This is a genomic window from Gracilibacillus kekensis, from assembly GCF_900143085.1.
GTDB lineage: Bacteria > Bacillota > Bacilli > Bacillales > Amphibacillaceae > Gracilibacillus > Gracilibacillus kekensis.
Window position 1 is genome coordinate 57672 of the sequence record NZ_FRCZ01000003.1, and the last position, 115343, is coordinate 173014.

At 35.9% G+C, this 115343-nt stretch carries 117 protein-coding genes, 2 tRNA genes, 1 pseudogene and 2 other annotated features (2 of these 122 cut by a window edge); of the genes and pseudogenes, 101 read left to right on the plus strand and 19 right to left on the minus strand.

Features of this window, described 5'->3' with window-relative positions:
- From BUC25_RS08135 to BUC25_RS08160, 6 genes are all read left to right on the plus strand, one after another.
- Positions 1-136, plus strand: the final stretch of a protein-coding gene (locus BUC25_RS08135; RefSeq protein WP_073201383.1) for a cysteine desulfurase family protein. The gene continues 1004 nt to the left of window position 1, outside the view; the window shows 136 of its 1140 coding nt (coding positions 1005-1140); its start codon lies beyond the left edge, outside the window; it ends in the stop codon at positions 134-136.
- 7 nt (positions 137-143) lie between these two features.
- Positions 144-1346, plus strand: a complete 1203-nt coding sequence (thiI, locus tag BUC25_RS08140; protein WP_073201384.1) for a tRNA uracil 4-sulfurtransferase ThiI — start codon at positions 144-146, stop codon at positions 1344-1346.
- Positions 1347-1444: 98 nt separating this feature from the next.
- Positions 1445-1651 carry an alpha/beta-type small acid-soluble spore protein gene (locus BUC25_RS08145; RefSeq protein WP_058307092.1) on the plus strand — a complete coding sequence of 69 codons (207 nt, stop codon included), beginning with the start codon at positions 1445-1447 and terminating at the stop codon, positions 1649-1651.
- A 175-nt stretch (positions 1652-1826) separates the two neighbouring features.
- Positions 1827-3416, plus strand: a complete 1590-nt coding sequence (locus BUC25_RS08150; protein ID WP_073201385.1) for an amidohydrolase — start codon at positions 1827-1829, stop codon at positions 3414-3416.
- Between the two features lie 188 nt (positions 3417-3604).
- On the plus strand, positions 3605-3913 hold the full coding sequence (locus tag BUC25_RS08155; RefSeq protein ID WP_073201386.1) for a putative quinol monooxygenase: 309 nt from the start codon (positions 3605-3607) through the stop codon (positions 3911-3913).
- A gap of 21 nt (positions 3914-3934) precedes the next feature.
- Positions 3935-4543 (plus strand): class I SAM-dependent methyltransferase, encoded by a 609-nt coding sequence (locus tag BUC25_RS08160; RefSeq protein ID WP_073201387.1) that lies wholly within the window; start codon positions 3935-3937, stop codon positions 4541-4543.
- 168 nt (positions 4544-4711) lie between these two features.
- Here BUC25_RS08160 and BUC25_RS08165 read toward each other — a convergent pair whose 3' ends face one another.
- Entirely contained in the window at positions 4712-5512 is an 801-nt protein-coding gene (locus BUC25_RS08165; protein ID WP_073201388.1) for an NAD kinase, read from the minus strand.
- 152 nt (positions 5513-5664) lie between these two features.
- Between BUC25_RS08165 and BUC25_RS08170 the strand changes: the two genes are divergently transcribed.
- From BUC25_RS08170 to BUC25_RS08185, 4 genes are all read left to right on the plus strand, one after another.
- Positions 5665-6162, plus strand: coding sequence for a hypothetical protein (locus BUC25_RS08170; protein ID WP_073201389.1), 498 nt, complete (start codon positions 5665-5667; stop codon positions 6160-6162).
- A 26-nt stretch (positions 6163-6188) separates the two neighbouring features.
- Positions 6189-6629: a GerW family sporulation protein gene (gene ytfJ, locus BUC25_RS08175; protein ID WP_073201390.1), complete on the plus strand. Its 441-nt coding sequence runs from the start codon at positions 6189-6191 to the stop codon at positions 6627-6629.
- Positions 6630-6784: 155 nt separating this feature from the next.
- Positions 6785-7765: a class I SAM-dependent methyltransferase gene (locus BUC25_RS08180; RefSeq protein WP_073201391.1), complete on the plus strand. Its 981-nt coding sequence runs from the start codon at positions 6785-6787 to the stop codon at positions 7763-7765.
- 163 nt (positions 7766-7928) lie between these two features.
- Positions 7929-9113 carry an acetate kinase gene (locus BUC25_RS08185; RefSeq protein ID WP_073201392.1) on the plus strand — a complete coding sequence of 395 codons (1185 nt, stop codon included), beginning with the start codon at positions 7929-7931 and terminating at the stop codon, positions 9111-9113.
- 57 nt (positions 9114-9170) lie between these two features.
- On the opposite strand, the gene BUC25_RS08190 is transcribed toward BUC25_RS08185, so the two are convergent.
- Positions 9171-9614, minus strand: a complete 444-nt coding sequence (locus BUC25_RS08190) for a universal stress protein (RefSeq protein ID WP_073201393.1) — start codon at positions 9612-9614, stop codon at positions 9171-9173.
- 335 nt (positions 9615-9949) lie between these two features.
- Here BUC25_RS08190 and BUC25_RS08195 point away from each other — a divergent pair, with 335 nt between their 5' ends.
- The 8 genes from BUC25_RS08195 (at position 9950) to BUC25_RS08230 (ending at position 17170) form a co-directional block, all read left to right on the plus strand.
- Complete coding sequence (locus BUC25_RS08195; protein ID WP_073201394.1) at positions 9950-10705, plus strand: SDR family oxidoreductase; 756 nt, start codon at positions 9950-9952, stop codon at positions 10703-10705.
- A 90-nt stretch (positions 10706-10795) separates the two neighbouring features.
- Complete coding sequence (locus BUC25_RS08200; RefSeq protein ID WP_073201395.1) at positions 10796-11305, plus strand: DUF4178 domain-containing protein; 510 nt, start codon at positions 10796-10798, stop codon at positions 11303-11305.
- A gap of 23 nt (positions 11306-11328) precedes the next feature.
- The gene (locus BUC25_RS08205; protein WP_073201396.1) at positions 11329-11997 is read left to right on the plus strand and encodes a PspA/IM30 family protein; all 669 of its coding nucleotides are present in this window, start codon (positions 11329-11331) and stop codon (positions 11995-11997) included.
- A gap of 124 nt (positions 11998-12121) precedes the next feature.
- Positions 12122-12772, plus strand: coding sequence for a DUF4247 domain-containing protein (locus tag BUC25_RS08210; protein ID WP_073201397.1), 651 nt, complete (start codon positions 12122-12124; stop codon positions 12770-12772).
- 20 nt (positions 12773-12792) lie between these two features.
- Positions 12793-13188, plus strand: coding sequence for a DUF350 domain-containing protein (locus BUC25_RS08215; protein WP_073201398.1), 396 nt, complete (start codon positions 12793-12795; stop codon positions 13186-13188).
- 72 nt (positions 13189-13260) lie between these two features.
- Positions 13261-14811: a polyamine aminopropyltransferase gene (locus BUC25_RS08220; protein WP_073201399.1), complete on the plus strand. Its 1551-nt coding sequence runs from the start codon at positions 13261-13263 to the stop codon at positions 14809-14811.
- Between the two features lie 70 nt (positions 14812-14881).
- Positions 14882-15562 carry a metal-dependent hydrolase gene (locus BUC25_RS08225; RefSeq protein WP_073201400.1) on the plus strand — a complete coding sequence of 227 codons (681 nt, stop codon included), beginning with the start codon at positions 14882-14884 and terminating at the stop codon, positions 15560-15562.
- A gap of 294 nt (positions 15563-15856) precedes the next feature.
- The gene (locus tag BUC25_RS08230) at positions 15857-17170 is read left to right on the plus strand and encodes a DRTGG domain-containing protein (RefSeq protein ID WP_073201401.1); all 1314 of its coding nucleotides are present in this window, start codon (positions 15857-15859) and stop codon (positions 17168-17170) included.
- Between the two features lie 282 nt (positions 17171-17452).
- Here the strand turns inward: BUC25_RS08230 and BUC25_RS08235 are convergent, their stop codons facing one another.
- Positions 17453-17752 (minus strand): YtpI family protein, encoded by a 300-nt coding sequence (locus BUC25_RS08235; RefSeq protein WP_073201402.1) that lies wholly within the window; start codon positions 17750-17752, stop codon positions 17453-17455.
- A 311-nt stretch (positions 17753-18063) separates the two neighbouring features.
- Between BUC25_RS08235 and BUC25_RS08240 the strand changes: the two genes are divergently transcribed.
- Positions 18064-18999 carry a DHH family phosphoesterase gene (locus BUC25_RS08240; protein WP_073201403.1) on the plus strand — a complete coding sequence of 312 codons (936 nt, stop codon included), beginning with the start codon at positions 18064-18066 and terminating at the stop codon, positions 18997-18999.
- Positions 19000-19062: 63 nt separating this feature from the next.
- On the opposite strand, the gene ytrI is transcribed toward BUC25_RS08240, so the two are convergent.
- Together ytrI and ytrH are read right to left on the minus strand one after the other, a co-directional pair.
- Entirely contained in the window at positions 19063-19572 is a 510-nt protein-coding gene (gene ytrI / locus BUC25_RS08245) for a sporulation membrane protein YtrI (RefSeq protein WP_073201404.1), read from the minus strand.
- Positions 19572-19904, minus strand: coding sequence for a sporulation membrane protein YtrH (gene ytrH / locus BUC25_RS08250; RefSeq protein WP_073201405.1), 333 nt, complete (start codon positions 19902-19904; stop codon positions 19572-19574). The genes ytrI and ytrH overlap by 1 nt, the downstream gene beginning before the upstream one ends.
- A 184-nt stretch (positions 19905-20088) precedes the next feature.
- Here ytrH and dnaE point away from each other — a divergent pair, with 184 nt between their 5' ends.
- The 7 genes from dnaE (at position 20089) to BUC25_RS08285 (ending at position 30306) form a co-directional block, all read left to right on the plus strand.
- Complete coding sequence (gene dnaE / locus BUC25_RS08255; protein ID WP_073201406.1) at positions 20089-23376, plus strand: DNA polymerase III subunit alpha; 3288 nt, start codon at positions 20089-20091, stop codon at positions 23374-23376.
- Positions 23377-23468: 92 nt separating this feature from the next.
- The gene (locus BUC25_RS08260) at positions 23469-24032 is read left to right on the plus strand and encodes a FadR/GntR family transcriptional regulator (protein ID WP_073201407.1); all 564 of its coding nucleotides are present in this window, start codon (positions 23469-23471) and stop codon (positions 24030-24032) included.
- A 53-nt stretch (positions 24033-24085) separates the two neighbouring features.
- The gene (gene accD / locus BUC25_RS08265) at positions 24086-24964 is read left to right on the plus strand and encodes an acetyl-CoA carboxylase, carboxyltransferase subunit beta (RefSeq protein ID WP_073201408.1); all 879 of its coding nucleotides are present in this window, start codon (positions 24086-24088) and stop codon (positions 24962-24964) included.
- Positions 24942-25907, plus strand: coding sequence for an acetyl-CoA carboxylase carboxyl transferase subunit alpha (gene accA, locus BUC25_RS08270; protein ID WP_073201409.1), 966 nt, complete (start codon positions 24942-24944; stop codon positions 25905-25907). The genes accD and accA overlap by 23 nt, the downstream gene beginning before the upstream one ends.
- A gap of 916 nt (positions 25908-26823) precedes the next feature.
- Positions 26824-27783 carry a 6-phosphofructokinase gene (gene pfkA, locus BUC25_RS08275; RefSeq protein WP_073201410.1) on the plus strand — a complete coding sequence of 320 codons (960 nt, stop codon included), beginning with the start codon at positions 26824-26826 and terminating at the stop codon, positions 27781-27783.
- A 61-nt stretch (positions 27784-27844) separates the two neighbouring features.
- Positions 27845-29605, plus strand: a complete 1761-nt coding sequence (gene pyk, locus BUC25_RS08280) for a pyruvate kinase (RefSeq protein WP_073201411.1) — start codon at positions 27845-27847, stop codon at positions 29603-29605.
- A 308-nt stretch (positions 29606-29913) separates the two neighbouring features.
- The gene (locus BUC25_RS08285) at positions 29914-30306 is read left to right on the plus strand and encodes an FxsA family protein (RefSeq protein ID WP_073201412.1); all 393 of its coding nucleotides are present in this window, start codon (positions 29914-29916) and stop codon (positions 30304-30306) included.
- Here the strand turns inward: BUC25_RS08285 and ytvI are convergent.
- Positions 30287-31411 (minus strand): sporulation integral membrane protein YtvI, encoded by a 1125-nt coding sequence (gene ytvI / locus BUC25_RS08290; protein WP_073201413.1) that lies wholly within the window; start codon positions 31409-31411, stop codon positions 30287-30289. The two genes, BUC25_RS08285 and ytvI, sit on opposite strands and share 20 nt — an antisense overlap.
- Before the next feature lie 170 nt (positions 31412-31581).
- On the opposite strand from ytvI, the gene BUC25_RS08295 reads away from it, so the two are divergent.
- The 25 genes from BUC25_RS08295 (at position 31582) to BUC25_RS08415 (ending at position 58102) form a co-directional block, all read left to right on the plus strand.
- On the plus strand, positions 31582-32052 hold the full coding sequence (locus BUC25_RS08295; protein WP_073201414.1) for a DUF441 domain-containing protein: 471 nt from the start codon (positions 31582-31584) through the stop codon (positions 32050-32052).
- 177 nt (positions 32053-32229) lie between these two features.
- Positions 32230-33345, plus strand: coding sequence for a citrate synthase (gene citZ, locus BUC25_RS08300; RefSeq protein WP_073201415.1), 1116 nt, complete (start codon positions 32230-32232; stop codon positions 33343-33345).
- A gap of 57 nt (positions 33346-33402) precedes the next feature.
- Complete coding sequence (gene icd, locus BUC25_RS08305) at positions 33403-34668, plus strand: NADP-dependent isocitrate dehydrogenase (RefSeq protein ID WP_073201416.1); 1266 nt, start codon at positions 33403-33405, stop codon at positions 34666-34668.
- Between the two features lie 834 nt (positions 34669-35502).
- Positions 35503-36198, plus strand: coding sequence for a response regulator transcription factor (locus BUC25_RS08310; protein ID WP_073201417.1), 696 nt, complete (start codon positions 35503-35505; stop codon positions 36196-36198).
- Position 36199: 1 nt separating this feature from the next.
- Positions 36200-37579 carry a two-component system histidine kinase PnpS gene (pnpS, locus tag BUC25_RS08315; RefSeq protein ID WP_073201418.1) on the plus strand — a complete coding sequence of 460 codons (1380 nt, stop codon included), beginning with the start codon at positions 36200-36202 and terminating at the stop codon, positions 37577-37579.
- Between the two features lie 129 nt (positions 37580-37708).
- Positions 37709-38704, plus strand: coding sequence for an FtsH protease activity modulator HflK (gene hflK, locus BUC25_RS08320; protein WP_073201419.1), 996 nt, complete (start codon positions 37709-37711; stop codon positions 38702-38704).
- Positions 38688-39620 (plus strand): protease modulator HflC, encoded by a 933-nt coding sequence (hflC, locus tag BUC25_RS08325; protein WP_073201420.1) that lies wholly within the window; start codon positions 38688-38690, stop codon positions 39618-39620. Before hflK ends, hflC begins: the two co-directional genes overlap by 17 nt.
- 378 nt (positions 39621-39998) lie before the next feature.
- On the plus strand, positions 39999-42635 hold the full coding sequence (polA, locus tag BUC25_RS08330; RefSeq protein WP_073201421.1) for a DNA polymerase I: 2637 nt from the start codon (positions 39999-40001) through the stop codon (positions 42633-42635).
- A gap of 18 nt (positions 42636-42653) precedes the next feature.
- Positions 42654-43481 carry a DNA-formamidopyrimidine glycosylase gene (gene mutM, locus BUC25_RS08335; protein ID WP_073201422.1) on the plus strand — a complete coding sequence of 276 codons (828 nt, stop codon included), beginning with the start codon at positions 42654-42656 and terminating at the stop codon, positions 43479-43481.
- Positions 43482-43550: 69 nt separating this feature from the next.
- Positions 43551-44141: a sporulation membrane protein YtaF gene (gene ytaF, locus BUC25_RS08340; protein WP_073201423.1), complete on the plus strand. Its 591-nt coding sequence runs from the start codon at positions 43551-43553 to the stop codon at positions 44139-44141.
- 196 nt (positions 44142-44337) lie between these two features.
- Positions 44338-44943 (plus strand): dephospho-CoA kinase, encoded by a 606-nt coding sequence (gene coaE, locus BUC25_RS08345; RefSeq protein WP_280174048.1) that lies wholly within the window; start codon positions 44338-44340, stop codon positions 44941-44943.
- A 385-nt stretch (positions 44944-45328) separates the two neighbouring features.
- The gene (gene speD, locus BUC25_RS08350) at positions 45329-45703 is read left to right on the plus strand and encodes an adenosylmethionine decarboxylase (protein ID WP_073201424.1); all 375 of its coding nucleotides are present in this window, start codon (positions 45329-45331) and stop codon (positions 45701-45703) included.
- A gap of 273 nt (positions 45704-45976) precedes the next feature.
- Positions 45977-46366, plus strand: coding sequence for a cytosolic protein (locus BUC25_RS08355; RefSeq protein ID WP_073201425.1), 390 nt, complete (start codon positions 45977-45979; stop codon positions 46364-46366).
- A gap of 21 nt (positions 46367-46387) precedes the next feature.
- Positions 46388-46852: a transcriptional regulator NrdR gene (gene nrdR / locus BUC25_RS08360; protein WP_073201426.1), complete on the plus strand. Its 465-nt coding sequence runs from the start codon at positions 46388-46390 to the stop codon at positions 46850-46852.
- A 22-nt stretch (positions 46853-46874) separates the two neighbouring features.
- The gene (locus BUC25_RS08365; RefSeq protein ID WP_073201427.1) at positions 46875-48236 is read left to right on the plus strand and encodes a replication initiation and membrane attachment family protein; all 1362 of its coding nucleotides are present in this window, start codon (positions 46875-46877) and stop codon (positions 48234-48236) included.
- Positions 48237-48247: 11 nt separating this feature from the next.
- Positions 48248-49183, plus strand: a complete 936-nt coding sequence (gene dnaI, locus BUC25_RS08370) for a primosomal protein DnaI (RefSeq protein WP_073201428.1) — start codon at positions 48248-48250, stop codon at positions 49181-49183.
- Positions 49184-49276: 93 nt separating this feature from the next.
- Entirely contained in the window at positions 49277-50128 is an 852-nt protein-coding gene (locus BUC25_RS08375; protein WP_073201429.1) for a putative sporulation protein YtxC, read from the plus strand.
- A 345-nt stretch (positions 50129-50473) separates the two neighbouring features.
- A complete protein-coding gene (gene thrS / locus BUC25_RS08380) occupies positions 50474-52420 on the plus strand; it encodes a threonine--tRNA ligase (protein WP_073201430.1) in 1947 nt (648 codons plus the stop codon).
- Between the two features lie 108 nt (positions 52421-52528).
- On the plus strand, positions 52529-53155 hold the full coding sequence (locus BUC25_RS08385; protein WP_073201431.1) for a spore coat protein: 627 nt from the start codon (positions 52529-52531) through the stop codon (positions 53153-53155).
- A gap of 762 nt (positions 53156-53917) precedes the next feature.
- Positions 53918-54892: an aldo/keto reductase family protein gene (locus tag BUC25_RS08390; RefSeq protein ID WP_073201432.1), complete on the plus strand. Its 975-nt coding sequence runs from the start codon at positions 53918-53920 to the stop codon at positions 54890-54892.
- Between the two features lie 165 nt (positions 54893-55057).
- Positions 55058-55189: a sequence feature (ribosomal protein L20 leader region), on the plus strand.
- Positions 55190-55273: 84 nt separating this feature from the next.
- A complete protein-coding gene (gene infC, locus BUC25_RS08395; protein ID WP_139251795.1) occupies positions 55274-55780 on the plus strand; it encodes a translation initiation factor IF-3 in 507 nt (168 codons plus the stop codon).
- Positions 55781-55834: 54 nt separating this feature from the next.
- Positions 55835-56029: a 50S ribosomal protein L35 gene (rpmI, locus tag BUC25_RS08400; RefSeq protein WP_058307141.1), complete on the plus strand. Its 195-nt coding sequence runs from the start codon at positions 55835-55837 to the stop codon at positions 56027-56029.
- A 59-nt stretch (positions 56030-56088) separates the two neighbouring features.
- A complete protein-coding gene (rplT, locus tag BUC25_RS08405) occupies positions 56089-56445 on the plus strand; it encodes a 50S ribosomal protein L20 (RefSeq protein ID WP_058307142.1) in 357 nt (118 codons plus the stop codon).
- A gap of 763 nt (positions 56446-57208) precedes the next feature.
- The gene (locus BUC25_RS08410; protein ID WP_073201434.1) at positions 57209-57460 is read left to right on the plus strand and encodes a DUF1294 domain-containing protein; all 252 of its coding nucleotides are present in this window, start codon (positions 57209-57211) and stop codon (positions 57458-57460) included.
- A gap of 63 nt (positions 57461-57523) precedes the next feature.
- Entirely contained in the window at positions 57524-58102 is a 579-nt protein-coding gene (locus BUC25_RS08415) for a TVP38/TMEM64 family protein (protein WP_084543417.1), read from the plus strand.
- Between the two features lies 1 nt (position 58103).
- On the opposite strand, the gene BUC25_RS08420 is transcribed toward BUC25_RS08415, so the two are convergent.
- Complete coding sequence (locus BUC25_RS08420; RefSeq protein WP_073201435.1) at positions 58104-58487, minus strand: sigma-w pathway protein ysdB; 384 nt, start codon at positions 58485-58487, stop codon at positions 58104-58106.
- A gap of 175 nt (positions 58488-58662) precedes the next feature.
- Here BUC25_RS08420 and BUC25_RS08425 point away from each other — a divergent pair, with 175 nt between their 5' ends.
- Entirely contained in the window at positions 58663-59148 is a 486-nt protein-coding gene (locus BUC25_RS08425) for a dUTP diphosphatase (protein ID WP_073201436.1), read from the plus strand.
- A gap of 18 nt (positions 59149-59166) precedes the next feature.
- Positions 59167-60249: a M42 family metallopeptidase gene (locus tag BUC25_RS08430; RefSeq protein WP_073201437.1), complete on the plus strand. Its 1083-nt coding sequence runs from the start codon at positions 59167-59169 to the stop codon at positions 60247-60249.
- A gap of 43 nt (positions 60250-60292) precedes the next feature.
- Here BUC25_RS08430 and BUC25_RS08435 read toward each other — a convergent pair whose 3' ends face one another.
- Together BUC25_RS08435 and sspI are read right to left on the minus strand one after the other, a co-directional pair.
- The gene (locus BUC25_RS08435; RefSeq protein ID WP_073201438.1) at positions 60293-60928 is read right to left on the minus strand and encodes a lytic transglycosylase domain-containing protein; all 636 of its coding nucleotides are present in this window, start codon (positions 60926-60928) and stop codon (positions 60293-60295) included.
- 106 nt (positions 60929-61034) lie between these two features.
- Complete coding sequence (sspI, locus tag BUC25_RS08440; protein ID WP_073201439.1) at positions 61035-61247, minus strand: small acid-soluble spore protein SspI; 213 nt, start codon at positions 61245-61247, stop codon at positions 61035-61037.
- A 613-nt stretch (positions 61248-61860) separates the two neighbouring features.
- Here sspI and BUC25_RS08445 point away from each other — a divergent pair.
- From BUC25_RS08445 to pheT, 3 genes are all read left to right on the plus strand, one after another.
- Entirely contained in the window at positions 61861-62601 is a 741-nt protein-coding gene (locus BUC25_RS08445) for a TrmH family RNA methyltransferase (protein WP_073201440.1), read from the plus strand.
- Between the two features lie 56 nt (positions 62602-62657).
- Positions 62658-62897, plus strand: a binding site (T-box leader).
- A 51-nt stretch (positions 62898-62948) separates the two neighbouring features.
- Entirely contained in the window at positions 62949-63983 is a 1035-nt protein-coding gene (gene pheS / locus BUC25_RS08450) for a phenylalanine--tRNA ligase subunit alpha (protein ID WP_073201441.1), read from the plus strand.
- A gap of 15 nt (positions 63984-63998) precedes the next feature.
- Positions 63999-66425 carry a phenylalanine--tRNA ligase subunit beta gene (gene pheT / locus BUC25_RS08455; protein ID WP_073201442.1) on the plus strand — a complete coding sequence of 809 codons (2427 nt, stop codon included), beginning with the start codon at positions 63999-64001 and terminating at the stop codon, positions 66423-66425.
- A gap of 620 nt (positions 66426-67045) precedes the next feature.
- Here pheT and rnhC read toward each other — a convergent pair.
- Positions 67046-67981, minus strand: coding sequence for a ribonuclease HIII (gene rnhC, locus BUC25_RS08465; RefSeq protein ID WP_073201444.1), 936 nt, complete (start codon positions 67979-67981; stop codon positions 67046-67048).
- A 126-nt stretch (positions 67982-68107) separates the two neighbouring features.
- Here rnhC and zapA point away from each other — a divergent pair, with 126 nt between their 5' ends.
- From zapA to uvrC, 7 genes are all read left to right on the plus strand, one after another.
- Positions 68108-68368: a cell division protein ZapA gene (zapA, locus tag BUC25_RS08470; protein ID WP_073201445.1), complete on the plus strand. Its 261-nt coding sequence runs from the start codon at positions 68108-68110 to the stop codon at positions 68366-68368.
- A 7-nt stretch (positions 68369-68375) separates the two neighbouring features.
- Positions 68376-68924, plus strand: a complete 549-nt coding sequence (locus BUC25_RS08475) for a CvpA family protein (RefSeq protein ID WP_073201446.1) — start codon at positions 68376-68378, stop codon at positions 68922-68924.
- A gap of 116 nt (positions 68925-69040) precedes the next feature.
- Complete coding sequence (gene polX, locus BUC25_RS08480) at positions 69041-70753, plus strand: DNA polymerase/3'-5' exonuclease PolX (protein WP_073201447.1); 1713 nt, start codon at positions 69041-69043, stop codon at positions 70751-70753.
- Positions 70754-70780: 27 nt separating this feature from the next.
- Positions 70781-73129, plus strand: a complete 2349-nt coding sequence (locus tag BUC25_RS08485; RefSeq protein WP_073201448.1) for an endonuclease MutS2 — start codon at positions 70781-70783, stop codon at positions 73127-73129.
- 15 nt (positions 73130-73144) lie between these two features.
- On the plus strand, positions 73145-73552 hold the full coding sequence (locus tag BUC25_RS08490) for a DUF350 domain-containing protein (protein ID WP_073201449.1): 408 nt from the start codon (positions 73145-73147) through the stop codon (positions 73550-73552).
- A 200-nt stretch (positions 73553-73752) separates the two neighbouring features.
- Positions 73753-74067, plus strand: a complete 315-nt coding sequence (gene trxA, locus BUC25_RS08495) for a thioredoxin (protein ID WP_073201450.1) — start codon at positions 73753-73755, stop codon at positions 74065-74067.
- 276 nt (positions 74068-74343) lie between these two features.
- Positions 74344-76122, plus strand: coding sequence for an excinuclease ABC subunit UvrC (gene uvrC, locus BUC25_RS08500; RefSeq protein ID WP_073201451.1), 1779 nt, complete (start codon positions 74344-74346; stop codon positions 76120-76122).
- A gap of 27 nt (positions 76123-76149) precedes the next feature.
- On the opposite strand, the gene BUC25_RS08505 is transcribed toward uvrC, so the two are convergent.
- Positions 76150-76575: a DUF2507 domain-containing protein gene (locus BUC25_RS08505; protein ID WP_073201452.1), complete on the minus strand. Its 426-nt coding sequence runs from the start codon at positions 76573-76575 to the stop codon at positions 76150-76152.
- Between the two features lie 353 nt (positions 76576-76928).
- On the opposite strand from BUC25_RS08505, the gene BUC25_RS08510 reads away from it, so the two are divergent.
- The 3 genes from BUC25_RS08510 to sdhB are packed head-to-tail and all read left to right on the plus strand — an operon-like array spanning position 76929 to position 80100.
- Positions 76929-77537: a succinate dehydrogenase cytochrome b558 subunit gene (locus BUC25_RS08510; protein WP_073201453.1), complete on the plus strand. Its 609-nt coding sequence runs from the start codon at positions 76929-76931 to the stop codon at positions 77535-77537.
- A 33-nt stretch (positions 77538-77570) separates the two neighbouring features.
- The gene (gene sdhA, locus BUC25_RS08515) at positions 77571-79322 is read left to right on the plus strand and encodes a succinate dehydrogenase flavoprotein subunit (RefSeq protein ID WP_073201454.1); all 1752 of its coding nucleotides are present in this window, start codon (positions 77571-77573) and stop codon (positions 79320-79322) included.
- Between the two features lie 16 nt (positions 79323-79338).
- Positions 79339-80100, plus strand: coding sequence for a succinate dehydrogenase iron-sulfur subunit (gene sdhB / locus BUC25_RS08520; RefSeq protein ID WP_073201455.1), 762 nt, complete (start codon positions 79339-79341; stop codon positions 80098-80100).
- A gap of 194 nt (positions 80101-80294) precedes the next feature.
- On the opposite strand, the gene BUC25_RS08525 is transcribed toward sdhB, so the two are convergent.
- On the minus strand, positions 80295-80717 hold the full coding sequence (locus BUC25_RS08525; RefSeq protein WP_073201456.1) for an RDD family protein: 423 nt from the start codon (positions 80715-80717) through the stop codon (positions 80295-80297).
- Between the two features lie 202 nt (positions 80718-80919).
- On the opposite strand from BUC25_RS08525, the gene BUC25_RS08530 reads away from it, so the two are divergent.
- From BUC25_RS08530 to BUC25_RS08545, 5 genes and pseudogenes are all read left to right on the plus strand, one after another.
- Positions 80920-81144: a helix-turn-helix domain-containing protein gene (locus BUC25_RS08530; protein WP_054859055.1), complete on the plus strand. Its 225-nt coding sequence runs from the start codon at positions 80920-80922 to the stop codon at positions 81142-81144.
- Between the two features lie 180 nt (positions 81145-81324).
- Positions 81325-82158, plus strand: coding sequence for a nuclease-related domain-containing protein (locus tag BUC25_RS08535; protein WP_073201457.1), 834 nt, complete (start codon positions 81325-81327; stop codon positions 82156-82158).
- 632 nt (positions 82159-82790) lie between these two features.
- Positions 82791-83678: pseudogene (locus tag BUC25_RS08540) on the plus strand (endo-1,4-beta-xylanase); the annotation flags it as partial.
- A complete protein-coding gene (locus tag BUC25_RS19780; RefSeq protein WP_342039394.1) occupies positions 83667-84167 on the plus strand; it encodes a hypothetical protein in 501 nt (166 codons plus the stop codon). The pseudogene BUC25_RS08540 and the gene BUC25_RS19780, both read left to right, overlap by 12 nt.
- A gap of 215 nt (positions 84168-84382) precedes the next feature.
- Positions 84383-85201 (plus strand): STAS domain-containing protein, encoded by an 819-nt coding sequence (locus BUC25_RS08545; protein WP_073201459.1) that lies wholly within the window; start codon positions 84383-84385, stop codon positions 85199-85201.
- Positions 85202-85230: 29 nt separating this feature from the next.
- On the opposite strand, the gene BUC25_RS08550 is transcribed toward BUC25_RS08545, so the two are convergent.
- Positions 85231-86301: a C45 family autoproteolytic acyltransferase/hydrolase gene (locus BUC25_RS08550; protein ID WP_073201460.1), complete on the minus strand. Its 1071-nt coding sequence runs from the start codon at positions 86299-86301 to the stop codon at positions 85231-85233.
- Between the two features lie 329 nt (positions 86302-86630).
- Here BUC25_RS08550 and BUC25_RS08555 point away from each other — a divergent pair, with 329 nt between their 5' ends.
- The 5 genes from BUC25_RS08555 to BUC25_RS08575 all read left to right on the plus strand — a co-directional run bounded on the left by BUC25_RS08555 (position 86631) and on the right by BUC25_RS08575 (position 90569).
- A complete protein-coding gene (locus BUC25_RS08555; protein WP_073201461.1) occupies positions 86631-86897 on the plus strand; it encodes a hypothetical protein in 267 nt (88 codons plus the stop codon).
- 273 nt (positions 86898-87170) lie between these two features.
- Positions 87171-87863, plus strand: coding sequence for an aspartate/glutamate racemase family protein (locus BUC25_RS08560; RefSeq protein ID WP_073201462.1), 693 nt, complete (start codon positions 87171-87173; stop codon positions 87861-87863).
- A gap of 477 nt (positions 87864-88340) precedes the next feature.
- Positions 88341-88790 carry a hypothetical protein gene (locus BUC25_RS08565; RefSeq protein ID WP_073201463.1) on the plus strand — a complete coding sequence of 150 codons (450 nt, stop codon included), beginning with the start codon at positions 88341-88343 and terminating at the stop codon, positions 88788-88790.
- A gap of 346 nt (positions 88791-89136) precedes the next feature.
- On the plus strand, positions 89137-89436 hold the full coding sequence (locus tag BUC25_RS08570; protein WP_073201464.1) for a TIGR04104 family putative zinc finger protein: 300 nt from the start codon (positions 89137-89139) through the stop codon (positions 89434-89436).
- A 185-nt stretch (positions 89437-89621) separates the two neighbouring features.
- Positions 89622-90569 (plus strand): acetamidase/formamidase family protein, encoded by a 948-nt coding sequence (locus tag BUC25_RS08575; protein ID WP_073201465.1) that lies wholly within the window; start codon positions 89622-89624, stop codon positions 90567-90569.
- Positions 90570-90606: 37 nt separating this feature from the next.
- Here the strand turns inward: BUC25_RS08575 and BUC25_RS08580 are convergent, their stop codons facing one another.
- The 3 genes from BUC25_RS08580 to BUC25_RS08590 are packed head-to-tail and all read right to left on the minus strand — an operon-like array spanning position 90607 to position 92691.
- Positions 90607-91335, minus strand: coding sequence for a sulfotransferase family 2 domain-containing protein (locus tag BUC25_RS08580; protein WP_073201466.1), 729 nt, complete (start codon positions 91333-91335; stop codon positions 90607-90609).
- Positions 91336-91348: 13 nt separating this feature from the next.
- On the minus strand, positions 91349-91756 hold the full coding sequence (locus BUC25_RS08585; RefSeq protein ID WP_084543419.1) for a M67 family metallopeptidase: 408 nt from the start codon (positions 91754-91756) through the stop codon (positions 91349-91351).
- Positions 91744-92691 (minus strand): GumC domain-containing protein, encoded by a 948-nt coding sequence (locus BUC25_RS08590; RefSeq protein WP_073201468.1) that lies wholly within the window; start codon positions 92689-92691, stop codon positions 91744-91746. The genes BUC25_RS08585 and BUC25_RS08590 overlap by 13 nt, the downstream gene beginning before the upstream one ends.
- A 351-nt stretch (positions 92692-93042) precedes the next feature.
- On the opposite strand from BUC25_RS08590, the gene BUC25_RS08595 reads away from it, so the two are divergent.
- The 4 genes from BUC25_RS08595 to BUC25_RS08610 all read left to right on the plus strand — a co-directional run bounded on the left by BUC25_RS08595 (position 93043) and on the right by BUC25_RS08610 (position 96013).
- On the plus strand, positions 93043-93717 hold the full coding sequence (locus tag BUC25_RS08595; protein ID WP_073201469.1) for a BMQ_0737 family morphogenetic spore coat protein: 675 nt from the start codon (positions 93043-93045) through the stop codon (positions 93715-93717).
- A gap of 194 nt (positions 93718-93911) precedes the next feature.
- Positions 93912-94496, plus strand: a complete 585-nt coding sequence (locus BUC25_RS08600) for a hypothetical protein (protein WP_084543420.1) — start codon at positions 93912-93914, stop codon at positions 94494-94496.
- Positions 94483-94806, plus strand: a complete 324-nt coding sequence (locus BUC25_RS08605) for a hypothetical protein (RefSeq protein ID WP_073201470.1) — start codon at positions 94483-94485, stop codon at positions 94804-94806. The genes BUC25_RS08600 and BUC25_RS08605 overlap by 14 nt, the downstream gene beginning before the upstream one ends.
- Positions 94796-96013, plus strand: a complete 1218-nt coding sequence (locus tag BUC25_RS08610) for a surface carbohydrate biosynthesis protein (protein ID WP_073201471.1) — start codon at positions 94796-94798, stop codon at positions 96011-96013. The genes BUC25_RS08605 and BUC25_RS08610 overlap by 11 nt, the downstream gene beginning before the upstream one ends.
- Positions 96014-96018: 5 nt before the next feature.
- On the opposite strand, the gene BUC25_RS19690 is transcribed toward BUC25_RS08610, so the two are convergent.
- Both BUC25_RS19690 and BUC25_RS08615 read right to left on the minus strand, forming a co-directional pair.
- On the minus strand, positions 96019-96147 hold the full coding sequence (locus tag BUC25_RS19690) for a hypothetical protein (RefSeq protein WP_280174049.1): 129 nt from the start codon (positions 96145-96147) through the stop codon (positions 96019-96021).
- 93 nt (positions 96148-96240) lie between these two features.
- Positions 96241-96642, minus strand: a complete 402-nt coding sequence (locus tag BUC25_RS08615) for a hypothetical protein (protein ID WP_073201472.1) — start codon at positions 96640-96642, stop codon at positions 96241-96243.
- A gap of 147 nt (positions 96643-96789) precedes the next feature.
- Here BUC25_RS08615 and BUC25_RS08620 point away from each other — a divergent pair, with 147 nt between their 5' ends.
- From BUC25_RS08620 to pseI, 10 genes are all read left to right on the plus strand, one after another.
- A complete protein-coding gene (locus BUC25_RS08620; protein ID WP_073201473.1) occupies positions 96790-97575 on the plus strand; it encodes a BMQ_0737 family morphogenetic spore coat protein in 786 nt (261 codons plus the stop codon).
- Between the two features lie 268 nt (positions 97576-97843).
- Positions 97844-98818, plus strand: a complete 975-nt coding sequence (locus BUC25_RS08625) for an SDR family NAD(P)-dependent oxidoreductase (protein ID WP_073201474.1) — start codon at positions 97844-97846, stop codon at positions 98816-98818.
- 13 nt (positions 98819-98831) lie between these two features.
- Complete coding sequence (locus BUC25_RS08630; protein WP_073201475.1) at positions 98832-100319, plus strand: glycosyltransferase family protein; 1488 nt, start codon at positions 98832-98834, stop codon at positions 100317-100319.
- 13 nt (positions 100320-100332) lie between these two features.
- A complete protein-coding gene (locus tag BUC25_RS08635; RefSeq protein WP_073201476.1) occupies positions 100333-101742 on the plus strand; it encodes a glycosyltransferase in 1410 nt (469 codons plus the stop codon).
- Positions 101743-101797: 55 nt separating this feature from the next.
- Complete coding sequence (locus BUC25_RS08640; protein ID WP_073201760.1) at positions 101798-102742, plus strand: dTDP-glucose 4,6-dehydratase; 945 nt, start codon at positions 101798-101800, stop codon at positions 102740-102742.
- A 15-nt stretch (positions 102743-102757) separates the two neighbouring features.
- Positions 102758-103948: a UDP-4-amino-4,6-dideoxy-N-acetyl-beta-L-altrosamine transaminase gene (gene pseC, locus BUC25_RS08645; RefSeq protein ID WP_073201477.1), complete on the plus strand. Its 1191-nt coding sequence runs from the start codon at positions 102758-102760 to the stop codon at positions 103946-103948.
- Positions 103945-104673 carry a cytidylyltransferase domain-containing protein gene (locus tag BUC25_RS08650; RefSeq protein WP_073201478.1) on the plus strand — a complete coding sequence of 243 codons (729 nt, stop codon included), beginning with the start codon at positions 103945-103947 and terminating at the stop codon, positions 104671-104673. Before pseC ends, BUC25_RS08650 begins: the two co-directional genes overlap by 4 nt.
- Before the next feature lie 4 nt (positions 104674-104677).
- The gene (gene pseG / locus BUC25_RS08655) at positions 104678-105754 is read left to right on the plus strand and encodes a UDP-2,4-diacetamido-2,4,6-trideoxy-beta-L-altropyranose hydrolase (protein WP_073201479.1); all 1077 of its coding nucleotides are present in this window, start codon (positions 104678-104680) and stop codon (positions 105752-105754) included.
- Positions 105751-106293, plus strand: coding sequence for a UDP-4-amino-4,6-dideoxy-N-acetyl-beta-L-altrosamine N-acetyltransferase (gene pseH / locus BUC25_RS08660; RefSeq protein WP_073201480.1), 543 nt, complete (start codon positions 105751-105753; stop codon positions 106291-106293). The genes pseG and pseH overlap by 4 nt, the downstream gene beginning before the upstream one ends.
- Entirely contained in the window at positions 106268-107320 is a 1053-nt protein-coding gene (gene pseI / locus BUC25_RS08665) for a pseudaminic acid synthase (RefSeq protein WP_073201481.1), read from the plus strand. The genes pseH and pseI overlap by 26 nt, the downstream gene beginning before the upstream one ends.
- Before the next feature lie 279 nt (positions 107321-107599).
- Here the strand turns inward: pseI and BUC25_RS08675 are convergent, their stop codons facing one another.
- Positions 107600-108397, minus strand: a complete 798-nt coding sequence (locus BUC25_RS08675; RefSeq protein ID WP_073201483.1) for an alpha/beta fold hydrolase — start codon at positions 108395-108397, stop codon at positions 107600-107602.
- A gap of 39 nt (positions 108398-108436) precedes the next feature.
- Here BUC25_RS08675 and BUC25_RS19335 point away from each other — a divergent pair, with 39 nt between their 5' ends.
- The 11 genes from BUC25_RS19335 to BUC25_RS08725 all read left to right on the plus strand — a co-directional run.
- Positions 108437-108574, plus strand: a complete 138-nt coding sequence (locus tag BUC25_RS19335) for a hypothetical protein (RefSeq protein WP_170862666.1) — start codon at positions 108437-108439, stop codon at positions 108572-108574.
- Positions 108571-109299 (plus strand): hypothetical protein, encoded by a 729-nt coding sequence (locus BUC25_RS08680; protein ID WP_073201484.1) that lies wholly within the window; start codon positions 108571-108573, stop codon positions 109297-109299. The genes BUC25_RS19335 and BUC25_RS08680 overlap by 4 nt, the downstream gene beginning before the upstream one ends.
- A 155-nt stretch (positions 109300-109454) precedes the next feature.
- On the plus strand, positions 109455-109916 hold the full coding sequence (locus BUC25_RS08685) for a MarR family winged helix-turn-helix transcriptional regulator (protein WP_073201485.1): 462 nt from the start codon (positions 109455-109457) through the stop codon (positions 109914-109916).
- Between the two features lie 13 nt (positions 109917-109929).
- A complete protein-coding gene (gene racE / locus BUC25_RS08690) occupies positions 109930-110754 on the plus strand; it encodes a glutamate racemase (protein ID WP_073201486.1) in 825 nt (274 codons plus the stop codon).
- Positions 110755-110904: 150 nt separating this feature from the next.
- Positions 110905-112032 carry a GerMN domain-containing protein gene (locus tag BUC25_RS08695; protein ID WP_073201487.1) on the plus strand — a complete coding sequence of 376 codons (1128 nt, stop codon included), beginning with the start codon at positions 110905-110907 and terminating at the stop codon, positions 112030-112032.
- Between the two features lie 186 nt (positions 112033-112218).
- Complete coding sequence (gene rph, locus BUC25_RS08700; RefSeq protein ID WP_073201488.1) at positions 112219-112953, plus strand: ribonuclease PH; 735 nt, start codon at positions 112219-112221, stop codon at positions 112951-112953.
- Positions 112954-112976: 23 nt separating this feature from the next.
- Complete coding sequence (locus BUC25_RS08705; RefSeq protein WP_073201489.1) at positions 112977-113570, plus strand: XTP/dITP diphosphatase; 594 nt, start codon at positions 112977-112979, stop codon at positions 113568-113570.
- A gap of 25 nt (positions 113571-113595) precedes the next feature.
- The gene (locus tag BUC25_RS08710; RefSeq protein WP_073201490.1) at positions 113596-114117 is read left to right on the plus strand and encodes a metallophosphoesterase; all 522 of its coding nucleotides are present in this window, start codon (positions 113596-113598) and stop codon (positions 114115-114117) included.
- A gap of 335 nt (positions 114118-114452) precedes the next feature.
- A tRNA-Gly gene (locus tag BUC25_RS08715) sits at positions 114453-114526 on the plus strand.
- A gap of 1 nt (position 114527) precedes the next feature.
- Positions 114528-114601, plus strand: a tRNA-Arg gene (locus BUC25_RS08720).
- A 404-nt stretch (positions 114602-115005) separates the two neighbouring features.
- Positions 115006-115343: the 5' portion of an Ltp family lipoprotein gene (locus BUC25_RS08725; RefSeq protein WP_073201491.1), read on the plus strand. Its footprint extends 376 nt past the window's final position; only the first 338 of its 714 coding nucleotides appear in the window; its start codon is at positions 115006-115008; its stop codon lies off the right edge, out of view.

The window sequence follows — 115343 nt, forward strand, 5'->3', positions numbered from 1 at the left end:
ATGCGGAAAAGAGCGCGATATCGCTATTTCTGGACTGCGTGTCAGTATGTCTTATCATACATCAGAACAAGACATTGATTATTTATGTGAGAAGTTAGATGTGGTTATCAAAAACTTAGGGAAAGTAATGGGGTAGATACACTATGCAATATGATCATATAGTAATAAGATATGGAGAATTAACATTAAAGGGAAGAAATCGAAAATTATTTACGACACAATTGGCGCAAAATGTTCGTCAAGCTCTGCGTCATTTCCCTGCAATTAAAGTAGATAAGAAACGTGATCGAATGTACATTGTATTAAATGGAGAAAACCCGGAACCAATTTTGGAAAGATGCATTAAAATATTCGGGATTCAAAATATGAGTTTGGCTATTAAAGTAGCAAATAATGAAGAAGATATAAAGGAACAAGCATTAAAGCTATTAACAGAAACAGAAAATGTCCAAACCTTTAAAATTACAACCAAAAGATCCAATAAAGATTTTCCAATAGGATCGCAGGAGTTTAATCATATATTAGGTGGATACTTGTTAGCAAATACTGAAAATATAACAGTAGATGTCCATCAGCCTGATTTAGAAATAACGGTCGATATACGAACAGAAGCTACGTATCTTACCTCAAAGAAAATACAAGGTGCTGCAGGATTACCAGTTGGTTCCTCCGGAAAATCATTATTACTTCTTTCTGGTGGAATTGATAGTCCTGTTGCAGGCTATTTAGCAATGAAACGTGGTGTGCAATTAGAAGCGATCCATTTTTATTCACCACCATATACGAGTGAGAGAGCGAAAGAAAAAGTGCTTGATTTAGCAGAAAAACTCTCTTTTTATGGCCATTCTGTAAAGGTGCATATTGTACCTTTCACCGCTCTGCAACAAAAAATACATCGTGAAATTCCACATGGCTACTCGATGACGGTAATGAGAAGAATGATGATGAGAATAAGTGAAGCCGTAGCAAAAAAAGAAGGCATTTTATCTTTGATCACCGGTGAAAGTCTTGGACAAGTAGCAAGTCAGACAATGGAAAGCATGCACGCCATTAATGCGGTGACCAACTATCCGGTTATTCGGCCGTTAGTTGCTATGGATAAGGATGAGATTATTAATATTTCAGAACAAATCAATATGTACGATATTTCGATTCGTCCATATGAAGATTGTTGCACTGTATTTGTACCAAAAGCTCCAAAGACAAAGCCTAGGTTAGAAAAAGTAGAGCAATTTGAAGCGAATATAGCATTTGAAAAAGATATGGAAGAATTATTAGAAGCAATTGAAACAGTAGAAATAGAGGTAAAAGATAAACAGCAACAAGCGCTTGATGAATTACTCTAACACTTGGTTAAGTCACCAACAACTACCAGCTAAAGTCATGCATGATATCGCCTCCCAAAGTACATCATAGTAATGTAGTCAAGAGGAGGTGAAAGCAAATGGCGAACAACAACAGTTCAAACAACCTAGTAGTTCCTGGAGTAAGCCAGGCTTTAGATCAAATGAAATACGAGATTGCACAAGAATTCGGTGTAAGCTTAGGTGCTGATACTACTTCACGTGCAAATGGTTCAGTTGGTGGAGAAATCACTAAACGTCTAGTACAAATGGCTGAACAACAATTAAATGGTCAAGCTAATCAATAATCAAATTACGTATAATTAAAAGAAATAGTTTTCATCGATAGTCAAACAGGATGTTGGCTACTTCAATTAATACAGAGGGTAGTGCTAAATGCACTATCCTTTTCTTATATTAAAGTTTTTGCTATCGTTATATCATATTATCAGAAGATTACAAGGCATAGGTTAGGTGATTTTTATGGGAACGCTCTATTTTGGTGGCACGATGTACTCAATGGAAGATAACTTATCAACAGTGGAAGCAGTATATAGTGAAAAAGGAACAATTATCGATGTAGGAAAAGAAGTAGACTTACGGAATGCTTATAATATAACGAATGACCATAATTTAAATGGTTCGGTTATGTATCCTGGATTCGTTGATAGCCATTTACATATTATTGGCCATGGAGAGAAATTGTTGCACCTTGATTTATCAACGATGGAGTCAGCTGAAGCAGTATTGCAAGCCCTTAAAGCAAAAGTAAACGATTTAGAGCCAGAGGAATGGTTAATTGCTGATGGTTGGAATGAGAATCAATGGCTAGACCCAAGAATAATCACAAAAGAGGAGCTTGACGAAATTTCCCCCAACCATCCGATTATTTTAACCAGAATCTGTCGCCATGCAGTTATTGTTAACTCAACAGCTCTGGAATTAGCCGGTATAACTAGTGAGACAACAGATCCTCAAGGCGGAAAAATTGTGCGCAATCGAATGGGGGAGTCTACCGGATATTTATTGGATCAAGCACAGGAATTAATCAAGTCTGTAATGCCGCCGATCAGCGAAAAAAGGTTAAAACAGACAGTAGATGTTGCTATTCAAGATCTGTTGCGTTTAGGTCTAGTAGGTGGCCATAGTGAGGATTTATCCTACTACGGTGGTTTTGAGCGAACCTTAAAAGCCTATCAGGAGATTTTACCTGCTAAGTATAAGTTTAGAGCACACCTGTTAGTCCATCATTTGGTTTTTGATGACATGTTGAACAACGGTTATCGGTATGGAAGTGGAGGAATTTATACGTCACTAGGCGCAATGAAAATATTCTCTGATGGAGCATTAGGTGGACGAACGGCATGGCTAAGTGAGCCTTATCATGATGATAATCCAAATGAGGGAATACCGATACACAAGCGTCAAGATATAGAGTTGCTTTTACAAAAAGCTAGAAAGCATAAACATCCTATAGCTGTGCATGCAATTGGAGATAGGGCTGTCGAAGAAGTGGTGGCATGTATCAGGAAATATCCACTTAATAATGGTTTAAAAGACCGTATTATTCACGCTCAAATAATGAATGATACCTTACTAAAAGATTTATCAGATATACCTGTAGTATTGGATATCCAACCTTCGTTTGTAGCATCTGATTTTCCTTGGGTAAAAGAGCGGTTAGGTGAGCACCGTACATCGAAGTCATATGCCTGGAAGACTTATTTAAACAAAGGAATAGCTTGTGCTGGTGGCTCAGATGCTCCAATTGAGGACGTAAATCCTCTGTTGGGAATACAAGCTGCTGTAACAAGGAGATCTAATATAGATGGTGAGGTTTATGGTGAACAGGAAAGACTATCTGTGTATGAAGCAATATCGCTTTATACCAAAGGAAGTGCATATGTAATAGATCATGCACATGATCGCGGTCTTATTAAACCAGGGTTCGTAGCTGATTTCACCATTTTAGAAGAAGATTTATTCCAAGTAGATCCAGACAAATTTCACCAGGTTGATGTTAAAACAACGGTTGTAAACGGGGAAATCATGTACCAAAAAGATATAAATTGAATAACCTCATAGGATAGCATACCCAATCGTTCTGTAACGGGTATGCTATTTTCAACTATTTTAAATTTCAAGGATAAACCGAGATATATCTATGGTATTATACAGATAAGAACAATTCCCAAATAAATCCATGTGCTATTTAACCTAAGAATGTAATGGGAAAATATTGTTATAAAGGATGAGGAATGATGAGTACATTTGGTTTGTTTGGTAAGTTTTTAGTGAAAGAGGGAGAGCGTGACCGATTAGTCTCTATTTTGTTAGAAGCTGCTGACTCCATGCAAAAATTGAAAGAATGCCAAAAATACCTGGTGAATATTTCGGAGGAAGAACCAAATTCAGTATTTGTTTTTGAGATTTGGAGTAATGAAGAAGCCCATCAAGCATCTTTATCACTTGAAGCTACACAAATATTAATTAAACGTGCGAAACCAATAATTACAGGAATGGAGAGAATTAGTACTTTTCAGCCAATCGGTGGAAAAGACAAAAACTAATCGTTACTCTGGAGGTGAAAAATGGAAAGAGAAAAGCGAATTAGAAAATATGATAAACAGGTAAAGTTATATGAAAATACCAGCAAGAATCAAAAGTTTGCTGGATTGAGAAAAAGGATAATAAAAAATGCATATGGAAAAATTTTAGAAGTCGGGGTTGGGGCTGGGGCGAACTTTCCATATTATAATAAAAATAATGTAGAGATAACAGCCGTGGATTTTAGTCCAGAAATGATTAAAAGCGCAAAACGAGCAGCATCAAAGTATCAATTGAAGGTAGAGTTTATTCAAAGTGATGTTAATGATCTAATGATAGAGAAAGATTCCTATGATTGCATCGTTTCAACCCTTACACTTTGCAGTTATGCTGAACCAATTGAAACACTGAATAAATTTAGTAGTTGGTGTCATAAGGGTGGGAGTATATTGTTAATGGAACATGGTTTGAGCTCTAATCGATTCCTGACCTTAACGCAAAAAGTGATTGACCCATTCCATAATAAATTAGTTGGATGTCATTGTAATAGAGATATAAACAAATTATTAGATGAAGCTAATCTTCAAATCGATCATAGAGAACGTTATTGGTCAGATATCGTATACTTAATTTGGGCAAAACCTAATAAGTAAATTTCCACTAAAAAACTCTCCTTTCAAAATTATAGAAAGGAGGAGCTATTGTTCATTCACTTTGTTCTCGCTCGTAATCCCCTCCGATTAGTGGGAGATAAATATCCTGATAAGTTTCACTAAAAATGTCGATTCTGGTTATTTTTCTATCTTTTCTATCTTTTCTATCTATAGGAACGTTCGTTGGACTCTATCCCAGAAGGAGTTGTTTTTCAACTTGACTGTTTTAATCCGTTTATCACTTAATTGCATGGTCAATAAATGTATATTTCGAATAGAATATGCTTCATTATCAAGCCCCACAATAGGATAATCGTTACCGTCTTGGATGACTTCCAGACGTAATTTTCGATCTTGACTTAAAATAAAAGAAGAACCTAACGTACGGTAGCGATTATTATTTAACGATGCAAGCTCTGTTACTTGCATACATGGTATTTTAGGATCTATTACAGCTCCTGTTGTTGACTTATTGTACCCCGTACTTCCCGTCGGAGTCGCTACGATTAATCCATCTCCTCGAAAACGCTCAAAATGATTATTATCGATGGAAACATCAATGACAATTGTTTTAATAATGGCGGATCGAATAGCCGCTTCATTTAAACAATGGAAGGTTGATTCATCATTAATCGTTACATCAATTACTGGAAAGCGGCGAACTTCTATCGAATTATCCTTCATGGAGTCCACCATCCTGTCATAGTGATCAATGTTGAAATCACAATATAAACCAGATTCGTCTTTTTGTGTAATTCCTAAGTATAAGCAATCTTGACGAAAGTCTGTATGACGTACCGCTTGTAAGAACTCTCCATCTCCGCCAACACTGATGATAATATTAGCATCTTTCGAGTCCTCAACGATTAAAAATCCGTTTTCTTCCACATACTTGAACAAGGGTTTCAATTTTTCTATAATTTCGTCACTTTTTTTGTAATAAAAATATAAATTTTTTCTAGTATCCATTTTATTGCCTCCTTACTGTATGTAACTGAGTTAATCTTATCATGGTTTGGACAGGTATCCTATTAATACGTACGAAGATTTTGTATCGTTTTCCTATGTCTATGATAATTCTGTATCTATTTGTAAATAATAGTAGGAGAGGTGATATACATATGATTTTCTTATTATTGGCTTTTCTTATTGTTTTCATAACTCTTGTTTTCGTTATTTTTCAATTACGTATTTATATTCAATTAATTTGGCAAATTGACGAGGAAGAAAAATATTTGCAAGTCTCTGCGAATGTTTTAAAATTTTCATTTTATCAGAAAGAGATTGATTTTACTGAATGGGATTTGCCATCAATTGATAAGCAAAAAGGGAACTGGCGTGAAAAATTTGAGTCATTTAAAAAAATAATGCGTGTATCAAAGGTAGAAAAAATGAAATCTGTAACGATGGTCGCAACAGATGACCCTGCTATTACCGCTTATATATATACTTTTTTAAAAGTGATTAACGAATGGATTACTTCTGTTTATAGCAAAAAGAATGCTTCAGAAATGGTTATCGGAGCAAATTTTGAAGAAAATGTCTTTCAATCATCTGGGGAGTGCATGATATCGATGAAATTGAGTAAAACTATCAAAGAAATTCGGAAACTAAAATAACAAAAAAGGCGGAAGGAGACGAACAAATGGCAGAAAATAATAGTGAAAACACACACCCATTAGAAGGATTTATGTCTTTAACTATGGAAAATTTAAAAGAGTTAATCGAGGTAGATACCGCGATCGGTAAACCGATAGATGTGCCAGATGGAAGTGTTATTATTCCGTTATCGAAAGTGAAGTTTGGCTTTGCTTCAGGTGGAAGTGAATTTATCCCAAGCAGTCAGGGGAAAGAGAGTAGTCAAAAAGATAACGAATCTGATTCAATCATTCCTTTTGGTGGTGGAAGTGGTGGGGGAGTATCGATTACACCTACCGCATTTTTGGTAGCAAACAGAGACGGAGTAGAGTTAATAACATTGAATGAAACAACGAAAGTATATGAAAAGATGTTAGATAAAGGACCACAAGTGATTGATCAAGTCATGGAAATGCTTAAACAGAGAAAGGACAAATCGGATAATTAGCGGATGTCGCTCTTAATGCTTATCAGTAGACAATTTGATTTCACTGCCTTCATAATAATATTGGGAGTTTCTGTGATAGCTAAGAGACTTTTTGCCTTATTATGGGTTTCGTGCAGGCAGTGAATCATTTTGAATATTGATGGAGGGAAAGAAACATGTCATTTAATATAGAAAAGGCATTTACACATTTAGATAAATTAACTGATTCCATAGAAGAGACAGAAAATCAACCATACTTAGATAGTCTAATTTTGGCATTGCGTGTTATTCAAACAAGTGAAGAAGTTGATGTAACAGAGCAACAAACACAACATATCGAAGAATTAAAAGAGCTATTAGCACAAGATGAAGTAACAAGTGAAGACATTCGTAAGATGATTCAATTAGCCTTAATTAAGGGAATGAAAGGTTCTACCCAACACCAACATGTGGTGACACCAGATTCCGTCGCTATGTTTATGGGATATTTTATTCAGAAACTACTACCTGATTCCAAGTCGTTTCGTTTATTTGATCCAGCAAGCGGTGCTGCAAATTTATTAACAGCTGTCATTAATCAAGTAGAAGCAAAGGTAGAAGGTTATGGAAGTGAAATAGATCCTACATTAATTCAATTAGCTGTAGAAAGTGCAAATTTACAAAAAGTATCCGTAGAATATTTTCATCAAGACAGTTTAACACCATTATTCTTAGAACCAGTGGATACAGTCGTTTCCGATTTGCCTGTCGGTTATTATCCTGACGATGAACATGCTGCAAAGTTCGACTTAAGTGCTGCAGAGGGACACACGTATTCACATCATTTATTTATAGAACAAAGCATTAATTATACGAAAGAAGAAGGCTTCTTATTATTCTTGATTCCTAACTTTTTATTTACAAGTGATCAGCGTGATGGGTTACAAAAGTTTCTTCAAAAGCATGCACATATATTAGCACTTTTACAATTACCATTATCCATGTTTTCTTCTGAACAACATGCTAAAAGTATTTTAGTATTACAAAAACAAGGAAAGAATACGAAGCCGCCAAAACAAACATTAATGGCGCAATTACCTTCATTTAAGGATGTTCATGCAACACATAATATGCTTAAAAAGATTGACGATTGGTTCAAGTCAGAAAATAGCAAATAATCAGAAAATAAAAATTTCATGAAGGAAACGTTACCATTGAATATTCCGGTTGCAAACTTATTCTGACGGTGTTTAAATGGAGTGGGGAATGTTTAAAAAAATAAAAAATCCATTGTTACACTTGACAGGATAAGTAACAGACAGATCGAAAGGAATGAAAATGTTGCGTAAAATTTTAGCTATTAATGCTGGTAGTTCTTCACTTAAATTTCAGCTGATAGAAATGCCAGAGGAAAAAGTCTTATCAAAAGGCCTAGTAGAACGCATTGGAATTGCAGATTCCGTTTTCACTATTGAATTCGGTGATAAAGAAGAGGAAGAAACAAGAGATATAGCGGATCATGCAGTAGCGGTTAAATTATTATTAGATAAACTAACATCTTTTGGTGTGATCAAAAGTTTAGATGAAATTGACGGTATTGGTCATCGTGTTGTTCATGGTGGAGAGAAGTTCAATGATTCTGTAGTCATCACAGAACAAGTTATCAAAGAGATTGAAGAAGTTTCAGAATTAGCGCCATTACACAATCCAGCTAACCTAACAGGAATTCGTGCTTTTCAAGAGGTACTTCCTAATGTACCTGCAGTGGCAGTATTCGATACAGCTTTCCATCAAACAATGCCAGAGCAATCGTATTTATACAGTTTACCATATGAATATTATCAAGATTACGGCATACGTAAATATGGTTTTCATGGTACCTCCCACAAATATGTTGCGGAACGCGCATCTGAGTTAATGGGGCTACCGTTAAAACAATTACGTTTATTATCATGTCACCTAGGAAATGGCGCCAGTATTGCAGCAATAGAGAATGGCAAATCCATTGATACATCGATGGGCTTTACGCCTTTAGCAGGTGTGACAATGGGAACCAGATCTGGTAATATTGATCCGGCTCTTATCCCATATATTATGGAAAAAACAGGTCAAACAGCTTCTGAAGTAATGAATGTCTTAAATAAAAAAAGCGGTATGTTAGCTTTATCTGGTTTTTCCAGTGACCTTCGTGATATTCAAGATAAAGCGAACAGTGGCGATGGACGAGCTGAGCTTGCTTTACAAGTATTTGCTGAACGGATTCATAAATATATTGGTTCATATGCAGCAAGAATGCACGGAGTAGATGCGATTATCTTTACTGCTGGTGTAGGAGAAAACAGTATCACCATCCGTGAACGCGTATTAAAAGGATTGGAATTCATGGGGGTTTATTGGGATCAGAGTTTAAATAATATCCGTGGAAAAGAAACGTTTGTTAATTATCCGCACTCACCAGTGAAAGTCATCGTAATTCCAACAAATGAGGAAGTTATGATTGCTAGAGATACAGTTCGTTTAACATAATAGTGAAGTTAAAAACCCTGTTTCTATTGATCAGAAACAGGGTTTTATTATAGCTTTTCAACTTCTAACAACCAATACGTCGGCTTTTGCATACCGTGTTATACTTTCAGATACACTACCGATTAAAAATCTTTCTACAGCATTCATACCGGTAGCACCACAAATAATAAGGTCTGCTTCGAATTTTTTAGCTAAATCTTTTGGGATTTTAATTTTTGGTGATCCAATTTCCACATGAGTAGTAATATCTTTGATTCCTTTGTTTTGTGCTTTTTCTTTATACTCATCAAGTAATGTCTGGGCATAACTCTCAGATCGAGCTGCTAATGTTTGATCATATACTTCTGGGGCAACTGTTGTGATTGTACGTGTATCTATTACATGTGCTAAAAACATTTTAGCATCATTTCGCAGTACAATATCTACTGCTTTTTTAAAAGCTAGTTCAGAAGCATCAGAGCCATCTACTGCTACTAATACTCGATCATATTCAAAAGTCATCTCGAACTCCCCTTTCGTTTCTATACCACTATTATAACATGTATCCGCTTTCTTTTGGAAGAATGAATAAATGTTTCTTACTTAACATATACCACTAATAGCCCATTTTTAAACAATTTTACTACAAAGGATAAAAAGTGTGCTTTGCTTTTTTCTTCACGGGATATGTCAAGCTGTAGAAGGGATAAGTCATTGTTTTCACGGGATAAAATGAATTTCATCAGTTCGATTGTCGCTGAATTATAATAAACTATATAGTCATTTATAGAAAAATTTACAATAATAATGTAACATGGAATATGTAGTGCAGTTTGTAGGTTGAAGGAGGAAAATACATGGGTCACGCCTTTATTACGGCAGGGACAAAAGGCCTGGGTTTAAAAGTTACAGAAGGTTTTATTAATAAAGGGCATGCCGTCTCGGTCACCTACTTTAGAGACTTTAAACGTGCCAAACAATTACAGCAGCGATTTCCTGAAGCATCGATTGAGATTATCCAAGTGGATGTTTGTAATCAAAAAGATTTAACAAACGCTGTTGCTAGAGCTGTCGAAAAGTTTGGAACGATCGACTATTTAATTAATAACGCAGGACCTTTTATTTTTGAAAGAAAAAAACTTACAGATCATACAGATGAAGAATGGGACCAAATGATTAGAGGTAATTTGGATGCTGTTTTTCACTTATTAAAACTCACTATTCCAGACATGCGTAAAAAGCAATTCGGGCGTATCGTTAATTACGGTTTTCAAAGTGCGAATACTTCTGCTGGTTGGATTAATCGAGCTGCGTTTTCGGCTGCAAAGGTCGGACTAGTATCCTTGACCAAATCAATAGCTTATGAAGAAGCAGAAAATGGCATTACCTCTAATATGGTTTGTCCAGGTGATATCGCAGGGGATATGAAAGAAGCATCTATTGAAAAGAGTAGGAAAACACAAGATCCTTATACTCCAATAGGTCGCTCCGGCACAGGTGAAGATATCGCTCGAACGGTTCTGTTTTTCTGTGATCAGGATTCTGATATGATTACAGGAACAGTAGTCGATATAAATGGAGGATTAGATGTGATTCATCAACATCGAAAATAATTTATTTTTTTTTGAAATACTGAAACCTTTTTCGAAACCATTCGTACATATTAGTAACAACCCATTAAGTAATGAAATGAGGTGCACCAAATGGGTTTCTTTTCGAAATTATTCGGCAAAAAAGAAACGAAAGCAACTGTGAATAAAAGAGATTTGCTTTCGGTAGAAGTGGGGGATATTATTGAATATGATTTAGCAGACTATGAAGTTGTAGGGAAAATCACCTACCGAGAAGGTAGCTATATATGGTACAGTTATCAATTACTTGGCGAGAGTAAAACAATCTGGTTATCAGCCGAGATGGATGATGAATTAGAGCTAGGTATTTATGAAAAAATTCAGTTACCTGTAGCGAGCGATTTTCCTAAAGAAATTGTATTTAATAACAAAACCTATTCTCTAGATGAAAGTGGTCAAGCTCAAGTAACTGGTGAAGGAAGAAGCAGTACTTTAACAGGTCAAAAAATTCGCTACGCGGAGTACTGTGATAATGACGAAGTTTCTTTTATCAGTGTGGAAGAGTGGGGTAGTGATGTGGAAGCAAGCATCGGCTATTCGATTGATTCCTATGAAGTAAAAATAATTGCTGGTTCAATGTAACTATCTTAAGGAGGAAAAAAATTATGTTTCAATTTTTTAAACGTGTTAAAACAGTAGTAGGTTCAGAATTAAACGCTATGTTAGATAAGGCAGAAGATCCGGTTAAAATGCTCGATCAATTTATGCGCGACATGGAATCTGACATTCGCGAGGTAGAATCTGCCGTTGCAAAACAAATTGCCAACGAAAAAATGTTGAAAAGAAAAGCGGATGATGCTCAAGCATTAGTGGAGAAACGTCAAGGACAGGCAGAAAAAGCTATTGAAGCGGGGAACGAAGATTTGGCACGACGCGCTTTAGAAGATAAAAAAGAGCAGGAGTCCCAAGCAAATACCTTAAACGAATCATGGGAACGCGCTAAAAGAGATGCCGATCAGCTAAGAGAAAAACTAGATGAAATGAAAAAAGAATATCAACAAATGCAGTTGAAGAAAGATTCGTTAAAAGCAAGAGCAGAATCTGCTAAAACTCGTACAAAAATGAATCGCACGATGTCTTCTATTGGTAATGATGATTCGAAACGTGGATTTGAGCGAATGGAAGAAAAAGTGATGCAATTTGAAGCAGAAGCAGAAACGAGTGAAGATATGTCTTCAGCCAGTAAATCTCTCGACGATGAATTTGAAGAATTAGGAAATAGTGATGTGGATGATGAATTAGCAGCATTAAAAAAGAAATTAGGAAAAGAATAAAAATACTAGCTAAGAGAGGACCTAAGGTAAGACTTTAGGTTCTTTCCGTGCTATGTTTAATCATAATTAATACAAAAAACGATCTTAGAATATATACTACTGTTATTTGGGAGGTGATCGAGAAGTGAAAAAATCAATCGTTATTAGTGTTGTGGTTTTTTTAGCCATTATTCTGGCAGGTTGTGGTTCTAATATGTCCATATTCGATGAAACTAGTGCCGTTGTGAAAGAGGATCTTGAAGTATCAGAATCAAAAGATGAAATCATAAATAAGCTAAAGAGTGATAATGCTGATGTTGAAACATTAATATCTAATACTTTCCCATTTGTTGATTCTGTTGTCGGAGAAGACACCACCGCAAATGTATATGGTACATTGCAATTTGAAGTAGAAGAGTTGGCTGACATATTAGCTGACGTGAAGCAGCCAGATGAAATCTCCGAATATAAAGATGGACAACAGATCCTTGTTTATCCTGGTTACTTTGTTGTCTTGAAGGATAGTGAAGAAATCGACAATGCAACTTTCATTGAGGTGGCAAGTGAACAGTTTGTAAGAAATAATTATTCACCGAACTTTTTAACTACATATTTTGCAATTAGAATGCTCGATGGCATCTTCGGCAATAATTGGGTGTCGAGTCGTAGAAATTATTGTAGCTCAGGTGATTGCTATGGCGGTTATTCCACATCTCGAAGCTATAATAAAGGCGGCGTAACAAAAAACAGAGGATTAGGCACTTTCCGAGGCGGCGGGCCTAGTTCAGGAAAATAATCTAAAGAGGAGAGTTGAATATGGAACCATTTATTTCTACATTTATTTATTTTGTCGTATCCATTATTATTGTGCTTATAGGCTTAACTATTTTTGAATGGTTAACAACGAAATACAAGGATTGGGATCAGGTTAAAAACGGAAATCAAGCTATTGCCCTATCGATTTCAGGTAAAATCATCGGGATCTGCATTATCTTGGCATTTGCTATTTATCACAGTATCGATGTAGTAGAAACCTTAATTTGGGGTGCCTATGGTGTTGTTTTACAATTAATAGCATATTTGATTTTTGAAGGGTTAACACGTAAGTTTTCGGTGGAAGAGCAGTTAAAGGAAAAAAATATCGCAGTAGGAATTATCTCCTTTGGTGTTTCTGTTGGTTTAGCATTTGTAATAGGTGCTTCGATCACATAAGTTAGAAAGCCTGGCCGTTTTTGAATGGGGTCAGGCTTTTCAAATTAGTACATAGATGATGGAGTGGCAAATATGGAAGAGATGAAAGTAAAGCAAAGTCATTTTATATATTGGGCATCAGGTATTGTATCTATTTGCGGTATTATTTTTGAAGTTTTATTTGGTGCACTTGGATCATACATACTAGGGGATGGTGTTAAACAATATACACTAACGATTTCATTATTTTTAACTGGCATGGGTATAGGAGCAAGTCTCAGTGAAAAAGTAACAAAAAATCTAGTATTATCTTTTATTTATATCGAATTTTTTGTTGCTTTAATCGGAGGCTTTTCGAGTTTTCTGATGTTTGGCGCCACCGCTTTTTTCTCATCTGGCACGGATGCGCTTTTCCTTTATACAATAACATTAGTAGTTGGGGCACTAACTGGTGTTGAGTTACCAATTTTAATCCGGAAAGCGAATGAAATAGGGGTAACACTACAAAAAAGTACAGCAAGAGTATTATTCTCCGATTATGCTGGTGGTTTAATTGGTGGCTTGCTTTTTGTTTTTTTATTAAGACCACAGTTAGGTATGGTTAAAAGTGCTTTTTTAGTAGGATTAGTTAATTTAACGGTTGCACTGGTAGTTCTCTATTTGTTTCGAAAAGAATTAGTAAAAAAAGGAATACATGCATTAGTTGGTGGGGTAATTGCGCTATTTCTTATTGGAGGATTATTTTTTGGAGAATCCATTGCACTGACATTTGAACAAAAAATTTATAAAGATCCGATTATTCATATAGAAGAAAGTAACTACCAAAAGATTGTAATTACCAAACAAGATCAAGATATTCGACTTTATTTAGATGGCTCATTGCAGCTAAGTTCCATAGATGAACACCGTTATCATGAAGTATTGGTTCATCCCGCCGTTGCGAATACGGAATCACCCGAAGATGTATTAGTTTTAGGTGGTGGGGATGGCTTAGCAGTAAGAGAATTATTGAAGTATCCTGAAATAAAAACGATCTCTCTAATTGATTTAGATCCAGCTGTAGTAGAATTAGCTAATACCAATCCCCATCTCCTGAAATTAAATGAAGATGCATTAAAGGACCAACGTGTGAAAATTTCACATCAAGATGCATTTCAATACTTAGAAAGCAGTCAAGACTGGTTCGATGTTATTATAGTTGATTTGCCAGATCCTAATAATGAAAGTTTAAATAAACTTTATACAAAAGAGTTTTATTCACTTATCCGTAATCATTTAAATCCAACAGGAACAGCTATGATACAGGCTACAAGTCCGGTCTTCGCAAGAGAAGTTTATTGGACGATTTCAAATACGGTCTCAGCAACTAACCTACATGTTGAAAATTTCCATGTCGATGTACCAAGCTTTGGCAATTGGGGATTTGTGATGGCAAGTAGAGAAGCGATCGATTTGAATAAGATAGAGATTGAAGTAGACACTAAATATTTAGAAAATGAGCTATTGCAAAGTTTAACAACATTTGGTAAAGATGAAGATGAAAATATACTCGATCAAAATGGTGATCAAAAAGAACTTGGTGTTAATACCTTAATTGATCCAGTTTTAATTCCATTGTATGAAAAGTCATGGGAATATTATTAATTTCAAGTTTTAGATAGCACTTGTGAAGGGTACAACTGTACTAGAACATTTTAAAAGGAGTGCTAAAGAAATGAGAGTATCTTTTCATGGACAATCATGTGTAAAAGTTCAAACCAAACAACATACAATATTGATCGATCCATTTATCTCAGGTAATCCAAAGAGTGATTTAGATCCGCATGCACAAGAACCAGATGTAATCTTGTTAACTCATGGTCATAATGATCATGTCGGAGATACAATAAGTATAGCAAAACGAACGAATTGTTTAGTGGTCGCCCCTAATGAATTAGCGGTGTATTTAGAATCACGAGGTTTAAATACACACCCTATGCACATTGGAGGTGCGCACCAATTTGATTTTGGCAAAGTGAAATTTACTCCTGCTTTTCATGGCTCGATGTTCGAAGATGAAGACGGCAACAAAATTTATGGAGGAATGCCTGGGGGTATTCTGTTTTACGCGGAAGGAAAAACCATTTACCATGCAGGAGATACGGCCTTATTCTCTGATTTAAAACTTATTGGTGATCAGAACGATATTGATCTTGCCTTTTTACCAATAGGTGATAACTTTACAATGGGACCAGATGACGCTTTAATTGCTGCGGATTGGGTGAAAGCCAAACGAACCGTCCCTATGCATTACAATACTTTTCCCCTAATCGAACAGGATGGAGAAGCATTTAGCCAACATGTAAAAACAGGTGAAGGAATCGAATTAAAACCAGGCGAAGAGGTAAACATATAGAGGATGTTAAGGTCAAAGCGAAATGCTTTGACCTTACTATTTTATAATTTTGGGAGAAATTCCTCTTCTTAAGAATTCCCATCAGAAAAAACACGTACATATTACACATCGTATTTTAACACTCATCTTATTGATACAGTTCTAATTTTCATATTAAAACAGTATAGAATCAATTTTAGAAGAGTACAAATAATACATATTATCACAAGAAAAAATTGAATATTGTAAGCAGGAACTGTATAATAAAAATAGATGATAAATTACTAGTACAGATGAAAGAATGGTGAGCTACTATTGGCTACAAAACATGAACAAATCTTATCTTTTATTGAATCCTTAAAAGTGGGGAACAAAATATCTGTGAGGCAAATCGCGAAAGAGCTTAATGTTAGTGAAGGAACAGCTTATCGCGCCATCAAAGAAGCAGAAAACAAAGGATTAGTTAGTACAATAGAGCGTGTTGGAACAATTCGTATTGAACGAAAACATAAAGAGAACTTTGAGAACTTAACCTTTGCGGAGATTGTTAGTATTGTCGATGGCCAAGTTCTCGGTGGTAGAGACGGTTTGTATAAAACATTAAATAAATTTGTAATAGGGGCGATGAAGCTCGATGCTATGATGCGATACACGGAGAAAGACTCTCTGCTGATCGTGGGTAACCGTACAGAAGCACATCAATTAGCATTAAAAGAAGGAGCAGCAGTTCTTATTACAGGTGGATTTGATACCGATGACACGGCGAAACAATTAGCAGATGAAAAACAATTGCCAATTATCTCTACCAGTTATGATACTTTTACTGTAGCTGCGATGATAAACAGAGCGATTTATGATCAACTGATCAAAAAAGAGATTGTGATAGTCGATGATATTTATACCAATGTAGATGATACATATTATTTAAAGACGAAAGATCAGCTGGCAAAGTGGTATGAATGGGAAGAAAAAACAACACACAGCAGGTATCCTGTCGTTGATGATAAAAACAAAGTAGTAGGAATTGTTACATCCAAGGATGTTCTTGGCAGAAAAACGGATTTATTAATTGAAAAAGTAATGACGAGAAATCCATTAACGGTTATGAAAGAGACATCACTTGCATATGCTGCACACATGATGGTTTGGGAGGGTATTGAAATTATGCCCGTTGTTGATCATCATCACCATTTAGAAGGTTTGGTTTCTCGACAGGATGTATTAAAGGCATTGCAGCATATACAGAAGCAACCGCAAGTTGGGGAAACAATCGATGATATCGTTTCTAACTATTTTGACCGTTCTGCAGCTGATCCGCATCATTCTACTTATCAAGCTGAGATCACACCACAAATGACCAATCAATTAGGGACATTATCGTATGGAGTATTTGTATCATTTGTGATCGAAGCGGCCCGCAGAATGTTAAGGTATCAAAAGAAAGGCGATTTAGTAGTAGAGAACATAACTGTCTACTTTATCAAACCTATTCAATTAGAAACGAGTGTTACCTTTCAGCCAAAAATCATCGATGTGGGCCGTAAATCTGCCAAAGTAGATGTAGAAGTATATCACGATCGAAAAGTCGTCGGCAAAGCAATGCTAATGGCACAACTTATTGATCGATAGAAACTGAGTAATAATAACAATATCTAAAATGTTATTCCCTTCACGGGATATATGATGGTGTAGACAGGATAACCTTTCTTCTTCACGGGATATATAGCTCTCTTGACGGGATAAGCATTGTTATCCCGTCAAGAGAAGGAGTTATCCAGTGAAGAGAAGGACTTATCCCGTCAAGAGCAGGTACTATCCAGTGAGGAGCACGCTTTAACTGGAATTCAAACTCGAAACCCCTTAATAAAAGAAAGCAAATTGTGGTTAGCAATTTGCTTTCTTTGTATTTATTCATATATTGGTTTGTGCTCTTTTGTTGAATTCTTGTTTATAATGCTTGAATCGTTTGAGACCACCATATCCCTGAATAATTCCAATAAGGAGAAATAACAGCGCAATAAATAACGCTAATTGTGTTTCATAAAATAGATATTGGTTAATACCAAAGAAACTGATGAACGTTCCTAATGCTATTCTAGCTTTAGCATTTTTGATTTCTTGTGTTAATGGATCATGATCTCTTGTAATCATTACTTTATAATAAAGATAGATGATAAAAGATAGTACAATAACAATAGGAAAAATAATCATCTCACAAAATCCTCCTGCAACTCGATAGGTATATTATATAAACACTTTTCTATTGTATCGTGACTAGTATATAATTGCTAGAAAAACCTACACTCGATTCATTATTGTTTGAAGTTTAAGAACAATAGAAATATGCGTTTAGTATTAACGAGTTTATTATCTTGCTTCATTTTGAATTTTTGTTACTTTCTTATCTCAATAGTAGAGTATTGCTATAATAGGATTATTAAATATTTTAATGTATAATCTTAGTATAGAAATGCTAGTGAAACACTATATAAGATTATTTTAATAAAAGGAGCATTCAATTTATGACAACAACCCAAATATTGCAAAAGATAGAACAATACAACACCATTATTATTCACCGCCATGTTCGACCAGATCCTGATGCATATGGATCACAAAATGGCTTAGCTGAAATAGTAAAAGCAAGCTTTCCGCACAAATCAATTTTTGTAGTGGGTGAAGAGGAAGATTCGTTAACTTTTCTCGCGGAAATGAATAACATCAAGGACACGGTATATGACAAAGCACTTGTCATCGTCTGTGATACTGCTAATCAAGCTCGTATTTCGGACCAAAGATACAAATTAGCAAAAGAAATTATCAAAATCGATCACCATCCTGTAGTGGATGCTTACGGAGATATCCAATGGGTAGATGTAAAAGCAAGCTCAACAAGTGAGATGATTTATCAATTTTATAAAGAGCAGAAAGACAACGGAATCCAGATGACAGATCAGGCTGCATATCTACTTTATTGTGGAATTGTAGGTGATACAGGAAGGTTTCTATTCCCCAGTTCTACAGAAAAGACATTTCAGTATGCTTCTGAATTAGTTGGTTATAACTTTGATCGTACGGAAATGTATGAGGAAATGTATAAAACCAATTTGAATATTGCTAGATTAAAAGGATACATTTTGCAAAATATTAATGTGTCTGAAAATGGCCTTAGTCATGTGAAATTGACGAAAGAAATATTAGAAAAATTTAATGTAACCCCTTCTGAGTCAAGTGCTGTTGTAGGCGTACTAGGTGACATAGAAGGTATTAAAGTATGGGTTATTTTTGTCGAGGAAGAGGATCTTATTCGCGTGCGTATGCGATCAAAAGGACCAGTAATCAACCAGGTGGCAGCCAAATTTGAAGGTGGAGGCCATCCGTTAGCATCAGGTGCTAAAATTCATAAATGGGAAACTGCAACACAAGTCTTAGCAGATCTAGATGAAGTATGTAATTGAGTAGTCTATTATCCGAAGAATAGGTTGTTTGTTAGCTGGGAAAACAGCCTATTCCTCTCTTTTCTAACTTCCAACTTTTAATCGAATCGATAATTGCAATGTTTCATTTACAATGACACGGGAGACTTCTGCTTGGTAACGAAAGTCATCAATATTAATGGTTTTATTTTCGATGGTTGCAATTAAAAAGTCTAGTGAATTGGCGATATCTTCTACCTTTTTACCTACTGCATGGTTTGCTTCTGTTCGAATAGCTTCCTCTAGTTCATGAATCATTAATCGGTCATTTTCGAGTTTGAGCTCTTTTAAATTAAGAAAATTAATCTTGATTTCATTTACTTGTAACCCCTCTTTGGATTGTTCATCTAACGCTTGATGGTTTTCAAGCAGTGTTTCATATGTTTGCGTTAAATCTTGTAATTTACTTCTTAACGCAAGGTTTTCTTCAATCCATTTTTCCTGTAATTCACCAAACATATAAATAAAAATCAGATATCCAATAATTGTTCCAATACATATACCTGCAAAAAACCGTTGAAAGGAGGGACGTTTATAATAGGGGGGAATATGCATTATTGAATCTCCTCTTGTATCAACCACTCAATAATTAATAAAGCAGTATGTGCTCCAGCCATGGCAGTAATAATCAAAAATATTTGTTTAATCATATCCATTGTTGAACCTTCAATAAGCCCTCTTTCGAAATTATAAATAGCATCAAACGTTCCACCAATAGCAGCTACAATGGCCCAAATTCTTAAGCTCTTTGCAATACGATTTATATGTGTGAACGGTGCATCGCCCGCGATGAAAGCGCCGATACTTCCGATAAAAGAACCACCTATCATGACACCAAAAGCGATAAAATAACATTGAATCATCGTAGCTACAAAACGTTCTTCCACCAAAATCACTCCAATCAATATTGGCTTTATCAAGAACGAATAGTAAGTCCTTAATAAATTTCGCTTTATTAAAATATATGTAAACTTGTCTACTATATGTTTATCAACTTACAAGTTGTGCTTCATCTGCTATAATATAAGAACCGAAACATTTGATCGTATGGTAAAAGAGGAGGTGAACGTTATGACATCGACAGCAGCATTACAAATTCGCAGTGGCTATTCATTAATGAAGAGTACGATCCAGATCCCTTCTTTGATTGATCAAGCGAAGCAATTAGGTTACCGGCATCTTGCCTTAACAGATGAAGGTGTATTACATGGGGCTATCCCTTTTTATCAAATGTGTAAAAAGGCTGGAGTAAACCCTATTATTGGGCTAGTCGGTACTATTAATCTAAATGACCAAGCGATGGAAGTAATATGGTTGGCAAGAAATTATTCTGGTTATCGATACTTATTAGAATGGAGTACACGAATTCAGCATGATCAGCACCTATCTGTAAGTGACGTCCAAGAAGCGGATGAGCACATTATAACGATTATTCCAGCTGATCAAAGGGAAGCCGATCACTTACAAACTCTATTAGATAGCATTAGTGTCCATTTGCTTTTAACCAATCTATACATAGGTGTTACCCAAAAAATGATTTCTCATCGCTCAACATTAGAACAGGTGAGTATAAACAAGATAGCGCTAACAGACACACGGTATTTACATAAACAAGACAGTACAGCATATAGTTGTATACGAGCAATGGACCAAGGGCAAAAATGGAATCGGGCGCTTGACGAGGAATTAGATGGTACTCATTTATTATCATTGTCAGAATTGGAACAAAGCTTCCTGAAGTGGCCGGAATTACTAACAGAAGCGGACAGAGTAGCACAATCCTGTCATGTGGAGTTACCGTTAAATCAGAGACTGTTGCCTAAATATCCACTTTCTCATGGCGTTCATGCCGATCACTACTTAGAAGAGTTGTGTGAGAATTTGCTGCAAAAAAAGTATCATTCTGTTACCGATGAAATTACCGATCGCTTACATTACGAAGTAGATGTTATTCAATCGATGGGTTTTAGTGATTACTTTCTAATTGTTTGGGATTTTGTTCATTATGCAAAAGAAAATAATATTATGGTAGGTCCAGGTCGAGGTTCGGCAGCAGGTTCGCTTGTTGCTTATTTATTAGGTATCACAGATGTAGACCCGATTAAATATGATTTATTATTTGAGCGTTTTTTGAATCCTGAACGTGTGACAATGCCGGATATCGATATTGACTTTTCAGATGAACGAAGAGACGAAGTAATTCGTTACGTTGTCGACAAATATGGTTCAGATCATGTAGCGCAAATTGTAACCTTTGGTACGTTTGCGGCTCGATCTCTTCTAAGAGAGCTATTTAAGACCTTAGAAATAAGTGATAATGATGCTGCCTATATTTTGAAATCATTACCAAAGGATAGTACAAGTACGATTGCAGCAATGTTAAAGCAAACACCTGAATTAACCGAATATGTAAAACAATCTGACCAGTTGAAACACTTATTTAAAATAGCTAACCGCCTAGAAGGCTTGCCTAGACATATATCTACTCATGCAGCAGGTGTTATTATTAGTGATGAAGTATTGTCTAACCATGTCGCAACCATGCCATCACAAAATAATATTAAATTAACACAATATGCTATGAATGACTTGGCAACTGTTGGTTTATTGAAAATGGATTTTCTCGGGCTAAGGAATTTAACCCTTATCGAAAAAATAGTAAAACAGATAAAATATCAGCAAAATACAGATATTGATTTAGATAAAATTCCATTTGATGATGCAAAAACCTATCAGTTATTACAACGTGCTGAGACAAATGGTGTTTTTCAGCTGGAGTCACAAGGCATGCAAAAAGTTCTGCGAGAGTTAAAACCAACCAATTTTGAAGATATTGTAGCCGTTAATGCGTTATATCGTCCAGGACCAATGGAATTTATTCCTTCTTATATAGAAAGAAAGCATCACCGGAAAAAAGTAGAATACTTACATCTGGATCTGGAGGATATTCTCGCAAAAACGTATGGCGTATTAGTGTACCAAGAACAAATCATGCAAATTGTTAATAAAATGGCAGGATTCAGTTATGGTGAAGCTGATATACTTAGAAGAGCAGTCAGTAAGAAAGATAAGGGATCACTTTTGGAAAATAAGCAAAAGTTTTTAAATGGCTGTAGAAAAAATGGCTATATAAAGGAAGTCGCAGAAGAAGTATTTGATTGGATTGTCCGCTTTTCAAACTATGGTTTTAATCGAAGTCACGCGGTGGCCTATAGTGTAATTGCCTACCAGTTAGCCTATCTAAAGGCGAATTATCCGATTCCTTTCTTTATAGAAATGTTAAGTATGAATATCGGAAATGTTGAAAAAACACAAATATATTTAAGAGAAGCTAAGAATCGTAACATAACGATTTTTCCTCCCTCTATAAATAATAGTATAGGTAAATTCAGGGAAGAAAAGAATGGTATTCGGTTAGGCTTAAATATGATTAAAGGGGTAGGGTTTCAAGCTGTACAAGCAATTATTCAAGCCAGAAAAGAACAACGTTTTAAAAGTTTGTTTGATTTCTGTTTACGCGTTTCCTTACAAAAAATAAATCGAGCAATCATCGAATCGTTAATCTTAGCAGGGGCCTTTGATGAATTGCATGAAAATAGGGCAACGCTGTTAGCAAGTTTAGACGAAGCATTGGAACAAGGTGAACTTTTTAAAGAGTTTGATGATCAGTTAGGTTTTTTTGAAGGAGATCTGGCATTAGATGTCTCCTATACAGAAACAGATCCTTTTCCAATTATGAGACAATTGATGATGGAACGTGAAGTAATTGGCTTTTTTGTGTCCACTCATCCATTAGCACAGGTGCGTGATCAAATTCGACAATTTGGTTATATTACGATTCAGCAGGCAGCAAATAGTAATAGGAAAAATGTTAAAATCGCGGCAGTTATTCAAGCAATGAAGGTGATACGAACTAAAAAAGGAGAAACGATGGCATTTGTCACAATTGCTGATGAAACAGTAGAATTGGAAGGTGTCCTTTTTCCGAATGTGTTTAGACAAGTGAATCATTGGCTGGAAGAAGATGTCTTTGTTTATATTCAGGGAAAAGTGGAAGATAGAAAAGATAAAAAACAAATTATTATCAATGACATTCAACCATATCAACTGGAAGAAAAGCAAATTACTAAAGATAGTATCTATATCAAAGTGGTTGATGATAGTAATAACCCGATGGAAAAGTTAAAGGAAATGGCAACTAAATATCCTGGATCATCCACGGTTTATTTCTATAAAGAGGTGGAGCAGAAGTTATTTAAACTGCCTTCCGATTTTAATGTCGATAGTGCTTGGAATGTGATCAAAGAGTTAAAAGCCTTCTTTGGAGAGGATAATGTTGTCATTAAGCATACCACCTAAGAAGAATGTCCACTTTACATCATATAATGATCTGATATAATAAAATAGTTGATTGGTCAGACCACTTAGTGGAGAAGTACAGGAGGAAATAAATGTCTGAGCGGAAAAAGGTGTATCAGCTTGTATTAATGGAAATTCAGCGACTTATCAAAGAGGATGGTTATGTTCCTGGTGATAAATTGCCTTCTGAAAGACAACTGTCAATTCAGTTTGATGCAGCAAGATCATCTGTTAGAGAAGCGTTAAGAGCAATTGAATTACTAGGTATAATTGAAACACGCCAAGGTGAAGGTACTTTTTTGCGTAACTATCAGACATATCATGCAGTGGAGGTATTAGCTTCTTTTGTTTTGCAAGATTCACGAACAAAGAATGAATTACAAGAAGCTCAGAAGGTTTTAGAGCAACATGTACTATCAGAGGAATCAATCCCTGATCACACGCTAAAACAATTAGAAGCATTAGTTGATGATTTATCCTTAACAAAGGAAGAAAAGCATCATTATTTTTTTTCCGGCTTGTTTGAGGCTAACGGTAATCAACTATTGTTTAAGATGTGGCGATTAATGCAAGACTTTCAGGCAAATATGGAACTAAAGGTTTCACCTGATTATTATGAAGATATTATTGAAAAATATAAAAAACCACAAGAATAAGAGATTCACAAGAGGAATACATTGATAGTGGACTGATGAAGGAGGAATCTTCCTTGTTGAAAGATTTGTTTGGAAAAAAGAAAAAATATGCATCAATTCCAGGAGAAAATGCAAAAAGAGATATACCTGAAGGCTTGATGCAAAAATGTGGCGGTTGCCAAAAAATATTTTATCAAAAAGAATTACAAAAAAACTTAAATGTTTGTCCAGAATGTGGTCATCATCATCAGATTTCTGCCTATGACCGAATCAATTGTTTATTTGATGAAGGTAGTTTTCAAGAGTGGGATAAAGATCTGTTATCACAAAACCCGTTAAACTTTCCTCAATACGAAGAAAAAATAGAAAAAGATAGAGAAAAGACTGGCTTGAATGAAGCAGTTGTAACAGGTGAGGGAAAAATTCACGATATTAGAACAGCAATAGCCATAATGGATGCTAGATTCCGAATGGGTAGTATGGGTTCGGTAGTCGGAGAGAAAATAACAAGAGCAATTGAACAGGCGCGGATTGAGAAAATGCCGATAATTATATTCACCGCATCAGGAGGAGCACGGATGCAAGAAGGTGTATTGAGTCTGATGCAAATGGCAAAAACCTCTATCGCGATTCAAAGGTTGCACGCGGAAAACGGCTTATTTATTTCCGTTATGACAAATCCTACAACTGGTGGTGTTTCTGCTAGTTTTGCTTCTATTGGAGATTATAATTTTGCAGAACCTGGTGCATTAATAGGGTTTGCGGGTCGCAGAATTATCGAGCAAACGATCCGCGAAAAGTTACCTAAAGATTTTCAAACAGCAGAATTTCAACTTAAGCATGGACAAGTGGATAAAGTGATAGAAAGACAAGAGATGCGTGATACATTAGGCATGATACTTGATATCCATCAGGTTGGAGGTGAAGCAAATGAAACAAGTACTCGAGTTTGAAAAACCGGTTATAGAATTAAGAGAGAAGATTGAAGAATTAAAAAAAATGACAAGAGACAGTGATATTGATTTGTCAGCTGAAATAAGTAAAATGGAAGAACGGCTAGCACGATTGGAAAATGATATCTATGGAAAGTTAAAACCTTGGGATCGTGTTCAGATTGCTCGCCATTCAGAAAGACCTACATCATTAGACTATATTGAACAGTTATTCACTAATTTTATTGAGTTTCATGGTGACCGGTTATATGGGGATGATGAGGCAATTGTAGCAGGGATTGCTAAGTATAAAGGCAAGCCTGTAACCGTAATTGGGCAACAACGAGGAAAAAACACGAAAGAAAATATTAAGCGTAATTTTGGGAGTCCTCATCCTGAAGGATACCGAAAAGCCTTAAGACATATGAAACAAGCTGAAAAATTTAATCGACCTATTATAACTTTTATTGATACAAAAGGAGCCTATCCAGGAAGAGCGGCAGAAGAACGTGGTCAAAGTGAAGCTATTGCTCGTAATTTAATGGAAATGGCAGGATTAACAGTCCCGATAATCTGTATTGTAATTGGTGAGGGAGGAAGTGGTGGAGCACTTGCCTTAGGTGTAGGTGATCGTATTCATATGTTAGAAAACTCTACGTATTCGGTTATTTCCCCAGAAGGTGCTGCTGCATTACTCTGGAAAGACTCCAGCCAAGCCGAAAGAGCTGCCAAATCACTAAAAATAACAGCTCCAGATCTTAAAGAATTAGGTATTATTGATCAAGTTATTTCAGAACCCCTAGGAGGCGCACATCGCGACCACGTAACTCAAGCATTAAGTATTAGCACTGTCTTGGATGAGTCCTTACAAGAGTTGGAAGGACTTGATAATACATCACTATTAGAACATCGCTTTGAAAAATATAAAAAAATAGGCGAAGTTGAAACATTAATAGAAGTATAATTTATAAGATATAATAACAGAGGTAATAGACAATTCTAAAAAAAACCAAACGATTCGAATCGTTTGGTTTTTTGCATGAGGGTATGTGTGACCTAACTTTGAGATGATTATGAGATTTTATATATGCTAAACAACCGCTCCGGCTTGTCCGCTTCCCTTTCCGCGAGTTTTTCTCCTCAGCTAACTTTTTAAGCAAAGTTCACTTAAAAAGTGGATCTTCGGATAAAAACTTCCCGCAGGAGTGGAAGCGGACGCCTGCGCTTTTTTATATTCTACAACTAAGGTAAGAATAAGAATGTTGGCTTTACTCCATATCGCCTATGAATTTGTCTTATGGTTATTTATCATTATTACCAATAAAAACTCATAATTGTACCAGTGCCAAAATGTTATAATTTGTACTTTTTGTAGAGCATTATTCAGCGTAGGCGGCCACTTTCACTCCTGTGGGATCGTTTTCCTTGAAGATCCACTTTTCCATGCGGTTTGTGCTTGGAAAAGTTAGCTGAAAGGAAAACCCCACGGAAAGGAAAGTGGGCAAGCCGGAGCGATTGTTACGCAGTTATCAGCTCTCAAGGATTTTTCGAAGCAAAGGATTAAGTCGCATAGTCTTTCTTTTGTAAATCAAGGTTTCTAGCTAAGTTCGTTTTTGAGTGGATAATAGCTTTTATCGAAGTTTAAGGTGGAACTTATTCCAGTAAATTTCATCCTTATTTCGACAATTATAAACGAAAAACTCACATGAAAATTTGAAAAACTTTCATAGATTAGCGAAATAAGCTAAAATTATAATGTTTAGGGGTGAGTTTCGTGTTGAATTCATGTATAATCTTAATTGGAATTCTTTTAGTTTAAAAAAGAGAAATAATGGGGAAAAATGATTTAAGACAATTTATTTTGTTAAAGAGGTGATATTTTGAAAAAAATTGGTGTATTAACCAGTGGTGGAGATGCTCCAGGTATGAATGCTGCAGTTCGTGCCGTTGTACGTAAAGCGATTTATCATGAATTAGAAGTTTATGGAGTTTACAACGGATATGAGGGACTAATGGAAGGTAATATTAAAAAAATGGAATTAGGCTCTGTTGGTGACATTATCCAAAGAGGTGGAACAATTTTATATTCCGCACGTTCAGTAGAATTCAAAACAGATGAAGGTCAACAAAAAGCTATTGAACAAATGAGGAAAATAGGTATAGAAGGACTCATTGTCATAGGTGGAGATGGGTCATTTCGAGGTGCAGAGAAATTAACGCAAAAAGGTTTCCCATGTATTGGTGTGCCGGGCACAATCGACAATGATATTCCAGGAACTGATTATACGATAGGCTTTGATACAGCTTTAAATACCATCGTGAATGCTGTCGATAAAATTCGTGATACCGCTACATCGCATGAGCGTACATATGTTATTGAAGTTATGGGAAGAGATGCGGGTGACTTAGCTTTATGGGCAGGACTTGCCAATGGGGCAGAAAGTGTAATCATACCGGAACAAACGGAGAGTTTTGAAAGTGTAGTAGCTAAACTAAAACGTGGTCAGGAACGTGGAAAAAAACACAGTATCATTATTTTAGCCGAGGGTGTAGGTAGTGGTGTTGAGTATGGAAAGCGTATCGAAGAAGAAACAAAAATGGAGACACGTGTTACCGTATTAGGTCATATACAACGTGGCGGGTCGCCATCAGGATATGATCGCGTATTAGCGAGCCGTTTAGGAGCTAAAGCGGTTGATTTGCTTATCGATGGCATCGGTGGCCGTGTGGTCGGTGTGCAAAACAATGTAGTAGTTGACCATGACATTTCTGAAGTGTTATCAGAAAAACATGCCGTAAATATGAGAATGTATAAATTAGCGAACCAACTTTCTATTTAATTTAGAAATGATGCAGTAAATTAGTCGAAATAGATAAGAGAAGACTAAAGGAGGAAGTAAAATGAGAAGAACTAAGATTGTTTGTACAATTGGACCAGCATCAGAGTCAGAAGAAAAGCTGGAACAATTAATCGAATCAGGCATGAACGTAGCCCGTTTAAATTTTTCACATGGTGATTTTGATGAGCATGGTGCAAGAATTGAGAATATTCGTAAAGCAGCAAAGAAATTAGGAAAAACCGTAGCTATTTTACTCGATACAAAAGGACCTGAGATTAGAACAGGTACATTAAAAGATGGTAAAGCAGATATCCAAAGAGGAAATACCGTGTATGTTTCCATGGATGATATTGAAGGTAATGAAGAACGCATTTCTGTTACATACCCACAATTAATTCATGATGTGCATGTTGGATCAAAGCTACTATTAGATGATGGATTAATCGCATTAGAAGTAACAGATGTTTTGAAAGAGAAGAACGAGTTAAAAACCGTAGCATTAAATTCGGGTTTATTAAAAAATAAAAAAGGTGTTAACGTCCCTAATGTAAGTGTCAATTTACCAGGTATTACTGATAAAGATGCTGCAGATATTAAATTTGGAATTGAACAAGGTGTAGATTTCATTGCTGCATCTTTTGTTCGACGTGCATCCGATGTTTTAGAAATTAGAGGTTTATTAGAAGAAAATAATGCGACACACATTCAAATCATTCCGAAGATTGAAAACCAAGAAGGTGTGGATAACCTTGATGCCATTTTACAAGTAAGTGATGGATTAATGGTTGCTCGTGGAGATTTAGGTGTTGAAATTCCACCAGAAGACGTACCACTTGTACAAAAGGAAATGATTTTCAAATGTAATAATGCAGGTAAGCCTGTTATAACCGCGACACAGATGTTAGATTCGATGCAGCGTAATCCTCGTCCAACAAGAGCCGAAGCTTCCGATGTTGCGAACGCTATTTTGGACGGAACAGATGCCATTATGTTATCTGGTGAAACAGCTGCAGGGGACTATCCAATCGAAGCAGTTGAGACAATGAGCAATATTGCGAAGAAAGCTGAAACGGCAATTGATCATAAAGGAATGTTGGATTTACGTTCGAAAGCATCTGATATGACGATTACTGATGGTATTAGCCAATCTGTAAATCATACAGCGATGAATTTAAATGTAGATGCGATCTTAACTCCAACCGTAAGTGGATTTACAGCGCGCATGATTTCTAAATATCGTCCAGAGTCATCTATTATTGCAGTAACTTTTGACGAGCAGGTAAGTAGAAGGTTGGCACTAGTATGGGGTGTTGAAACTATCGTAGGCACATTACTTCATACAACGGATGATGTATTGGAGGAAGCAATTGAACGAGGATTGCAAACAAATCACTTTAAACGCGGAGATCGAGTGATTATCACTGCCGGTGTTCCCGTTGGTGAAAGTGGTACAACCAATCTTATGAAAATCCATGTGATTGGAGATGTACTAGCTAAAGGTCAAGGCGTTGGAAAAGGTAGTGCTTATGGACGTGCTATTATAGCTAAAGATGCTGAAGAAGCAAAGCTAAAGGTACAACAAGATGATATTATCATTACGTACGGAACAGATAAAGATATGATGCCATCGATTGAAAAAGCGGGTGGTATTATTACCGAAGAAGGCGGCTTAACGTCTCATGCAGCAGTCGTTGGTCTTAGCCTTGGCATTCCAGTAATTGTTGGAGTGGAAAGAGCCTTAGAATTAATTACAGACGGACAAGACATCACCATTGATGCATCCAAAGGTGATATTTACGCTGGACACGCTAGCGTCCTGTAATGTTATGGTTACAAATCAGAGAAGAAGCCTGGCCTTCTTCTCTTTTTTAAATAATTAGCTTAATTAACATAAAAAAATATGCTTGACTTAAAATACCTGCTCTTAACGGGATATCTCCTTCTCTTAACGGAATACTAAGTTTGCTTGGCAGGATATAAAGACTTATCCTGTGAAGGAAGCATTATTTCCCGTGAAGATAACTGATTATCCCGTCTACAGCAGCACTTATCCCGTGAAGAGAATCACCTTTAACATCTTTCGTAAGGGTAGTCAACTGTCACGGGCTACAGTAAGAAAGGGGGACAACCATGTTTCGGTGGTTACTATTATTTATTTTAGTCGTTCCGGCATTGGAAATTGGCCTGTTTGTTTGGGCGGGTGGCTACATTGGACCATGGTGGCTTATCCTATTAATTATACTAACAGGGATAATTGGCGCCTGGTTAGCGAAGCAACAGGGCTTGGAAACTCTTAATAATGCCAGAGAATCAATGGCGAAAGGCTATCCGCCACAAGAACATATATTTGATGGAATTTGTATTTTAATTGGCGGGGTTGTATTACTGACACCTGGATTTATTACAGATGCGATCGGTTTTCTTCTGTTAGTCCCAGTAACAAGAAGACCATTTAAAAATATGTTTCAAAACATTGCACGTAAATGGGTGGAAAATGGCAAGTTCAGAGTTTATCGGCGTTAACATTATCATATTTGATATATTGCCAAATAATATGAAAGAGTTTTGCTTCGCTGCATGCTTTACTAATAAAAAGAATTACAGGTCCAAGCCATATTCCTTTCACTCCAAATAGTTGAAAACCTAAATAAATAGCAAGGATCGTTAATATTGGATGGATACCTATCGCGGTAGCGACAAACTTAGGTTCCAATAATTGTCTTAAGAAAATCACAAACAAATATAAACTAAATAAACAGATAGCAAGTGTTGTGTCACCTGTCATAAACAAAAAAAGTGACCATGGTATAAATATAATACCTGTCCCTAAAATGGGTAGTAAATCCACCATTGCTAAAAAAATAGCTATCGTAAAAGCATGTTTAACTTGAAAGAGAGACAAGCCGATTATAATAATGATGAAGGTAATGAAAATAAGCATTAATTGTGCTTTTATATATTTCATTACCTTTTCTTTCATTTGACGAGAAATATTTGAAGTAAGCTTTATGTATGAAATCGGCACAGTTTTCAAAAGATACTGGTAGAAATTATCCCAATCCTTGCATATAAAAAATGTACATAAAAAAGAAAAGATAAGAATGGTCATTAATCCTGGTAAATTCGCCATTTGGATTCCAATCCAATTTAATAGTAGTTCTAAAAGATAGGCGACCTGATCAGCAAGACTAATACTAATTTCGCCTAACTGTTCCTCGATTAGTGTATGTTGTTCAGAAGGAAGATTGTGTATATATTGGTTGACCTTCTGAATAATTGGATGAATCCATTCGTTGAAATTATCAGTGACTTCCCTAACCAAAAAATGAAGATGGTCAGGTATCCATTTTGTTAAATAGATAACCCCCTGTAATAACTCTACTCCAGCAAACAAAAGCAGTAACGTGGTACTCAAAATAGCGCTCAAAATGGCAAGAATGCAACTTAATACATATGGAACTTTAAAATGAAAATGAATGAAGCGGATTACAGGCAGTAACAAAGTTGCAAAAAGACATGCTAAAAAGAATGGGAATAAATACTGAATAATCAAATAAATTCCAATAACAGTTAGATTAATGATCAGTAATAGATAGGCTATTCTGAATAACATTTGTTTGTTAGGCATATAAGTATCCCCTTACTCGCATTTTTATATTTTCAAAAAGCGTCAACAATGTGGTAAGATAAAGTTTGGTTATCTAATCACGGTGTAACCGTCCATAATACTTCTAGTTATAAAATTTTACTAAAGAGGGTATGTGGGTAAAAGTCTCATTTAATGTTGGAGGACAGATAATGATAAGTAGTTCAACCGTGTTTTTACTTATTTTATTTCTTTTAGGTTACATTGCAAAAAACCAAGCAATAATGATTGCGGTTTATATTTTATTTGGAATGAAATTGTTGAAAATCGATGATAAACTCTTTCCATATATCCAGGACAAGGGAATTGGATGGGGAGTTATCATTATAACGGTTGCAGTATTGATCCCAATTGCTACTGGTGAAATTGGCTTTAAAGATTTGCTGCAAAGTGTGAAGTCTTATCACGCTTGGATAGCTCTTATTGCAGGAATCTTTGTAGCAGTTGTTGCAAGACATGGACTCACATTACTAGCAGATGATCCGCAGATAACAACAGCATTAGTCCTTGGTACAATAATCGCTGTGGTAGTATTTAAAGGTGTTGCTGTTGGACCGTTAATTGGTGCTGGGATCGCTTACGTTATTATTAAAATATTAGAATCCATACCATTTATTAAGTAATCCACATAGTACAAGCTATGAATATAAGCGATTTAATATGATGAATTTTAATCGTTTTCATTTACTATCTTTTTTTGTTTGTTTATAATAGTCATGGGGATGTTCAATAGCAACAAGTGTTTATCACTTTGAACTTTTAAGCTAAAGCAATATGGATAAGAAAAGGAGAGGGATGTTATGTCAACAACGAAAGGACTTGAAGGGGTAGTAGCAGCTGAAACAAAGGTAAGTTCCATCATAGACGACCAACTGACTTACGTTGGGTACACCATAGATGATCTAGCGGAAAATGCCAGCTTTGAAGAAGTAGTTTTCTTATTATGGAACAAAAAGCTGCCAAACAAACAGGAATTAGCAGATTTTGAAAAAGAATTATTTGAAAATATGACAATACCAGAAGCAGTTGTCGAACATTTTAAATCATATGATATACATAGTGTTCACCCAATGGCTGCTCTTAGAACAGCTATTTCTTTATTAGGATTATATGACTCTGAAGCAGATGATATGAGCGAAGAGGCAAACCAACGAAAAGCCATTCGACTGCAAGCAAAAGTAGCAGCCGTTGTTGCTTCCTATTCGCGTGTGCGGGATGGAAAAGAGGTAGTTCAGCCTAAGCAAGGATTAAGTTATGCAGCTAATTTCTTATACATGTTAAATGCAGAAGAGCCTAGTGATCTAGAAGTAGAAGCTATTAATAAAGCGTTAGTGCTTCATGCGGATCACGAGCTTAATGCCTCCACGTTCACTTCCAGAGTATGTGTTGCTACATTATCTGATATGTATTCTGGCATTACTGCAGCTATTAGTGCACTTAAAGGGCCATTACATGGTGGTGCAAATGAAGCAGTTATGTCGATGTTAAATGAAATTGGTGAAGTGGAAAATGCAATTCCATATGTAAAAAAGAAAATGGCAAACAAAGAAAAAATAATGGGTATGGGTCACCGCGTGTATAAAAGTGGAGATCCGCGTGCCAAGCATTTGAAGAAAATGTCAAAAGAATTAACCGCCCGTCATGGAATGGAAAAATGGTATGAAATGTCGGTGAAGATAGAAGATTTCATTAAAGAAGAAAAAGGGTTACCAGCAAATGTTGATTTCTATTCTGCTTCCGTGTACCATAGTTTAGGGATTAAACATGACTTGTATACTCCAATTTTTGCGATGAGTCGTTTCTCAGGTTGGATTGCACATATTTTAGAACAATATGAAAACAACCGTTTGATAAGACCTCGTGCAGAATATGTAGGTCCACAAAAGCAAAAGTATGTGGATATTGATAAACGTTAACCATTTTCTTTATGAAAATGATATAAATATTATTGAACTATAGGAGGAATTTGAATTATGGGTGAAAAAATTACAGTAGAAAACGGTGTTGTACAAACACCTAATAAACCGATTATCCCTTTTATTGAAGGTGATGGAATTGGCCCAGATATCTGGGCAGCAGCAAGTCGAGTATTAGAAGCTTCTGTTGAGAAAGCATATAATGGTGAAAAAGGTATTGAATGGAAAGAAGTTCTTGCAGGTCAAAAAGCATTTGACAAAACTGGTGAATGGTTACCAGAAGAAACGTTAGATGTTATTCGCGAAAACAAGATTGCAATTAAAGGACCTCTAACAACACCAATTGGTGGAGGTATTCGTTCTTTGAACGTTGCATTACGTCAAAAGCTAGATCTTTTTGCATGTCTTCGTCCTGTACGTTGGTTTGATGGAGTTCCATCACCGGTAAAACGTCCAGAAGATACAGACATGGTAATCTTCCGTGAGAACACAGAAGATATTTATGCAGGTATCGAATGGCAAGAAGGTTCAAACGAAGTGAAAAAAGTAATCGACTTTCTTCAAAATGAAATGGGTGTTGAAAATATTCGTTTCCCAGAAACTTCTGGTCTAGGAGTGAAACCTGTTTCTAAAGAAGGTACGACTCGTCTTGTACGTGCTGCAATTGATTATGCAATTAACGAAGGACGTAAAAGTGTAACATTAGTCCACAAAGGTAATATTATGAAATTCACAGAAGGTTCTTTCAAAAACTGGGGTTATGAAGTTGCTGAGAAGGAATATGGTGATAAAGTATTTACTTGGGCAGAATGGGAGCGCATTGTTGAAAAAGATGGTAAAGATGCTGCAAACAAAGCACAAGATGAAGCAGAAGCAGCTGGACGTATTATTGTAAAAGATTCAATTGCAGATATCTTCTTACAACAAATTCTAACTCGACCAAAAGAGTTTGATGTAGTAGCAACAATGAACTTAAATGGTGATTATATTTCTGATGCCCTAGCTGCACAAGTTGGTGGTATCGGGATTGCTCCAGGTGCTAACATTAACTACGAATCTGGACATGCGATTTTTGAAGCGACACATGGTACTGCACCAAAATATGCAGGCCTTGATAAAGTTAATCCATCTTCTGTAATCCTTTCTGGTGTACTAATGCTTGAACACCTTGGATGGAGAGAAGCGGCTGAATTAATCCTTAAATCAATGGATAAAACAATTGGTTCTAAAGTTGTAACATATGACTTTGCTCGTTTAATGGAAGGCGCAACAGAAGTTAAAGCTTCAGAGTTTGCTGATGAATTAATCAAAAATATGGACTAAGCAAAATCAGTCCTCATTGTCTACAAAAAAGTAGAAGTAAAATAATTCTATAATTAGAAAAATCCAAACGATTATTCGTTTGGATTTTTTGCGCGTATTAGAAGGAAAATGCGATATAACTTAGGAGGTGATTTTGAGAGTTTATTTGTACTTTGCAATCTCTCCGGCTTGTCGACTTCCCTTTCCGCGGGTTTTTCTCCTCAGCTAACTTTTTAAGCAAGGGGCACTTAAAAAGTGGATCTTCGGATAAAAACATCCCGCAGGAGTGGAAGCCGACGCCTGCGTTTGTTAATGCTTTACAACTAAAATCAGAATAAAAATGTAGGCTTTATTCCATATCGATCATAAATGGCTTCTAGAATTACTTATTATTATTAGCAATATATACTTATATTTGTAACAACCCAAATGCTAGCATTTGCAATAGTTGTAGAGTCCCACTAAGCGGAGGCGGCCACTTCTACTCCTGTGGGATTGTTTTCCATGAAGATCCACTTTTCCATGCGATTTTTGCTTGGAAAAGTTAGCTGAATGGAAAACCCCACGGAAAGGGAAGTGGGCAGCCGGAGCGGGTATCTAGTAATTAATACATTTCAAAATTACCACTTCATCGATTTCGTAGTATCCTGATATTACGCACTAATAAAAACTACACGTGACATCTCATTATTACTACCAAGCAAATAATTACTGCTCAGCATTTTGTTAACGGAAGGTAAAGGAATGTAAACAAAATTTTACATATTTTAAGCGCATTTGTAGTATATATCTATTCACAATATCTATTTGTCCATGTATGATAAAGTTAATATAGATAAAAGATGGGGTGCTTTGATGGAAGAGAAGGTATTAATTGTAGATGATGAACAGTCTATCGTAACCTTATTACAGTACAATATTGAGAAATCCGGATTTAAAACAGATACTGCTTTTGATGGGATAGATGGTTTGCAAAAAGCAAGTAGCGGAGAATTCGACCTTATTATTCTTGACCTTATGTTACCGGGCATGGAAGGCACAGAAGTATGTAAAGCGTTAAGACAAAAACAAATAGATACACCAATATTAATGTTAACAGCTAAGGACGATGAGTTTGACAAAGTCTTAGGGTTAGAGCTTGGAGCAGATGATTATTTAACTAAACCCTTTAGCCCTAAAGAAGTGGTCGCAAGGATAAAAGCAATATTAAGACGTTCAAAAACTCGAGAAAATAATGATGATCAGCCGTTTATTAAAATTTCAGATTTGTTAATCTATCCCCAACAATATGAAGCAACCATCAAGGGGGATGCACTTAGCTTCACACGGAAAGAATTTGAACTGTTGCACTATCTTGCAAAACATAAAGGAAAAGTTTTATCACGTGATCAGTTGTTAAGTGCTGTATGGAATTATGATTTCGTAGGGGATACTAGAATAGTTGATGTACATGTTAGTCATTTACGAGAAAAAATTGAACCAGATACCAAACATCCGGTTTATATCAAGACAATTAGAGGTCTGGGATATAAAATGGAGGAGCCTTACTAAGATGGACGCCAAAAAAAGAGTAAATCTGTTTTATCGCTACATATTGATGATTGCATCGGTATTTATTTTAATTGGCTTTGTTATTCTTCCTTTAACAGCGGATGAGGAGCAATTTTTTGTACTAGTTTCTTTAATAATCGGATTTATTATTTTATTAGTTTTAATTTATCATATGTTTGAAAACTATGTGCGTCCGATCAGAGCTTCCATTAATGTAACAAATGAATTAGTTAAAGGTAATTATAATGCTCGTACATATGTAAAACCATATGGGGAAGCACAGCAATTAAGTAACGCAATTAATGTCTTAGCACGCAATCTTCAAGAAATGACGATCCAAGAAAAGATGCAAGGGAGTCAATGGAAGACAGTCCTGAATAATATGGAAAGCGGCTTAATGTTAATTGATGAGCGGGGTTACGTACACCTAATTAACCGTAAATTTATTGGAATGTTTGGGAAAAAGTCTGTCGATTATATAGGTTATTTATATTATGATGTGCTTGAAGATACAACGATACATAAGGTGGTACAGGAAACTTTTCTATATGAAGAAAAGATGAATGGAAATATTGTAAAAACCATAAAAAAAGAAAAACATTACATCGAAGTTGTTGGAGCACCAGTGATTAATGATGTGAAAGATTTAAAAGGCGCTGTGCTTGTTTTTCATGATATTACGGACTTGAAGCGAGTCGAAGAGATGCGAAAAGATTTTGTCGCAAACGTATCGCATGAGTTAAAAACACCGATAACATCGATACGCGGTTTTGCAGAAACATTGTTAGACGACGAATCACCAGATGAAGAAGTTAGGAAGCAGTTTCTAACGATTATCTTAAAGGAAAGTACTAGATTACAATCACTAGTCCATGATTTATTAGAGCTATCGAAAATAGAAAAAGAAGAAATGAAACTGAATACTAAATTAATCAATGTTGATGAATGGTTAAAAAATAGCTTAACTTTAATTGAACAGCAGACACAAGAAAAGTCGTTACAATTCATTCAGGAAATTCAACCTAATATTCATTTACATGGAGACCCGGATCGGTTACAACAAGTACTATTAAATTTAATGTATAATGCCATAAATTATACAGGTTCAAAAGGAACTGTATTTTTAAGAATAAAAGAATTAAATAATAAAATTGAAATACAAGTAGAGGACACGGGTATTGGTATTCCAAAAGAAGCGACACAACGTATATTTGAGCGGTTTTACCGGGTCGATCGAGCTAGGAGTCGAAACACAGGTGGGACGGGACTTGGTCTAGCAATAGTAAAACATATTGTCGAAGCACACCAAGGTAATATCAGCGTGACCAGTGAAGAAGGAAAAGGATCTTGCTTTACAGTTAAAATACCGAAAAAATGGTGAAAGAAATCTCTAAAGATCTCTTTCGCCATTTTTTCATTTGTTCATGAAACTTATTGAATAGTTATTACGTAATAAGAGTATATATGGTACATTTGCATAGGTGTAAAGTAATAAAAAGGGGGAAATGAGATGACATTGAAGCAAATCTACAGCTGGATAGGTATCATTGTAGCTGTAGTTGTCTTAGGTTTGTTTGTCGCAACGAGTTGGTATACCGTTGATGAATCAGAACAAGCAGTATTAATTACTTTTGGAGAAGCGGAAGAAGGAACAACAGAACCAGGTCTGCACTTTAAACTACCATGGCCTATCCAAACTGTGGAAACCTTATCAAAAGAAACATTTAGTTTAAATTTTGGTTATGATCCAGAGAAAGAACAAAGTGCTGATGTAGTTCGTATGATTACTGGAGATGAAAATATTCTACAAGCGGATTTGGTAGTTCAATGGAAAATTATTGAACCTAGTAAGTATTTATTTAATTCAAATGACCCAAAGCAAGTTCTTTATAATGCCACATCGGCTTCACTTAGAAGTATTATTGGCTCTTCTACTATTGACGACGCTTTAACAGATGGGAAAGCAGAAATTGAAAATGAAGTATTGGATTTATTAGTAAGTCTTATGGAAGATTATGAAGTAGGAATAGCGATTCAAGATGTAAAATTACAAGAAGTAGATTTACCAAACGAGGAAGTGCGTCAGGCTTTTATGAAAGTAACCGATGCCCGGGAAACGATGAATACAAAGAAAAATGAAGCAGATAAATATCGTAATGAAATATATGAAGAAGCATTAGGGGAGAAGGATGCGATTATTTCACGAGCTGAAGGTGACAAAATTGAGCGTATCGAAATAGCACGTGGTAATGTCTCCGCATTTAATGCTTTATATGATGCATATCAAGACAGTCCTGAGATCACGAGACAACGATTAGTACTTGAAACGCTTGATCAAGTCTTACCTGAAGCAAACATTTATATTATGAATGATGATGGAAATACGTTGAAGTATTTACCTTTAGGTCAGAATGGTTCTGCTCAGGCATTACCTCCAGCAACAGATTCATCTGAAGACGAAAATTCTGATGAAGAGGAGGTTGAAAACAATGACAGAGAACAATAATGTATATGAAATGAAAAAAATGACACCCAAGGAAATCCGCAGAATGGTTAAAATGGGTATTGTGATTCTTATAACGATCGTTTTAATTATAGTATTTTTCAGTAGTATGTTTGTAGTAAAGGAAGGAGAATACAAAGTAGTTCGTCAATTTGGGGAAGTGGTACGTATTGAAGATAACCCAGGATTGAATTTCAGGGTTCCTCTATTACAATCTATTACGACGCTGCCTAAGAAAAAGTTAGTCTATGATGTGATGGAACGTGAAATTAACACGTTAGATAAGAAACGTATGATTATTGATAATTATGCAATATGGGAAATAACAGATCCAGCTTCAATGATCGCAAATGCTCGTACCGAACTGGGTGCTGAATCACGAATGGGTGAGTTTATTTTTTCTGTAATTCGTTCAGAACTAGGTGCGATGGATTATGATGAAATCATTAATGATGAAGGTAGTACGAGAGGTGACTTAAATGAACGAGTGACCGACCGTGTTAATACATTATTAGAAAGGGATAATTATGGTATACGAGTCGATGATGTTCGTATTAAAAGAACAGACCTACCTCAAGAAAACGAACAATCCGTTTTCAATCGAATGATTTCTGAACGTGAATCTCAAGCACAACAATATTTATCTCAAGGGGAAGCTGAAAAAAGTAGGATTACCGCTAAAGCGGATCGTGATGTAACGGAGATGCTCTCGAAAGCGAATGCAGAAGCAGAAGAAATTCGTGCTGAGGGAGAATTAGAAGCAGCAGAAATGTATAATGTCGCTTTTGAACAAGACCCTGACTTTTATCAGTTGTACCGAACTTTAGAATCTTACAAAGAAACAGTTGACGGTGAAACAACGATCATTATCCCGCAAGGTTCACCCTATGCGGATATCTTATTAGGATATTACGAATAATAAAAGAGTCAGGCGAATTAGTGTCGCCTGACTTTCTTTATAAATAAAGCGTTTATAAGCAATGTCATGTCTAACTCTGAGTACCCAGAAACTAGGAGACTTCACGTATCGCCTTACGATAAAGAAGACTTGCCGATTGGTGAAACCAGAGGCTTCGCACTTATGCCTTTAGGTGAAAGTCATCATAGATTAAGCTTGCCTAAGTCCTGTAGGCAACACAGATGTCAACACTTCCTGTGTAAGTCAGTGATTCCTTTATCTCAGTTGATGTCGAAAATCGCTACGTTTCTAAACGTGCGCTCGCTCTGTGCTTTTCTTATAGCTAACAAACATGGTAAAATATATGCAATGGATGGAATCGAAAAGGAGATCGGTAATATGACAAACAAGTTAGTATTGATAGACGGGAATAGCATTGCGTATCGTGCTTTTTTTGCATTGCCTTTATTAAATAATGATAAAGGTGTATATACCAATGCTGTCTATGGTTTTACTACGATGCTATTAAGAATTTTGGAAGAAGAGCAGCCAAGCCATATCCTTGTGGCCTTTGATGCAGGGAAAACAACATTTCGTCATGAAACATACAAAGAGTATAAAGGCGGAAGAGAAAAAACACCATCTGAGTTAAGTGAACAGTTTCCGATTTTGCGCGAATTATTAGATGCATTAGCGATTAAACATTACCAGTTACCGAATTATGAAGCAGATGATATTATTGGCACCATCGCCAATCAAGCAAAAGATAAAGATTTCGAGGTCAAAGTGATTTCAGGAGATAAAGATTTACTGCAACTTGTATCAGACAAAGTCGATGTGCGCTTAACAAAAAAAGGAATTAGTGAGGTTATGACGTACACCCCTGAAACGCTAAAAGAAGATATGGAAGTAACGGCAGAACAAATACTTGATCTTAAAGCATTAATGGGAGACAAGTCTGATAATATTCCTGGAGTACCAGGTGTGGGTCAAAAGACAGCAGTCAAACTATTAAAACAATTCGACACTGTTGAAAACCTTTATGATCAATTAGATGAAGTAACGGGAAAACTGAAAGAAAAATTAGAAAATAACAAAGAAGAAGCTTTTATGAGTAAACAACTGGTTACTATTAATCAACAGTCACCAATTAAAATTACGACGGACGATACGAAATACCATGGATATCAAGAAAAGACTGTAAAAGACTTCTTTAAAGAATTAGGCTTCAATTCCTTATTAAACCGAATCGATGGTGAAGAAGAGGAAAGCGAAGAAGTACAAGCATTAGAAGAAATGGAGTTTCAAGTAATATCAAATGTGACCGAGGATCTATTTACTGGTATTGAAGCATTTGAAATCGAGATATTAAATGAAAGTTATCATACAGAAGAAATGATTGGTGCCTCCATTGTTAATAAAAAAGGAAAATACTTTGTTCCTTTAAATGTCATAAAGGAATCCAAAGTTTTTAAAAAATGGGCAGAGGATGACGAGCAGAAAAAGTACGTATTTGATGCCAAAAAAATCACTGTTTTACTAAACCGTTTATCGATTGCGATTAAAGGGATTTCATTCGATATTTTGTTAGCATCTTATTTAATTAACCCATCTGAGAATAACCATGATGTACCAGCTATTAGTCATCGATTCAATGAAAAGAATATTTTATTTGATGAAGAAGTGTACGGTAAAGGAGCAAAAAAAGGGTTACCCATGGAAGAAAACCAATGGCAAGAACATATTGTTCGTAAAACCAATATGATTTATCTGTTAAAAGAGCAAATGGAAAAAGCTCTAAAAGAAAATAAGCAGTTATCCTTATTAATGGATTTAGAATTGCCTCTTGCTTTAGTACTTGGCGAAATGGAAGCAACAGGTGTCAAAGTCGATGTGCAACGTCTGAAAGATATGGGTGAGGAGCTGAAAGAACGACTAGACACGCTAGAAAAAGAGATTTATGATTTGGCAGGTGAAACATTTAATATCAATTCACCGAAACAATTAGGACCAATCTTATTTGAAAAATTAGAGTTACCGGTCGTTAAAAAAACAAAGACAGGTTATTCAACCGCTGCGGATGTATTGGAACAACTGCAAGGGAAACATGATATCATTGATAAGCTGTTATTATATCGACAGTTAAAAAAGTTAGATTCAACTTATGTTGCCGGTTTACTGAAAGTAATTCATAAAGATAGTAGTAAAATTCATACTCGTTTTAATCAAGCATTGACGCAAACAGGAAGGTTAAGCTCGATTGATCCTAATTTGCAAAATATTCCGATTCGTATTGAAGAAGGAAGAAAAATAAGACAAGCATTCATACCTTCTAAAAAAGGTTGGAAAATGATTGCGGCTGATTATTCTCAAATTGAATTACGAGTATTAGCACATATCGCAAAAGATGAAAAGCTGCAAATGGCATTTAAAGAGGATAAAGATATTCATACACAAACGGCAATGGATGTTTTTCATGTGAAAGAAGAAGATGTAACTTCCAATATGAGACGTCAAGCAAAAGCGGTAAACTTTGGCATCGTTTATGGGATCAGCGATTATGGACTTTCCCAAAGTTTAGGTATTACGAGAAAAGAAGCAAAGACCTTTATTAGTCGTTATTTGGATAGTTACCCTGGAGTTCAGGAATACATGAAAGAAATTGTTCAAGAAGCAAAACAAAATGGCTATGTAACCACGATTATGAATCGTAGACGGTATTTGCCAGAGATCACCAGCCGTAACTTTAACCAGCGAAGTTTTGCTGAAAGAACTGCAATGAACACGCCAATCCAAGGTAGTGCAGCAGATATTATAAAATTAGCTATGATTGAATTGGATTACCAATTAAAAAGAGAAAAATACCAAGCAACGTTACTACTACAAGTGCACGATGAGTTGATTTTAGAAGTACCTGAGGAAGAATTAGAAGCTATCTCAAAATTAGTTGTCGATGTAATGGAACATGCTATTGAGTTAAGTGTGCCATTGAAAGTTGATGTTGAACATGGTGAAACGTGGTATGATGCAAAATAAAAAGTAGGGGTTTTATAGATGCCGGAATTACCAGAAGTAGAAACAATTAGACAAACGTTAAAGCAATTAGTAATTGGTAAGACGATAAAATCAGTCGATATATTTTGGCCTAAAATTATTCAGGAACCGGACGATCACCATGAATTTACTGATTTGATAAAAACACAAACGATTCACGATATAAGAAGAAAAGGCAAATTTTTATTATTTGATTTAGATCAGCATGTATTGGTATCACACTTACGTATGGAAGGAAAGTACGGTGTTTTTCCGAATGATGAAGAGTTACTGCCCCATACTCATGTTGTTTTTCAATTCACAGATGGTCATGATTTACGTTACAGAGATGTTCGTAAATTTGGTACAATGCATTTGCAAGAAAAGGGAACAGAAACATCTAAAAAGCCACTTCTTTTGTTAGCAAAAGACCCTTTAGAAGCTGATTTTTCACTTCGTACCTTTCAGGAAAAAGTACAGAAAAGTGAGCGTAATATTAAGAATATATTATTGGATCAATCAGTTATTGCTGGACTAGGAAATATTTATGTGGATGAAACGTTATTTTTAGCAGGTGTTCACCCATTAACAAAAGGTTTCCATTTAACGAATGAACAGGTCCTTCATATTCTAGAGGCTGCCATCGTCACTCTTAAGGATGCCGTAAAGCAAGGTGGAACGACAATAAGGTCTTATGTGAACTCTCAAGGGCAAATTGGTATGTTTCAACAGCAACTAAATGTATATGCTCAAAATGATAAAGAATGTAATCAGTGCAAAGATATTATCATGAAAATCAAAGTGAATGGGAGAGGTACACACTACTGTCCGACTTGTCAACCACTCTAGTGCATCACAATTTTGCCCATTACTCCATATAATACAGAAAATAGTTGTGTGAAGGAGTAATGAGAGCAAATGATGTTAGCCATAATTATAATTGCAATTAGTATTGATAGTTTTTTGATAGCATTTACTTATGGTTTAAGAGGATTAACGTTACCATGGAGTGAAATGCTAAAGATATCAATAACGGTTGGAGCGGTTTTTGGAATTTCGATGTTGATCGGCGATGTATTATCGTCGATTGTCTCTATTCAATCCGCTGAGATGGTTGGTGGATTTATCTTGGCTATGGTTGGTGTCATTTTGTTAACCACTCTAGTGGAAAAGAAAAAAAAGAAGCAAAAAATACCTTTTTTAATTAAAATTCTAAAAAAACCAATGGAAGCAGATATCGATCATTCAGGTAAAATTAATGGAATTGAGCCGTTTTTAATAGGTATTGCCCTGTCTTTAGACTCATTTGGTGCAGGCATAGGTGTATCGATGTTAGGGGCGTCACCTTTTATTACTTCTTTACTTGTGATGGCTATAACTTCCTTATTTCTCATAATTGGAGTATATGTGGGGAAAACTTTTGCTAATATCAGTGGCATTAAAAAAGTTTCCATTTTACCAGGCTTTTTACTTATTATTATAGGGATTTGGAAAATGGTTATCGTATAATTTACTGAACTTTTAAAAAGACTGCCTGTTCACTTTATCAAGATGTAATCTTCATAATAACCTCACTTCTAAAACGGAACATGATTTAAGAAGTGAGGAAAGTGGTCGAAACTTCATGATAATTTTGTTTTGTTTTTTTGTTACTATTTCTTTTTTAAAATATCGGACAACCAATGTAGTAAAAGAGGTGTTAATATTGATTATAGGACTAACTGGCAATATAGCAACCGGTAAATCAACAATCAGTAGTATGATTCAAGAGGAATACTCGATTCCTGTTATCGATGCCGATATGATTGCCAGAGAAGTAGTGGAGCCTGGAGAAAAAGCTTTGCAAAGAATAGTAGAAACTTTTGGTGAAGATATACTCTTGGAGGATGGTACACTCAATCGTAAACGTTTAGGAGAAATAATTTTCGAAGATAAAACAAAAAGAGAACAATTAAATGCAATTGTTCATCCAGCTGTTAGGGAAAGAATGGAACAGAAAAAGCAAAAGTTTATTCAACTGGGACATGAGTTAATAGTATTAGATATACCCCTTTTGTTTGAAAATGAACTTACATATCTTGTCGACAAAACCATCGTTGTTTATACAACGGAGAAGATTCAACTGAAACGCTTAATGGAACGTAATCAATTCAGTGAAAAAGAAGCACAAAACCGGATGGATGCGCAAATGGATATTGATAAGAAGTGTGCCAAAGCAGATGCTGTAATCGATAACAGTGGAACGATTGCAAGTTCAAGAGAACAATTAGATTCACTTATAAAGAAATGGAAATTAATTTCAAAAGTATAAATATAAATTAAGCAATTATCTCGGTGTAACTCTGGATAATATCGCAACGAATAGATACAGGTTATAGCAAATAAGTTAAGTGGGGAATTAACTTTCGCTAACTTCCTGATATGTTTCGTTAAGTATAATGGGAATTTAAACCTCCCGCTAATTGAGTTCAAACAACTCTAACTAAAGTTCAACTTGTCAAATGGTACAAAAATAGATATAATTTTTCTGCACAACTTTACTGGTTTTATCTCGGTGAATGATTAATTAGTGAAGAGATTTTGAATAATGAGATAGATGGAATACTCAAAGGCTAGGACTTCTTTGGACTCTCTTTCCCCCGTGGTATCTCATGAAATATTATTCAGAAGAACTTGTGAAAAAGGGGGAAATGCATATGGATACAATAGGTAGACACGTAATTGCTGAACTATGGGATTGTAATCTTGATGTATTAAATGATATCGATCGTTTAGAAAAAACATTTGTGAATGCCGCGCTTAAAGCTGGAGCAGAAATCCGTGAGGTTGCTTTTCATAAATTTGCACCCTTTGGCGTAAGTGGTGTAGTGATCATTTCTGAGTCGCATTTAACGATCCATAGTTTTCCAGAACATGGCTATGCAAGTATTGATGTATACACGTGTGGCAATATGATTGATCCCCATCTTGCGGTTACCTATATTGAAGAGAAATTAGAAGCCAAAACAATTGAAAAAGTTGAAGTTCCCAGAGGAATGAAAGCAATTCAATTTAAAAATAAAAAAGCCTAATAATCCCTTACACCGTGTAAGGTTTTTTCATTTAAGGGAAAAAAGTTTAAAAATTCGAAGATGCAAAAGACTTTTAAAGTCGAAACGTTCAAAATGTGCGCTTGCACTTTTCTTATAAATCTTTTGTTAAGCAAAAATGGCTGTTCGTTGTGATACTTTAATTTAGAAGAAAAGTTTGAAGAATTTCGCTTAACAAATAGTGATTAATCGTTTTCTTTGCTAAAACGTGTTAAAATATATTGTAATAAAATACATAACGAGGTGTAATAGTATATGTCATTCCGTAACACATTAAACAAGAATTTTAATAATCACTCTGAAACAAGAGATAAACATTGGGATCCTGCATTGCAAACACATTATTTTAAAACAACAAAAGATAAGGCATTTGATAAATTAGAGCCGCTTTTTAGTAATATGAAAGAGTGTCAAATTGTTGGTATTTCAAAAGAACACGGTGAGATCAGCTTTAATTACAAGGCAGGTAGAAAGGTTTTTATTATTATGACTATAATTATGGTTAAACCTTATCGTACGGCAATTGATATTTCAGCTACTACGGAATCAGCGATACCATTTGACTTTGGGTATAGTCATAAACTAATTCCAAAACTTTATGATAAAATAAAGAAAGAGTTAGATTTCGTCGGTACGAAAGAATAAAGAAACGAAGGATGATTAAGTTTGCGGTGTCCACATTGTCATTATAAAAATACAAAAGTATTAGATTCCAGACCGATAGAAGAAGGTCGCTCCATACGTCGTAGAAGAGAATGTGAATCTTGTGATTTTCGTTTCACTACGTTTGAGCGAATCGAAGAGGTGCCATTAATTGTCGTAAAAAAAGAAGGTACAAGAGAAGAATACAGTCGTGACAAATTAATGCGCGGCTTGATTCGAGCATGTGAAAAAAGGCCAGTAGCCCTCGAACAACTCGAAAATATTGCAGTTGATATTGAGAAAGAATTACGAAACCGTGGGACATCTGAAGTGCAAAGTGACGATATTGGAGAAATGGTGATGGATCGTTTAGCAGATGTAGACGAAGTGGCATATGTGCGCTTTGCATCTGTTTATCGACAATTTAAAGATATTAGTGTGTTTTTGGACGAGCTAAAAGATTTAATTCGAAGTGATAAGAATGATTGAGGTATAGAAAGGAGATATATTCATGGGACTAGGCGATATCGGGAAAATACTACCTTCAGAATTATACAGAGTTGATACCTCCCAGGAACTATCCCTTTTTTATACAAACTCGTTGACACACCTTTATCAGCCTCTCATCGGTATTGATGCTATGTCACTTTATCAAACACTTTATACAGAGTCCACATTAAGTATGGACTATCAGACGCATCATATGCTAATGAATTATATTGGTTTACCACTTGACCGTATTTATCGAGCAAGAAGGAAACTTGAAGCGATCGGTCTATTACAGACTTTTGAAGAAATAAATGAGGAACAGAAGGTTTATCAATATCTTATACATCCACCGCAATCCGCACAACGTTTTTTTGAAAATGATTTTTTAAGCCACTTGTTATATCATCAGCTCGGTAGTGACAAATACAAGAAAATTAAACAGGCTTTTGTAAAACAAGAAAAAAATAAAGATGCTCAAAAAGAAACAACCGCTCGTTTTGAAGATGTGTTTCAATTAGTTGATCAACAGCCAGAACAAAACCAATTGCAGTCTCAAGAAAAAGAATGGGAAATACCTATAGGTGAAAAAGTCGACTTTGAATGGTTGGAACAACTTTTAAAGCAGCGAATGTTACCAATAGAGCAGATCTTAACTGCTCCTGCACGAAAATTAATAAATCAAATGTTTGTAGCGTATGATTTAACGAATCAGGATATCGAAAAAGCTTTACTATGGTCGATAAACGATGAGAATCAATTGCTAACAACTGAATTTAAGAATGCCTGTATGGATTTGGTTAGTGCGACGAAACCAAAGGTTCCTTTACAAGTAACATCAGATAAACAAAAAGTAGCTGCTGAAAAATCAGAGCCTACAAATAAATCAAAAGCAGACCAATTCATTGAAATGTTAGAACATATTTCACCACGGCAATTATTGCAAGATCTTTCAGGAGGGAATCAACCATCCCAGCATGATTTGAAAGTAATCAGTGAAGTAATGACAAATCAAGGGCTTAATCCAGGTGTTATGAACGTTTTACTGCACTATGTATTATTAAAAACAGATATGAAGCTATCCAAAGGTTATTTAGAAACTATAGCTAGTCATTGGGCGCGTAAAAATGTGAAGACGGTAAGACAAGCAATGACGTTAGCAAAATCTGAAAATAAAAAGTATCAACAATGGACAACTACTTCGAAAAACAATAAACGTTATTCCAATAAAAATACTAAAAAAGATATTGTTCCAGATTGGTATAAAAAACAGAAGACAACAAAAGAAAATAAACAACCAGATTCTACAGAAGAAAAAGAAAGAAAAGCAAAAGAAGCGGATGAAATGCTCGCACAATACCTAGCGCAACAAGCTAATGATGAATAAGGGTGATCGTCATGGAACCAATCCAATCAGCGATGAAGAAATGGATGAATTCGAATAAAAAAATTAGTGATAACTTTAATCAACAGCGAATGAATGTTATTAATGATCCCGAAATTAGAAAAAAACTTAGTGATCATGTTGAATTAGATGAACAGGACATTAATCGTCATTTGATGAAGTTATACGAATACCAGCAAGCATCTAAAAATTGTCAAGATTGTCCGAATTTAGATGGTTGCAAAAATATATTAAAAGGCTTCACCCCTCATCTCGATGTAGATGGGAAGGCTATTTCTTTGAGATATGAAAAGTGTAAAAATAAAGTCCATGAGGAAGCTCAATTAGAAAAGGAATCATTAGTTAAAAGTTTATATATACCTAAACAAATTAAACTAGCTAAGTTAGAAAATATGGATGCTTCTTCTTATGAACGGAAAGAAGTAATTAAAGAAATTATTGAGTTTGTTCAAAATTATTCGACTGGCACCTTTCACAGAGGATTGTATATTCACGGACAATTTGGAACAGGGAAATCCTATATCTTAGGTGTGATAGCAAATGAATTGAAAAATCGATCGGTTAACTCCGCAATTATTTATATGCCGGAGTTTGTGCGAGAAATGAAAGCATCGATTAAAAATGACAGTTTACAATCTAAAGTGGAACGATTTAAGAAAGTAGACGTTTTAATGTTTGATGACATTGGCGCTGAATCAATATCACCGTGGTTTCGGGATGAAATCCTTGGAGCGATTCTTCAATATCGAATGATGGAAGAACTTCCTGTATTTTTCACATCTAATTATAATCTGGAGCAATTGGAAGATCATTTATCAACTTCTAATCGAGGTGATGTAGAGACAATTAAAGCTGGCCGAATTATTGAACGTATCACACAGTTGAGCAAGCCAATTGAATTATCTAAACGTTACCGATCGAGTGAATAATAATAACTTCTGTCTAATCCTGAGACAGAGGTTATTTTTTTTGCTTCTCACCCATATAATATATCAGTTTGATGGTGGTGAGGGTGATGAGACTTGTTGGAAATATATTTTGAACAAGATACGGAAGCGAATGTGTTTTATCAATTGTTGAAAGAAGAGCAAGACAAATGGCGACCAGCACGTAAACGAGTGAAAAGAACACTTATTCAATTAACCCCTGTTATTGAGATGGACTGGGAAGAGGAAAAAAGACATTTAGCACCATTGTTAAGTATGGTATTTATTCAGTGTAGAGAACTATCGATGATTCGACATATACTAAGGAAAAAATATTATTTTTCAAATGAAGATGAAATCGAACGAATTACCTCAATAGCCAGATCATTGTTAGAAAAAGATGAGACAGTATATGAAGACCGAATTCATCAACATGAATTGCGAGATGTTCTGACTACTATTTTTACGTTGCAAATCGATGAAAGCTTTGTCCGTTTTGATTCGATTATTCATTTCCGATTACATCATTATATTGATCAACTAACGGAAATGGTGGGGCTGGCGATTGATGAATTTAAGCGAGAAGAAGAATATCAGGAATTTATTCATTCGATTAGAGAGTTTATTAAAAGAAAAATACCAGAAGAAGAGGTGATTCATGTAGTACAAGGCAAAGAATTTCAATTTTATCGAGATAATGGTGAACAATACACGATGGAGGATTTAAAAAATTTGAAAGCACGCTTTCCATTGTTTATCTTTGGTTTAGAAAAAGAAGAATGGGATATTTCACCTTTAATTATGTTGGCACCGACTCATATTTATATGTACGGTGAGGACCAATCGGAAACAAGAACTCATACGATTATGACTATTTTTCAGGAACGATGCAGTTTTTATTCCACAGATTTCTTTCCGTTTTATCTGCAAGATCAAAAAGAATCTTGATTTTTTTTCGAACAATCGTTATAATAAATCGCATAACAATAAAACTTGCGTGGAAGAGGACAAGATTGTTTGTAAGGCATACTATAAGAGAAGGGAAACCATGGCTGAAAGTTTCCTGTATGACCACATTCTAATTACCCCCTCTGAGCACTACTATGGAACGCTTATGCAATTAATTAGTAGCGATTCGTCATCGATATCGACTTTCAATGAGCTACACAAGATGTGTGGAAAATTGGGTGGAACCACGGGTATAACGCTCGTCCCTTTACAATAAGTAGGGGGATGGGCGTTTTTTATTTGGTCCAATAGTAGTGATGTAATAAGAAAAGGAGCGGATCTAACATGAGTAAAATTGATATTACTTTTCCAGACGGGACAGTAAAACCGTTTGATGAAGGGACAACTGGGGAAGAGATTGCTGCATCGATTTCACCCGGACTGAAAAAACAAGCGTTAGCAATTAAATTAGATAATACAATGTACGATTTACGTACCCCATTGAAATCAAGTGGTGCAATCGAGATTATAACCGTTAAAAATGAGGAAGGGCTAGAAGTTTTACGACACTCGACAGCACATCTTATGGCGCAAGCGGTAAAGCGACTATATGACAATGTCAAATTAGGTGTAGGACCTACAATTGAAGGTGGCTTCTATTACGATATTGATATGGAAGAGACGATCACACCAGAAGATCTACCTCGTATTGAAAAGGAAATGAAACGAATTGTTGATGAGAACTTGGAAGTAGTTCGTAAAGAGGTAAGTCGTAATGAAGCAAAAGCTATCTATGAAGAAATTGGCGATGATTTAAAACTGGAATTGTTGGAAGCAATCCCTGAAGATGAAACAGTTACGCTCTATGAACAAGGTGAATTTTTTGACCTTTGTCGAGGTGTTCATGTCCCGCAAACTAGCAAGATTAAAATCTTCAAATTACTAAGTATTTCTGGTGCCTATTGGCGTGGTGATAGCAACAACCAAATGTTGCAGCGTATTTATGGTACAGCTTTCGATAAACAAGGTCAATTAGATGAGTATTTACGGTTGCGAGAAGAAGCAAAAGAGCGCGACCATCGTAAAATTGGTAAAGAGTTAGGGATCTTTACAGTATCTCAAAAAGTAGGACAGGGCTTACCATTGTGGTTACCAAATGGGGCAACCATTCGTCGTACCATTGAACGCTATATTGTCGATTTAGAAGAACGACTTGGATATGATCATGTATACACGCCTATTTTAGGTAGTAAAGAATTGTATCAGACAAGTGGTCATTGGGATCACTATCAAGACGATATCTTCCCGCCAATGCAAATGGATAATGAAGAATTGATTTTGCGACCGATGAATTGTCCACACCATATGATGGTATATAAGAATGAACTACACAGTTATCGTAATTTGCCAGTACGTATTGCCGAACTAGGAACAATGCATCGTCATGAAATGTCAGGAGCTTTAGCAGGCCTCCAACGTGTACGTGCGATGACATTGAATGATGCACACATTTTTGCTCGTCCAGATCAATTAAAAGATGAATTTATTCGAGTGGTAGAGTTAGTACAGAATGTTTATCAAGATTTTGGTATTGATGATTATTATTTCCGTTTGTCTTATCGCGATCCAGAGGATACGGAGAAATATGTAGACAACGATGAGATGTGGGAAAAAGCACAAAGCCTTTTAAAAGAGACAATGGAAGAAATGAAGCTCGAATATGTGGAAGCAGATGGAGAGGCAGCGTTTTACGGTCCTAAGCTGGATGTGCAGGTGAAAACAGCACTAGGGAAAGACGAAACGCTATCAACGGTACAATTAGATTTCCATTTACCTGAACGATTTGATTTAACCTATATTGGTGAAGATGGAAAGGAACATCGACCAGTCGTTATCCACCGTGGCGTAGTTTCGACAATGGAACGCTTTGTAGCCTTCTTAATTGAAGAGTATAAGGGTGCATTCCCAACCTGGTTATCACCAGTACAAGCACGTATCATTCCTGTCTCTGCTGAAGTACATTTCGATTATGCGAAAAGGGTAGAAGAGGAATTACGTTTTGCTGGTGTTCGTGTCGAAGTAGATGAACGTGATGAAAAAATCGGATATAAAATTCGCGAAGCACAAACTGCAAAGATTCCATTTGCCCTTATCGTAGGTGACAAAGAAATGGAAGCAAATGCAGTAAACGTTCGTCGTTACGGTGAAAAGAATTCTGAAACGATTGAATTTGAGGAATTTAAATCACTGATCCAGAAAGAAATTCAAAACAGAACTTTACGTAATAAATAATCTTTAAAATCCCTGTCTTTCTTTTATTGGACAGGGATTTTTTTATTACATAAATTTTGTTAATGAGGTTAGAATATACAAGAATCTTAAATATTGGAGGTCACGATTATGCAGAATAATAATCAGATGCAAGGTAATATGCAGATGTCACAAAATATGGGGAATCAGGGAATTAGCTTTAATCACGGAGCACACGAATTGCTTGATTCACACGAATTAGTCGGTAATTTGATTGGTATTATAGAACAATATCAGTTATATGATCAACACATCCAGGACCAAGAGTTAAAAGATATTCTTGAGCGCCAATCTTCATTTCTGTTACAAATGTATAATACGGTTGTAGAAACCTTTCAAACCGGTCAGGATCCACAGGTGCCTACACAACAGTATAAGATGCAAGAAAGCAATGAGATTACTTACGGAATGACAGCTGGACAGCCGAAAAAGCCAAAACTATCGGTTGGCGAGTTTTCTGATGAGTGTTTCTCTTCTTTTATGTTAGGACACACGAAATCAGCTTCCTCCGCACTCGCAATGGCAGCGGTAGAAATGAACCATCCTGTTTTGCGTCGTATCATTGCTGACAGTGTACCGAACATGATCGAAATGAGTTATGAGCTTTTTCTATATCAAAACAAAAAGGGTTATTACCAAGTTCCAAAGCTTAATGACCAAGATATGAATGTTATGTTAAATGCTTATACCAAAGCCCCGCAACAAGGGATGCATTAAGCATAATCAGGCTGAGACAGAAGTAATTATAAAAATTCAAACGATTATTCGAATAGATTTCGAAATCGTTTGGATTTTTATGCGTATCAGGAAGAAACTGCGCAATAACTGACGTGTAATTTTGACAGTTATTATGAGCGTATCAACCGCTACGGCTTGCCCACTTCGCTTTCCGAGGGGCATGCTATTCAGCTAACTTTGAAAAGAAAAACACTTGTCAAAGTGGAGCTTCAGATCATGCTAATCCCTCAGGAGTCGAAGTGGACGCCTGCGCTAATTTGATATTATACAACGCTAGCATGAGGTTGCATTATGATATTACTTTCATGTGAAAAATTCGTTTATTGGAGTAACAGGCTCAAAATGTTAACTGTCACAATAGTTCTAGAACCATTATATTAGCGCAGGCCGCCAACTTTCACTCCTGTGGGAACGTTTTACCTGAAGATCCACTTTTTTTAGCGTTCTTTGCTTAAAAAAGTTAGCTGAAGGAAAAAACCCACGGAAAGGGAAGTGGGCAGCCGGAGCGGAAGTTAACCAGTTAAAAAAAATTCAAAATTACTACATCATTTGTTGCGCAGTATCTGTATACTGCGCAATAATACATATTGTATATTTCTTCTTTTAATTAAAAAAAATATTATTGTGAAAAAACAAACTACTCAGGTGCTTTAAATTACGTGTCTTTCTTAAGCATGATAGATGCAATCGTTTACAATCAAGAGTATGATGGAAGAGAATACAAACATTGGAGGAGATATGATGAAATATCGTCGCTTAGGGAATAGTGGGCTAAAAGTAAGTGAAATTGCATTAGGCAGTTGGTTAACGTACGGAAAATCTGTAGAAGACCAAACGGCGGAAGACTGTATACATAAGGCATATGAGTTGGGAATTAACTTTTTTGATACTGCTAACGCATATGAAAGTGGAGAAGCAGAAAAAGTATTAGGTCAAGCATTGCAAGGTTATGAGCGAAGTAGCTATGTAGTAGCGACAAAAGTTTTCTTTCCGATGGGAGCAGGACCGAATGATCGTGGTTTATCAAGAAAACATATCATCGAGCAATGTGATGCCAGCTTAAAAAGATTAAATATGGATTATATTGATCTTTACCAATGCCACCGTTTTGATGAGGAAGTACCGGTTGAAGAAACATTATTAGCATTAGATGATCTGGTAAAACAGGGGAAAATTCTCTATGCTGGAGTGAGTGAATGGACAGCAGCACAAATTGAAAAAGCATCAGGTCTAAGTAAGGAATGGCGTTTACATCCACTGGTTTCCAATCAGCCTATTTACAACATGATTGAACGTTATATAGAAGATGAAGTAATTCCTGTTTCTGAACGAAATGGTCTGGGACAAATTGTATTCTCCCCACTCGCTCAAGGTGTTTTAACTGGGAAATATAAACCAAATCAGGATATTCCATCAAACAGCCGTGCCGCAAATGATGCAACTAACATGATCATTAATAGCTACTTTGACGAAAGAGTGCTCTCAACGGTTGAAAAATTGAATACACTTGCTGAAAATAATGACATGAAATTATCCCAGTTAGCGTTGGCATGGACGTTGAGAAAACCTAATGTGAGTTCTGCTATAATAGGTGCAAGTCGTCCAAGTCAAATTGAAGAGAATGTGAAGGCTGTTGATATAACTTTAACAGATAATTTAGTAAAAGAAATAGAATCTATACTGGAAGCAATTAATGATTTTCATCCAGTAAGATAAGTATATACTTCCTAGTTCACCTTTAATCTGAAAAGGTGGACTAGGGTAAATTCGTAAATAGACGAAGGAAAACTTGCTACAGTAACTATAAGTGAAACATTTATATGCAGGTTGACATAGGTTTTGGTACGTGCTATGATATTAAAAGTGAATTAAATATGATCTTAAGGCAAGTAGAAGCACCCGCTTCTCACCTGATTGACGCTAACATGTAGTTGACAGGTATAAAGAATCCGACTTATTTGTAATGAATTCAGGACGTGTGGGTGCAGTGTGTACCGACACTTTTTTAATGGAAAATTTTAAACTTGTCTCGTTAAAATGATCATGTTTCATTACGCTTTTATTAAACTTCGGAGGTGGCTGATTATTAGCAAAGATATGAACGTCAATGAGAGTATTCGTGCACGTGAGGTTCGTCTCATTGATTCAAATGGGGATCAATTAGGAGTTAAATCTCGTCAAGAAGCTTTAGAAATTGCTCAAACAAGAAACCTTGATCTAGTATTGGTGGCACCAAAAGCAAAACCACCTGTATGTCGTATCATGGATTACGGTAAATTCCGTTTTGAGCAACAAAAGAAAGATAAGGAAGCACGTAAGAAACAAAAAGTAATTAACGTGAAAGAAGTTCGTTTAAGCCCAGGTATTGAAGAACATGACTTTAATACAAAGCTTCGTAACGCACGTAAATTCTTAGATAAGGGAGACAAAGTAAAAGTCTCTATTCGCTTCCGTGGACGTGCGATTACCCATAAAGAATTAGGTCAAAAAGTATTAGAACGTATGGCAGAAGAATGTAAAGACCTCTCCACTATAGAGCAAAGAGCTAAAATGGAAGGTCGCAGTATGTTCATGATGCTCGGACCAGTAAACGAGAAAAAATAAATCGCAAAATAGCTAAAGAGTTAAATAGATTTTAGTTTCAAGGAGGAAGTAACAATGCCAAAAATGAAGTCACATAGTGGTACAGCAAAAAGATTTAAAAAGACAGGTACTGGGAAGGTTAAACGTTCCCATGCTTTCACAAGTCACATGTTCGCTAACAAGACTCAAAAACAAAAGCGTAAGCTGCGTAAATCAGCTATCGTATCAGCTGGAGACTATAAACGTATCAAACAAATGCTACCTAAATAAGGTAGATATTTGAACAAACTTCACAACAGATTTGTTGATTTATACAGGAGGGAATTATTATGCCACGTGTTAAAGGTGGAACAGTTACGCGTCAGCGTCGTAAACGTATTTTAAAGTTAGCTAAAGGTTATTATGGTGCAAAGCACTCACTATTCAAAACAGCAAAACAACAAGTAATGAAATCAGGTCAGTATGCATATCGTGACCGTCGTCAGAAAAAACGTGATTTCCGTAAATTATGGATCGCACGTATTAATGCAGCGGCTCGTTTGAACGATCTATCTTACAGCCGTTTCATGCACGGATTGAAACTTGCTGGAGTTGAAGTGAACCGTAAAATGTTAGCAGACTTAGCAATTAATGATGAAAAAGCATTTGCTTCACTTGCTGAACAAGCAAAATCAGCTTTAAAATAAGATAATGTCCCAGTCATGTGACTGAGGTATTAGTAAAATCCAAACGAACAAATCGTTTGGATTTTTTTATACGTTGGGAAATTATTGGAATCGTAACTCTCCTATATGAAAATTTTGAATAATAAACGCTTATGGATATAGTGACAACAATCTTGTATTACTAAATTAAGAGGAATTGTCATCGTATTCTTACAGTCAATTAATGATAGAAAATTCGATGAGATCTTTTCTCATCGGCAGCCCAACAGTAATTAGTGATCAAAATGCAGACGAGACCTCCTCTCATCGGCAATTCAACACCAATTAACGATCTGAATGCCGACGAGACTTTCTCTCATCGGCAATACAACAGTAATTAACGATCTAAATGCTGACGAGACCTCCTCTCATCGGCAATTCAACAGCAATTAACGATCTAAATGCCGACGAAACCTCCTCTCATCGGCAATGCATCAGTAATTAATGATCTAAATGCCGACGAGTCCTCCTCTCATCGGCAATTCGACAGTAATTAACGATCAAAATGCAGACGAGACCTTCTCTCACCGGCAATGCAGCAGTAGTTAGAGATCAAAAAACGACGAGTTGTTGTCTCATTGTTTGAAATAAATATTATGAAAACAAGAACAATCATTTTTGCAATCGTCATAGGATGAATATTAATTGGTTATAATGGAATAACCTTTTTAATTGGATAGAAATAATAATGTTCGAATTTAGAATGAATATACTACAAATTTAAAATGAATTGAGGTTGTGAGGCATGGAAATATACTTACTTATTATAAATAGTATCGCATTTCTTATCATGGGAATTGATAAGCATAAAGCCAGACATAATAAGTGGAGGATACCTGAACGGCGTATATGGATGATAGCAGTTGGTGGTGGTGCTTTGGGAGCGATGATCGGTATGTATTTATTTCGCCACAAAACAAAGCACAAAAACTTTCTCATTATCTTACCTGTTTTAGTCATCATTGAAACGACACTTCTTTTCTTCTTATATTACTAATCGATTCGGTGTCATAACAGCTCGTCTATTGTCATAATATATAGGAGAAGAAGGAGCTGGTGAATGATGCCGATTGAGATGTTAAGCCATTTGAAGGTAATGGAAAGTTACGCATTTGTAGCGCCTTTTCTATTTATCTTAGTCCATATTCTGCGTCCTTTATTTTTTGTCCCAGTTTTATTGCTTTGCATAACTGGTGGTGTCATCTTTGGTTTGTTAGCAGGTACAGTGTATTCTATTATTGGTTTAATGATCTCAAGTAGTTTATTTTATCTTATTATTCACACCTTACCTGCACTTCAGAAACGTTTTAAAAGTTTGGAAGAAAGGTTGCTAGGAAAGCAACTTTCATTGAATACTTTTCAGCTAGTTCTGTTGCGGATGCTCCCCTTTATCCATTTTCATATGTTATCGTTTTGTATATATAAAAAATCCGTAAGTTTTCATTCTTACTTACGGACCACTTTGTTTACGATAATTCCTGTAGCGATATTTTATACGACACTTGGAAAAACAATTCAAGAGATTTCCCTCTACTATGCAGTGCCACTTATATTAGTTATTCTTATACTTGCCTATTTCGTCAGACAAAAGAAAGCCATTATTAAATGGCAAAGCTTTTTCTCAAAAGAAATAGCTTAAATCATTGCAAGTGAAGTTTATTTATAGGGTATTTCCATTCAATCTCAGCGTGAGGATAACGAATAAGTATTTCTTCTTCCAGAAAGTAAATATCCTTACGCTCAAATCCTTTTAATTTTTCTGGATTTCGTGTATGCATAACGATATTAATAACCTCGAAGGAATCTTCTGTCGTTCCTAAATATTTTTCCCCTTCAAATAAAAATCCTTTGTATGTGATGAAAAAGTTTTTTTTGATATTATCGTTATAATCAAGAAAATAAAACTCATGTTTTTCTTGTGCCACTTCTAACTTTCTTTTGGGATTCACAATATATTTATAAGCAGTGTATATTAACACAATCATTGCAATTACCACTAAAAAACGAAATAAAATAACGATCATATGGTTCACGCTCCTCGGTTACAAAACTTCTTTATCACGGCGCGACTATCTATAAGCACCTATGACGGAAATCTCATTTTATTAACTATACGTATAAGAGATAGCTTTGGTTTCAAAAAAGTGAAACAAACATGCTATAATATAGTAACAATCCATCATTCAGAAGGAGATAATTATGAATTGGCAGACATTATTTGAAATGCAAAAAGACTTAGATAGTTATATTTTAGCACAACACGATTTGAAAAACGAAAATGTTTTTGATAAAAAGGTATTAGCGTTGTTAGTTGAAGTAGGCGAATTAGCTAATGAAACAAGGTGTTTTAAGTATTGGAGTTTAAAACCAGCGAGTGGAAAAGAAGTAATCGCAGAGGAATATGTTGATGGTATCCATTTTATTTTATCCTTAGGTTTAGAATTAGGAATTAACGAATATGCTCCAAAAGTAAAGGAGAACGAACAAGACCTCACAACTTTATTTCATCATGTGTTCCAATCCATCACCACATTGAAGGGTGAACAAACGTTGGCTGCTTATTATAACGTTTTTGATACATATGTTACCTTAGGACAGAAATTAGGTTTTAGCTCAGAAGATATAAAAAATGCATATGTGGATAAAAATAAGGTGAACTACGAAAGACAAAATCAAGGTTATTAACATTAGGAGGTATTCTAAATGACAAACTATGAACAATTAACCATGTTAAAAGAATTAACAGATGCTCGATCGATACCAGGAGATGAAAAAGAAGCAAGAGAAGTGATGAAGAAATGGATATCTCCCTATGCAGACAATCTTTATACCGATCACTTAGGTAGTCTAATTGCAGAAAAAAGAGGTGACGCTAAAGGACCCAAAATAATGGTCGCTGGTCACTTGGATGAAGTAGGGTTTATGGTAACACGCATTGATGATAAAGGGTTTGTCTATTTTCAAACTGTAGGAGGCTGGTGGAGCCAGGTAATGCTTGCGCAACGCATTACGATTCTAACTAGCATTGGTGATGTAACAGGTGTTATAGGATCAAAACCGCCACATATTTTATCTGCCGAAGCTCGAAAAAAACCGGTAGATATCAAGGATATGTTCATTGATATCGGCGCATCAAGCAAAGAGGAAGCTCGCGAATTTGGAGTGAAGCCAGGCGATTCAATTGTCCCTTATTTTGAATTTACCCCATTAAAAAACGAAAAGCTTTTACTTGCAAAAGCATGGGATAATCGAATTGGGTGTGCAATTGCAATTGAAGTACTTCACAGGCTGAAAGGTGTGGAACACCCTAACCGAGTATATGGTGTTGCTACGGTTCAGGAAGAGGTAGGTTTACGAGGAGCCAAGACTTCTGCTAATACAATTGAACCGGATATCGGTTTTGCAGTGGATGTAGGTATTGCAGGAGATACTCCTGGTATATCTGCTAAAGAGGCAGATAGTAAAATTGGAGATGGCCCGCAAATTATGTTGTATGACGCATCGATGGTGTCACATAAAGGCTTAAGAGAGCTTGTTGTCGATACTGCGGACCAACACCAAATACCATATCAATATGCTACAATGGCCGGTGGTGGAACGGATTCGGGTTCTATTCATTTAACTGCCAATGGTGTTCCTGCGTTATCGATTACAATTCCGACACGATATATTCATACACATGCAGCGATTTTACATCAAGATGATTTTGAAAATACGGTACAGTTAATTGTCGAAGTAATTAAACAATTAGATACTGATACAGTAAACAACATAACGTATAGCTAAATGAAAAAGCCCTTTCCAACTTAATGGAGAGGGCTTCATTTATTCATGCTAAGTATTTTCCAAGTACTTTCTGAACATATGACTGTGTTTCTTTAAAAGGTGGAATGCCATTGTACTTATCGACATTACCCGGGCCAGCATTGTACGCAGCTAAAGCCAAACTTTTATTTCCGTCGTAACGATCAAGCATTTGCTGCAGATATTTTGTACCACCCAAAACGTTTTCAAGGGGATCAAATGGATTCTGCACACCTAAACCTTGTGCAGTGTTAGGCATAAGCTGCATTAAACCTTGTGCCCCAGCATGACTTACTGCATTTGGATTGTAATTGGATTCTGTTTCTATTACAGCATTAATTAATTTTTCATCTACGTTAAATCTATTTGCAGCTTGTTGGATAATAGATGTTACATCACCATCATGTGTGGAGATTGCTGAAATACTATCTAAAGAACCTGATCCTAATTGAGATCTAATAGATTGCACTAGATCAGGGCTATTTAAAAATGCTGCTGCTGGTATTTGATTTGTATATGGATTTGATTGGGGTGTATTGTCGCCAATTAATTGTTGAAAAAGCTGGCTAAAATCAGACTGACCTGTGGAAGAATTCTCAGACCCAGTAAGTGTTGACATTGCCTGCATTTGCATAAGATGATACATGGATTGTACGTTCAATCTAACGCTCTCCCTTTTGGTAAAATATATCTACTTATAAATATACATTTTATCACAAAAAAAAGCAATAAGGTGGTCGAAAAATCATTCGACCACCTTATTTTTGTTATTGCTTATTTACTACTTGTTCCAGTGATTCTAGAACTTCTGATTTTTCTGATTCGTCTGCTTGTTGCCAATACAATTCAAATAATACACCTAAACCTGGGAGCATTTTCTCTTCTCCACTTTGAATGGCATCTACAATGGTTGCTTCTAAATCATTTGCAGAGTTACCTGAAACATTAGACATAATTGCTTTGCGCAAATTCAAATCCATTTCATCACCCCATCTAAAGAATTTTACTATAACCCAGTACAAAAAATTAAACATGGCCAACACATCGTAGACAAAAACTGCGAAGTTGTGACAATGTTGATAGTATGATCAATGCCAGGCAAAAGCTCCGTCCATTTACTTCGCTTTCCGCGGGCGTCACCTCAGCCTCCTCAGCAGAAGATCACTGCCTGTGGGGTCTTCGGAAGACGTTTTTCCCGCTGGAGTCTACGTTAATGGACTACTCTCCCATAGTGTTCTGCAAATTTAGAAACAGCTAGAATTTTGATATCACAGCATATTTTCTCGTACTTCAACAGATATCTAACAAAGCGGAGGAAAAATGCGACACTCCTGGGGGAACAGCACGAGCTGAAGATCCACTTGGTAAAGTGCTTTTCTTTACCTAGTTAGCTTCAGCCGTGCCCCCGGAAAGTGAGTGTTTTTCCGTAGCGTTGAATTAGCACTCATCTCAATACTTTTGTCAATGATCCAGTCAGATACTTCGCAGTTTAGATTAAATGTGAATTATTTTGTATGGGTCTTTCATTTTAGTTTGACCGCAATGTGTGAAAGTATGTATGATAGAGGATATCAAAATAGAGGAATGAGTTGCATGATAACTTCCGTTAAGAATGAAAAGGTTAAAAATTGGAGAAAATTAAGAAAGAAGAAAGAAAGAGATCTACAAAATCAATTTATTATAGAAGGTTTCCACCTTATTGAAGAAGCACATAAAAGCAGCTGGCAAATTGTCGAAATCATTCATCAAGAAGGTGTTGAATGCCCCAAAGCATGGTTGCACTATCCTTTATTTAAGGTAACTGATAATGTAATGGCAGCTATTTCAGAAACGAAAACGCCCCAAGGAATAGTAGCAGTAGTAAACAAAAAAAATAATGATGAAAAAGTAGTGAATCGTGCTTTAATGGTAGATCGAGTTCAAGATCCAGGCAATTTAGGTACAATGATACGCACAGCAGATGCAGCGGGATTTGATACGGTAATCCTGGGTCATGGAACGGTTGACTTGTTTAATGATAAAGTGATTCGATCCACACAAGGCTCCCTTTTTCATTTAAATGTCTATGAAGCAGATTTAGTAGGCGAAATGGAACGCCTGCAACAGTTAAGTATTACCATATGGTCAACGGGGTTAGAAAATGCCAGCAACTATCACGAACTGGACGTTCCTGACAAAATAGCCATTATTGTTGGTAACGAAGGTTCTGGAGTCAATCGAACTCTTATGACAAAAGCGGACCAAAATGTGATGATCCCGATTTATGGGCAAGCAGAATCATTAAATGTTAGTATTGCCGCAGCTATTTTAATGTATGAAGTGGTAAAAAAATAAATTAGGACTTGCATCATTTTATAAGCTTGCTTATACTATATGAAGTAAAAACATTTATAAAGGCATAGAAAGAGTTAGTACATGCGTGAAAAATCGTTCAAAGGGAAGAAGCATCAAAGACTGGAAGTGCTTCTAACGATCACAAATGGAATTTCACTCTGGAGCTGACATCAGGACCTTGTACAAAGCAAGTAAAGGTGTTCCGGTTTATACCGTTATCTTATATCTTGAGTGGATATAGCCAAGAGCTATTTCAACAAGGGTGGTACCGCGATACATACAGTCTCGTCCCTTTTTTAGGGAGGAGGCTTTTTTTATTTTCTTATTTTACAAAGGAGGTTAATTAAATGAAAGATCAACTGCAAGCATTAGAAAAAGAAGCATTACAAAAGGTAGAAGACGCATCTTCATTAAAAGAATTACAAGATGTAAGAGTCGCTTATTTAGGTAAAAAAGGACCAATAACAGAAGTATTAAAAGGAATGGGTAAATTATCAAAAGAAGAACGGCCTGTTATTGGAGAACTAGCCAACAAAGTTCGAGGTCAGGTTGCAGAAGCAATTGATAGTAAAAAGGCTGGCATTGAAGCTGCAGAACTTGAAAAACAATTAGCAGAAGAGACAATTGATGTAACATTGCCAGGACGACCAATTCCTACAGGTGGTCCCCATCTTTTAACAAGTATTGTCGAAGAAATCGAAGACTTGTTTATTGGAATGGGATTTGAAGTAAGAGAAGGACCTGAGGTGGAAACGGACTACTACAATTTTGAAGCATTGAACCTGCCTAAAGATCATCCAGCTCGTGATATGCAGGATACTTTCTATATTACAGATGAGATTTTAATGCGTACACATACTTCCCCAGTGCAAGCAAGGACGATGAATATGATTAAAGGGGAACGATCAGTTAAAATGATTTGTCCAGGTAAGGTATATCGTCGTGATACAGATGACGCCACACACTCTCATCAGTTTACACAAATCGAAGGCCTATACGTTGATAAGAATGTGCGTATGAGTGATTTAAAAGGAGTATTAGATCGATTTGCCAAGCAAATGTTTGGTGAAGATCGTGAAATTCGCCTGCGTCCAAGTTTCTTTCCTTTCACAGAACCTTCTGTTGAAATGGATATCTCCTGTAAAGTTTGTAATGGTGAAGGTTGTAGTGTTTGTAAAAGGACAGGATGGATTGAAATCTTAGGCGCTGGCATGGTACACCCTCGTGTGCTGAAAATGGCAGGATATGATCCGGAGGAATACAGTGGCTTTGCATTCGGAATGGGTCCAGATCGAATTGCGATGTTGAAATATGGTGTCGACGATATCCGTCATTTCTATACGAATGACATTCGATTCTTAAAACAGTACCACCAAGCATAAAGAGGAGGATAAATCATGTTTGTATCAATAAATTGGTTAAAAAATTATGTGGATATAGATCAAATATCACCTGAAGATTTGGCAGAACGTATTACAAAGACTGGCATAGAAGTTGATGGTTTAGAACGTTTTGCAAATAAAGTGAATAATGTTGTTGTTGGATATGTAGAAGCTTGTGAAAAGCATCCTAATGCAGACAAATTAAATTTGTGTCAGGTAAACGTTGGAGAAGAAACATTACAAATCATCTGTGGAGCACCAAATATTGCGAAAGGACAGAAGGTAGCTGTCGCAAAGCCAGGTGCCGTATTACCTGGGAATTTTAAAATTAAAAAAGCAAAATTACGTGGTGTGGAGTCAAATGGTATGATTTGTTCTTTACAAGAATTAGGTGTTGAAGAAAAATTTGTACCAAAAGAATTTGCGAATGGTATTTTTGTATTCCCAGAGGATGCAGAGACAGGTACAGATGTGACAGAGCTATTAAACTTAGATGATATTATTATCGAGCTTGATTTAACGCCAAACCGTTCGGATGCATTAAGTATGTTAGGCGTAGCGTATGAAGTGGCAGCAATTTTAGATGTACCAATTCGTTTACCACATACTAATTATCATGCGGCAGAAGAGAAGACGGAAGATCATGTCTCTGTTAAAGTCGAAGCATCTGAACAGAATCCATATTATGGCGCTTTTTTAGTGAAAGATGTCAAAGTTGGCACGTCTCCTCTATGGATGCGTAATTACTTAATGGCAGCAGGTATTCGTCCGATCAACAATGTGGTGGATATAACCAATTATGTTCTTCTGGAATACGGTCAACCGTTACACGCATTTGATTATGACAAATTCGGATCAACAGAAGTTGTTGTAAGAATGGCAAATGAAGGCGAAACAATTGTGACCCTGGATGATCAGGAGCGTACATTATCTAGTGAACATCTCGTGATTACAAACGGAAAAGAACCTGTTGCTCTAGCAGGTGTAATGGGTGGAGCGGATACAGAAGTTTCAGATCAGACGACCTCTGTATTATTAGAAGCTGCATATTTTGATGGAAAAACTGTTCGGAAAGCATCGAAAGAATTTGATTTAAGAAGTGAAGCAAGTACGCGTTTTGAAAAAGGTGTCGATCCAAATCGTGTTCGTAAAGCTGGTGAAAAAGCCTGTCTATTACTAGAAAAATATGCAGGTGCAACGGTATTAGCAGGAATTTCAGAATTTGATCAGCTTGAATACTCGGAAAAAACGGTAACGATCTGGACATCTACTATCAATGCTCGTTTAGGTACTGATATATCAAATGAAGAAATTGCAGACATCCTGCGCAAACTGCATTTTAACTTTGAACAGGATGACGAAACATTCACAGTTTATGCACCGACCCGACGACAGGATATCGTTATTTTTGAGGATATGTTAGAAGAAGTTGCTCGTATTTACGGATATGATAACTTACCTTTTACCTTACCAAGTGGTGGATCACAAGCAGGTGGCTTAACCAAACAACAAGAGCTAAAACGTCATGTAAAGCGATTCTTGGAAGGTGCCGGTCTATCTGAAACAGTAACGTATTCGTTAACAACGAAAGATCGCGCCACTCAATTAATAAGTCCGGAAGTTGCCAAAGATCTGGTTTCTACCGTATCATTAGCAATGCCAATGAGTGAGGAGCACAGTACATTACGCTTAAGCTTATTACCTGAGATGTTAGCATCTGTCGCCTATAACCTGGCTCGTAAACAGTCTAATGTTGCATATTACGAATTAGGAAGTATTTTTATTTCAAAAGAGGAGAAAGTTTCCCAACAACCAGAGGAAAAGTTACGTTTAGCAGGGGCATTAACAGGTGAATGGCTTACACATCCTTGGCAGCAAGAGAAGAAATCGGTCGACTTTTTTGTAGTAAAAGGAATTCTTGAAGCATTATTTGACTCTCTAAGTGTAAAAGTAAATTTTGTACAAGAAAAAGTAGATGGCATGCATCCGGGAAGAACGGCTTGCCTATATATCGGAGATCGTGCTATCGGATTTGCTGGTCAGATTCATCCGCAAGTACAGAAAGAATATGATTTAAAAGATACATTTGTCTTTGATATTGACTTTGATTACATTCTGGAAGTTCATGAAAACGAACCAAGTTTTGCAGGGATTCCACGTTATCCAAGTGTTACAAGAGATATAGCACTTGTAGTAGATGAAACGGTTCAGGCAGGAGCGATACAAGCAACCATTGCAGAAGCAGGTGGTGAACTTGTAAAAGATATTCAAGTATTTGATGTTTATCAAGGTGAGCATTTAACAGAAGGTAAGAAGTCAATTGCCTTTAGCTTGTTCTACCAGGATCCTTCACGTACCTTAACTGATGAAGAAGTGGAAGCATCCTATCAAGCAATATTAGCAGCAGTAGCAGATCAACACCAAGCAGAATTACGAGGGTAAACAACAAGAGGCTTTGACAAAAGAATTTTATAATAGAAAATCCAAACGATTCAGTCTCCGAATCGTTTGGATTTTCATGCGTATGAGAAGGATACTGCGCATTAACTGATGCGGTAATTTTGAAATAAATTATGAGGGTAACCCCCCGCTCCGGCTTGCCCACTTCCCTTTCCAGGTGGCGCGTCTTCAGCTAACTTTGTAAAGAAGAGCGCTTTACAAAGTGGATCTTCAGATCGCGCTGATCCCCTAGGAGTGGAAGTGGCCGCCTGCGCTAAATAAATTGCTACAATGTAAACTTGCGCTTGGATTTTGACTCTTTTTTCTCGATTCATTATATGTATATTTTAAAAAGTCAAAAAGATAATTGACACAATCGTTGGAGCAGTAAATAGCGTAGGTGTCCGCTTCCACTCCTATGGGAATCGTTTTTTTCCTGAAGATCCACTTTTCTATGCGGTTTTTGCATGGAAAAGTTAGCTGAAGGGAAAAAACCCCATGGAAAGGGAAGCGGGCAAGCCGGAGCGGTTTCTACGCACAAACATCATGTCAAAATGACCACATCATTTATTAAGAAAAATATTTGTATACCAGCTTCATCAATTATCTGCGGTTGTGATTAACTATCGCTTCTTGACATATCTCATTGCTTTGTCGGTATTGGCGAAGTGTGTTTTTGCTATCGAGTTTAACTCATCCAAACCGTGTTTTTTAATGATGTAAGCAGCTGTTTCATCGACCTTACTAGAAGCACCTTTCGGTATCGTAACTCCGTAGTCAAGCGATAATTGATCCATTTCTTTCACAAATTTTGCTCTGGCAATAATCGAAGCAGCAGCTACTGAAGTAGAATAACTTTCAGCTTTGGTCATAAAAAAGGTATCTTTTTCTAAATGAATACCTTCTTGTCGAATGTGCTTTATGTAAGAAGATGGCTGACAAAATTGATCAATTAAGATACCATAGTTAGGGCTGTCACCGATTTTAAAAAGTAATTTCTGTATCGCATGCTGATGAAGCATAGCTTTCATTTTGCCTTGGTTCCAACCCTTTTTCTGGAGTTTATTATATTTAAGGTTATCTAACGTTAATAATGTATAAGGAATTTTCTGTTGTACAATCTCTTTAGCAAGCTTAGCAATACGGTCATCCGTCAAAGTTTTCGAATCGGTAATTCCCATTTCTTTTAATATCGGTAACTTATCTTCAGAAACAAAGACAGCGCTAACCGTTATTGGTCCGAAATAATCTCCGGTACCAGCTTCATCTGTTCCAATATGCGCTCTTCGAAAAAGACTTTCGTGAGGTTGATAATGGTGGTCATTTACCGATGATTTAGTAGATGTGGTTCCAGTGGTGAGGTGCTGCCACTTTTCAGCTTCTTCAGTCGCTTTACCACCTTGAAACATCACTTTTCCTGATTTATATGCAACAACAGTAACCGTATTAATTTTTGCTAAAAAAAGACTGTTGGGTGGAACATTGATAATATAATCTTCGTAATACTTTTTAATTTTTGATAAATCATTTTTGGAAAATTGTAAAACAATATTTGACACGAATGTTCATCCCTTCCTGATACTGTTATAATTATAACAGAGATTGATTCCATCAGAATAGTTTTCTAATTAGGTGCTTCATGTTAATATTAATTTTAAGGTATTTGTCTAAAAGGGGGTATCAGGGTGTCCCAATCAGAAAAGTCTCGGACTACCGTTGATATATATGGAAGATCATACACCATTGTCGGGAATGAAAAATCGAATCAGATCCGCCATGTAGCAAACTTAGTGGATGGAAAAATGCGGGAAATTCATGCTGTTAATAAATCATTGGATACAACAAATCTTGCAGTATTGACCGCGGTTAATACAATGAACGATTACATAAAGTTAAAAGAGGACTTTGAAGTGTTACAAAAACTACTTGAGGAGAAAGAGGAATAACGTTGTCATGGTGAACATTATACTTATATTTTTACTTATTATAGGAATTTTTGTAGGTCTTAGACGAGGGTTTATTTTGCAGGTCCTACATCTTACCGGATTCATTATCGCTTTTATTGTAGCGGCGCTTTATTACGACGATATCGCTTCAAGGTTAGAATTGTGGATTCCATATCCAGAATTAATGTCAGATGCTTCATGGGCAGTTTTTTTAGAATCATTACCACTAGAGGCTGCTTATTACAATGCGATTGCATTTGGTGCATTATTTTTCGTAACGAAAATTGTTTTGCAAATTATAGCAACAATGCTTGATTTTGTAGCTGACCTACCTTTTTTACGATTTGTTAATAGTTGGCTTGGATCGATTTTAGGTTTTGTTGAAGTATACCTTTTGCTATTTGTAGCATTATACATTTTAGCGCTTGCTCCAGTGTCTTATGTACAAGATCTTATTAATGATTCAAGTATCGCTACATATATTATTGAAGAAACACCTGTCCTATCAGACAAATTGTCAACCTATTGGTTTGAGAATGACCCTTTCAGTGATTAGGAAACCATACCCTTGCATCCTTATTGGCAAGGGTATTTCACATGTAGGTTAGGAAGTATTTAAATTTTAGCCGAAAAGGTAGTCACTGGCTAAAAAACGAGAAGTGAGGGATTACGATGTCTATTAATAAGAAGGATGTCATAAAATTATTAGATAAAATTGCCACATACCTTGAATTAAAAGGTGAGAATCCATTTAAAATTTCAGCTTATCGAAAAGCTGCACAAGCGTTAGAACGTGATGATCGTTCGTTATCTGAAATAGACGACTTCACCAAGTTGCAGGGGGTCGGCAAAGGGACAGCAAGCGTGATTAAGGAATATATCGATGAAGAGGAATCTGACACCTTAGCACAATTAGAAAAAGAAGTACCGGAGGGTCTCGTTCCTTTGTTGAATTTGCAAGGGCTTGGAGGTAAAAAGCTAGCAAAATTATATCATGAATTAGACGTTATAGATGAGAAAACATTACGCGAAGCATGCGAGAATGGTAAAATACAAGCACTAAAGGGTTTTGGGAAAAAGACAGAAGAAAAAATATTAGAAGCTCTTAATAGTGCAGGAGATCGTCCAGAACGATTGCCTGTACCAATGGTGGTTTCTGTTGTAGAAAAAATCGAAGCGTTCCTTCATACCATAGATCCGATTCAAAGATTTTCGATAGCTGGTAGTATGCGGCGTTACCGAGAGACGGTGAAGGATTTAGATTTTATAATTGCTACAGATGAACCAGTAACAGTAAGAGATAAACTGCTGCAATTTGAAGACCGAATCGATACAATAGCAGCAGGGGATACCAAGGTATCTATTTTAGTAGAAGGTCGTTATGATATTAGTGTTGATTTTCGTTTAGTCACTGATAAAGAATTTTCTACAACGTTACATCACTTTACCGGCTCCAAAGACCATAACGTTTTAATGCGCCAATTAGCCAAAGCGCAAGGTAAAAAAATCAGTGAATATGGTGTCGAGGATGTGGAGACAGGAGAAGTCGAAACATTTGAATCTGAAGAAGCTTTCTATCAAAGTTTTGGTTTGCATTTTATACCCCCAGAGGTTCGAGAAGGGAAAGATGAAATAGAGCTTGCGAAAGAAAGTTTTGATCTCGTTAATGAAGACTCCATTCAAGGCGATTTGCATATGCATACAACTTGGAGTGATGGAGCACAGTCGTTAGAGGAAATGGTGATCCGTGCGAAAGAAAAAGGGTATTCGTTTCTTGCAATTACCGACCATTCTAAATTTCTTAGAGTTGCAAATGGTCTAAATGAAGATCGTTTACGTTTACAACGGGAAGAAATCAATAAAGTACAAGAAAAATATCCGAATATTCACATTTTTGCAGGTGTAGAAATGGATATTTTACCTGATGGACGTTTAGATTTTGAGGACGACTTCTTAAAAGAGATGGATTTTGTAATAGCCTCGATTCATTCCAGTTTCCAACAATCTCAAGAAAAAATTCATGATCGTTTTAAGAAGGCCTTAGAAAATCCTTATGTCCATATGATTGCACATCCAACTGGTAGACTATTAGGGAGAAGGGATGGGTATGCGTTAGATGTAGAGTGGTTAATCGAAAAAGCGAAGGAAACGAATACGATCCTAGAACTAAACGCAAATCCCAATCGACTTGATCTTTCTTCAAAATGGGTCGAACTTGCTCAAGAGAAGGGAGCTCATCTAGCAATTAATACGGATGCCCATAATTATCAAATGCTCGAAGACATGACCACAGGTGTTGGAACCGGTCGCCGTGGAAAACTACGAAAAGATACAGTGATAAATACATGGAATAAAGAAAAACTAATAAAATTCTTAAGTAAATAAGTAGAATCAAGACAGGAGGTCTGTGCTATGAATCAACGCATTTTGAGTGTATTGGAATTCCACAAAATAACGGAACAACTCGTCGCAAAAGCTGCTTCCTCTCTTGGTATTGAAAAAGCACGCCAGCTAAAACCGTCAACAGAAATTGAACAAGTGACAACTTGGCAAGATGAAACAGATGAAGCTTTTCACGTCATCCGATTAAAAGGTAATGTACCATTAGGTGGAATTACCGACATTAAGCCAAGCATTAAAAGAGCAGTGATAGGTGGTATCTTAACAACACATGAATGTTTAGATGTTGCGAGCACCATTTACGGCGGGAAGCAACTAAAACTTTTTATCGATAATTTAGAAGATATCGAATTACCGATCATTCAAGGACTCGCAGACGAAATTGTCCCTTTAAATGAGTTGGAACGAGAAATTAAAAGTTGTATCGATGATCATGGGCATATGATGGACGGTGCGTCGGATAAACTGAGAGGGCTCCGTTCGAAAATTCGAACCAATGAAAACAAGGTTCGTGATCGCTTAGATAATTTTACAAAAACAAAAGCGAAAATGTTATCCGATGCTATTATTACAATTCGAAACGACAGATACGTGCTGCCAGTTAAACAAGAATACCGATCAGCGATTGGTGGAATTGTTCACGATCAATCCGCTTCAGGTCAAACATTGTTTATGGAACCACAATCCGTTGTCGAATTAAACAATCAATTACAAGAAGCCCGGGTAGAAGAAAAACGAGAAATTGAAAGAATATTAAAAGAACTAACGATTCGTATTGCAGAAGATGAGGGCTATCTGATGCAAAATGTAGAAGCATTAGCAGAAATTGATTTTATCTTTGCTAGAGCAAAATTAAGTCATGATATGAAAGCAAGTCGACCAACCATGAATAATAATGGTATTATTAAAATGAAACAGGCGCGACATCCATTGATTGCAGCAGAGGAAGTAGTGGCCAATGATGTTGAATTAGGTATAGACTTCACCGCTATTGTCATTACAGGACCAAATACAGGTGGTAAGACCGTAACATTGAAGATGGTTGGACTTTGTACGTTAATGGCCCAATCCGGGTTACAAATACCTGCTTTAGATGGCTGTGAATTAGCAGTATTCTCTAATGTTTATGCCGACATTGGAGATGAACAGTCGATTGAACAAAGCTTAAGTACTTTTTCTTCTCATATGACAAATATTGTTGATATTTTAAATAGCTTTGACGATAAGTCGTTATTGTTATTTGATGAGCTAGGAGCAGGAACCGATCCACAAGAAGGTGCCGCTTTAGCTATGTCGATTTTGGATCATGTGGTCGCAAAAAAGGCACGAGTAATTGCTACTACACACTATCCTGAACTAAAAGCGTATGGTTTTAACCGTGATGGGGTAATTAATGCATCTGTTGAATTTAATGTTCAAACCTTAAGACCAACCTATCGACTTTTGATAGGTGTTCCAGGACGCAGTAATGCATTTGAGATTTCCAAGCGATTAGGATTAAACGATAAGGTCATCAATGAAGCGAAAAGTCATATCGGAACAGATTCTAAAAGTGTTGAAAATATGATTGCATCTCTAGAAGATTCAAGAAGAAATGCAGAATCAGATTATGAAAACGCGCACGATATTCTAGAAGAAGCAGAGCAATTAAAACGAGATGTAGAGAAACAATGGCAGCAGTTTGAAAAAGAACGGGAAGCTTTATATAAAAAGGCAGAAGAAAAAGCAGAAAAAGCTGTAACAAAAGCTCGGGAAGAAGCGGAAACCATTGTTGCGGAACTGCGAAATATGCAATCAGAAGCAGAGCTAAAAGAACATGAGTGGATCGAAGCAAAAAAACTTCTGAACGAAGCACGCCCCGAGTTAACGAAAAAACAGAAGAAACAAGAGCCCGTTTTTGACGAGGATAAGGCAAAAACCCTAAAACCTGGTGACGAGATAAAACTTTTAACGCTTGATCAAAAAGGAACGATCATCGAACAAACTGGAAAAAATGAATTTCAAGTACAAATTGGGATTATGAAGATGAAAGCGAAACGTAAAGATTTATTATTTGTGAGACGTGAAGAACCCAAAATGGAAAAACCATTAGCAACGGTTAGAGGTTCTAATTATCACGTCAAGCCTGAGCTTGATTTGCGTGGAGAACGATTCGAAGATGCCTTGCAACAGTTGGAAAAATATATGGACGATGCCTTGCTTGCTGGTTATAACAAAGTATCGATTATACATGGTAAAGGTACCGGAGCTTTACGAAAAGGGGTCAAAGATTTTGCAAGGAAGCATTCTAAAATAAATTCAGCACGTGATGGCGACATGGGTGAAGGTGGACTTGGTGTGACGGTACTGGAATTGAAATAAAAGGAGGTCATAAGAATGTCAGACTTTTGGGGAAATGTATTTGTTGAAACTGCGGCCCGTTATAGTGTTGCAATTCTTTGTTTAGTTGTTTTTTTAGTCATTTTTGAATTGGTTACATCTTACAAAAACTGGGAAGAAATCAAACGGGGAAATTTAAGTGTGGCGATGGCAACTGGGGGTAAAATGTTCGGGATTGCTAACATCATCCGCTATTCGATTGAACATAATGATACTATTTTAGAAAGTATTGTTTGGGGCGGTTATGGCTTCCTTTTATTATTATTTGGTTATTTTATTTTTGAGTTCCTCACACCTACTTATAAGATCGATCAGGAAATTGAGAGAGATAACCGTGCAGTTGGCCTGATTTCATTAGTGATTTCTGTAGGTTTATCTTATGTGATCGGCTCTAGTATCCAGTAGAGGAGTGGCATTTTGAAAACTTTAGCCTATGTGTTATTAGTAATTGCGATTATCTTTTTAGCAGTTGGTATTTATTATATCTTATCGGTATAAATAAGTGGAATAATTCAGAAGATATCGATACAAGCAAAGTATTAGGATGATTTTTTTGTAAATGTTATACTTATTAGGAAATCGTAATAATGAAGGAGGAATTCTTAATGGCAATTGTAGCAGCTAACGATGGTACTTTTAGCAATGAAACAAGTGAAGGTTTAGTATTAGCAGACTTTTGGGCTACTTGGTGTGGACCTTGTAAAATGATTGCACCAGTCCTAGAAGAAATAGATGGTGAAATGAGCGATCAAGTAAAAATCGTGAAATTAGATGTTGATGAAAATCAAGAAACAGCTGGAAAATATGGTGTAATGAGTATTCCAACATTACTACTTTTCAAAGATGGCGAAGTAGTAGACCAAGTAGTTGGATATCAACCAAAAGAAGCACTTGTTGAATTAATCAACAAACATGCATAATGAAAAATTACAATCCCTTATTACAGCAACAGTTGTAATAAGGGATTCTTTTCGGTAAATTAATAATGTGGTTACATACATTGACTGAGCAAATTTGTGAGAATGATGGATATATCGTCCAAAGTGGAAGGAAAAGTGGAGTCGTTTTGTCCGATAAATGGTTATATCGCCCAAAGCAGAAGGAAAAGTAGAGTCGTTTTGTCCGAAAAATGAGTATATCACCCAAAACAGAAAAAAGCAGAAACGCTTTGTACGAAAAACGGGGAGGTGAATCATATGAGAGATAATATAAAAGAGAAACTGGCAGTTTTACCAGCTCAACCTGGTTGTTACTTGATGAAGGATAAGCATGGAACGGTTATCTATGTTGGGAAGTCAAAGCTGCTTCGTAATCGGGTACGGTCTTACTTTATAGGAGCTAATGATCAAAAAACGCAGCGGCTTGTTCGAGAAATTAGAGATTTTGAATACATTGTGACCAGTTCAGAGATTGAAGCACTTATTTTAGAGATGAATCTAATTAAGAAATATGACCCAAAATATAATGTACTTCTTAAAGATGATAAGTCGTATCCTTTTTTGAAAATTACGAATGAGCGTCATCCACGCTTAATCATTACACGGAAGGTGAAAAAGGACAAAGGAAAATACTTTGGCCCATACCCTAATGTAATTGCAGCGAGGGAAACGAAGAAATTGTTAGATCGATTATATCCATTACGCAAGTGTAATAATCCAAGGGGACGTCATTGTCTTTATTATCATATGCATCAATGTTTAGCGTGCGCTGAAAAACCACCATCCAAAGAAGAATACCGACAAATCACACAAGAAATCGCAAGCTTCTTAAATGGTGGTCATGGCAAGATAAAAAAAGGATTAAAAGAAAAAATGCTGCATGCATCGGAAGAACTCAATTTCGAACGTGCAAAAGAATTTCGTGATTTAATACAACACATTGAATCGGTAATGGAACAACAGAAGATGACGATGACAGACGAAGTGGATCGAGATATCTTCAATTATAGTATTGATAAGGGTTGGATGTGTGTTCAAGTATTTTTTATTCGTCAGGGGAAATTAATTGAACGTGATGTTTCGTTATTTCCTTTTTTCGATGAGGCAGAAGATACATTCTTGAGTTTCATAGGCAGTTTTTATTTACATCATCATCATCCGAAACCAAAACAAATACTTGTACCAATTCCGACAGAAATCGAATTATTAAAAGAATTGTTAGGCATAGATGTCCATATTCCAATGCGCGGGCGCAAAAAGGAATTAGTAGAATTGGCAAAGAAAAACGCTGACATTGCATTGCAAGAAAAATTCAGCTTAATTGAACGTAACGAAGAAAGAACGATCCGTGCAGTTGAGCGATTAGGAGAAAAGCTTCATATAGAAACACCACATCGAATCGAAGCTTTTGATAACTCTAATATCCAAGGTACAGATCCAGTATCAGCTATGGTAGTTTTTGTTGATGGGAAACCTGCAAAAAAGGATTATCGAAAATATAAAATTAAGAATGTGGAAGGCCCGGATGATTACGATACTATGCGTGAAGTAATTAGACGAAGATACACAAGAGTTTTAAAAGAAGAAGCACCATTACCAGATTTAATTCTAGTCGATGGTTCAAAAGGGCAAATGTCAGCAGCTATCGAAGTATTAGAGAATGAATTAGGGCTCGACATTCCTTTATGTGGACTGGCAAAAGATGATAAGCACCGTACAAGTGAATTATTATACGGTGAGCCACCTACTGTAGTAGAACTGGACAGACGATCACAAGAATTTTATTTCATACAACGAATTCAGGATGAAGTGCACCGTTTTGCTATCACGTTCCATCGTCAGCTTAGAGGAAAAAGTGCTTTTCATTCTAAATTAGACGAAATTGAGGGTGTTGGTGAACAACGAAAAAAGCTTCTATTAACACATTTTAAATCTGTGAAAGAAATCGAAAAGGCGTCAATAGAGGACATAACAAAACTAGGTATTCCTAAGCCGGTGGCAGAAAAAATATTACATCAATTATTAGAAGAGAATTAAAGCCCTTTTTCAATGTAGAAAAGGGCTTTAATTATGTAAAACGTGAAAAGTAATATAATCTTTATTAATTTCTGCAACAGATTCACAGGCTTTATCTGATATTTGATAGATGGTCTCTGCTAAGAAACCCGATTCTAAATGAAAGTCTATTTCTTTTAATGTTTGTAATCTTGCTTTTATAATATCTCCGCTTAATTCAAAGAGATAGCCACGTCTTTTTTCTTGTGAAAGTATCAATTCTCCCCAACCTACATGTTGAAAGAATTCCTGAATCTCTTCAATGTTCATACATTCTGCTTGTCTTGCAAGATTTTTACCCATTACATACAAAATTTGATCAGATTCCTGCCCGAGCATGTCTGGCAGAGCGATGTAACGTAGTAAATCATATCCACTACTAGTTGTTTGTAAGTTTGCTAGAACAGTAGCAATGTTTGTCTTTTTATTTGTCACTAGATTGATCCCCTCTCTTACCGCAATCACTTAAACATATAATTAGCTTAGTTTCATTATCGCTTTTTTCGATAAATTCTGCAATCGTTCAAAAGTAACTTTATTAATATATTTCCTTTAAGGATGGAGAGAATTAATTCTAGAAATAGTATTCGTTTTCTTGACGCTTTTTGCTGATAGAAGTACAATAGTTGTGGTACCAATATACGAAATCTTTGGATGGGACTTCTCGTGAGAAGGATGAAACGAAAGAAAATTTTTTGTTACGAGATGTAAAGCGCTTCACAAGAAAGCGAATAACCTGGAGTCGTATGTTGAAATTATGACTAGAACTAGAGGGGGGTACACAAAAGGTGGAGAATAGGGAATTCTTTTATCGCAGATTACATTCACTATTGGGGGTTGTGCCGATAGGAATATTTCTAATCCAGCACTTGGTTGTTAACCATTTTGCAGTTTATGGAGCAGAAAGTTTTAACAAAGCGGCACAGTTTATGCACGATTTACCATTCCGACTCATGCTAGAGATCTTTATTATTTTTCTTCCAATTCTATTCCATGCAGTCTTAGGGGTGTACATTGTATTTGTCGCCAAAAATAACACCAGACGTTACGGCTATTTCCGTAATTGGATGTTTTTCCTGCAACGAATTACAGGAATTATCACACTGGTCTTTATTGTATGGCATGTTTGGGAAACACGTGTTCAAATTGGAATGGGAACAGAAGAGTTGGATTATAGCTTGATGGAAAATATTTTAGCAAATCCAGTAATGTTCTGGTTCTATGTACTTGGTGTTGTTTCAACAACATTCCATTTTGCCAACGGTCTATGGAGCTTTTTAGTAAGCTGGGGTGTAACCGTTACACCGCGCTCACAAAAAATAGCTACATATGCAACATTATTAATTTTTCTAGCAGTAACATATATCGGTGTACGCGCATTGTTCGCGTTCGTTTAAAAAGTAGTAAGAATGTAAAGGGAGTGAGTATAAATGAGTGATCACAATATAGTTATTGTTGGTGGTGGTCTTGCAGGTCTTATGGCCACTATAAAAGCAGCAGAAGCAGGAACACACGTTGATTTGTTATCAATCGTACCTGTAAAACGATCTCACTCTGTTTGTGCACAAGGTGGAATTAATGGTGCAGTAAATACAAAAGGGGAAGGCGATTCTCCTTGGGAACACTTTGATGATTCTGTATATGGTGGTGATTTCTTAGCAAATCAGCCACCAGTAAAAGCGATGTGTGACGCTGCGCCAGGAATTATACATATGCTCGATCGTATGGGAGTAATGTTTAATCGTACGCCTGAGGGGTTGCTTGACTTCCGTCGATTTGGTGGGACACAGCATCATCGTACAGCATATGCAGGTGCGACAACAGGGCAACAATTGTTATATGCACTAGACGAGCAAGTACGTCGTTATGAAGTGCAAGGGTTAGTAACGAAATATGAAGGTTGGGAATTTGTTTCAGCCATCATTGATGCTGATGGTGTTGGCCGAGGTGTAATTGGTCAGAATGTTAAATCACATGAATTAAAAGCCTTCAAAGCAGATGCAACGATTTTAGCATCTGGTGGACCAGGAATTATCTTTGGTAAATCAACTAACTCCGTTATTAATACAGGTTCTGCAGCAGCAGCACTTTACTTACAAGGTGGGGTTTACGCAAATGGTGAATTCATCCAAATCCACCCAACGGCAATTCCAGGAGATGATAAACTTCGTCTTATGAGTGAATCTGCTCGTGGTGAAGGTGGACGTGTCTGGACCTATAAAGATGGGGAACCATGGTATTTCTTAGAAGAAAAATATCCAGCATACGGTAACTTAGTACCGCGTGACATTGCAACACGTGAAATATTTGATGTCTGTGTTAATCAAAAACTTGGTATCAATGGCGAAAACATGGTATATCTTGATCTTTCTCATAAAGATCCAAAAGAGTTGGATGTCAAACTAGGTGGAATCATCGAAATTTACGAGAAATTTGTTGGGGAAGACCCGCGTAAAGTTCCGATGAAGATCTTCCCAGCCGTTCACTACTCTATGGGTGGACTATGGGTAGATTATGACCAAATGACAAACATCCCTGGTATTTTCGCTGCTGGTGAGTGTGATTATACGCAACATGGTGCAAACCGTCTAGGAGCTAACTCATTACTATCATCTATTTATGGTGGTATGGTTGCTGGACCGAATGCGATTAAGTACATGGATGGATTAGAGAAAACAGCAGAAGATGTAGCGGATACTGTTTTCGAAACACACTTAAAAGAAGAAGAAGCAAAATTCGAAGAACTTTTAAACATGCGTGGCGAAGAGAATGCGTATCAAATCCATAAAGAATTAGGCGAATGGATGACAGATAACGTAACCGTTGTGCGTGATAATGACAAGTTACTTAAAACAGATGAAAAGATACAAGAATTACTGGAGCGTTGGGAAAACATCAATATGGATGATACATCTCGTTGGAATAACTCCGGTGTTATGTTTACTCGTCAATTGAAAAACATGTTGCATTTAGCTCGTGTTATTACACAAGGTGCATATAATCGTAATGAAAGCCGTGGTGCTCATTATAAACCAGAATTCCCTGATCGTAATGATGAAGAATGGCTAAAAACAACGAAAGCATCCTTTGACAAAGCAACAGAATCACCTAAGTTTGAATACGAAGATGTTGATGTATCATTAATTGAACCGAGAAAACGTGACTATAGTAAGAAAAAATAGAAGGGGGTAGCGAGAGATGGCACAAGAAACATTGACAATGATAGTAACCCGCCAAGATAGCCCTGATTCTCCTCCCTATGAGGAGACTTTCAAGGTAAAATACCGCAAGAACATGAACATCATTTCTGCGTTAATGGAGACACAACAAAATCCGGTCAATGCAGAGGGGAAAAATGTGGCACCAGTTCAATGGGAATCCAACTGTCTTGAAGAAGTTTGTGGTGCATGCTCGATGGTCATCAATGGAGAACCGAGACAAGCATGTTCAACACTTGTCGATAAATTAGAACAACCGATACGAGTTGCGCCAATGTCAACTTTTCCAGTTGAACGTGACTTAGTCGTAGATCGTAGTCGTATGTTTGACTCCTTGAAAAAGGTAAAAGCATGGATACCAATCGATGGTACGCATGACTTAGGACCTGGACCAAGAATGCCAGAGAAAAAGCGTCAATGGGCATATGAACTATCAAAATGTATGACATGTGGTGTTTGCTTAGAAGCTTGTCCAAACGTTAACAGTAAGTCAGACTTTATTGGACCTGCAGCATTATCTCAAGTTCGCTTATTCAATGCCCACCCAACTGGTGAAATGAATAAGAGTGAACGTTTAGAAGGATTAATGGAAGATGGCGGCATTACAGGATGCGGTAACTCACAAAACTGTGTGCAAGTTTGTCCAAAAGGAATTCCTTTAACAACTTCAATCGCAGCACTAAACCGTGATACCAACATCCAATCATTCAAAAACTTCTTCGGAAGCGACCACGCATATTAATTTATACTAAAACCCTTCTCCGCTGTATGCGTGAGAAGGGTTTTTTGTAATCCTCAACGAGTTGCCAGTAAACTACTTGAAGTTGCCAGTAAATCGGGAGAGTTGCCAGTAAATCAGCAAAGTTGCCAGTAAACTACGTGAAGTTGCCAGTAAATTAGGAAAGTTGCCAGTAAATCAAGAAAGTTACTTGTAAACTACTCGAAGTTGCTATGAGGTGGATTATATGTAACGTAAGTAGAAGCTATAAGATCATGAATGGCTCGATGATCATCTCTTTGTGAAATAAAGGTAGCGCTAACAATAGTTAAGATGCCGATAGTTGCATTGTAAAGAATGGAGGATACTGGCTCACGTAGGATCAACGAAAAAACAGTTAACTTTTCACCAGAAAGTGATGCAATTCGTATCCCAATAAGTCTCTTGCCAATTGTGTAACCGTTCCAAAAATAAGGGAAAAAAATAAAGTAGAACAAGGAAATTCCATTAACCACAATTAAGAAATGAAAATCTATTAAGATATTTACAATAAGGCTTACTACCAATAAAATTACCAAATCAATCAATGATGCAAATACGCGCTCTGGTAATCCCACTGGACTATCTGTAATCACGTTCATTAAAGCACACCTCATTCCTTTTTATACCATAATATCATAAATAAGCATTCCTATAATCACAACAACAAAAAAATGATCGAAAATGTGTTTGATTTAGACGTTTGTAGAGCACACCTTAACTTCAGTTGACATATTATAAGATTGACTAAGTAATTACCCTCTTATTTTCAACGCCCTAAAGTTAGCAAGGAGGGGTTCACATTTGAAAGATAATGACTACAAGCCGAAGCAATTATTAACGAAACGGGAAAGAGAAGTATTTGAACTATTAGTTCAGGATAAAACAACCAAGGAAATCGCCCAGGAATTATTCATCTCGCAAAAAACAGTGAGGAATCATATCTCAAACGCAATGCAGAAGTTGGGTGTTAAGGGGCGCTCGCAAGCTGTAGTGGAGTTGTTGCGAATGGGCGAGTTAGAGCTTTAAATGAAAACCAGTTATTCTCTAAAAAGGATAACTGGTTTTTCTGTGTGGGCTCATATATTCGGAAAAGTAAATATTAGCGAGTAATCGCAATAATAAAATTGAATTAGGCAATAAATACTAGTAATTAATGTTTGCAAGTGATAAAATCATGGTAAAAATCAACAAGAATGGGAGATTCCTATGGGGTTTTTATCAAAATTATTTAGTAATAAAAAAGATGAAACACAAAAAAGAAGCACGCTTACGAAGAAAAAAACTACATCTCATAAAAAGAAAGATAGTGAAAATGTAGCAAAACGAAAAGGGGAAATCGGGGAGTACAAAATTAATATTCAATTAGATCAACTTCCAAAAGAATATATGCATTTAGAAGATGTAATGGTTAAGAACACAAAAGGTAAAACTGGTTATTCTCAAATTGATCATATCCTGATATCACCATATGGAATTTTTGTAATAGAAACGAAAAATTATCAAGGAACGATTTATGGTGGGAAAGACAGAAAAGTATGGTCGGTAAATGGTAAATTTAAAATGATGAATCCGTTTAAGCAAAATTACGGTCATATTCAAGCATTGAAAGCATTCATTGATGAGAAATATCATCCATTTTTTATTTCAATGGTATCTTTTACAAAACGATGTACCTTCAAACTAAATGATACGGAGTTGAGAAAAATTGCTTCCAACGAATTACTAGTTTATGACGTCGAATTATCAGATTACATTGCCAGAAAAATAGCCGTTAATAAACATCAATATAAAGATCCGTTTATAACAGATAGTGAAATCCAAAAGATTTATGCTCAAGTTGAAAAATCAAATATTACTGATCAATCTATAAGAAAGCAGCATGTAGATTCATTGAAGAAAGAGAATAAAGAATCAAAAGAAGAAGGGGCGAAGTGCAAAATTTGCCATAAACCTGTATCGGCTAAAGTGAAAGCATATTGTTTATCTAATAGGACATTTAAAGGTGAAATCTATTGTTATGATCATCAGAAAAACATTTGATTTGTAATTGAAATTAGATAGACTTCTAATACCATATGGGAGCAGGGTGTTAAGGGGCGCTCGCAAGCTGTAGTAAAGTTATTGCGAATGGGCGAGTTAGAGCTTTAAATGAAAACCAGTTATTCTCTAAAAATGATAACTGGTTTTCTGTGATTGTATCACTTTTCTAGTTTTTAATCTTTTTATCACCAAGCCAAACTTACTTCAAACTTCAGGTTATACAAAAAAGAGGACGCTAAACATCCTGATAAGCTTCGCTAACGATACAAAAGTCACACTGATCAAAAGCCTCTCTTTATTCAATATATAAGGAACATAAGTCACTTATAAGTGCATAGTTATTTAGTTCTATTCACATAAAATCCACCGGGTAAATTGGACGATTTATAATATGGAATCTTACTATTCCTATACTTTACAAAGGAATAAATATACTAATTAAGGTAATATATAGGAGGTAATGTGTTATTATGGCGATGAATAAATGGAAGGAGATGGTAAATGTTATAATTATAATTAAAAATGTAAACGCTTTAGTAACCAAGGCCTAGCCAACTTAATTTAAAACAGGAGGAATTTATATGATGAGAAGTAAAGTGAAGTGGACGCTAATAATTATTTTAGTCCTAACTATGATAATTGTAGGCTCAAATGAGAAAGTATCAGCCGGTATTGCAGATGAAAAGTTCCTTGGTAACATTACAGCAGGTTATATCCCTTCTGACTTTGGCGAATACTGGGATCAAGTAACTCCTGAAAATTCCACAAAATGGGGTAGTGTTGAGGCAAGCAGAGGCAATATGAACTGGAGCGATGCAGATGCGAGTTATAATTATGCATTATCAAACAACTTTCCATTTAAATTTCATACCTTAGTGTGGGGGAGTCAAGAACCTAGTTGGGTGAGCGGATTATCTCCTTCAGAGCAACGAGCGGAAGTAACGGAATGGATCCAAGCAGCGGCACAAAGATATGGTGACGCAGAATATATCGATGTAGTTAATGAGCCGCTTCATGCTCCACCTTCTTATAAAAATGCAATTGGTGGCGACGGTGCTACTGGTTGGGACTGGATTATCTGGTCATTTGAGAAAGCAAGACAAGCCTTTCCGAATGCAGAATTGCATTTAAATGAATACGGTATCATTAGTGATCCAAATGCTGCAGCAGAATATGTAGAGATTGTGAATATTTTGAATGATAGAGGATTGATAGATGGCGTTGCCATTCAGGCTCATCATTTTAACATGAATACGGTAAGTGTCAATACGATGAACCAAGTATTAGATATGCTTGAATCTACAGGTGTACCAATCTATGTATCAGAATTAGATATGAGTGGTGATGATCAAACTCAACTTGCACGCTATCAAGAAAAATTCCCTGTTTTCTGGGAACATCCTGCCGTACAAGGGGTAACATTATGGGGTTATCTGGAGGGTGAAACATGGGCAGATAATACTCATTTGAAAAATAGTTCCGGACAGGAGCGTCCTGCACTTCAATGGTTGAAACAGTATTTTGACTCTTCGGATGGTGGTAATGGTAATCCTGGATCAGGTGCCTATGCCGATTTTGAATCAGGACTAGATGGTTGGAGTGGTTCAAATCTAGATGCTGGACCATGGTCAACGGATGCCTGGAGTTCAAAAGGAGATCGGTCTCTACAGGGAGATATAAATATGTCTAGTGGAGACGCCCATTACCTATCAAGAACAGGAAACTTTTCGTTTACAGGAAATGAACTAAGAGCAACTGTGAGAGCTGCTTCGTGGGGTAATTTTGGAAGCGGATTAGGTGTCAAATTATTTGTAAAGCATGGTAATAATTACGAATGGAAAGCCAGTGATTGGCAAACTATAAATGCAGGTGATCAAATTGATTTATCCTTGGATTTATCGGGCGTGAATAAATCAGATATTCGCGAATATGGCGTGCAATTCATTGACGGTAACAACTCTTCAGGTGTTACTGCTGTATATGTAGATAATGTATATCTGTGGGATTAAGAACCTGATTAAGTAAAGTAGCATTATTTTCAGTTCGCTTTTTTTAAAAAAAAGGCGAACTTTTTTCTGTTTTAGGACTTTGTCGTAATCTTTTTGTCAAAATTTATAACAAAGGTAGAAGCTGTTTTCAAGATTGAAAAACCGGGTATATTAAACTATACAACACATAAACTCATTCAGATATTTAAATCCAAAGAAAGGAATGTGAATGATCAATGTCTACTAAAGATAAACAGAATATTGAGATGATTTCAGAAAATATTCTCAGACAAAAAGATGAAATTGTACATGAAATACCTATACCAGATGTTCAAGCAATTAATATTAAAGAAACATTAATAAAATGGAGAAAAGCGTTAATTGATGTTTATGCAGAATCAATTGTTTCACACAATGACATTCCAATAGAATCACTAGAGAACTGGAGTGTTCAAGTTAGTGATAAATTATTAGATTTAATGCTGCCTCTTAATATTGCCTTAGAAGAAATTAGTAATTATAGAGATACTATTAGCGGAATTATTAAAAAGGAAGCACTAAATACAGATTTTTCACTCGAAGAATATCATGAGACTTTAATCAATTTTAATTATATAGTGGATCAAGCCATAAAATTTGTAAGTAAGAACTATATGAGAGATTACAACGATACTATCTCCAAAGCCAGGTATGCGGTTGATGAGTTATCAATACCATTGGTTAAGATTACGGAAACGGTGGGTATTATTCCGATTATTGGAGAAATTGATACAAATCGTGCGGATCAACTGATGAAAAACGGTTTAAAGCAAGGTAGTGAAGAAGACTTGGAATGTATCGTTATTGATTTATCAGGAGTAAATGCAATCGATACTATGGTTGCACATCAGCTTTTTAAAGTAATTGAGTCATTAGAACTCATCGGTATTCAGCCTGTCTTAAGTGGAATAAGACCAGATATCGTGCAAACGATGGTAAGTTTAGGGATTAATATGAGACATGTTAGAACATTTAACAGTCTTCACCAAGCACTTAATAGAATCGGAGCTTTTTAAGTGTGGTAAAGACTTTTATATAGTTAATTTCAATTCGTATTTTTAAACCAATCCGCTTTTTCCATATTTAAAAAAGGTATTGTGGTATCAACTTCCCCATTGATTCGTTCAATGGGAAAGTCTACATTTCCGAGCCATTCTTCAAAATTGAATGTCATCGGATCTTGATCACCACCTAAAGAAAACCAAACTTCCAATGACTCCGGAAAATACCCAACTGTATGTATCGTTCCTGCCCAATTATAATATTGATTTGAAAATAAACCTTTATCTTTATCATTCAATAACTGAAAGGCCTTTTCCACTGTTAAATCGTTTCTCTGACTATTTTTCATTGTTGCTAATCTTTTATTAGAATCATCTAAGAAATGACGGTTTTCTTTCTTCAATTTTTCGAAATGATTGGTGCAAGCACTATCTTCACGTACTTCGACTCCTCTTGGTGATGTTTCCACAATAGTAGCTCTTACTTTATTTCCATCAAACAAAACATAACTAAAGGACCCTCGATGTGGCAGCTCTCTAAGTAAACGAACTGCTTCCTCTGTGTTTTGACATAATTCGAGAACCATTCGACCGACCATATGACAAACAAATCCGTCACCTGGACGTTTTCGATTGATGAATGTATAACTTAGAGATAGACCTTTTTCATTCATACCATCACATCTGCCTGTCACACGTTGGCTTGTCCCGATAGTAGCAAACCCGTGATCTGTTGGTTGAAAGCTAACAAAACGTCCATCATATGTTTTGGGATGGTAGTCATAGTTGCGAACTAAATAATCTTCGCCAACTAAAATGGAACACCCTGAACGAGGTACCTTGACTCGATAACCGCCAAACTCTAATAAAACTCGCTCCATAGGCCATTGCAGACTATCCTTTAATCCTTCAAATTCCTCCCAGATAGATGGTCCAAACTGTTGAAATAGTTTTTGTGCTTCCTCTACAATTATTTGAAAACGTGGAGTTCTAACTTTCCACTGATTATGCCTGTTTTGAACAAGATAAGAATCCTTAATTTGCTCCCCTTGCATGTATCCAAAATCATAATGAGATCCGCGAAACTGGATCACATCCGCATAGATTTGTTTCATCTTTTAACACCTCGATTTCTTCTCGTATATTATAACGTAAAAATTATAAATATTAAGCTAACTCAACTTATAAAATAAATGGCATTTGTGACCGCTTGAAAAAGGTGACACAGTTTCTGCTTGATAACATGAAGCACTTTTTTTCCAGTTCAGGACTTCTCTTTTGTATGGGAGAATGTGTATGATGGAATTAAGGATAATTCAACCACTGTTTGTCTTTTGATTATTGATACTGATGAAAAATGTATATATAATAATTATGCACATTAACGAAGTAGTACTTGTTGTACTAGCGGGCAGGTTTATTGGAACATCGAGGGGGAGGAAAAATGAACTCTCACATTAAGGGAGAAATAAAATCACTAATAATCGTATTAAGCATAATTTTTGTCTTATTTGTTGTTGTTGTTATTTATTGGTATTTCGTAAATTCGGATTATAATGGCGTAATAACAAAGATACAAGAAGATACTTTTACTTTAGAACCGATAAATGCTGCTGAAGAAGCAGACTATAATGTATATAAAATCTATTTTAGCGAGGATACAAAAATAAGAGGAAAAGGAACCACTGTGGATGACCTAGAAGATAGATAGCAACTAAAAGTTTGGGTAGAGGAAATTAACGAACGTAAGGTAGCAAATAAAATTAATATTATTGAAGAGTAATAACAATTTCTTTTCCATCACAATCAGTTAATAGATGTTCAGTGCTTACTGTGCAAACAGACATGACATAAGCAGATACGCTTATTTAATGGGTTCAATACAAAAAAATGAATAATGTTAAATTATGGGTTGATGCTATGGGAAATGGAATATAAAATGAGTGAAATTCGAAAATAGCTAATTGAAATAGGGGGAGAAGGGATGAAAACTATTGGTCTTATCGGTGGAATGAGTTGGGAGTCTTCAGTAGAGTATTACCGAATAATTAACGAAATGGTAAAAGAAAAATTAGGAGGATTACATTCAGCGAAATGTCTGCTGTATAGTGTTGATTTTGATGAAATTGAACGCTATCAAGCTGAAGGTGATTGGGAAAGTGCGGGTAAAGCATTAGGAGAAGTTGCAGCATCTTTAGAAAAAGCAGGTGCTGAATTCATAGTAATTTGTACAAATACCATGCATAAAGTAATTGATTATATAGAGGCGAGGATAAACATTCCTGTCTTACATATTGCTGATGCAACTGCGAATCAAATTCAAAGGTCCAATATTAAAACAGTTGGCTTACTTGGGACGAAATATACAATGGAGCAAGATTTTTATAAATCTCGAATTAAATCTACTGGAATTAACGTGTTAGTTCCAGATAAAGAAGAACGAAACTATGTCAATAAAGTTATTTACGAAGAGTTGTGTTTGGGGCAAATTGAACAATCATCTAAGAATTATTATAAAACGGTCATTCAACATTTAGTGGATGAAGGAGCAGAAGGAATCATTTTGGGTTGTACAGAAATCGGATTATTAGTAAAACCAGAAGATTCAAAGGTTCCATTGTTTGATACAACAGTTATTCATGCCATTGAAGCAGTAAATACTGCTCTAAAAAAATAATGCTTTAGAAAGAAGTTCTATGCAATAGCGCTACTAAAGTAACGGGTTCTTTATAAAAATGTTAATAATAGAAAGAAGGAAATGAAATGGAAGTACTTTTTTTAATCTTAATTTTTGCAGGTATTTTCGGAATATATGATGCAATAAGAAAAGTTAATAATAATATACTTGAACAGACTGAAGAACTAAGAAAAATAAGTGTACAATTGAAAGAAAACAGTAAAAGATAGATTTTACTTTGAACTAACCTACCCTTAGTTTAATAACTCCAATACCTAAAAGAGCTAAAATATACATTATTTTATTTATTGAACCGTATATTTTGGTTCTTATTTATCTTCACAGTAGAGTGTGACAGTTATTTGAGTAGAAACTGTTTCATCTTAACAACGGTTACAGCATTACCTTGAATTCATATGATATTTGTATAATAATGTAGAAAAGATAAATATTTACAGTGATAATAGGAGTGATTACTTGCGTTTCTCATTCAGGAAAGAAATCAATTGGATAAAAAGAGGTATCTTATGGTTGTTGTATATCTCAGTAGTCATAATTGTTAACATCATAACATTAGTGAATCAATCACAAGAAGCGATAAGTTATTATCTAATCATGATCTCACTGACTATATTATTTACTGCCTTTGGTGTCTATAAATCACTTTTTTATTTTAATATTCAAGAAAAAGATTATATTACGATTGACCATGATCAACTATCCATTTATAAAGGGAATTTGTTATCTCGTAAAACTATTCCCTTCCAGAAGATAGAGCGTGTGGTAGAAATTAGTAACACGTTACTAATAAAATTAGTTAATGGCAAGGAACAGCAGATTCATACAGAATGGCTGACGGAAAAGGATTCACAAACATTGAGGAGAGAGTTGAAAACTAGATTAGGGGAAAAGTTCATTCTTAAATAATCTAATAAAACGTCAAAAAGTAAAGGTAGTGTCTAGTGAAGTATTTTACTGTTATTTTAGCCGTTATTTATTAGATACAGGGTTGGATAGACTCTAAACAAAGAGTGAAGAATGCCGAAGGTGAAGAAGAAATTAGAAGGGCTATAATGCCTTTGATATTATTATTTCTGTTAGTTGCTATTCTTATAATTGATTTTACCATCGATTTTGTTTCAGTTGATTATTAGGTTAGAAGGAATATTAATGGGGTTAAAACTATAATTGGTTGCAACTATTTATACTGCTAAATATTAATAAATATATTACAATTAAATAAGGATAAACAAAAAGAGAGAGGATCGTATATATGCCAAGATGTGAACATTGTCAAAAACAATGGACATTTAAGCAATCTATTAAAAAATCGTTTACTTTAGTAGCTGGAATGAGTTGTCCTTATTGTGAAACAGATCAGTATTTAACGATGAAAGCAAGGAAAAAAACATCTATGTTAAATTTTCTGCCAGCCCCTTCCATGTTATTGCCAAGCATATTTGGATTATCCATCTATGCTAGCCTTTTATTTTTCTTGTCAGCATTGACAATTACCATAGTATTGTATCCAAAATTAATGGAGTTAACTAGTCATGAGGAAACACTTTTTTAGTAGAATTCAAAGTTAATATTAGTAATAAATTTTTATTTTCGGAAAACTATTGAATCAACTGAAAAATGTAGTGAACAAGTTTAATGATTTTTATCGGATGGGAAAATCGAAAACTAAAAATGGGTTTGATCAAGTAATAATTTTTAAATATGAATAATGACAAATAGAAAAAGAAGGAATAGTTTATGCCAAAATATTATATCAATCCAACTAAGCAAACGCTACATGGTTCATTTTCACAATCCCTCGAACCAGTCTTAACAATTCATTCAGGAGATTCTGTACAATATAAGACTTTAGATGCTTTATGGGGGTTAGAAGCTTTTCAACCCTCAGGAGAAAGACAAGTTTCCTCTTTCCGAAATAAAAATAGTGGTCATGCACTTGCTGGCCCAATTAAGATTATTGGTGCTGAACCAGGTATGACATTAGCAATTACTATCAATAAATTAAAAACTGGGAATTGGGGTTTTAGTTTTGCTGGCGGAAATCAAGCATATAAAGAAATGTTAGGCATTCCGAAAAAAGATAATTATCAGTTAAATTGGCATTTAGATCGCGAGAATATGATTGGGTATAGTAATGAAAATCATCAAGTGGATTTGTCACCTTTTATGGGTGCGATAGGGATGCCGCCAGCTGAAGACGGTATCCATTCGACAGTGCCTCCTCGGTTTTGTGGAGGAAACATTGACTGTAAAGAGCTAGTAGAAGGGAGTATCTTGTACCTTCCTATCTCCGTTTCGGGTGGTTTGGTTTCTGTAGGAGATGGTCATGCGCTTCAGGGTGATGGCGAAGTTAGTACACAAGCGATCGAATGTCCGATGGAGATCGTTGATTTAACATTTACACTTAAAGAAGAAATGAGACTTCAGATGCCGCGTGCGTATACACCAAAAGGGTGGATTACATTTGGCTTTGATGAAAGTCTAGATGATGCAAGTATGATAGCCATGAATGGAATGCTTGATCTCATGGTAGAGGAGTTTAACATGACTAGAATGGAAGCATACACATTGGCAAGTCTAGTAGTTGATTTGAGAATTACACAAGTGGTTAATCGGGTAAAAGGTGTTCATGCATTACTACCTCATCATGCACTTAGAAAAAGTGAGGAAGCTGGACTGACTTAATACTTAGTGAGATCAAATTGATAACTTTTTAGCTTGTTCATTCTGATAATGTTTTTGTTTTAGCTATCCAATTTTGTAATTCTTGTCGTTCTAGTTTACTTAAAGATTCCATTTCGTTTAAAAAACGCTTTTTGGCCCATTCATATAATAAGATATCATTATGGTTTGTTTTTTTGATTTTATTTATTAAGTCTGGTGAAATGGCCTCTGTAGATGGACGATTATCTGTTTTATTTTCAATAGTGATAGAAGAAAGTTGAAGATTAAATTTTTTTTTCATAAGGAACAACGATTCTGGATACATATCGGTTAAACCTACAATTGGAAAATGTTTTTTTATATTCTTCTTAGCTATTTTTAATGCGTTAGGATCGCCACCTGATAGGTAACGAGTTGCAAGATTCACCGATCGAGGTCGCAGACTCTTTAGATCTCTTTTTTTATAACGGATATTTTCTATTTGTTCGTTACCAATGTAATCGACAAATTCTTTTAATGTTATGTTTTGTAATTGATCATATAGTGGGTCTGCTTCGTAACTCCTTATATAATAGTAAGTAGATAATACTCGATCAACAGGTTCTCTAAGCATTGTAAAAAAACTCACTGGTATATCTAAATTTTTAAACATTTTTTTATGCCAAACATGATAGGTTTCAGGTTGTTTCTTTAGTATTTTCCATAACGTTTTGCCTCCTGTCTTAGGGATATGGATCAAACAGATTGGCTGTTCTTCTTTCATGTCTTCCTTCTCAAAAATAATCATGCTGATCAACCTTTCATGAGGATAATAACCAAGAGATGTTTTTATAGCTGGATTGGTCAATTTGGAACCATTTTAATTGCGGAGAATCGAGCTTGTAAGAGACGATTACCATGTCAATACTATCGACAGGGTGATTTCTTAAATCATAGGAAGAAGGAATAGCGGCGGTTGTAGGATGGCTGTGAAAAACTGCGTACAGTTGTTCTCTCGTGTTGTGAATTTCTTGTATTTTTTGATGGACTTTACTTTTAGATACAAAAAAACGGTGACGCGAGCGGATTTCATTTACTAACGGCCAAAATGATCGTACTTTATTATTTTGACCGGATATAAATCCACAAGCTTCATAGGGTAGTTGTTTTTCTCCTTCTTCGATAATTTTCTGATAAATGTTGTTGGGTATTTCCATTACTTTTTCCATAAAGACTTTGCCAATAACCAGGTTTTCTTTAAACCATTCGATGAGTTGCCATTTTCCTGTCTCACAGACATATTTTCTTCTTTTGGCCTCGTTTCTTCTTTAAAGGAGGTGGGCTTCTCCTCAACATCGACTGGTTCAATTTCAGCCGAGGAGCTTATTTCAGTCTTTTCTATGTTGTTTTTCTCTTCCGCTAGAAGCTCATGTTTATCTTCCTGTTCAATTTTTGCTTTTTTGGTTTTGGCCGTTGTCTTATTGACTATTATATTTTTATTTAATTCATATTGCGTATTGTGAAACGTTTTCCTTCCGTTTTGTATGGTAATCATTTGTCGAGTTGAATCGCGAATATCCTGCTTTGGATTAGTCATCATTTGTTGACTCGGCGGTGGTGCTCGATGTCCTTTCGGTTTTGCTGATTTAAGCATACGTTGAAGTTGACGGTATTCGCTTTGGCGATTTCCTGTTTGTGGTTGTGATCGAGAGTTAGAGTGCAATTGCTTACTTAATTGTTGGAATTCATGATTTTGCTCTCTCACTTGCTCTTTTACTTCATCTAAGTCAATGTTTGTTTCTCCAATTACTTGATTAATTTTCTCGAGCAACTCATTGATTCTTAATTCTTTAACTTCTCCTCTAATAGTCTGCACATCCTTTTTTAATTGCTGGATAGAATGATGTATAGCATGTATTTGTGATGAAATTTTCTTTTCCTTATCTGCATAATCTCTTAACTGATTATGATAGGATTCTTCCATAACTTTCATTTCCCCTTTGTTCTTCTGTATTTTCTGTTTAAGCTCTTCTAATTCGTGTTTGGTTTGCCAATACAAAATAGATTGGTCTGCATCACGAGATTCTACAACTTTTTTATAAACTTCAAGTTCATTATGCAGCTTTTCAATTTCCTGATTATTATAGAGCTTATATTGATACAATATGATTCACCCTTTTTATGGTTCATTAATATACTATTGATGAAACATGAAACCGTGTCACATGTACTTTTTTTATCCATATTTCTTACTGTACACACATGCTGCTAGTGGATATCATTCTGCTTAATATCACGGTGTTATCGTTCGTAACACTTTCAACGAAGGCTTCGAGCATTAACAAAGAAGCAAAGGAGGATAAACGGACGCTAACTTCCAATGATAGAAGTCTCACTATATGATATTCACCTAACTTCCTAATTATCATGATATTTCCGCTATTTAACTAAAACATTTTGTAGTGTGTTGTCATAGGCTATATGGACAGTAATCTTATTTGGAGGTGTTTGCTAGATGCAAATGGATAACTTAACAGGAGGGCAGGAACTTCTGTGTATAAATACAGAGAAGGTTTATGACTGGATTTTAAATGAAGCAACATTTGATCTAAGTTTACCGGATTTAGATTTACCAATTAATCCTGTAACTGGGGATCAGCTGGAATGTGATGATATTGATTTAGATTCTGTAACATGTGAGGTTGCTCCTGCTGAAATCGATCCAATCGTCGTATTAGGTCGTGAAGATCAAGTGTTTGTTGTGGATGGGGCAGAAGTTACATTACAAATTGTCAACATTCGCAAAAATTTTGAAGTAACGGTATTTGTTAATTTGGTACCAGAACTTGGAGGTAGTCGTGTAGAAGTTGGTTCTGCAGAGTTCACTCGTTGTGAGCAAGTCATTCTATGTGCTCCAGAAGGAACAGACATAGATGTTACGTATACAGATCTAGATTGTTTTGTATGCACAGCAGCATGTGACGCAGGAACAACTACTGAAGTAGATGAATTAGATGTAACGGTAACAGTTCGACTTTGTCAAAGTATTCAATCTACTTTTGACGTAACGTTAGAACTTGTAGCAGATTTCTGTCAACCACGAGACATCCTACCATTCCCACCATGCCCGGCACCAACAATGCCAGCACAATGCCCTGTCGTTTTCCCTAATAACGGGAATAACGGATAAACTGTCAACATAGGGATAAAGAGAGGGTAAATCCTCTCTTTCTTTTTTTATATGTTGAGAAAGTATTATATTCTGACGATGTAGTAACGCGATGAATTGATAAGTTTGAGTGAATAAAGTGTGAAATACTTTGACATAAGGTGAAGATCCGAGTTTTCTAAATGCAAGTTAACTACTTGGAGGTGTGACGAGTTATGAACCAACAACAGTTACAACAAAAGATGAAAGACTGGCAACTCGAAAGTGAATCGTATTTAAACGAGATGAAAGATTTAATTCAAATGCTGGATACAGCCAAACAACTGATTGTAATTTGTTATTTTACATCCTCGTTTCAACTTTCTCATCAGGCGGATCGTGTTAATTATGGAATTGGTTCCTTCCACATTCAAAATTTAGGAACACAACCATTAATGAACCCACATATCGGTATCAAAATCACCTCAAATATCGATTTTAATTTCTCGGGGAAATATTTGTATCCATCCTCTAAAAAAACGGTTCGAGTTTCAAATGCATGGGAACGTATTAATGAATCAACGGATAAAAAGGAAATATGGTTAAAACCCACTCAAAAAGAATCGATTGACCCTGGAGAAATCCTAACATTCTCTAATTTTCAACTAAAGTGGGAACCTGATGCAAGTTATTCTGGAACAATTCAAGGATTTACATATGGTAATGAACTACCGGACGGAATTCATGCCTTAAATCAAATCAACCTCAATGGAACCATAACAGATCGACAAGAGGAGGGGCAGCTAGATGAAAAAAAATAGAGATCATACACCTTTACAAATAAATCAGCTTATAGAACAATATATGAAAGATTCTTTAGATCGGATTACGCAAGATGACCACTCAAATAAAAATAATAGTTTTGTCTATTTAGAAAACGATACCTTACATTTACTAATAATGTATCTATTAATGAAAACAGAAAATAACAGTAACGGTCTGAAAAACGAAAGCTTTGTAGAGTTATCTGATATTTTTGAATCCTATATCGAAGAAAATCGCCAAGCTTTTGGTGATGTAATGGACTTATTAAAACAAAGATTGAAGGGAAATCACGTGGATGACGAATAAAAGGTTTTTATATCTTCCGGTTGAAGTAAAGGTAAGAGAATTAGATGCGAAATTGTTACTCTCCTATTATGCGATGAAACAAGGATATCAGGTAATCATCGGGGACCATCCAACTGTTGTAGAATCGACAGCTCATTTCCCTGCAGGTATCTTTCTGGCAAAAGGTGGACCTAAAGGATTTAGAAAAAGAACCATTACTAAAGTAAAAGAAAATGGACAAATAGTTGTAGAGTTGGATGAAGAAGGATTATTAATCGAAAAATCAAAATATATTAGAGATCGAATGCGAAAAGACATGCTACAATTTGTTGAGCAGGAATATTGCTGGGGAGATCATCAGAAACAAATCATTTCAAATACTTATCCAGATTTAGCGACAAAGTGTAAGATAGTTGGAAATCCGAGATTAGATTTGCTATCTGAGAAGTACCGAGAAATCTATCGATTGGAAGCAAAAGCAATTCAAGAAAAGTATCATAATTTTATACTGGTTAATACTAGATTCCCCTTATATAACGCATCGAAAGGATTAAAGGAGAATAGCTATGTGGAACCAATAAAGAAACTGTATATCGCTTTTTTAGAAATGATTGAAGCAACAGCTAAACGCTTTCCTGAAAAAAATATTGTTATCCGCCCTCATCCTGGAGAAAACAGGAGGACTTATCAACAAAGGTTTAAACAGTTTCATAATGTTCATATTATACACGAAGGCTCTATTATTAATTGGTTACTCGCAGCAAACGTGATTATCCATAATGGTTGTACTTCTGGTATTGAAGCATTTTTACTAGATAAACCGGTAATTTCGTATATACCTTTTGTGGAGAAAAATACTGTTTTGCCGAATCAGGTGGGCCTGCAAATAACAACGATTCCTTCCCTCCAGCAAGCAATTCTAAATATATCAGATTATAACCAACATAAAAAAGTGCCTGAAAGCTTGTATCATCACTGCTTTATGGAGCATGACAGTTATTCGTATGACCGCATTCTTCAACTATGTAATAGAATTTCGTTACCATCACCACCTCCTAAAATATCTCCCCAACGTATAAGCATACAAAAACAGAAAAGGAGATTTTCACTCCTTGAAAATGAATTGATGAACTTTTACCAAAAAATTGATCAAATCGAGCAAAGCTCTTTCCAACGACATATCGATAAAATTGCTCCAAATGCGTATCGAGTCCAGGCTATCACGTAATCATTTTATTTCATACAACAGCCACCTTGTCTTCTTCTGATTGCTTTTTTCTTTATGGCAGAAGTAATAACAATTGGATCATTAGAGGTTTTGAAAGAGCTCGCTACTTTGTTCACTATTTGTTTTGCTTTCACGATACCATCTCCTTTATTTATCTTCCATATAGTATAGTTACTTGTTAAAAATCGGTATGGACGGAATGGCGATTTTTGTGAAAAATGAGGTGTTTATCTATTTCTTTTTTGACGTTTATTGCTAGAATGGATGGATGTTATTTCCACCTTGGCAGGAGGCAGTTTATTCGTTGAATTCATGGAATTAATAGTGGCTTCTGTTTGTTGTGCGGATTGAAGCATTTTTTGTAATTGGCGATATTCGGAAGGACGCCTTGAAACATTTTTGGTTTGTGATTGTTTTATTTGTTCTATATCTTGTTTTTGTGTATCAATATCCTTTTTTATATTTCCAAATTGTTCCTCTGTGTTTTCAATAAATACATGTAATTTATCAATTAATGTTTTCATTTTCAGTTTTTCAATTTCATCTTTAATTAATCGAACTTCCTGTTGTAATTCAGATACAACCTCCAAGAGATTGTTCATATCTAATTCATGGTTCTCCTCACTCACGTTCTCATCTCCTTTTACAAGACTTATGCCTGTTATCAGCCTATGTTAATGGAAGTGAAAGGTGAAAAATAGAAAGTGCTTTTAACGTTTTTCTCTCAGTATCATAGGCTAATAAGGAATGAAGTTAATTGGAGGTGTGCAAGAATAATGTCATTAGAAAAATTAACAGGGGGACAGGAACTTCTTTGTATTAATACGGAGAAAGTATATGATTGGATCCTTAATGAAACGACATTTGATTTAACTGTGGATGGCCTGGAATTACCGATTAATACGGTCACTGGTGCTCAATTAGAGTGTGATGATATTGATCAAACCGCTGTTACATGTACTGTTACACCAGCAGAAATCGATCCAATTGTTATTTTAGATCGAGAAGATCAGGAATTTAGAATAGATGGTGAAGAAGTTACCTTGCAACTTATCAATATTCGCAAAAATTTTGATGTTACTGTTTTTGTTCCATTAATAGCTGAGCTTGGTGGAGGTACTATTGAAGTTGGTTCGGCTAGCTTTACTAGATGCGAGCAAGTGATCTTGTGTGCACCTGATGGTACTGATATTGATGTATCTTATACCGATTTAGATTGTTTTGTGTGTGCGGTTAACTGTGATACGGGATCAACTACAGAAATAGATGAGTTAAATGTGACGGTTTCCGTAAGATTATGCCAAAGCATACAATCAACGTTTGAAGTCACTTTAGAACTTGTAGCAGATTTCTGTCAACCGCGTGATACGTTACCATTTCCACCATGTCCGGCACCAACAATGCCGGCTCAATGTCCAGTTGTTTTTCCTAACAGTGTTCCAACTGAACCTGAGAACTCTGATGAAAAATCTTACTTTAAACCAGAGCTAATTCAACCTACGGATATCTCGATAGAATCAGATGAACAAGAAGAAGTAAACGAGCAGGAAGGAGAGGAGTAATCCTCTTCTTTTTTCTGTTATGACGTTAATACTCCTGCCTGAATATTTGAATTTAAAGAAATCCTAATACGTTTCACATAGCATCACCTAAGTGTTAAAAACTTCTAAAGATGGAAATTTCACTTTATCTTAGTAAATGGCATTTATAAGTCTATTTTTAAAATGGGTTATTTTGATAGGCGTAGGTCGTTAACTGTTCGATGGTTTTTCGATATACATATACAGTATCATTAGAAAATTTTGCTTAGATAGGAAAGAGGGAGCCGCTGTGTTTTTTAAAGATAAAACAATTTTAGTCATCGGCGGTACCGGGACAATCGGTACAAGCGTGGTTAAAGAAATATTAAAGGATAGTCCAAAAAAAATAAAAATATTTAGTCGTGATGAATATAAACAGCACCAGGTTCGAGAAATGTTTGGTCATCACAATGCTATTCATTTTCTTATCGGTGATATTCGTGATGCTAGTAGGGTAGAAGAAGTAATGTCCAATGTAGATTACGTGTTGCACTTAGCTGCAATGAAGCGCGTAGACGCCTGTGAAGAAAATCCAATGGAAGCTGTAGAAACGAATATAGTAGGTAGTGCCAATGTTCGAAATGCTGCAATTAAAAAAAATGTGAAAAAAGTTATTTTTACTAGTTCAGACAAAGCAATCTCTCCTACAAATACCTATGGAGCAACGAAATTAATTGCTGAAAGACTGCTAGCTAATCCGTCTTCAAGTTCAACCAAATTTGCTAGTGTTCGTTTTGGAAATGTGATGGGATCTCGAGGTTCCGTTATTCCCCTTTTTCAGGAACAAATCAAAATGAATCAAAAAATTACGATTACAGATCCAAAGATGACAAGGTTTATGATGACATTGTCACAGGCAACAAGTTTGACTCTACAGGCGTTAAAGGAGTCCAAAGGTGGAGAAGTATTTGTTTTGAAAATGCCAGTTATTCGTTTAGGAGATTTAGCAGATCTATTAATACAACATTCAGGATCTCCTGTTACTACTGAATATATTGGCCTGAAACCTGGAGAAAAGATGTATGAAGAACTCATGACATACGATGAATCACAACAGGCATGGGAGTTAGAAGACATGTTTGTCATTCCGTCTGAGTCAGCAAGGGTTTATCCGGATTCCAAAAAAGTGAAGCATGGAACATATCGATCAAATGATCAGGAAGTGGTAACGAAGGAACAGTTACAACAGTTGTTGCTAGAAGCTGGTTTTCTTGAAAAAAGGTAAAAAGGAGGAAATCATGGATACATTTTTGAAGAATTATTGGTCGTTATATATGGATTTTCTTGATGATTTTGCATCTTTAACATATCGTGGATTTTCATTAGTTTATTTCTGTCATCTTCCTAGTTATGTTTTAAGAAATCCTGCTTTATTGAAAGAGCTAGAGAAGGAAGCCTATATAAAAAATGTAAAAAAAGAAGTTGTTTACTCAAAGGATATTCAGGATAAATTTCGACTTTTTACAGAAAAACACCGAGTAGATTCAATAAAGAAACATGGAAAAGTTGCAATAACGGTGGATAAATTACTTCGTTTTCCTAAGACGAATATCCATCAGCAATTTTCCTCAGCAGATACGGTGTTACTGACAAATAGTGCTCCAACAAAAAGTCCTGAAATAAAGCAACCAGCGAAACGTAAAAATAAAGCACGGATAATAAACACCACTATTGCTAAAACCAAAAATACAAAGAAGGATAAGCCAACCACTGTAAGAAATATACCTTTATATTATTTAGGGGATTACCATATTAATGTGGAGAAACAAATAAAAGAAGTCCAACAAGCGGCAAGAAAAATACTTTCTCAAAATAAGAGTCATCATCTATATCAAAATCCAACTTTTCAAAAATGGCTTCTCCTCACATTAGCTTCTGTGATCACTTATATGGAGCGAACACATCAATTACTCAAAAAAGTAAATATCTCATGTTTCGTTGTATCAACTACCCATAGTTTTATAAATCGTATTCTTGCGGTAGTTGGCTCTAAACAAGGAATCCCAACTATTTGTATGCAACACGGGATTATATCAAGTGAACTTGGGTATATTCCTAAAATTGCTACTGTTGATGCGGTTTATGGACAATTTGAAAAAGACTGGTATCAAAAGCTTGGAGCCAAACCTGGTTCTATAGAAATTGTAGGTCACCCTCGTTTCGATCAAATGTACAATCGTTCCAAAGTCGATCAACCAAACTTTATTAAAAGAGTAGGACTTAATAAAGATAGAAAAACAATTATGATTGCAGTCCGTGGAGAAGAGGATCTCAATAAATGGCGCCAATTTATCCAAGTGCTTAATAATAAACAGAAATGTAATATTATCATTAAAAATTATCCAAGTTCGCAACCACATCCACTTACAAAGGAATTTACCAATGTATATACGATAAAAGGTTTTACCCTTTATGACATATTTCCTCATGTTGATGCAGTTATTACTTACTCCTCAACTGTAGGATTAGAAGCGATGCTATCTGAATGTGTTGTATTCATACTCGACAAAAGTTTTAAAGGGAAAACAGGTTATTATCGGAAACTAACACCCCTTTTGCAATATGATCCTAAAGTATTAGCAGAGCAACTGAGCAGCTACTTGACAAAACCCTCATATCGAAATTATGCAGAGCAAAAACGTTTGCAGTTTTTGCGTCATGCATACCCAAGTAAGAAGAGATCATTCGATCGATTAAAGCAATTAATTAAAAGATTAACGAATTAGAAAGGAGTAAAAAATGAATATTTATAAGGAAAATTATTGGTCCTTATACCTTGATTTCATCAAAGATTTTAAGGAAGTCATTTATCATGGTTATCGATTATCCTATCTTATTCATTTCCCAAGTATAATTCGTCATCATGGTTCACTCTGGCAAGAAATCTCCAAACCAGAGTTTTCTAAAAAGCTCGTTCATCGTGTCTCTAATCAAAAGCAAATACAACAAGTGTTTAGCAATTACTTAGACACAATTAAAGTACCCGTTTCGTCTCGAATAGCTCCAGCTGCTATATTAGATGATCCATTAACACGGATACCGCCTTCCACAATCAAGAAGTATTTTACAAAAACAAAGCTATTAACAATAAAAACCTATAAATTTCGAGACGATCAAGCGACAAAGGATCGATTATATCTTCAAGATTTCGGAACAGTAACAACGAAAGCAAAAACAAAAGTTCTAAAACAAATAGACAAGATTATAACCCGGTTTCCAGGCCATTATCTATATCAAGACACATCTGTTCAACATATGTTAAAGCACAAGATCACATTTGTTATGAATCAAATAAACAGGGCTGAAGCGTTATTAAAAAAAGTCCCGCTTTCTACGATTATCATTTCCAGTCCTAATCATTTTGGCAGAGTAATGGCGTTTGTTGCTGCAAAAAAAGGAATTCCTACTATTTGTATACAACACGGTATCCTTGGTAATGAATTTGGTTTTTTACCGAAGCTTGCTACTTATGATGCTGTATATGGTCAATTTGAAAAAGATTGGTATGTAGCAAATGGGGCCTCAAAAGAATCGGTACGAATTATTGGTCATCCACGATTTGATCAGGCACTAGAAAGAACGAAGATAACGAAAGAACAATTTATAAAACAATTAAATTTAGATAAACGAAAAAAAACATTATTACTCATTGTTAGAGGTAATCGGTATGCACAAAAGTGGCAATTGTTGATTAAGCAAATAAAAAAATTGCTGGATATAAATATTATATTACGTGACTTTCCTAATGACAAAACACATCTTTTGCAAAAAAAATTTCCATTTATTCGATCGACAAAACAGCTAACACTTTACGAGGTTTTACCCCATGTAGATGCAGTTGTGTCTTATGCTTCAACAGTGGTATTAGAAGCAATGTTAGTGGGCAAGCCAGTATTTATCTTACAGACAACCATACCAGGGTATACAGGATATTATAATCCATTAGAACCTCTCATCCAAAAAGATCCTACTAAACTTGCATCACACGTTCATTTATATTTTATTCATTCCAAGTGGCAAAAAATCGCAGAGAAAAAACGACAAAACTTTTTAGCGTTTGCTTATCCAGACAAAAGCTCATCTGGCCAGCGATTATTAAATTTAGTGGAGGAAGTAACGAAGGGAACTAAAAAATGCAGAAATAAATGAATATTAGGGTGTCATCCAATTTAATAATTTTTAAAAAGAAGAGAGGTTGATGTTAATGAAAGTCTTAGTAACTGGTGGAGCCGGCTTTATCGGAAGATGGGTAGTGGCGAAACTTTTAACAGATAAACATGATGTATGGGTACTGGATGATCTATCGAATGGACGAATTGAGAATCTTCACTCCCTTAAAGATAATCCATTTTTTCAGGAGTTGGTAATAGGAGACATAAAGGATAAAGCATGTTTGGCTTCCCTTTTTGAAAATAACTTTGATACTTGCTACCACTTAGCAGCAAGTATAAACGTTCAGGATAGTATTGATCAACCGCAAACAACATTCGCGAATGATGTTGTTGGTACGTTTCATTTACTTGAAGAATGCCGTAAGCATCGTGTGAAGATGGTATTTATGAGTACATGTATGGTCTATGAACAAGCAAGTGGACGTAATGGTATTTCAGAAGAGTATCCCGTGAAACCAGCTTCTCCATATGCAGGCTCCAAATTAGCTGCTGAAAACATGGTATTATCCTATTTTTATGCTTACCAACTTCCTGTAACGGTGCTTCGACCATTTAATACGTATGGTCCTTATCAAAAAACAGGGGGAGAGGGAGGAGTAGTTGCAGTATTCTTAAAAAATAAGTTGTCAGGTAAACCTTTATCTATCTATGGGGATGGAGCACAAACCCGCGACTTATTATATGTTGAAGATTGTGCGCGTTTTGTTGTTGAGTCAGGTTATTCGGATCAAACGAACGGTGAAATTATCAACGCTGGTCTTGGTCAGGATATTAGTATTAATGCATTGGCAGAAACAATTGTAACAGACAAATCACAAATTCAGCATATACCTCATATTCATCCACAAAGTGAAATACCCAAATTACTATGTAACTATCAAAAAGCAAAAAAAATGTTAGCATGGGAACCCGTATTTCGTTTAGAAGAAGGAATAAAGAAAACAGAAGAGTGGATAAACTCAACAAATCTTATATAAATGAGGTGGTGATCAATGGAACGAAAGCGATTAGCAATTGATGGCGGAATCCCGATAAGAGAACGCTATTTACCATATGGCAAACAAGATCTGGACCAATCAGATGTTGAAGCGGTTGTTAAAGTATTACAAAGTGATTATTTAACGACAGGTCCTATGATCGAAACATTTGAAAATTCAATTGCTGAATATGTTGGTAGCACGTATGCAGTTGCTTTTTCAAGTGGAACTGCTGCTCTTCACGCTGCTTGTTATGCAGCCGGAATTAAAGAAAACGATCAGGTAATTACGACACCAATTACGTTTGCGGCTACAGCTAATGCGATTAGGTACCAAGGCGGAGAAGTGGTTTTCGCTGATATAAATGCCATGACTTATAATATTTCAGCAGATTCTATTGAAAATGTAATAACTGATCAGACAAAAGCGATTATTTCGGTTGATTTTACTGGCCAGCCGGTAGATTATCAGGCAATCCAGGATATTGCAACTCGTTACCAGATTCCTTTCATTTCGGATGCTGCACATAGCCTTGGGGCGATATATAAGGGAAAAAGAGTAGGTTCATTGGCAGATATGACAATGTTTAGTTTTCATCCTGTCAAACATATTACAGCTGGTGAGGGTGGTGTAATTACTACCAACAATAAACAGTATTACCAAAAGCTTTGTACGTTTCGAAATCATGGTATTGTTCGGGATCATGAAAAACATCCAACATGGTATTACGAAATGAAGTCTTTAGGGTTTAACTATCGAATGTCAGATATTCATGCTGCCCTAGGTGCAAATCAAGCAAAGAAAATAGATGCTTATTTAAACAAAAGAATTGCTATTGCACAGGAATATACAAAAGCATTTCGTGATTTCAATTTAATAACAACACCTTTTCAATTAACTGACGTAGAATCAAGTTGGCATTTATATGTGCTTCGACTTCAATTAGATAAATTGACAGTGAGTAGAACGGAAATATACCAAGCATTGCAAAAAGAAAATATCGGAGTCAACGTCCATTACATTCCCGTCTATTTTCACCCATATTATCAGCAATTAGACTATAAAAAAGGGATATGTCCTCATGCTGAATCATTGTACGAAGAGATGATAACATTACCACTATTTCCTAAAATGACAGGTCAAGATGTTAAAGATGTAATAAAAGCAGTAAAAAAAGTGTTACGGTATTATGAGGTGAAAGCATGAGAGTAGTTGCGATTATTCAAGCACGGATGGGCTCATCTCGTCTGCCTGGTAAAGTGTTGCGAAAAGTAATGGAAAAACCACTATTATATTACCAATTAATCAGAGTATCTAGATCGACTAAACTCGATGATCTTGTAGTGGCAACAAGCACATTACCAAAAGACGATCGAATTGTTAATTTTTGCACTAGTCATAACATAAACTATTATCGAGGATCAGAACAAGATGTTTTAACAAGGTATGTGGAAGCAGCAAGAGAATCTGGTGCAGATGTCATTGTGCGCCTGACAGCAGATTGTCCATTGATGGATCCGAGGCTCATTGATCATTTAGTTGAATCGTTTATTTCCAAGCAAGACGTTGACTATGTATCCAATGTTATTAGCCGAACGTATCCAAGGGGCCTTGATATCGAAGTGTTTTCAAAAAGCGCTTTAACGAAAGTAAATGAATGGGCAACGACAGCAAGTCATCGTGAGCATGTAACCAACTATTTTCTGGAGCATCCAGACAAATTTCGGTTGAAAAATGTAAGTAATCAAAAGGATATTAGTTTTCATCGATGGACAGTGGATACGATCGATGATTTTCAATTAATCGAACATATCCTCACAGAATTATATCCAAACGATCGATATTTTTCAGTAGATGACGTACTAAAGATATTAGAAGATCATCCAGAGTGGTATCACATAAATAGCGGGGTTAAACAAAAGGGTTGGTGAAAGAATGCGTATTGTATTTCGTGTGGATAGCTCTTTTCAGATCGGAACAGGTCATGTTCGAAGGTGCTTAGTATTAGCAGAGCAGTTACGTAAAAGAGGTGCAGAAGTTATTTTTATTTGCCATAATTTCCCGGGCAATGTCAATCAATTAATTAAGGAAAAAGGTTTTTCATTAGTAGAGTTATCATACTTGGTAAATCAATTTCAACCTGAGCTATTTATCCAAAAAAAAAGGAAACAAGATGTATCCTCCACTATTGAAATAATTCGTCAATATTCTAGTGTTGATTATTTAGTCGTTGATCATTATGGACTAGACGAGAAATGGGAACGATTGGTTTCCTCTTATGTTAAACATATGATAGTTATCGATGATTTGGCAAACAGAAAACATTATTGTAATACTTTAGTTGATCAAAACTTATTAAAAAATAGGAAAACTCGCTATAAGGATCTCGTTCCTGACAAAACGAAATTACTTTTAGGACCAAAATATCTGTTGTTACGAGAAGAATTCAAAAAACAGTCAGTTCCAATTAATCAATCCATTCGTAATATTAGAAACGTATTAGTATCCTTTGGAGGTACTGATCCTACCAATGAAACATGTAAAACATTAGAAGCTCTCCTACAAATTACAGATTATCCTCTTAAAATTAACACGATTATTAGCACAAAACACCCAGAGTTAAAACAAATCCAAGCATTTGCAACTAACTATTCTTCCATTCAAATTCATACCGATACAAATCGAATGGCTACATTGATGACAAATGCTGATTTAGCAATTGGTGCAGGAGGTACCACGACATGGGAAAGGTGTTATCTTCAACTACCTGCACTTACAATAGAGACAGCTCGCAATCAGCGGGATATTTTGCACTACCTGGATTCCATCGGTTTCATATGTCATTTAGGAGAGAGTAGCAAAATCTCAACAGATACCATAAAAAGCACTGTACAATCCTTTTTGGATGATCCAGAAGAATGGAGGGACATAAAGGAAAGATTAAAATCTTTTACAGCATGTGTAGTTGATGAAGCAGTTGCTTGCTATATGACGGAAGGAGAGCAACAATGAGCAATGTTCAACTAAGAATATTAGAAGAACAGGATTTAGCACATATTCTAAAATGGAGAAACAGTGAACGAATAAAACAATACATGTACAGTGACAAGGAAATTAGTTGGGAAGAACATTTGCAGTGGTATCAGCAAATGAAAGTTGACCCCAGCAAAAAAGTATTTATATTCTTAACAGATGACCTGCCGTTAGGACTTGTTCAATTCTATGATATAAATGATCAACATAATCGATGCTATTGGGGATTTTATATTGGGGAAGAAACAGCTCCAGCAGGGTCAGGAACAAAGATGGCAACATTAGCAATTAATCACATGATCGATTTAGGAATCCGAAAGATTTGTGCAGAAGTAATTACTACAAATCGCCCCAGCTTAAATTTTCATCAGAAATTGGGTTTTCAAATAGAAGGAAGGTTTAAGCGACATATCCGAAAAGATAAGAAATATTACGACGTTATCTCATTGGCATTGTTTCAAGACGAATGGAAAGTAAGAAAGGAGAGGTTTCATGAGGGAAATTACAATCGGACATAAGAAAATCGGAAAAGACAATCCCCCATTTATTATTGCTGAAATGTCTGGTAATCATAATCAATCCCTGGATCGAGCCTTACAAATTGTTGAGGCAGCGGCAGAAGCAGGGGCAGATGCATTGAAGATTCAAACCTATACTGCAGACACGATGACCATTTCGTCAAGGTCTGAGGATTTTGTTGTATCTGATAACGATAGCCCATGGCATAACCAGTCCCTTCATGATCTTTATCAGCAAGCATATACGCCTTGGGTATGGCACCAAGCGATTTTTGATCGATGCCATGAGCTAGGTATGATTGGCTTTAGTTCCCCTTTTGATGAATCTGCTGTTGATTTTTTGGAAACATTACAAGTTCCCTGTTATAAGATTGCCTCTTTTGAATGTACCGATTTACCATTAATAAAAAAAGTAGCAAGCACAAAAAAACCGATGATCATCTCAACGGGTATGTGCTCAGTATCTGAGATAGATGAAACGGTTCAAACTGCTAAAAACGCAGGTTGTGAGGACATTATTTTATTGAAATGCACAAGTACCTATCCGGCTTCACCAAAATATTGTAACCTCAATACTATACCCAATATGCAAGATACGTTCCAATGTCAGGTAGGTTTATCTGACCATACATTAGGTGCTGGTGTGGCAATAGCTAGTGTGGCTCTGGGCGCATCAGTTATTGAAAAGCATTTGACATTATCAAGAAAAGAAGGTGGAGTAGACGCTAGTTTTTCTTTAGAACCAGAAGAATTAAAAAGTCTTGTGAAGGAGTCGATTCAAGCAAGGAAAGGAATGGGAACGATACACTACGGTCCTACAGATACAGAAAAAAATTCTCTAAGATATCGTCGTTCTATATATATCACTAAAAATATCAAAAAGGGAGAAAGACTTACTAAAAAGAATCTCCGAATTATCAGACCAGGATATGGTTTAGCCCCAAAATATTTTGATGTAGTTTTAGGCAAAAGAGTAAATCAAAAAATAACGAAAGGAACTGCACTGAAATGGAATTTGATTGAATAGGAACGAAAAGTCATTACACCAGAATGTTCCTTCTAAAATCATACAAATTTTGGTATGATAAATGTATAAAATGTTGAAATTAAATTTATGATTTTTTCAAGGAGTGAGTGCATGAGCAAGAGGTGGAAAGAGAGAAAGAAAAGAACTCGCAAATACAAAAAAGATTCGTATGAATATACAAAGTGGGATATGTTTCTTGATATGTTATTTTTGCTACCAGAGCTTTTATTTTGGCCAATTCGACTACTCATTCTTTTAATTAGAACGATTGGAAGATTCTTAGGTGATATTTTTAGCATATCGTAAAGGTAATAATCCTTTCCTGGTTGTCCATTCTTTTATGATAGCATTACACTCATGAAAATATTTAGTAGGTACTTGGTGCTTTGAACGGTGAACATAAGCTACGTCAACCTCAGATATTTGATTGCGAAAGTAGTATTGATAGTCGTGTACATATTTGTCATTGGCACCATAAATAAGTAATAAAGGTACTTTAATTACATGTAACAGGTCTTCATTTGAAACATCTAGACCTAGTTGGTATTGTTGCTTTAATAAGAAAGGGTTTGTTCGCTTTATTTCCGACTCCATCCTTTCTGCTACTTTTTTATCTCGAAAATGATTGAAAGAGAGTGCTTTCGCTAACAATGGGATGGACTTCTTTTTAGCGATCCATATACCAAAGTGATATTCTATCCGTAAAAGGATGTTTTTTGGAGCGTAGTAACCGCCGATTAACATCAGACCTATCACTTTCTCTGGATAAGTAATCGTGAATTTTTGAGCTATCAAACCGCCATTCGAATATCCACAAATGATAGCTTTTTGAATATCATTCGCTTCCATAATTCTATTGACATCATCAACCAAGTCATCAAATGTCATCGAGTGATCAGGACATGTGCTTCGACAATCTCCTCTATTATCAAATGTGATGATCCGATAATCATTTTTTAATAATGTTTGATAATGGAAAGTCAGGTGTCCCATTGCTGGTGGTGCAATAAAAATAATTGGAGTACCTTTTCCAACGGTTTGATAGTATAGTCTTCGGGCGTCTTTTGTATAAGGCATATTGGATGCTCCTTTAATTTGTATAGGAGGTAAAAGATTTTGAGTTTTATTGTAATACTAGGAGTTTTAGCAATTATTTTATTTTTATTCTTTCGTGAACAAGCAGTACGTTACTTAGAAAAAAACAATCATATGATATTAAATCCCACTGAAAATTCCGATGAGGCTAAGTTATGAAGTATACATTAACTAAATTAGCAGGCGCTGGTTTTTTGCTATCATGTTTGTCACTATTATTTATCCTCGGTACGGATGGAAATCTTTATGATTACACAGAAACCTTTTCCGATGATGATGTGTTGTTAATTATTTTTGTTTATAGTATCTTTTGCTCCATCTTAATAGACATAATCGTACTTAAATTGTCTCGAATTGCTGACAATATAAGGGTGCCTTTATACTTACTCTTTGGCTTTATTCTGTTTCCGTTGATCAGTTGGGACTGGTATGGTGTTTTTGCTGGTATTATTGGGGCTGCTGTTGCCAACATTTATTTCTTAGCTACACTATTTGCGAAGCGTAATTCTTGGTTTAGGTATCTGTTTGCTGTTATGATTCCCGTTGTTTTTTTGATCACGCTAACAATGGACTTTACTGAAAAACAAAATTGGGAGGAGCATAGACAGCATAATACTTATCAAGCATCATTTGCTTATTTTGACGGAAAACACGAAATTCCACTTGAATTAACAAAAGGCGATGTCGTTTATTTTTCCGTAAATACAGAAAAATTAGATGGTGGACATGGTTACCATGTCAAAAATAAATTCGGAAAATTAGTTGGTATGCATCCACATGGTGATCAATCAATAATAACAGCAGAAAAATCAGGTGAATATCGAATTGTCATCAAAGGACATCAAGCAAATGGAAGTTTTTCAGTCGACTGGAAAATACAATAATTTTTTTTTGGAGAAGAACGCTTCCATTATATTAAAATAACCCGGTGAAAAAGTGTTAAGCCTTTGCTTAATGCTTTTTCTAGTTTTCTAGCAACAATCTTTCACAGAAAAATGTTATAGTAAATGTATGTATTTTTGTGAAGGGACGTTTTGATTTGGCTAATACAAATGAATCAGAGCAAATAGCTGATATTGAAAAAGAATTACGATTTATTTCGGGAATTATAAAGCAAAAAGGTAGAGAAATCCTTAATAATTATCCTATCACGACTCCTCAATTTATTGCCTTACAATTTTTGCTGGAAGACGGCGATTTAACATTAGGTGAGTTATCTAAAAAAATCAACCTCGCTTTCAGTACGACAACAGATCTCGTCGACCGTATGGAAAAAAATGATATAGTGGAACGTGTGAAAGATACAAAAGATCGACGTGTCGTACGAATTCATTTGTTAGAGAGAGGTAAAGTCATCATTCGAGAAGTAATTGAGAAACGACAGCAATATTTAGGCGAAGTTCTAACGAATGTTAAAGAGGAAGACATGGGCCAATTATCTAGATTATTACATATAATGCATCAGGAAATGAAACAAGCAAAAGAAAATGTGAAATTGTAGAGAGGCGATGAATGTGAGGCGACCAATAGGAGTTATAGATTCGGGAGTAGGCGGACTAACGGTAGCCAGTGAGTTAGTACGGCAATTACCTAAAGAATCAATCATTTATTTAGGTGATACCAAACGATGTCCATATGGACCACGACCAAAAGAAGAGGTCATTCAATATACATGGGAAATGGTTGATTTTCTATTGTCCAAAGATATAAAAACTTTAGTGATTGCATGTAATACTGCAACAGCCTTTACCTTAGATCAATTGCGAGAAGAATTATCCATTCCTGTCGTAGGTGTCATTCAACCAGGTGCTCGAGCAGCTATTACAAGTACAAGGACTGGAGAAATTGGTGTGATCGGAACAGAGGGTACTATAAGTAGTAAGGCATATGTGAATGCACTAAAGCAAATCAATACTAATATAGAAGTAAGAGATTTAGCTTGTCCTCGATTCGTTCCATTAGTAGAAAAAGGCATTGTAAGCGGGGAAGAGGCTTATAATGTAGTAAAAGAAACATTACAATCGTTAAAGCAATTTTCCAATATGGATACATTAATATTAGGCTGTACGCATTATCCAATGATTAGACATTTAATTCATGAAGTAATGGGGACAACGGTTACAGTGATTTCTTCAGGTGAAGAAACGGCGAGAGAAGTGAGTACGATTTTAGGTTATCATAAGAAGCTTTATCGTGGTACAAACGATGCCCAGCATCATTTTTATACAACAGGCGATGTAAATGTTTTTCACGAAATTGCTTCAAGATGGCTGGAACAAAAAGTAGATGCGGTTGATAAAATTGAATTAAACACAGTAAAAAGTTTAGGAAGAACTTGAGAGGAGTACCGACCTCTTAGGTTCTTTTCTTTTTTTTGGTGAGTCAATAATTTTAGAAAAAAGCACTTCTTACTTTTCAAATTATATTGGTCTATTTTATTAAATAGCTCGTATACATAATAGTACAAACCATCGTAGGAGGTATCGGTGATGAAAATCGATTTAGCCAAAAAATATGTAGGAATTGTATTACTATGTTTGCTATTGCTTGTTGGTTGTGGTGTTTTTGAGGGGGAACAGACATTAGATCAAATAGATGCACCGCCAGAAGATGCTGAGCTAACCGATGATTTAGAAAATATTCCAGAAGAATCAGAGGATGCAGATGGAGACCAAGCGGATGAAGAAAGTGAAGAAGGCGAAGGAAGTGAAGAGCAAGAAACGGTAAGTTCAACAGATAGTGTCACTAGAACGTTATACTTATTAGATCAAAATGGTTTAGTTGTCCCGCAACAAGTTCAGTTGCCGTCACCAGAGTCAAAAGAGGTTGCCAAACAAGTACTCGAATATTTAGTACAGGATGGGCCAGTTACTTCGATGCTACCTAGTGGTTTTCAGGCAGTATTACCAGCGGGAACAGAAATTATTGACTTGAATTTAGAAGCAGACGGAACTTTAGTTGTTAATGTCTCGGATGAATTTAAAACATATCAAGCGGAAGATGAACAAAAAATCCTGGAATCGATGACACATACGTTAACAGAGTTTGAGAACGTTCAACGTGTAAAGTTATGGATCAATGGGGAAGAACAAAATGAGATGCCGGTAAATGGAACACCTATTTCAGAAGGATATTCTCGTGCTAATGGTATTAACGTTCAACAAGCTCAAGGAGTGGACCTAATGGAAAGTAAAGCTACCACGCTTTACTTTCCAATGCAAGGCGATGAAATGGTCTATTTTGTTCCGATCACCCAGCATGTCATGATGGAAGAAGATAATCAGCATAAAGCGGTTGTACAAGCATTAATGGAAGGTCCTGCATTTGATTTACCGCTTCAGCATTTTATCAATACAGGATCCAAACTAGCTGCAACTCCAGAGTTTAATGATGGCGTACTCTCTTTAACTTTTAATGAAAATATTTTAACGAATAGTGCCAAAAGCATGATAGCAGATGAAGTAATGCAATCGATTGTATTAACATTAACTGAACAAGAAGATGTGGAAGCGGTTGAAGTAAATGTAGAAAATCATCAAGAAGTAATAAGTGAAAGTGGACAACCCTATACAGAACCCGTCTCAAGAGAGATGGTCGCACCTACAGAAAGTATTTAATCACAGCGTAACCCTACTTATGATCATACGTTGAGATTTGTGTATAACAAAAGATTTTCAGACTGATGTTAACGCCTCATACTAAGTATGGGGTGTTTTGCTTATTGAGACTAAAGTTAGATGTATGAAAACGACAACTACTGAGAAAATATGTTAAGATAGAACAGAATGTTAGGAGGAAGTACGATGCGAGAAACAGGGAGAGAAATTGATCAATTAAGAAAGATTGATATCCAGACAAATTTCACAAAACATGCAGAAGGATCTGTATTAATTACGGTTGGTGACACGAAAGTAATTTGTAATGCCAGTGTTGAAGACCGGGTTCCACCTTTTATGAGAGGATCAGGAAAAGGTTGGATTACTGCAGAATATTCGATGTTGCCTCGTGCAACCGAAACGAGAAATATTCGTGAATCGTCAAAAGGTAAAGTGTCTGGACGGACCATGGAAATCCAACGATTAATTGGCCGATCCTTACGTGCAGTGGTTGATCTTGATGCGATTGGTGAAAGAACTGTATGGGTTGATTGTGATGTAATCCAAGCAGATGGAGGCACAAGAACGGCATCTATTACAGGTGCATTTGTAGCAGTTGTACACGCATTAGGTAAATTATTAAAAGAAGAAAAAATAAAAAAATTTCCTATTACAGATTATTTAGCAGCCATTTCTGTCGGCGTATTACCAGATGAGACAGAAATATTAGATTTGGAATATTCTGAAGATGCAAAAGCACATGTAGACATGAATGTTGTCATGACTGGAAAAGGTGAATTTGTTGAACTTCAAGGTACTGGAGAAGAAGCAACGTTTACCAATGCACAGCTAATGAAAATGTTAGCTTTAGCTGAAAAAGGCATGAAAGAAATTTTTGAAATTCAAAAAGAAGCAATTGCACCTTTTCAAGACAAATTTTAAGTGACCCTGGGGAGCTATTTTAGATGAAAGAATTAATTATTGCTACAAAAAATAAAGGAAAAATGAAGGACTTTATCGGTTTATTTGAACCGTTCGGTATCAAAGTTTATTCGTTATCCGATCTTTCTGAACCGGTAGAAGATATTGAAGAGACAGGGACTACATTTCAGGAGAATGCAGCGATCAAAGCAGAGGCTGTATGTCGTATGTTTAATATCCCTGTCATTGCTGATGATTCAGGGATAGAAATTGATGCACTTAATGGTGCGCCAGGGGTTTATTCCGCTCGTTATGCTGGAGAAGCAAAAGATGATCTAGCTAATCTTGAAAAAGTTTTAGATGAGTTAAAAGGTGTACCTGAAGAGCAACGTACAGGTCGTTTTGTTTGTGTATTAGCTATCGCTCAACCTGGTCAAAAAACGATCTTTAAGCGTGGTGAGTGCGAAGGAACGATTGGCGATCAAGCAATAGGCGAACACGGTTTTGGTTATGATCCCATTTTTTATCCCGCCGGTAGCAGCCGAACAATGGCAGAACTAACTCTCGAGGAAAAAAATCAAATAAGCCATCGGAAAAACGCGTTAGATAAGATAGAAAATTGGGTAAAGCAGTTATAGAAGTCATACGTAAGGGGTGAAAGCAATGCCTAAAATATTAATACTTAGTGATAGTCACGGTTGGAGCCAGGAAGTGATAGAGATTAAAGATAGGCATCAGGCAGAAGTGGATGCCATGATTCATTGTGGCGATTCAGAACTTGAATTTGATAGTGAACCTTTATCTGGATTTGAGAAGGTACAAGGAAATATGGACATGGATTCTCGATTACCGGAAGAAGTTGATTTTACAGTAAATAAGCTGCATTTTTTAGTGGTACATGGTCATTTGCATCAAACGAAAGCAACATTAATGCCTGCTTCTTTTCGTGCGGAGGAATTAGGGGCTAACGTTATTTGCTTTGGTCATTCGCATGTAGCTGGAGCGGAGAAGGTTAAAGATAAGTTATTTATTAACCCTGGGAGTATTCGTCAACCAAGAAGTGCACATCCTGGATCTTATGCAGTATTAACAGCTGATGAGGATTTGAAAGAAATTTCTGTCCGATTTTATACAAAAGCTGGTCAGGAAATTTCCAGTCTGGCTTATCAAACTTCATTAAATTAATCTAGTCAGCAGAAATAATTTCTGCTGACTTTTAGTAAATACATAAAAAATGAAGCTTGCTTAACTCTAAAAATTGAGACTTATTAAAATATTTTTCCTTTTCTGTTGACAGAAAAGAGTACAATTTATATAATGGTACTTGTCCGTTAACGAGATATAAGAAAAAATACATACAGACGCGGGTGTAGTTTAGTGGTAAAACCTCAGCCACGAGCAATACATCAACCGAGTAGACATCAAGTTGTTCCGAAGCATTATGCTTCTTTGAAATAACTTTTAGATGCAGGAACATGTTTTGCGCTAAAGAGTACGAAATGATTAATTTCATATATAATGCGGGTGTAGTTTAGTGGTAAAACCTCAGCCTTCCAAGCTGATGTCGAGGGTTCAATTCCCTTCACCCGCTCCATGTCCCAGTAGCTCAGCAGGATAGAGCAACAGCCTTCTAAGCTGTGGGTCGCAGGTTCGAATCCTGCCTGGGACGTTAGCCAAAGCCTTGCAACGATAATCGTTGTGAGGTTTTTTATTTTCTTGAGGAATTATGAAATTTGTTTTGGAGACCAATAAGGTACCATTTTTAAGATATCTTAAATAAATTATTAAAATGGTTTGTTGCACTTTTTTCAGTATCTTGTATTTTAAAAATTTTAAAGACAACTACATGGAAGAAGACATCTATTAAATTCAGGTGTTTTTTGACATGACATCTTCGTATAAATTGTCTACTTTTCATTATAATAATAAAGCGTAATCAAATACGGTAATTATAGAAAGAATATTGAATAGTAATAAATATCTATAGAATATTAAATAATGAGTTGATAGTCTTGCGTTAGCTTGTGATCTTTAGTAAATTTGACTCATGCAATTATAGAGGGGGTATTAATTTTGGCAAAAGAAAAAGCAAAAAAATCGATTTTTAAACGTTGGTGGTTCTGGGTAATAGCAGTAGTATTATTCATTGGAATTGTAGGTAATTTAGGTGAGGACGAAACCGTAGAAAGTGAAAATGATCAAATAGAAGATACAAACACTGATGTCAATGAAGAAGATCAGGAAGATACTACTGAAGATACAGAAGGAGCAGAAGAACCGGTCGAAGAAGAGGAACCTGCAGAGGAAGAAGAATCAAATGCTGAAGACGATGTTCCAACCGAATATAAATCCGCCTTAAACTCAGCAGAAAACTATTCAGATATGATGCATATGTCAAAAGCAGGAATTTT

Bases quoted from the DNA above. Each gene is read 5' to 3' on its own strand.
- thiI (WP_073201384.1), top strand. From the start codon at position 144: ATGCAATATGATCATATAGTAATAAGATATGGAGAATTAACATTAAAG.
- BUC25_RS08145 (WP_058307092.1), top strand. From the start codon at position 1,445: ATGGCGAACAACAACAGTTCAAACAACCTAGTAGTTCCTGGAGTAAGC.
- BUC25_RS08150 (WP_073201385.1), top strand. From the start codon at position 1,827: ATGGGAACGCTCTATTTTGGTGGCACGATGTACTCAATGGAAGATAAC.
- BUC25_RS08155 (WP_073201386.1), top strand. From the start codon at position 3,605: ATGAGTACATTTGGTTTGTTTGGTAAGTTTTTAGTGAAAGAGGGAGAG.
- BUC25_RS08160 (WP_073201387.1), top strand. From the start codon at position 3,935: ATGGAAAGAGAAAAGCGAATTAGAAAATATGATAAACAGGTAAAGTTA.
- BUC25_RS08165 (WP_073201388.1), bottom strand. From the start codon at position 5,512: ATGGATACTAGAAAAAATTTATATTTTTATTACAAAAAAAGTGACGAA.
- BUC25_RS08170 (WP_073201389.1), top strand. From the start codon at position 5,665: ATGATTTTCTTATTATTGGCTTTTCTTATTGTTTTCATAACTCTTGTT.
- ytfJ (WP_073201390.1), top strand. From the start codon at position 6,189: ATGGCAGAAAATAATAGTGAAAACACACACCCATTAGAAGGATTTATG.
- BUC25_RS08180 (WP_073201391.1), top strand. From the start codon at position 6,785: ATGTCATTTAATATAGAAAAGGCATTTACACATTTAGATAAATTAACT.
- BUC25_RS08190 (WP_073201393.1), bottom strand. From the start codon at position 9,614: ATGACTTTTGAATATGATCGAGTATTAGTAGCAGTAGATGGCTCTGAT.
- BUC25_RS08195 (WP_073201394.1), top strand. From the start codon at position 9,950: ATGGGTCACGCCTTTATTACGGCAGGGACAAAAGGCCTGGGTTTAAAA.
- BUC25_RS08200 (WP_073201395.1), top strand. From the start codon at position 10,796: ATGGGTTTCTTTTCGAAATTATTCGGCAAAAAAGAAACGAAAGCAACT.
- BUC25_RS08205 (WP_073201396.1), top strand. From the start codon at position 11,329: ATGTTTCAATTTTTTAAACGTGTTAAAACAGTAGTAGGTTCAGAATTA.
- BUC25_RS08215 (WP_073201398.1), top strand. From the start codon at position 12,793: ATGGAACCATTTATTTCTACATTTATTTATTTTGTCGTATCCATTATT.
- BUC25_RS08220 (WP_073201399.1), top strand. From the start codon at position 13,261: ATGGAAGAGATGAAAGTAAAGCAAAGTCATTTTATATATTGGGCATCA.
- BUC25_RS08225 (WP_073201400.1), top strand. From the start codon at position 14,882: ATGAGAGTATCTTTTCATGGACAATCATGTGTAAAAGTTCAAACCAAA.
- BUC25_RS08235 (WP_073201402.1), bottom strand. From the start codon at position 17,752: ATGATTATTTTTCCTATTGTTATTGTACTATCTTTTATCATCTATCTT.
- BUC25_RS08240 (WP_073201403.1), top strand. From the start codon at position 18,064: ATGACAACAACCCAAATATTGCAAAAGATAGAACAATACAACACCATT.
- ytrI (WP_073201404.1), bottom strand. From the start codon at position 19,572: ATGCATATTCCCCCCTATTATAAACGTCCCTCCTTTCAACGGTTTTTT.
- dnaE (WP_073201406.1), top strand. From the start codon at position 20,089: ATGACATCGACAGCAGCATTACAAATTCGCAGTGGCTATTCATTAATG.
- BUC25_RS08260 (WP_073201407.1), top strand. From the start codon at position 23,469: ATGTCTGAGCGGAAAAAGGTGTATCAGCTTGTATTAATGGAAATTCAG.
- accA (WP_073201409.1), top strand. From the start codon at position 24,942: ATGAAACAAGTACTCGAGTTTGAAAAACCGGTTATAGAATTAAGAGAG.
- pyk (WP_073201411.1), top strand. From the start codon at position 27,845: ATGAGAAGAACTAAGATTGTTTGTACAATTGGACCAGCATCAGAGTCA.
- BUC25_RS08285 (WP_073201412.1), top strand. From the start codon at position 29,914: ATGTTTCGGTGGTTACTATTATTTATTTTAGTCGTTCCGGCATTGGAA.
- ytvI (WP_073201413.1), bottom strand. From the start codon at position 31,411: ATGCCTAACAAACAAATGTTATTCAGAATAGCCTATCTATTACTGATC.
- BUC25_RS08295 (WP_073201414.1), top strand. From the start codon at position 31,582: ATGATAAGTAGTTCAACCGTGTTTTTACTTATTTTATTTCTTTTAGGT.
- citZ (WP_073201415.1), top strand. From the start codon at position 32,230: ATGTCAACAACGAAAGGACTTGAAGGGGTAGTAGCAGCTGAAACAAAG.
- icd (WP_073201416.1), top strand. From the start codon at position 33,403: ATGGGTGAAAAAATTACAGTAGAAAACGGTGTTGTACAAACACCTAAT.
- BUC25_RS08310 (WP_073201417.1), top strand. From the start codon at position 35,503: ATGGAAGAGAAGGTATTAATTGTAGATGATGAACAGTCTATCGTAACC.
- pnpS (WP_073201418.1), top strand. From the start codon at position 36,200: ATGGACGCCAAAAAAAGAGTAAATCTGTTTTATCGCTACATATTGATG.
- hflK (WP_073201419.1), top strand. From the start codon at position 37,709: ATGACATTGAAGCAAATCTACAGCTGGATAGGTATCATTGTAGCTGTA.
- hflC (WP_073201420.1), top strand. From the start codon at position 38,688: ATGACAGAGAACAATAATGTATATGAAATGAAAAAAATGACACCCAAG.
- polA (WP_073201421.1), top strand. From the start codon at position 39,999: ATGACAAACAAGTTAGTATTGATAGACGGGAATAGCATTGCGTATCGT.
- mutM (WP_073201422.1), top strand. From the start codon at position 42,654: ATGCCGGAATTACCAGAAGTAGAAACAATTAGACAAACGTTAAAGCAA.
- ytaF (WP_073201423.1), top strand. From the start codon at position 43,551: ATGATGTTAGCCATAATTATAATTGCAATTAGTATTGATAGTTTTTTG.
- speD (WP_073201424.1), top strand. From the start codon at position 45,329: ATGGATACAATAGGTAGACACGTAATTGCTGAACTATGGGATTGTAAT.
- BUC25_RS08355 (WP_073201425.1), top strand. From the start codon at position 45,977: ATGTCATTCCGTAACACATTAAACAAGAATTTTAATAATCACTCTGAA.
- BUC25_RS08365 (WP_073201427.1), top strand. From the start codon at position 46,875: ATGGGACTAGGCGATATCGGGAAAATACTACCTTCAGAATTATACAGA.
- dnaI (WP_073201428.1), top strand. From the start codon at position 48,248: ATGGAACCAATCCAATCAGCGATGAAGAAATGGATGAATTCGAATAAA.
- thrS (WP_073201430.1), top strand. From the start codon at position 50,474: ATGAGTAAAATTGATATTACTTTTCCAGACGGGACAGTAAAACCGTTT.
- BUC25_RS08385 (WP_073201431.1), top strand. From the start codon at position 52,529: ATGCAGAATAATAATCAGATGCAAGGTAATATGCAGATGTCACAAAAT.
- BUC25_RS08390 (WP_073201432.1), top strand. From the start codon at position 53,918: ATGAAATATCGTCGCTTAGGGAATAGTGGGCTAAAAGTAAGTGAAATT.
- infC (WP_139251795.1), top strand. From the start codon at position 55,274: ATGAACGTCAATGAGAGTATTCGTGCACGTGAGGTTCGTCTCATTGAT.
- rpmI (WP_058307141.1), top strand. From the start codon at position 55,835: ATGCCAAAAATGAAGTCACATAGTGGTACAGCAAAAAGATTTAAAAAG.
- rplT (WP_058307142.1), top strand. From the start codon at position 56,089: ATGCCACGTGTTAAAGGTGGAACAGTTACGCGTCAGCGTCGTAAACGT.
- BUC25_RS08410 (WP_073201434.1), top strand. From the start codon at position 57,209: ATGGAAATATACTTACTTATTATAAATAGTATCGCATTTCTTATCATG.
- BUC25_RS08415 (WP_084543417.1), top strand. From the start codon at position 57,524: ATGATGCCGATTGAGATGTTAAGCCATTTGAAGGTAATGGAAAGTTAC.
- BUC25_RS08420 (WP_073201435.1), bottom strand. From the start codon at position 58,487: ATGATCGTTATTTTATTTCGTTTTTTAGTGGTAATTGCAATGATTGTG.
- BUC25_RS08425 (WP_073201436.1), top strand. From the start codon at position 58,663: ATGAATTGGCAGACATTATTTGAAATGCAAAAAGACTTAGATAGTTAT.
- BUC25_RS08430 (WP_073201437.1), top strand. From the start codon at position 59,167: ATGACAAACTATGAACAATTAACCATGTTAAAAGAATTAACAGATGCT.
- sspI (WP_073201439.1), bottom strand. From the start codon at position 61,247: ATGGATTTGAATTTGCGCAAAGCAATTATGTCTAATGTTTCAGGTAAC.
- BUC25_RS08445 (WP_073201440.1), top strand. From the start codon at position 61,861: ATGATAACTTCCGTTAAGAATGAAAAGGTTAAAAATTGGAGAAAATTA.
- pheS (WP_073201441.1), top strand. From the start codon at position 62,949: ATGAAAGATCAACTGCAAGCATTAGAAAAAGAAGCATTACAAAAGGTA.
- pheT (WP_073201442.1), top strand. From the start codon at position 63,999: ATGTTTGTATCAATAAATTGGTTAAAAAATTATGTGGATATAGATCAA.
- BUC25_RS08475 (WP_073201446.1), top strand. From the start codon at position 68,376: ATGGTGAACATTATACTTATATTTTTACTTATTATAGGAATTTTTGTA.
- polX (WP_073201447.1), top strand. From the start codon at position 69,041: ATGTCTATTAATAAGAAGGATGTCATAAAATTATTAGATAAAATTGCC.
- BUC25_RS08485 (WP_073201448.1), top strand. From the start codon at position 70,781: ATGAATCAACGCATTTTGAGTGTATTGGAATTCCACAAAATAACGGAA.
- BUC25_RS08490 (WP_073201449.1), top strand. From the start codon at position 73,145: ATGTCAGACTTTTGGGGAAATGTATTTGTTGAAACTGCGGCCCGTTAT.
- trxA (WP_073201450.1), top strand. From the start codon at position 73,753: ATGGCAATTGTAGCAGCTAACGATGGTACTTTTAGCAATGAAACAAGT.
- uvrC (WP_073201451.1), top strand. From the start codon at position 74,344: ATGAGAGATAATATAAAAGAGAAACTGGCAGTTTTACCAGCTCAACCT.
- sdhA (WP_073201454.1), top strand. From the start codon at position 77,571: ATGAGTGATCACAATATAGTTATTGTTGGTGGTGGTCTTGCAGGTCTT.
- sdhB (WP_073201455.1), top strand. From the start codon at position 79,339: ATGGCACAAGAAACATTGACAATGATAGTAACCCGCCAAGATAGCCCT.
- BUC25_RS08525 (WP_073201456.1), bottom strand. From the start codon at position 80,717: ATGAACGTGATTACAGATAGTCCAGTGGGATTACCAGAGCGCGTATTT.
- BUC25_RS08535 (WP_073201457.1), top strand. From the start codon at position 81,325: ATGGGGTTTTTATCAAAATTATTTAGTAATAAAAAAGATGAAACACAA.
- BUC25_RS08545 (WP_073201459.1), top strand. From the start codon at position 84,383: ATGTCTACTAAAGATAAACAGAATATTGAGATGATTTCAGAAAATATT.
- BUC25_RS08550 (WP_073201460.1), bottom strand. From the start codon at position 86,301: ATGAAACAAATCTATGCGGATGTGATCCAGTTTCGCGGATCTCATTAT.
- BUC25_RS08555 (WP_073201461.1), top strand. From the start codon at position 86,631: ATGAACTCTCACATTAAGGGAGAAATAAAATCACTAATAATCGTATTA.
- BUC25_RS08560 (WP_073201462.1), top strand. From the start codon at position 87,171: ATGAAAACTATTGGTCTTATCGGTGGAATGAGTTGGGAGTCTTCAGTA.
- BUC25_RS08570 (WP_073201464.1), top strand. From the start codon at position 89,137: ATGCCAAGATGTGAACATTGTCAAAAACAATGGACATTTAAGCAATCT.
- BUC25_RS08575 (WP_073201465.1), top strand. From the start codon at position 89,622: ATGCCAAAATATTATATCAATCCAACTAAGCAAACGCTACATGGTTCA.
- BUC25_RS08580 (WP_073201466.1), bottom strand. From the start codon at position 91,335: ATGATTATTTTTGAGAAGGAAGACATGAAAGAAGAACAGCCAATCTGT.
- BUC25_RS08585 (WP_084543419.1), bottom strand. From the start codon at position 91,756: ATGGAAAAAGTAATGGAAATACCCAACAACATTTATCAGAAAATTATC.
- BUC25_RS08595 (WP_073201469.1), top strand. From the start codon at position 93,043: ATGCAAATGGATAACTTAACAGGAGGGCAGGAACTTCTGTGTATAAAT.
- BUC25_RS08600 (WP_084543420.1), top strand. From the start codon at position 93,912: ATGAACCAACAACAGTTACAACAAAAGATGAAAGACTGGCAACTCGAA.
- BUC25_RS08605 (WP_073201470.1), top strand. From the start codon at position 94,483: ATGAAAAAAAATAGAGATCATACACCTTTACAAATAAATCAGCTTATA.
- BUC25_RS08610 (WP_073201471.1), top strand. From the start codon at position 94,796: ATGACGAATAAAAGGTTTTTATATCTTCCGGTTGAAGTAAAGGTAAGA.
- BUC25_RS08620 (WP_073201473.1), top strand. From the start codon at position 96,790: ATGTCATTAGAAAAATTAACAGGGGGACAGGAACTTCTTTGTATTAAT.
- BUC25_RS08630 (WP_073201475.1), top strand. From the start codon at position 98,832: ATGGATACATTTTTGAAGAATTATTGGTCGTTATATATGGATTTTCTT.
- BUC25_RS08635 (WP_073201476.1), top strand. From the start codon at position 100,333: ATGAATATTTATAAGGAAAATTATTGGTCCTTATACCTTGATTTCATC.
- BUC25_RS08640 (WP_073201760.1), top strand. From the start codon at position 101,798: ATGAAAGTCTTAGTAACTGGTGGAGCCGGCTTTATCGGAAGATGGGTA.
- pseC (WP_073201477.1), top strand. From the start codon at position 102,758: ATGGAACGAAAGCGATTAGCAATTGATGGCGGAATCCCGATAAGAGAA.
- BUC25_RS08650 (WP_073201478.1), top strand. From the start codon at position 103,945: ATGAGAGTAGTTGCGATTATTCAAGCACGGATGGGCTCATCTCGTCTG.
- pseG (WP_073201479.1), top strand. From the start codon at position 104,678: ATGCGTATTGTATTTCGTGTGGATAGCTCTTTTCAGATCGGAACAGGT.
- pseH (WP_073201480.1), top strand. From the start codon at position 105,751: ATGAGCAATGTTCAACTAAGAATATTAGAAGAACAGGATTTAGCACAT.
- pseI (WP_073201481.1), top strand. From the start codon at position 106,268: ATGAGGGAAATTACAATCGGACATAAGAAAATCGGAAAAGACAATCCC.
- BUC25_RS08675 (WP_073201483.1), bottom strand. From the start codon at position 108,397: ATGCCTTATACAAAAGACGCCCGAAGACTATACTATCAAACCGTTGGA.
- BUC25_RS08680 (WP_073201484.1), top strand. From the start codon at position 108,571: ATGAAGTATACATTAACTAAATTAGCAGGCGCTGGTTTTTTGCTATCA.
- BUC25_RS08695 (WP_073201487.1), top strand. From the start codon at position 110,905: ATGAAAATCGATTTAGCCAAAAAATATGTAGGAATTGTATTACTATGT.
- rph (WP_073201488.1), top strand. From the start codon at position 112,219: ATGCGAGAAACAGGGAGAGAAATTGATCAATTAAGAAAGATTGATATC.
- BUC25_RS08705 (WP_073201489.1), top strand. From the start codon at position 112,977: ATGAAAGAATTAATTATTGCTACAAAAAATAAAGGAAAAATGAAGGAC.
- BUC25_RS08710 (WP_073201490.1), top strand. From the start codon at position 113,596: ATGCCTAAAATATTAATACTTAGTGATAGTCACGGTTGGAGCCAGGAA.